The sequence below is a fragment of the Flavobacteriales bacterium genome (assembly GCA_016715895.1).
Taxonomy (GTDB): domain Bacteria; phylum Bacteroidota; class Bacteroidia; order Flavobacteriales_F; family PHOS-HE28; genus PHOS-HE28.
In genome coordinates, this window is sequence record JADJXH010000003.1 from 910,570 (window position 1) to 1,023,593 (window position 113,024).

Genomic DNA, 113,024 nt, shown 5'->3' on the forward strand with positions numbered 1-113,024 from the left:
CCGGAATTCCACTGTGGGGATGGTGCGCTCAGCTGGTCCATCCACGATCGCTGGGGGCAGCGCGTGTTCACCAGCGCCGAAGGAGCCACCTGCTGGGATGGCATGATCAATGGAACGCTCGCACCGGACGGCGTGTACGTGTGGCGCGGCCGGGTATCCATCGGGGCGCATGGCCGGGAGTACATGGGGCACTTCGTCCTGTTGCGGTGACCACACGCCGCGCCTCAATAGCGCATTGCATGCGATCTTCGTTGAGCATCCGTTCAACCTCCACGCATGCGTTACCTCCTTTCCTCATCGATCGTGCTCCTCGCCTTGTCGTGTGCAACACCTCGACCCGAACCCGGTGTCGCAGCGCCGGATCCCGCCTCGCTCCTATCCGAGGCCACCTGGATCGACCTCAGCCACGACTTCTCCGACAGCACCATCTATTGGCCCAACAACCCCACAGGCTTCGAACTGCATGTGGAATCCGAAGGCGTGACGCCCGGTGGCTGGTACTACAGCTCCAATTCCATTTGCGCGCCGGAGCATGGCGGAACGCACATGGACGCACCCGTCCACTTCGCCGAGGGCAAACACACCAGCGAAGAGGTGCCACTGGACCAACTCATTGGCAAGGCGTGCGTGTTGGACGTGACCAGCGCTGTGGGCGATGATGCCGATCACCTCGTGTCGGTCGCTGAGGTGGAGGAATGGGAGCGCGCCAACGGCCGCATCCCCGATGGAGCCATCGTGCTCGTTCGCACGGGCTGGGGCAAATACTACGACGACCGCGCGAAGTGCCTCGGCACAGCGGAGAAAGGTGCTGACGCCATCCCCCACCTGCACTTCCCCGGCATTGACCCTGCTCTGGCCACCTGGCTCATTGAGCATCGCAAACCAAAAGCCGTCGGGCTGGACACCCCAAGCCTCGACCGCGGACAGAGCACGGATTTCATGACGCACCGCCTCCTCTTCGAAGCGAACATCCCCGGCTTCGAGAACGTGGCCAGCCTGGAACAGGTGCCTGCGCACGGGGCCTTCGTTGTCGCACTGCCCATGAAGATCAAGGGCGGCACGGGCGGGCCGCTGCGGATCGTGGCATGCGTGCCCGCCGATAAGTGATCCCGCCTCGATCGGACGCTGAATACAAGCGTCCACAGATGGCGCAGGACCTGTCCCGCCGCTGCGGGATGACACAGATAAATGCAAATGCCGCTCGGGCTGGGCATTCCATCTGTGACATCCGCGTCATCTGTGGATAACCCCGGTGAGCCCGCGAGCCGCTCCTTCATCCCTGATCTCTGTGGATAACCCCGGCGAGCCCGCGAGCCCCTGCGGACACCCCTGCGGACTACCTTCGCCAAGCCCTCCCCGGACCATCCCGGAACACGGCATTGTGACGCATGGCTGAGAAGCAGGACATCGAGTTCAACAAGAACGAGGACAGGAACAAACTCGCCGTCAGCGAGCTCCATAGCCGCCTGAAGAAGGTGTACCTCGGCGGCGGCGAAAAGCGCATCGCCAAGCTGAAGGCCGACGGCAAGATGACCGCCCGCGAGCGCATCGACGCGCTGCTGGACAAGGGCGCGCCGCGCATCGAGATCGGCGCCTTTGCGGCCGACGGCATGTACAAGGAACACGGCGGCGCCCCCAGCGCGGGTGTGGTGGTGGTGATCGGCTACGTGAGCAAGCGCCAGTGCATCGTGGTGGCCAACGACGCCACCGTGAAGGCCGGCGCCTGGTTCCCCATGACCGGCAAGAAGAACCTGCGCGCCCAGGAGATCGCCATCGAGAACCGCCTGCCCATCATCTACCTGGTGGACAGCGCCGGCGTGTACCTGCCCATGCAGGACGAGATCTTCCCCGACAAGGAGCACTTCGGCCGGATCTTCCGCAACAACGCGGTGATGAGCTCCATGGGCATCACGCAGATCGCCGCCGTGATGGGCAGCTGCGTAGCCGGCGGCGCCTACCTGCCCATCATGAGTGATGAGGCCCTCATCGTGGAGAAGACCGGCAGCATCTTCCTTGCGGGCAGCTACCTGGTGAAGGCCGCCATCGGCGAGGACATCGACAACGAGACCCTCGGCGGCGCCACCACCCACAGCGAGATCAGCGGGGTCACCGACTACAAGTGCAAGGACGACGCGGACTGCCTGAAGAAGATCCGCGCCATCATGGACAAGCTGGGCAAGCCCAAGGACGCCGGCTTCAGCCGCGAGAAGCCCGCCGCGCCCAAGGCCGACCCAAAGGAGATCTACGGCATCCTCCCCAGCGACCGCGCCAAGCCCTACGACATGCGCGAGGTGATCGCACGCCTGGTGGACGACAGCGAGTACACTGAGTACAAGGAAGGCTTCGGTCAGAGCATCATCACCGCCTACGCCCGCATCGACGGCTGGGCCGTGGGCATCGTGGCCAACCAACGCAAAGTGGTGAAGAGCAAGAAGGGCGAGATGCAGTTCGGCGGCGTCATCTACAGCGACAGCGCCGACAAGGCCACGCGCTTCATCGCCAACTGCAACCAGAAGAACATCCCGCTGGTCTTCCTGCAGGACGTCACCGGCTTCATGGTGGGCAGCCGCAGCGAGCACGGCGGCATCATCAAGGACGGCGCCAAGCTGGTGAACGCTGTGAGCAACAGCGTGGTGCCCAAGTTCACCGTGATCGTGGGCAACAGCTATGGCGCCGGCAACTACGCCATGTGCGGCAAAGCCTACGACCCCCGCCTCATCGTGGGCTGGCCCAGCGCGCAGGTGGCCGTGATGGGCGGCGACCAGGCCGCCAAGGTGCTGCTGCAGATCGAAGTGGCCGCGCTGAAAGGCCGCGGCGAGGAGATCACCAAGGAGCGCGAGGCCGAGATCCTCGGCAAGATCCGCGCGAAGTACGAGGAGAGCATGAGCCCTTATTACGCGGCCGCGCGACTGTGGCTGGATGCGATCATTGATCCGCTGGAGACGAGGACGTGGATCAGTTTGGGGATCGAGGCGGCCAGCCAAGCACCGGCGACGAGAGAGTTCAACATGGGAGTCTTGCAGACGTAGGTTGTTTGGGCATGCCGGCTCGAAGACTCGCCGTCGCGCTTTCCGCTGCAAGTCCTCGCTCGTTCCTCGCTGCGGGCTTTCCGCTGCAACTCTACACTTGGACGCTTGGAAGATGAAGCATCTTCGAAGTGAACAATTCCTCCGAAGGAGGCTGAGCAGGATCACAGGTGAACCAGTCCGCTGCGAAGGTGTGATGACCTATAGCGATTATCGGTACCTGCGGTCCCTCAGGTCTGAGGCTTGGATAGAATGTGAGGCTCACGGCCTACTAGAGTTGTCAAGTTCAGGACCCGATGCTCAGCGCTCCCCCAGGGGATCGTGTGTCACCCAAAAGTAAACGAACATGAAACACTGGATCGGGATCGACGTGAGCAAGGCGACACTGGATGTGGCCCTGCTGGATGAACGCGGGACGCTGACCGCTGAGACCAAGGTGGAGAACACCACCAGAAGCGTGAAGACACTACTGCGTCGATGGACCAAGGAGTTCGCACTGGTCAAAGGAGAATACCTGGTGTGCCTGGAGCCCACGGGCTACTACGGCCATGCGCTGCTGGAAGTGTTGGTGGAATTGGAGATCCCCACCTGGCTTGCTCATCCCAACGACATCAAGCAGAGCATCGGAATGACCCGGGGAAAGAGCGACCGAGTGGATGCGCTCAGGATCGCCGACTACGCCCGGCGCTTCCAAGACAAGTCGCGGTTGTTCACGGCCGACCAGCTGAAGATGAACAAGCTCAAGCAGCTCCTGAGCAAGCGCCAGAACTACGTGATGCGCAAGACCATGCACCAGCGGCAGATCAAGGACATGAACAAGCTCATGGACAAGGACCTGCGCGGGCCGTTCACCTGGTTCGATAAGGCACAGATCAAAGCGCTGGACAAGGCGATCAAGGAACTGGAAGGCATGATCGAGGACACCATCAACGCGGAGCCCGAGTTGAGCAAGCGCTTCGAACTGCTGAAGTCCGTGGAAGGCGTTGGGCTCATTCTGGGCTCACATCTGCTGGCCCTCACCGACGGCTTCACGCGATTCACCTCACCGCGACAGCTAGCTTGCCATGCCGGATGCGCACCCTTCGAGAACAGGTCAGGCACCAGCATCAGAGGGCGCACCCGCGTATCGCACAATGCCAACCATACGCTCAAGGCCCTGCTGCATGTCTCGGTGGTCGGGCTCATCCGGTTCCCTGGTGAGTTCCGCGCCTACTACGACCGCAAAGTGGCCGAGGGCAAACACAAGATGCTTGTCTTCAACGCCATGCGCAACAAACTCATCCACCGCGTCTGTGCCGTGATCCGAAAGGGAGTGCCTTACGAGATACGAACACCCCTTGCACACGTCATAGAATAATCGCTCACGCAAAATCCGGGTAGCTAAGTCCCTTTGATCTTGTGAACGCACAAATGCGATGAGTAAAACAGCAAAAGCTCTTATGGCTCGCGGTCTTGATCGCGATGCAGCAGATTCACTTGTCCGCGGAGGATATACACTGGCAAGTCTGAAACTTTTTTCGCAAGCAGAACTCATCGACCTGGGCCTACAACCTGAAATGGCGACCGAGCTACTGGCTGAAAGTCGCCCGCCGATTCCACCGGAGACAATGGCGCAGCTGCTATATGAATCGCGCTGGACTTGCTGCGTCTGCCGTGATAGAACCAAATCGGTGATTGTTCATCATCTTGAGGAATGGCACGATTCGAGAGATCACTCTGAAGGAAACCTCGTTGTACTATGTCTGCAACATCACGACGAAGCCCACACCAAAAGAACACTGAGTCTGAACCTCACGATTGACCGAATCCGCGAAATGAAAAAGCTCTGGCTGGAGCAGGTGCGTTTGGCGGATACACAAACCATCATCGGACTTGGTGCGTCCAATCCGAGTAGATGGTTCTACTTTAATCACGCGCGGATCTTCGATTTGTTCTTGGCACGCGGCATCGGCATTGAACACAATGGTGTTACGGCCACCGTGATGATGCGAGGGTTGATAAATGACCTTGGCACCTTTGGCATACCGTCAGACGACAAGCACCACATTTACAATTTTGGTGACGGGCATCTCCTCTATCAATACACGGCGAACATGTTCGATCGTCTCCTCAGCGACACGGTCCTACTCGACCTCACAGACAAATTCAACAAGACGGACATTAAGGCCTTGCTGAAGCCCGGAATGTTCATTGCCTTGCAGGCTGCATTCTACTTCAGTCGCGAGAAGGTGCCAACCAAAGGTCCAGGTCAGGTTCGCAAAGCACATTATCGGCGAGACGGAATTGAACTGGCATTCGAGTTTGACGCATACGAGGTAACCAGCATGTCAGCTTGGGCAGTGCATCTTAGCGGACACAAAGTGGCGTTACCGATTGGTCAAGTGACGAGCATTGTTGAAGAGGACGGGATGCTCACCATCACAATAAGTTGCTACGCAATTGGCTGCTTCTTTGACGAACACCCCTATCGCGCTGCACAAGGAACATTGGTTGGCATCGAATAGCCAGATCCCCCTGCTGCCGCGGATCTGCGATCCGTGCGCACCTAGAATGGTTCACCGATTGAACCTATCCCCTTTCCAATTCATCGGGTTGTCCCGGATGTATTTGGCGATGCGTTCGTGTTCGCCGTCGTCGCGGATGACCCTGTCCCAATAGTTGCGTTGCCAGATGGGTGTTCCGTGCGGCACCAACCCATCGCGGTACGCCAGGCGTGTAACGGCGGATTTGTACGATGCCACGATGCGTCCCAACGAACCATGGGGCACGATGGGCATAACGCGCGGTGTCGGTGCGGGCGGGTCCGTGGGTGGCCGTAGGGGCCGATCATGATCGGCCCGGCGTTGTGCGGTAGGCGCGTTGGCCGTGCGATCGTCCGGTCCATTGTTCATGGCATTCGGCGATCCCGAGATCGGCGTTGCATCGGGTTCCGGCATGGTGCCGGGCCATTGCATGGTATCGTGGTCCGGCATGGTGTCGGGCCGATCGTGATCGGTGGAAATATCGGGCCGATCCTGATCGGTGAAAATATCGGGCCGATCATGATCGGTGGAAATATCGGGCCGATCATGATCGGTGGAAATATCGGGCCGATCATGATCGGCCCCTACGGGAACCTCCACCGCACCGTCCCATCGCACGGTCGTCGCGCCATCCAACGCACGCCCCCGCACGTCCACCAACCGTTCCCGTATCAACACGATCCCATGGACGTGGTTCGGCATCACTACGAATTCCCCGATGTCCACATGCGGCGTGTGTTGCGGGATCGCATCCCAACATTGCCGGGCCAATACACCGATGGGTGATGGATGCATCACCCCATCCGCGATGTGCTCGAACCAATGGCGGCGGTCATCGGTGCAGATGGTCAGGTAATACGCACCCGCGCGGGTGTAATCGTACCCCTTCCACCGGATCGTTCGACGTTGCGGCAATTCGGCCATGTCTCCGACGCGCCATTCCGATCGGGTGACAGCGCGGCATCCCGAAGATCGCACAGCCACGCAACCCGCGCATTCATCGGGACCGCCTCCCTCCCACCCCCATGAACGACAAAGCCCCGGCTCATCGCCGGGGCTTCGTTGATGTTGCGAGAGGGTCGACCTCAGGCGCGGGTCACGTTGACCGCGTTGGGGCCCTTGGGGCTCTGCTCCACGTCGAAGGAGACCTTGTCACCTTCGCGAATGGGCTCGCGCGTCCCCGTCTTGTGCACGAAGAGGTCCTTGCCACCCTCATCCGGGGTGATGAAACCGAACCCTTTCTCCGTGTTGAAGAACTTCACTGTACCGCTTGACATGTACTGACTGGTAATGCGTCCACCTTCCGGTGGACAAGTGGATCCCCGGCAAAACCACCGGGGCATTGATGGCGCAAAGGTCGGCCATTGTGGCCCCCACCCGACGATCGCCGGAAAATAAAGTTCAGCGGCGGGCCGCAAGCGAGGCGGCCATGTCCCCGATGACCGGACCGGGTGTTCACATCCCGCCACCTTTCCCGATGATCCACTGAACAGCCCCGGAACCATGAACCACACCACCACCCTCCCGCTCCTCGCCCTGCTCCTTGCCGCCTGCGGATCCACCAACCCGAACAGTGTCACGGACGATGCCGAAAGCCTGTCCGGGCTGGAGGCCCGCGTGGCCGCACTCACCGGAATGGACGCTGCGTCCACGGGAACGGAGGAGGGTGCGGCGTTGGAGGAGGGCGATGGCGGTGTGCGTGTGCACACGGTCCACAGCCCCGACCTCAACGTCCCGATGCTGCACACGCAGCTTCCGGCGCGGTGGGATCCGAAGACCACGCCGGGCGGCGATTGGTACGTGAACTCACCCGGCCTGAAGGTGCAGCAGATGAAAGGCGCCAACTTCATGTTCGTCCAGGGCCCTTCGGCCCAGTTCTACCAGGCCCAGGGCGTGCAGCTGCGGTCACCGGTGGACGCCGCGCAGATCGTGCAGCAGGACCTGATGCCGAAGATGCGGGAGATGGGGTACGAACCCGTGGGGATGCAGGAGGCCCCGGGCATCGCCCAGGCCGACCAGCGCGGGCTGGACGGACTCTACTCCATCGGACAGACGCGCAAGGTGTGCCAGGCCAACGTGAGCGCCTGGCGCAAGGGTGACACGCGCTCGGCCGTGGTGCTGCACTGGTTCGCGATCATGGGGCCGGAGATGGCCAACTGGGGCTACCGCATCACGCGCCTGGAGACCACGTCCGACCGGTTCGAGAAGGAAGTGGGCACGCTGGTGGACGTGCTCGCCGGGCAGCGCTACGACCCCGCCTACTTCGCGGCCTACGCGCAGAGCGAGCAGATGAAGGAAGGCCGCAGCTGGGCGGCGCACAACGCACGCATGCGCAGCAACCAGGCCGCCTTCGACGCCCAGCAGCGGGCGCACCGGGAGCGGGTGGACGGCGTGAACGATGCCATCATGAGCACCTGGCGGAACACCAGCAGCACGATGGACCGCATGCAGGAGGCCACCATCGACGGCATCCGCGGCGAGCAGAACGCCCTGAACCCGCACACGGGCCAGGTGGGCAAAGTGGAGGCCGGCTACAACAACTACTGGGTGAACAGCGACGGGCAGTACTTCGGCACGAACGACGGCACCTACGACCCCAACGTGGGCGGCCAGTGGGAAGGACAGTGGCAGCAGATGTCCACCGAACCGTGAAGAGCAGCGGTCGTTGGGCATCTTTGCGCCATGGCCGCCACCCGAAGGACATCCCGCACCACCACCCCGGCCCCGAAGCCGGACACGCCGACCACGCCCGTCAAGCTCCTCTCCGGCGGCAACCCGCAGATCCCCAAGGGCGACGGTGATGCGCCGGTGCAGGCCTACATCGCGGCGATGCCCGGCTGGAAGCGCGCGATCGGGGAGCGACTGGATGTCCTGATCGAGCAGCACGTGCCCGGGCTGCGGAAGGCCGTGAAGTGGAACTCGCCCTTCTATGGGGTGGAAGGCCAGGGCTGGTTCCTGTCCACCCACGTCTTCACGCACTTCGTGCGGATCACCTGGTTCCAAGGGCAGGCGCTGAAGCCCATTCCCCCCGGCCCCAGCAAGGACCCGAACGCCCGCTACCTCGACATCCGCGAGGGCGGCATCGAGGACGAGCAGCAGCTGATCAGCTGGATCAAGCAGGCGGCCGCGCTGCCAGGGTGGCTGAATCACTGAGCGGCCTTCACCGGCATCCGGCCTGCGGCGAATAGCGGCATTATTCTCCGCATTTTTTGCGGAGCATATTCGTACCTTTCTCCGCAGACGGCACCCCGTCCATGCCCCGCTACATCCACGAACTTTCCGGCTGGCCCGCGTTCAGCTGGGATGACGCAGCCCTGGCGCCAGCCTTGGCCGCGGTGCGGGAGCAGCGGGCCCGTTTGCTCGGCAGTATGGCCGCCGTGGGCTTCGAGCTGCGTACGGAGGCCGACCTCGTCACCATGACCGCCGACGTGCTGCGTACCAGCGAGATCGAGGGCGAAGTGCTGGATCCGGCACAGGTCCGATCCTCCCTGGCCAGGCGGTTGGGGCTGGACGTTTCTGGGGCGCCCCCGGTGGACCGCCATGTGGATGGCGTGGTGCAGATGCTGCTCGACGCCACGCGCAACTGCCATGACACCCTCAGCGCCGAACGCTTGTTCGGCTGGCATGCCGCGCTGTTCCCTACGGGCCGAAGCGGCATGATGACGATCCTCGTGGGCCGCTTGCGCGACGATTCCACCGGTCCCATGCAGGTGGTCTCCGGACCGATGGGGCGCGAGAAGGTCCACTTCGAGGCACCAGCGGCCTCAAGGCTGAAAAAGGAGATGGCGACCTTCCTCAAGTGGGTGAACGCCGGAACGCGGACAGGGGCCGGGAAGACACTGGACCCCCTGCTCAAGGCTGGGATCGGTCATTTCTGGTTCGTGACGCTGCACCCCTTCGAGGATGGCAACGGCCGCATGGCCCGTGCGGTGGCCGACCTGCTGTTGGCCCGCGCCGATGGATCGCCCCAGCGGTTCTACAGCATGAGCGCCCAGATCCGCAACGAGCGGAAGAAGTACTACGACATCCTGGAACGCTCGCAGCGCGGCACCTTGGACATCACGGAATGGCTTGCATGGTTCCTGGCCTGTCTGGGCCGTGCGATCAGCGCATCGGAAAGCCAGCTCGCGGGCGTGCTCAGCAAGCACCGTTTCTGGCAGAAGCACGCGACCACTGTGCTGAACCCGCGCCAGGTGAAGGTGCTCACCAAGCTGTTCGCCGGGTTCGAGGGCCAGCTCACCTCAAGCAAGTACGCCAAGCTGGCAAAGACCTCACAGGACACCGCCGCGCGAGACATCGCCGACCTGATGACCAAGAAGATCCTGAAGAAGGGAAAGGCCGGCGGGCGGAGCACGCACTATGAACTGATCATGTGAGCTCAACACCATCGTCGCCACACTTCGTTCCACCTTCACATCCATGAACCCCAAGGTCAACTGGTTCTTCGAGAAGGAAGGTCCGTGGCAGGACTGCTATGCCCGGTTGCGTGAACTGGCCCTGGAGAGCGGGCTTACCGAGGAGCTGAAGTGGGGCCACCCCTGCTACACGCTGAAGGGGAAGAACGTCTTCCTCATCCACGGCTTCAAGGACCACTGCGCGCTGCTCTTTCACAAGGGCGCACTGCTGAAGGACGACCACAAGCTGCTGGTGCAGCAGACGGCCAATGTGCAGAGCGCGCGACAGATCCGCTTCAGCAGCGAGAAGCAGATCGTGAAGCTCGCGCCGGTCCTGCGTGCTTACATCCAGCAGGCCATCGCCGTGGAGAAGGCCGGAAAGCAGGTGGTGCTGAAGAGGACCGGGGAGTTCGACATGCCCGCAGAGTTCGCCAGGGCCATGAAGGAGATGCCCGAACTGAAGAAGGCCTTCAACGCGCTCACTCCGGGAAGGCAGCGGGGCTACCTCCTGTTCTTCGCAAGCGCGAAGCAAGCAGCGACGCGGGAGGCCCGGATCGAGAAGCACACGGACCGCATCCTGGCAGGGAAAGGACTGGACGACTGAACCAACGACACCGACCTCCACCATGGACCGCGAACTGCGCCGCAAGCTGCTCATCGGGCTGATCGCCCTCATCCTCCTGTGCTGCAGCGCGTCGGCCTACCTCTCCTGGAAGGCGGGTCATCGCCCCAAGGCCGTCAGCACCTTCGCAGCCGGCGTGACCTTTGCCCTGCTCATCGGCAGCCGCGCCCTGCGGAAGCGATGAGCCCGGGATCGCCAGCTGCGCGCGTTACGGCCGTTCGAGCGTGAAGCGCACCATGCTGCCGAGGCTGCGCCTTGCACCCGGCGCAGCCTCATCCGGTACCCAGGCCGGCTTCCACCCCGTGATGTGCATCAAGCTCATCTCCAGGTCGTAGACGCGCTCGGTCTGCTCGCGGTCCATCCGCGCATGGAACGAACCCGTGGGTCCGACATGGCCGAAGCCGCTCCAGCCCCGACCATCCGGCACACCTCGGCCTCGCCATTCGGCCTGCTTCTCCTCCAGGGCCGAAAGGAAGCGCAGCTGACCGTCGGGATAGCTGGCTTTGCCGTAGGCATCCCCCTCCACACTGCCGGCACCGCAGCCTCCGGGCCAGAGGTCCAACGGCTCCAGCATCACACCCACACTGTCGCGCTCCACACGCAACAGGCAACCACCGCAGGTAAGCTCCACCGTGGACGGCTTCTGCTTGCCGGTTCCCGCCCGGTCCCATGCGCGATCGAGGCCCGCGCACCCGATCATCCGCTCCAGGTCCACCTCGAACGCGCCGGGACGGAACGGGATCCGCAGACCCGGATGCCAGCCGTCGAAGCCGACGAAGAGCACCGAGAGCATCATCCGGTCGCCGGTGGTGCGGCGTGTGATCTCCAAGCCGATGTCCCGAAGGCCGCAGCCCGCATCGAGCATCAGGTCCAACTGCTTGTCCGTACTGTCCTTGTCGACCCGGTGGAACGTGTACTGTCCGCGGGTCTCCACCACCGCGAATTCCCGGTCGTTGTGCACCCTGGAGAGGTGGTCGAGCGGGATCCGCAGCACGAGGTTCGAGCAGCAGCACTGGGCGTTTCCGGCGAAGGGCAGGAAGAGCGACAACAACAGGAGCAGGCAGAAGGTCGGCATCACGCCACCGTACACGAGTGACCGGAAGTGGTTCAACGTCCGGGAAGGTGGTGCATCTTGCGGTACCATGCTCACCGCCCTCATCCCCAAGCTGCCCATGCGCGATGCGGCCGCCACGCGGGCCTACTACGTGGATCGGCTCGGCTTCACCGTGGCTGGGACTTATCCTGCCTACCTCATCGTGGAGCGCGACGGACATGAGCTTCACTTCTTCCTGCACGCCGACCTGGATCCGCTCACGAACGATGGCCAGCTGTACATCCGCACGACCGCGATCGACGACCTGTACCGCTCGCTGACGGAACGCGGCGTGGCCATCCACCCGAACGGCGCGCTCAGCACCAAGCCCTGGGGGCAGCGGGAGTTCGCCCTGCTTGACCCCGATCACAACCTGTTGACCTTCGGAGAAGGGATGTGAGCACGGTGCCGCACCTTCGCGCCATGCCCCCAGCCACTGTCCGCATCCGACCCACCGTACTGTCCTTCCTGACCGACCTGGAGGCGCACAATGAGAAGCCCTGGTTCGAAGCGAACAAGGTTCGTTACCAGGCCGCGCAGGCGAACCTGGTGGCCTTCGCCGATGCGCTGCTCGAGCGGATGCGGGAGCATGACAGGTTGAGCACGCCCAGTGGTGCGAAAAGCATGATGCGCATCCACACCGACCAGCGCTTCCACAAGGACCGGCCGCCTTACGCGCCACGCTTCGGCGGACGGCTGGCGCGGGTGAAGCCGGCCTTGCGCGGCGGCTACTTCTTCCGCATCCAGCCCGGCGGGCGATCGCACGTCACCTGCGGATTCATGGGACCCGAGCCCGATGACCTGCGCCTGATCCGGCAGGACATCGCCTACGACCACGACACCTGGCGCCGGGTCCTTCGTGGCAAGCCGCTCCGTTCGTTGCTGGGCGACCTCTTCGGCGAGGAGCTCGCCACCGTGCCGCGCGGCTTTCCGAAGGACCATCCCGCAGCGGACCTTCTCCGCAAGAAGCAGTTCCTGCTGCGCCGAAGCTTCACCGATGCCGAGGTGCTCGCGCCGGACTTCCTTGACGAAGTGGTGAGGACCTATCGCGCCGTGCGGCCCTGGTTCGATCACATGACCGCCGTGCTGACCAGCGATGCGAACGGCGCCTGATCCCCGATCACCGCACACATGCACCCACGCGCCGAAGCCCTGATCCGCGAACTCGGTCTGCTGCCGCATCCCGAGGGCGGCCACTACCGCGAACTGCACCGATCACCGCTGCAGGTCCATCCACCGGACGGCCGCGGAGACCGTGCAGCGCTCACCACCATCTACTTCCTGCTCCCTGCGGCCGAGATCAGCCGCTGGCATCGGGTGTCCAGCGATGAGGTGTGGCATCACCTGGAAGGCGCACCGCTGGAGCTGCTGGTGAGCGATCCGGACCTCCATCACGTACAGTGTCACCTGCTGGGTCCCTTGCGTGACGGACTGCGACCGGAGGTGGTGGTGCCCCCCGGACAGTGGCAGGCGGCACGGAGCACGGGCGACTTCACGCTCGTGGGCTGTGTGGTGGCCCCGGGCTTCGACTTCGCGGACTTTGCGATGCTGCGCGACCTGCCCGACGACGCCGAGCGGCTGCGGCAGCGGCAACCCGATGCGGTCGATCTGCTGTAGACGCGGCCGCTCAGGCCTTGCGCACGTAAATGCTCTTCAGGCCCATGGCCCCGAAGCCATCGATCTTGCAGTCGATGTCGTGCCCGGCATTGCCGCCCCCCTCCACCAACCGGATGCCTTTCACCTTGGTGCCGGCCTTCACCGGCTTGGGCATGCCCTTCACCGGCAGGTCCTTGATCACCACCACGTCATCACCGTCCTTCAGCACGTTGCCGTTGGCATCCTTGATCACCGGTCCCGCCTCGGCGGCGGCCACCTCGGCGGGGTTCCACTCATGGCCGCATTCGCCGCACATCCATGAGGTGCCCGTGGGATACGTGATGGCGGAGCGGCACTCGGGACAGGGATGGGTGTCGGGCATGGTGGCGCGAAAGTACCAGGTCCCGGCTCGACGGTGCGCATCTGAACACACACCGCTCCTGCTCCGCGCTATCCGCGTCGACGAAGATCGCGGACAAAGAAGACCATGGTCCCGATGAGGAACGTGATGTTCACGGCGCGTGCGAAGGGCGGTGCCCCCTCCGGCCACAGTTGACCGAGCAGCACCACAGCGTTCACCAGAAGAAGGACGATCAGGACCTTGCGACGCATGCGACGAAGATGGAACGATCCCACCGGACATACGCAGGGACCGTGAGGCCCCGTTCATCCGGTATGCGACGCCTACTGCTGCTCACCCTGCTCCTGCTGCTGCTCGGTTCCTGCCATGTGGGAAGGTCGGTGCGCAAATGCGACGGTCGCCAGGGGGTGCGGGTGCCGATGGGGACCTTGTAGCGTCGGGCGTTCGGTCCTTCCTCCGACCTTCACCCCATGGACCGTCCGCACCTCATCGCCCAGCTCGAACGCCACGCCGCGGTGTTCCGCGACCTGCTCAAGGACCTTTCGGCCGAGGAGGCCCGTTGGAGGCCGGCTCCGGAGAAATGGTGCCCGTTGGAGATCATCTGTCATCTCCACGATGAGGAGCGCGAGGACTTCCGTGCGCGCCTGCGCTCCACGCTGGAGAACCCGGAAGTGCCCTGGCCCACCATCGACCCGGCCGCGTGGGTGACCGGGCGCCGGTACATGGAGAAGGACCCCACCGCGACGCTGGATGGCTTCCTCGCGGAGCGCGGGGCGTCGCTGTCCTGGCTCCGTGGCCTGGATCAGGCGCCCTGGACCAATGTCTACATCCACCCCAAGGTGGGCCCGGTGAGCTGCGAGCTGCTGCTCACCAACTGGGTGGCGCACGACCTGCACCACATCCGCCAGCTCATCAACTGGCGGTATGCCCACCTGAAGGCGCACACGACCGTGCCGCTGGACTACGCCGGCACCTGGTAGCCGGGCATCAGCCGTACTTTGCGGGTCTTGTGATCCACACCGGCCGTGTACAGCCCTTGCAGGTCCGTCGCCGCACCAGCGAAGGCTGGGTCTTGACCGACGACGATGGGACGGAGGTGCTCTATCCGCACGAGGTCCTTCCGCCGGACCTGAACGACGACAAGCGCATGCCGGTGTTCGTGTACCGGGATGCCGGTGGACGGCAGCTGGCAAGCGCGCGCCCGCCGAAGGCCACCGTGGGGCAGTTCGCCATGTTCCGCGTGATCAAGGTCGGCCGCGATGGCGCGCATCTGGACTGGGGGCTGAAGCCCGACCTGGTGGTCCCCCTTGACGAGCAGCGCCACCCGATGGAGGAAGGCCGTTGGTATCTGGTGCACGTGGTGCTCGACACGCGCAGCGACCATCTCTTCGGCAGCACTCTCATCGAGGACTTCCTGAACAACGACGCGCTCACCGTGAAAGAGGGCGATGCCGTGGACCTGATCGTGTTCGGCCGCAGCGACCTGGGCCTGCACGTGATCGTGAACGGCAGCCACCAGGGGCTGGTGCATGCCAACGAGGTGTTCAAGCGCGTCTCCATCGGCGACAGGCTCACCGGCCACGTGAAGCAGATCCGCGAGGACCACAAGCTCGACATCACGCTGCAGCCCATCGGCTACCGGCAGTACAACGACGCCAACGTGGACCTGATCGTACGGCGGCTCCGCGCGGGGAAAGGCTTCTTGCCCTTCACCGACAAGAGCAGCACCGAGGCCATCTACGCGGAGTTCGGCATCAGCAAGAAGGCGTTCAAGAAGGCTGTCGGGGCCTTGTACCGGGAGCGGCTCGTGCGCCTGGAGGAGGACGGCATCGTGTGGGTGGGCTGATGCCCGACGACCGTCGGACCTCTGGTCCTGTCGCATTCCATACCTTCATCACCCACATCGGATGCCATGAACCCTGTGCTGCGCAACATCCTCGCCGTGCTGGCCGGCCTCGTGGTCGGCGGGATCGTCAACATGGGCCTGATCATGGTGGGTGGTGCCATCATGCCTCCCCCACCGGGCGTGGACGTGAACGACATCGCGAGCATCAACGCCCACATCGGCGAGTATTCCGTGGCCCAGATGCTCGTGCCGTTGCTGGCGCATGCGCTTGGTGCGCTGGTGGGCGCCTTCGTGGCCGCCCGGCTGGGTGCTTCGCGGCACTTGATGCTGGCCCTCATCGTGGGCGCGATCAACCTGGTCGGTGGCATCATGGCGGTGCGCATGATCCCGAACAGCCCGATGTGGTTCAACGTGCTCGATCTGGGGCTGGCCTACCTGCCCATGGCCTGGCTGGGCTGGAAGCTGGCCGGAGCACGGCGCTGAACCCCTGTTGCGAGGTCGGCGTGTCGTACCGACCCGCATCCGTTGCATCTTCGCAGCGGGCCGATCAACCGGCCGCATCCACAAGGGCGATGAAACGATCGATCCACCTCGACGAGAAGCTGGAAGGTTCCAGCCCCTTCACGGCCGCCGTGGAGGCCAACGGCTTTGTCTTCATCAGCGGCCAGATCGCCTCGGTGAAAGGCACCCGCACGGTCATCACGGACAACATCACCAAGGAGGCCGAACAGGTGATGGCGAACATCGGCTCGATCCTCGAGGCGGCCGGGCTCACCTACGACGACCTGGTGAAGTGCACCATCTACCTCACCAACCTGCAGTACTACACGGCGGTGAGCGCGGTGTACCAGGCGTGCTTCAAAGGCGATCCCCCGGCGCGCGAGACCGTGGGCGTGAAGGAGCTGCCCCGCGGTGCCAACGTGGAGATCAGCGGCATCGCGCTGAAGCGCTGAGCAGGCACCGCCGCCGGACAGGGCGCGATCGGTCCACAGGGCCGTTGCGCCACACGATGCCCAGCGCCATGGACCACGGTGAGCAGGCCGCACGCATCTTCGACCGCCATGCCGCGCGGTACGCCGCGACGTACGCCGACATCAGCCGGTATGCGCCTTCGCTCCAGGCCTTCCTGGACCTGCTGCCGCAAGGGGCCGGGGTGCTGGAGCTGGCCTGCGGGCCCGGCAACGTCACGCGCCACCTGTTGCAGCGCCGGCCCGACCTGAAGGTGCTGGGCACCGACCTGGCCCCGGCGATGCTGGACATCGCCCGCACGGTGAACCCCGATGCCACCTTCGAGCGGCTGGACCAACGCGCGGCAAGGACGCTGCGCCGGCGGTTCCACGGCATCGTGTGCGCCTTCGGCCTGCCCTACCTGAGCGCGGAGGAGGCCGCGACCTTGATCACGGATGCCTCCGCCATGCTGCATCCCGGCGGCGCCCTCTACCTCAGCACCATGGAGGAGGCCCCCGCCCGCAGCGTGTGGGAAGGTCCGTCGGAGGAAGAGCGCATCCTGATGCACTACCACGCCGGGGCGGCGCTGAGGACCGCGATCCACCAGGCCGGGCTGAAGCTCCGGCACGAGAGCCGCAGCCGCTACGTGGATGCCCACGGGAAGGCGGTCACCGACCTGATGCTGGTGGCGCAGGGCTGACGGTCGCGCCAGCGCATCTTTGCGGCGCATGGAGTTCGGCCTCTACACCTTCGTCGATCACACGCCCGATCCGGTGACGGGCGAGCGCATCAGCGCGCAGGAGCGGCACAGCCACCTGCTGGAGGAGGCCGAACTGGCGGACCGGCTGGGGCTGGACGTGTTCGCCATCGGGGAGCACCACCGCGAGGACTTCATCGCCAGCGCCCCCGCCGTGCTGCTCGCCGCCATCGCCGCGCGCACCACCCGCATCCGGCTGGGCAGCGCCGTCACCGTGCTCAGCAGCGAGGACCCCGTGCGGGTGTACCAGCAGTACGCCACGCTCGACCTGCTGAGCGGCGGACGGGCGGAGGTCATGGCCGGGCGCGGCTCCTTCACGGAGTCCTTCCCGCTCTTCGGGTACGACCTGGCCGACTACGACACGCTCTTCAGCGAAAAGCTGGCCATGCTGCTGGAGGTGCGCAAGAGCGAGCGGCTCTCGTGGAAGGGACGGCACACGCCGACCATCGCGGACCGGGGGGTGTACCCGCGCGCCGTGCAGGAGCCGCTGCCCGTGTGGGTGGCCGTGGGCGGCACGCCGGAGAGCGCGGTGCGGGCGGCCGCGCTGGGTCTGCCCATGACGCTGGCCATCATCGGCGGCGACCCCGCGCGCTTCAAGCCCTTCACCGACCTGTACCGCAAGGCCTGGCAACAGGCCGGGCACCCGATGGAGCGCTTCCAGCTGGGCATCGGCTCGCATGGCTTCATCGCGGACAGCTTCGAGGAGGCCGCCGAGCTCACCTGGCCGCGCTACGCCATGCAGATGGGCCGCATCGGTCGCGAGCGCGGCTGGGGCCCGGTGGGCCGTCCGCAGTTCGACTTCGAGGTGTCGCCGCAGGGGGCCATGCTGCTCGGCGACCCCGAGACCGTGGCCCGCAAGATCGTCCGTGAGCATGCGCTCTTCGGCTTCACCCGATTCAGCCTGCAGTTCAGCGTGGGCAGCATGCCGCACGACAAGCTGCTCCGATGCATCGAGCTCTACGCCACCGAGGTGGTGCCGCGCGTGAAGGCCGCGGTGGGGGCGTGACCCGTGGCGCTCCCTCCATCGACCCGCGCGGGATGCGCACCTTTAGGCACTGGCCCACAGCAATGCCCATGCGGCGGACCATATCCCGAAGGGCCCTTCCGGTGCTGGTGGTGCTCGCTGCCCTCGCCGGAGGCTACGCTCTGCGCCATACCCTGGCGCGCAAAGCGCTGGTGGCGGTGGCCGCCCAGGCCGGTGGTGAACGCTATGCCGTGGCGCTCGGAACGGTGGACCTCGACCCCTTCCGGGGGCGTATCCGCATCGCCGATCTCCGCATCACGCCGCGTGCGGCGGCCCATGCGGACGGGTCGCCGACGTTCACGGTGCAGGCACGAACGATCGATCTGTCCAAGGTGGACCTCTTCGCCCTGCTGTGGGACAGGCACCTCATGGTGGGCCACATGGTCATTGATGCACCCGAGGTGACCCATGTCTATGAAACGAGGCGCGGCGACCGCACTTCACGGGCCCGGGACACCGACACCGTGCAGTTGCCCATGGGCGTGGAGTTCCTCCATGTGGACACGCTGCGGATCACCCACGCACGAGGGAGCACACACGATCGGAGCGGGGTGAACCCGCATGCCTCGGTGGCTGACCTGGACATCCTGCTCACCGGCCTCCTCATGGCGCAGCGCACCGGGGACCGCCCGTGGGTGCGCCTGGTCTCGGGCGATCTCTCACTCCGCGGGGCGGATGCGCGGGTGGATCCGTTCTACACCGCGCACATCGACTCGCTCCATGTCCGTGTACCGGAGAACACCGCGCGGGTCCTGGGATTCCGCTTCACCCCTGACGTGCGCCCGGACCACTACCGCACCGCGAAGGAGGCACCGATGGAACTCTACACGGTGCATGCGGACAGCATCCTGCTGGACGGGTTCGACCTCACCGCGCGGTTGGAGAGCGGGGCCCTCCTGGCGGAGGTCTTCACCATCGCCGGGTTGCGGGTGGACATTCACCGGGACAAGTCGGTGCCCTACACGGAAGAGCGGTCAAGGGCTCCGCTGCCGGCCGAGCGGGTGCGCCGGTGGCGCGTACCCGTGGCCATGGAACAGGTGCACATCCGGGGCGGTCGCATCACCTACCACGAGCGGCTTGCACGCGGCGAACCGTTCGGCTCGGTGACCCTCGCCCAGGTGGACGCTGCGATGTCCGGGCTGACGAACATGCGACCGGACAGCAGCACCGAGCTGCACCTCACCGGCCACCTTCGGCTCTGGGACAAGGCACCGGCGCAGGTGGACATCCACCAGTCGCACTCGGCGCAGGGAGCGCGGATCGAGGGGCGGGTCCACCTGAAGAACCTCCAGGCGCGGGAGCTGAACCACATCACCGATGAACTGGTGCGGATACAGGCCACGGAAGGATCGATCCATTCGGTGGACCTGCACATGGAGGGCGACGACCGGTCCGCGCAGGGCACGGTGCACATGCACTACGAAGGCCTGAAGCTGAAGGTGGAACCGGCCCGGCCCCACGCCGGACTGCTCTCCCTGCTCGCCAACGCGGTCATCCACAGCTCCAATGTCCCGGGCGACAGGCGCTACCGCGTTGGGCGGTCGTTCGTGGACCGCAGGCAGGAGACCTCCGTGTTCAACTACCTCTGGCTCAGCCTACGTGAAGGCATGCTGGACGTCCTGCTGCCTGACCCGGTGCTCGAACGGCTCCACACGCACCAGGCCCGCTGAGGGACGCGGCGATGGACCCGCGCTCGGTGGTCACTCCTCCGGTCGGTGACAGCACCGAAGCCAGGCTCAGTACCGCAGGAAGGCCCTCCGCTGCACAGCCCCGGCCCGGCGCACCTCGGCCACGTACGCACCAACTCCCAACCCGTCCAGGGGAACGATCGCCCGATCGCGGGTCGTGACCCTGCGCACCACCCGGCCCTGGGCGTCCAGCACGCGCACCTCGGCCGGACCGCCCACCTCGATGGTCACCACATCGTGCGCCGGGTTCGGGAACAGGGTGAACCCCACCGCGTTCTCCTCCTCCACCGCTGTGATCACCCCATTGCTGCGCAGGGGACGGATCTGGCCCATGGCGTACCCGTGGGCGACGTCGAAGAACCGGACATCGTAGAGCCTGCGCGCCGAGTTGAGCCCGGCCGTGCTGTAGTTCAGGTCCCAGGTGGCGCCGCCGTCATCGCTGAACAGGACGTAGCCCTCCGTGCCATCGCTGCGGTAGCCGGTGATGAACCCCACCCCGTCGGACCTGAACGTGGCTCCGGTGAGGAGTTCGCCGGTCGTGTGGTTGTTCACGGCCGGCGACCAGGTGCTGCCTCCATCGGTGGTGCGCAGGATGAGCCCATCGTTGCGCGTGGTCACGCCGTTGAGCGTCGAACTGAACGCCACGGCGCTGAATCCGGCGGTGGCATCGGCATGCACCTGAGCCCAGCTGAGGCCTCCATCCGTGGTGCGGTAGATGGCCCCGCTGTCGGGCAGAAGCACGCCGTTGTTCACCAGCCTGCGATAGCCACCGGTGACCGCGAAGCCGAGCAGGTCGTTCACGAAGTGAAGGCGCGACACGGGCTGGCCCGGCAGCACCGCGATGTTGGACCAGGTCGATCCGCTGTCGGTGCTCATGTCGATGATGCCATTGCCCAAGGCATCGCCCCCTCCGGTGAAGGCCACCAGATCATCGCGCATGCGGATGGCCCGGTAGTAGCGGCCCACGCCGGTGCGCACACTGTCGAACCCGAGCGGAAAGGCCGGGAACGAAGAGGACCGCACCACGATGCTGCGGTTGTAGAGCTCATGCCCCGCGGCCATGTACAGCGGGCGTCCACCGGTGAGCTTCACGTCGATGTCCTCCAGGTTGGTGGACGGCTCGTACCAGAGGTAGAAGCCACCGGATTGCGCACCGTTGGTGGTGAGGATGAGGCCTCCTTCGGTCGCGGAAGGGCTCGGTCCGGGGTTGTTGGCCCCGTACACGAACAGGCCGCTGTCCACGGTGTGGAAGGCGCAGGCCTGGAAGTGGATGGATGACGAGAACATGCCGGACGGCACCCATTGGGCGCTGAGCACGACCGGGACGGTGAACTGGAGGAGGACGAAAAGGGTGTTCCGCATGGATGAGCGTGTGGTCGTGGTTGGACAGCAGGCAACGAAGGAACGCTGCCCGGGCCGGTGCTGAACAGTCGCCTGCCCGCGCTGGTTCGCCGGATCGGCGAACTTGCGACCATGGATGCCGCCACGGCCCGCGACCGGCTGCTCGCCCTGCCCGGGGTCACCGAGCACGACCACTTCGGGCGGCCCGCCTACCGCGCCACCACGGCGAAGGGGAAGCCCTCCCCCATCTTCCTCACCCTCTGGCTGAACGACCAGCGCGCCGTACTGATGCTCGATGCCGAGCAGCAGGCCGAGCTCCACGCGCAGCATCCCCGCGTCTTCTTCCCGGTGCCGAACAAATGGGGCGCCAAGGGCGCCACCTTCATGGAGCTGGGCGGGGCCGACGAACGCCTCTTCCTCCTGGGGGTGCAGCTGGCGCTGGCGAAGGCGGGGGGCGATCGCCGACCTTAGCGGAATGCTGCGGTTCCCAAGACGCACGGCGCTTGCGCTCACCACGCTGCTCACGGGCGCCCTCCTCCAGGCCCAGCCGTACACCCAGCCGCTGTGGGCGGTGGATACGGTGCGCGCCATTACCTACGGCTGGGACACGACCTACCTGGGCGGCATCGACACCCTGAAGCTCGACCTCTTCCGGCCGGTGGGCGATGGCAACGCGTCACGGCCGCTGTTGGTCGCCGTGCATGGCGGGGCCTGGGCCGCAGGCACCCGGCAGGACCTGTGGCCCATCTGCCAGGCCGCCGCGCAGCGCGGGTACGTGGCCGCCACCATCAGCTACCGCCTGCGCCACCACGTGCCGCAGAACGTGTCCATCTCGCTGGGCGTGGATCCGTGCGTGTACCTGCCGGACAGCGCGGAACTGCTGCGGGCGCTCTACCGCGCCCAACAGGACCTCAAGGGCGCCATCCGCTTCCTGAAGGGACGCAGCGCCCAGGACAGCACCAACGCCTGCAACGTCTTCCTGTACGGCGAGAGCGCGGGGGCGATCACCAGCCTCACGGCCGCCTTCCTCGACGAGGAGGATGAACGCCCCGCAGCCTGCGGCGCGCTCCCCGCGGTGCCCGATCCGAACCTGCTGCTTGGCGGCTGCCACATCACGGGCCTGCCCCTCACCGCGGCCCAGCGCAGCCGGCCCGACCTGGGGCCGGTGGAGGGCGACCTCGCGCTGAACGGCACCGATGCGCGTGTGGCCGGCATCGCGGCGATGTACGGCGCGCTGCCCACCATGGCCCTTGCGGAGGACTGGATGCAGGGACCCGATACGCCGGCCGTGTTCCTCTACCACCAGCCCTGCGACGCCATCGTGCCGAACGGCACCGCGCCCCTCCTGCGCGACCTCTCCGCCTATTGCGCGGGCGGCACCTGGTGGAGCACACACTACCCCTGGAGCGCGGGGAGCGCGGTGCTGGCGCCGATGCTGGGGTCGAGATCGCTGGCCAACATCCAGGATGCGGCCGTGTGCAACGCCGTGCTCGGGCAGTTCCCCTTCTCCTTCAACTGCATCAATGTGGCGCAGAACGGCTCGTTCCACTACGTGAACCAGGCCGCCGTGGTGGTCGACAGCGTCTTCAAGGCCTTCAGCCCGGTGATCGTGGCGAACGAAGCGCTGCCGTGCGGCACGGACGCCATCGCCGACGGTCCTCCCTCCGCGCGCGCGCTGCTGTTCCCGAACCCAGCGGTGGATGCGCTCACCGTGGTGCTGCCGGAAGAGCTCCGCACGGCGCAGGCCCGGCTGTGCGATGCGACAGGCCGGGTGCTTCGGTCCGCGCGCATGCGGGGCGGCCGGAACCTGATCGATGTGGCGGGTCTTGGCAATGGTGCGTACATCCTGATGTTCGAGGATGCCCCCCTGCCGGCGGAACGGGTCATCGTGGCGCGATAGGCCGCGCACCGTTCGTCCCGGTGACGGATCGTGTGTCACCTTCAGGCAGCATCGCGCGTCCCATGACCGTCCAACCGACACGCCATCGGACCATGCGCACGATCCCGACCCTTGCCCTCTCCATCAGCCTCGGCCTCCTGAAGGCCCAATGCCCCTTTGACCCCACCATCCAGCCGGATCCGGTGATCCTGTGCCCCGGCGCGGCGGAGGTGCTCACCACCCAGGTGTACGACAGCTACCAGTGGTACAAGGATGGCCAGCCGATACCCGGCGCGATCCAGCAGACCCATGCGGTGAACTCGGCCAACGACGCCGGCTCCAGCTTCACGGTGGAATGCACCCTGAACGGCTGCACCGAGATGTCGCCACCCGTGCTCGTGGACGGTTGGGTCTTCCTGCTGCCCTTCGTGATGCACGAGGGCGACATCGAATACGGCATGGGGCCGAACGGCGAGTTGCTGTTCTGCGAGGGCGATACATTGCTGCTGACGCTGATGCCGCCCTACGACACCAACATCCAATGGACCAATGGCGGTGTGCCGATCCCCGGCGCGAACAGCCCCACGCTCACCGTCACGGAGAACGGGGTGTACACGGTGAGCGGGGCCCCGTCCATCTGCCCGAACTTCATCCAGCAGCTGGGCGTGAGCATCGTGGCGGAGTTCACACCGGTCGTGCAGCCGGTGATCGGCCTGGACATGGGCTGGTTGTGCGCCACCCCGGCAGGCAACAGCTATCAATGGTATCTGAACGGCCAGCTGCTGGCCGGTGCGGACAGCAGCTGCATCATGGCGGGCATACCGGGGGCCTACACGGTCTTCGTGGACTACGGCCTGCCCTGCCAGGTGCTGTCCGAGCCCTTCGGAACGACCACGGGTGTCGGCGAGCGCAACGACCGGGCGGAGGTGATGGTGTGGCCGAACCCGGCCACGAACACAGTCCGTTTCCAATGGCCGGGAACCTCACCGGCCACCTGGACGGTGATCGACGCCGCTGGTCGCGCCATCCAATGGGGCGAGGTGAAGGCCCAACGCACGCAGGACATCGACGTGAGCCGTTGGCCTTCGGGCAGCTACACGCTGAGGACGGTGGATGCCCGGCATGTGGACGAACGCCGGTTCGTGGTACAGCGGTAGGGGGTTCGCTGGGAACGAGCAGGGCCGCCCGAGGGCGGCCCTGTCGCGTTCTGGTCGTTCGCGGTCACTCCCCGGTGATCGCGGCCGCCAGGTTCATCATCGCCATCTGGTTGTTGGGGCCACCGCCCATGGCGATGTCATTGGCCAGCAGGTCCAGGCCCATCAGCAGGGTGGTCACCTCGATGGTGGGGGCCAGGTTGGCCGTGCCACCAGCGGCCAGGTCGGCGTGGTAGTGGAAGTGGTCCTCGGTGAGCAGGGCGTCGGTGGCGCAGTGGTACACGAAGGCCTTGTCCTCCGGATCGCCGAAGTCGCCATCACCATTGCCGTCCACATGCCCTTCCATGTTCAGGAACTTGTAACCGGCAGTGGGATTCCAGAACCAGTGCATCTCCTGCAGATCGAGCGGGGACTCGGCCTGCGTGGGGTCGGCATGGTTGGTGAGGCTGTCAAGGCCCAGGGCGATGTGCACCTCGTGGATGTGGTTGGGTGCGATGCTGCCCAGCGTGAAGGTGTTGGTGGCCGCTGCGGCGTCCACCAGCAGCACCGTCTCGTGGAACTCGCCCACGGTGTTCATGGCGTCGTCTGTGAGGTGGATGTCGCTCACATAGAACTTCAGCTTGTCGAACTGGACGGCATGTCCGGCGCCGTCCTGCACGATGTCGCTGATGCTGAAGGGAGCGCCGTTCTTGGTGAAGGAGAAGGAGAGCTTCACGGTACCCGTGGTCGGGGTCGTGGGCGTGGGCTCGGGATCGTCCTTCTTGCAGGCGGTGAAACCCACCGCGAGGGCGGCCAGGAGGGCCAGGTTGTGCTTGTTCATGGAAGTGTGTTGTTCTGTTTCAGTTGAATGCGTACGTGATCCCGACGATCGCGCGCTGCCTGTTGGGGACCATCCATTCGCCGGTGGAACGGGCCACGGCGTACTGATGGTTCACCGTCAACATCCAGTTGCGCCACCACACGCGGGATCCCACGTGGGTGAAGAGGGTGTTGGCGCCCGTGCCGGGCACCTTGAGGTCGTTCTGCCGGTCCATGCCGGAATGTTCGGCGTACAGGCCCAGGGACGGCGCCAGGGTGAAGGCCCCGATCGGCAGCTGATGGAAGCCTTCGGCGGTGGCCGAGAGGCCGTGCCCCATGCGATGGGCGTCGGCGCCGGTCGTGTTGACGCGGCCCGTGACGGCCAGACTTCCGCCCCAGCGCTGCCGGCGCACCAGGTACTCGGCTGAAGCGAGCCCGTCCCAGCTGCCTGTTCCAGGTTGCAGGTCGTGGCCCACCTCCGACCCGGCATAGGTGCGGTCCGTGGCGCCCACGGGCACCTTTGCGCCAAGCCCCACGGTGAAGCGATGCACCGTGCGAGGGCTGTCAGTGAGCCCACGCGTGTTCGCCACCACGTAGCGGGCCAGCACGAAGGGGTCGCCCAGCCCGTACAGGTCGGCGCGTGCGTAGCCGTCCACGCCCTGGTAGTTGTTCACCAGCGGCACCGAGGCCATCACGGCGAAGCGTTCGCCGAACCACACATCGCCGCGGAGCTCAATCACCTGATAGAGCTCGGTGTAGTGCTCTTCAACACCGGTGGTTGCGCCGTGGCCGCCGTGCTTCTGCAACGCAGCGGTGCCCAGCACACCATCGAGCTGGCGGAAGCGATAGAAAAGGCCGACGGTGGTGCTGCGGTCCTTCGGCTGGATGCCCAGGAAGAGGCCGCACACATCGCAGGCCAGGAGCGGGGACGCGCTCAGGAGCGCCACCGCCAGGAACAGACGTTTCATGGAAAGGGGTTGAGGTTCAACGAAGACCGGCCGCGTGGGCCGGATCGGAACCTATCCCCAAGGCACCGGGTCGACGATGGCGTGGATGCCGTCGAGCAGCACCACACGCAACGGCGGTGAGGCCAGTTCGCGCATGGGCAGCACCGGTGGCCAGTTCAGCACATCGGCCACCAGCGACGGCTGCGTGCGCACCTCCAGGTTCTCGAAGGGGGCCTGGGCCTTGCGCTCGCTGGTGTTGAGCTGGCGCATCAGCACGCAATTGCCGTGGCAGGTGTTCTGTTCGGGGGCGGCATCGCGCATCACGCAGAGCTCCCGCTCGATGCGGTCGCGCTCCAACAGGAAATGGCCCACGATGAGGGAGGGCAGCAGCAGCGAGATCAGCAGCAGGGCCGCCATCATGCCCGTCAACAGGCGATGCAGGTGATGCACGAAGGCTGCCGGGCGCATGATGTCAAAGGTAGCTCGGCGACCGTAGCAGCGACTGACGGGCATCATTCGTTATGGACCGGTGCGCTCCAACAGGACCAGGCTGTGGTCCGTCCGCTGGAAATGATCCACCAGCAGGCCCCAGCGTGGCGCCGTGGGGCCTGCGCGCAGCACGGCCTCGGCGGGCAGGTGGCCTGTGCGCAGGCCCGACCACAACAGCCACAGCCCGAAGGCATTGGCGGTGAAGAACTCGCCGCAGAGGTGTTTGTAGGCCGCGTGGGTGGCCTGCGGCAGGTCGGCCTCCACCGGCGCATAGGCGCCGTCCTGTGGCCCATCGCCGTTGCGGCCGGTCATCAGCAGGTCGATGCGGTCGGCGGTGAGGCCGTTGCGCTGGAGGAAGGCCTGCACACGGTCGCGCAGGGGCTCCGGCCCGCCGCGGTAGCTGACGTCCACGTCCACCACGCGCACGGACGTGCCGGGACCGGGTGAATCGCCAAGTACGAAGAAGGCGGCCCCTTCGCCACAGAGGGCCCCGCCGTCGGTGGCGCGCAGCACCTCCAGGTTGGGCACATCGTGCTGCTTCCAGATGCCGCTGCGGCGCTGCACCAGGTAGTAATCGGGCGTGATGCTCTCGGCGCCGCCCACCAGCACGGTGCTGCGCCCCTCCAAGCCCACCTGCATCCATCCATCGAGCAGGGCGGTGGTGAAGGAGATGCCGCGGTGCAGGTAGGTGTAGTTGTAGCCGGTGCAGCGGGTGGCCAGGGCGATCTGCCCCGCCACGTTGTTGTGCGTGCTCTGGATGAAGGCCGTGGGGTTCGGCACGTCCTCATTGTTGTGCAGCAGGGGCACGAAGAAGCGCTCGGTGCTTTCCATGCATCCGAGGCCCGTACCCACGATGATGGCCTCGGGAGACGCGCCGCCGGCGCGATCCAGGGCGTTGAGCGCGGTGCCCAGCCCGATCTTCGCCACCTTTTCCATGCGCCGCCCGCGCACGGGGTCCACATAGCGGCGCAGCTCCGGCACCACGGCCTTCAGCGGATGGGTCGTGTACGCGGTCACCCGCTCCAGGCGGTCCGTATCGAACACCGGTTGGGGGCCGATGGCCGAGGCCTCGCGGATGTGGACCGGACGCTTCATGACCGTGCTTCCGGTGCGCTGAGCACCAGGCTGGTGTTGTTGCCGCCGAAGCCGAAGGAGCTGCTCAGCACATGCCGCACGTTCACGCCGCGTTGGGTGCTCGTCACGGGCACCAACGGCGCTTCGGCCAGGGGCGTGCGCCAGCGCAGGTTGGCGAAGTGCACGCCATGCCGGATGGCCAGCACGGAATACACCGCCTCCACCGCACCGGCCGCACCCAGGGTGTGACCTGTGAACGACTTGGTGCTGCTGAACGGCGGCACCTGCGCGCCGAAGAGGCGGGTGAGGGCGATGCCTTCCGAGCTGTCGTTGTTGGGCGTGCCGGTGCCGTGAACGTTCACATAGCTGATGGCCTCGGGGGTCAGCCGCGCCATGGCCAGGGCCTGCCGCATGGCCTCGTAGGCACCGGTGCCATCGGGCGAGGAGGCGGTGGCATGGAAGGCCTCGTTGGTATTGGCGTACCCGCTCACCACGGCCAGCACCCCGGCACCCCGGGCCCGCGCGCGGGACTCGGTCTCCAGCACCAGATAGGCCGCGGCCTCGCCCAGGTTGAGCCCGGCGCGGTCGCGGTCGAAGGGGCGGCAGGGCTCGCGGTCCAGGATCAGCAGCGAGTTGAAGCCGTTGACGGTGAACTTGCAGAGGGCGTCGCTGCCGCCCACCACGGCCACGTCCGTGAGGCCATGCCGCAGCAACCGGTCGCCGAGCATCAGGGCGTTGGCGCTGCTGGAGCACGCGGTGCTGATGGTGGTCACCAGGGCGCGGAAGCCCAGTTCGGCGGCGATGCGCTGGGTGTGGTCGCCGGGGTCGTGCGTGCCCAAGTATTGCGCGGCCTCGTCAGGGATCTCCGGCAGGAAATACCGGTCGTAGATGGGCTCGGTCTTGTCGATGCCTCCAGCGGTGGTGGCCGAGATGAAGGCGGTGCGCTGGCCGGAAGGGTCGATGCCGGCATGGGCCAGGGCCTCCTTCACGGCGCGCAGGCCGAGCAGGGCCGTGCGGGTCCAGCTGCGCAGGCTGCGGGGTGCGGCGAGGGCGGCGAGGGCTTCATCGGCCAAGCGGACCTCGGCCACGGGGATCTGGCCGCGGTGGCGGGTGGGCAGCACGGTGATGGGGCCGATGCCGGTCCGCTCGTGCAGCAACGCGTCGAGGTTCTCCTCCACGGTGGTGCCCAGGGCGCTGATCACGCCCAGGCCGGTGATCACCACGCGGTCGCTCATGGTCAACGCGAAGAAACGACCCGTTCGGCCACGATGGACACCAGCAGGCATACCGCGGCGAAGACGGCCAGGGGGATGAGGTACATGACCAGCTCGGCCAGGTCGCCCTGGCGCAGCATCACCACGTTGAAGGCCTCCATGCTCCAATTGAGGGGCGAGATGCGGCCGATCATCTGCATGGGCGCGGGCATGATGTAGAGCGGGACCCAGATGCCGCCGATGGCGCTCATGATCACCACGGCGGTGCTGCCCAGGATGGCCGATTGCTGCTGGGTGCGGCTGAAGGAGCCGACCAGCACCCCGAAGGAGGTGGCCGCCAAGCCGATGAAGAGGGCGGCGAGCACCAGCAGCAGCAGGTCCTCCGGGGGGCCGAAGCGCAGGGGCGGCAGGCCGAAGAGCGGAAGCACCCAATGGCCCACGCTCAGCAGCAGGGCCAGCTGGGTGAGGCAGACCACGAGGTACGCGGTGATGCGCCCGATGAGGCGCTCGGCCACGCTGCCCGGCATGGTGAGCAGGCGCACCATGCATCCGGCCGTGCGCTCCTTCACCATGTTGCCGGCCAGCAGCACCACGGTGAAGAACATCGCGAAGATGGTCCAGGCCGGCACGTTATGGGCGGTGGTGTCGCTGGCCACCCGGCTGCCGGTGAGCTCGCGGGCGGCAAGCTGCTGGTCGATGCCCACGAAAGGGCCGCCCAAGGCGATCGGGGGAAGGGTGTCCCCGTTGATGGCCTCCAGCCGCACGCGCATATCGGCGAGCAGGCGCTCGGAGCTGATGCCGGCCAGCACGCGCACCAGGCTGCTGCGCACCAGTTCGCGGAAGACGTGCTTCACCGCGGGGTCCACCACCATCAGGACGGAGGAGCTGTCGCTCGCCGGAGCGGCCGTGCTGTCGCCGGTGAGGGGGTCGAAGAGCAGGGCCATGGCGCCTTGAGAGCGGGCCTCGACGGCTTCGCTGGCGTTGACGGGCACCACCACGCCGATCTGGTGCTCACCCCGGCGGACGCGTTCACGGAACTCCACCTCGTCAAGCTGCTGACCGTTGGTGATCGTGAAGCTTCCGGTGGCCTCCAGCCCGCGCAGCACGGCCTCCCCTACCGGACCTTCGTCCAAGTCCTTGAAGAGCACGCGCACCTGCTTGTCGCTGAAATCGCGGAACGGGGCATCCTGCACCACGGCCATCACGCTCACCAGGAAGATGGGCATCACGTACACCAGCAGCAGGCCCGTGCGGTCGCGCAGCAGCAGCAGCAGCTCCTTGTGCACGTGGGCGATGATGCGGGTGAACATGGGGTCAATCGCGGAGTTCGCGTCCGGTGAGGCGGAGGAAGGCGTCCTCCAGGCGTTCGTGGCCGCCACCGCGCGGCGTGGACAGCTCGCCCACGCTGCGCCCATCGTCCATCACCACCACGCGGGTGCACAGGCGCTCGGCCTCCTCCAGATGGTGGCTGGTGTAGAGCACGGTGGTGCCGCCGGCGTTCACCTCCTGGAGCAGGTCCCAGATGGCCGCTCGGCTCTGGATGTCGATGCCCACGGTGGGCTCGTCCAGGAAGAGGATCGGCGGCGCATGGAGCAGCGCCACCACGATGTTGAGACGCCGTCGCATGCCGCCGCTCCAGTGCCGCACCTGCTCGTTGGCGCGGTCCTGCAGCCCGGTCCTGACGAGCAGGGCCTCGGCACGTTCGGTGAGCGCGGTGCTGGCCAGGCCGTGCAGGCGGCCGAAGTAGCGCAGGTTCTCGCGGGCGGTGAGGGTGTCGTACAAGGCGATCTCCTGCGGCACGAAGCCGATGAGGCGATGGACGCGGCCGGGCTCCTTCACCACGTCGAGGCCGCGTACGCGCACCCGACCTGCACTGGGCGCCAGCACCCCGGTGAGGATGCTGATCATCGTGGTCTTGCCGGCGCCGTTGGGGCCGAGCAGGCCGAAGAACTCACCGGGCATCACCTGCAGGTCCATGCCGTTCAGGGCGGGACGGCCTCCGCTGCGATAGCGCTTCACCAGGCCCTCCACCCGGATGTCCGGGGTGGTCATAGCTGCTTGGCGAACTGGTGGAGCTCCTTGAAGAAGGCGGTCTCCTGGCGCCCGATTTCGGTCAGCTTGTCAGCCAGGTGGTCGTACGTGATGTGGCCCTCCGCGCGGCCTTTGCACAGGCGGCCGGCCTCGTAGGCCAGATCGCGCCATTGATCGCCGATACGGTTCATCTCCAGGGCCTTCTCCTTCAGCGCCGGCGCGTTCAGCAGCTTGGACGTCTCCATCAGGAAGGCGGCGAAGATGAAGCGGAAGCCGGCGCCGCCGGTTCCGATCTCCTCCTGCATGCGGATCAGGTTGCCCAGGGCCAGGCGCGCGTCCTTCTCGCCCAGGCGCCGTTCGTACTGACGCAGCCTGCCGGCCAGGTAGCCGATGCCCTTGGTGCCGAACATGGGCAGCGGGGTGGTGCTCATGTCACGGGCCGTGCGGCGAAGCCCGCGGACGGCGGCCCTGCGGATGTCGGCATCGGTGGGGACGGTGGTCGGGTAATACATCCGGCCCTTGATGTTGGGCATGCCCTTGGCGAAACGGGCACGGATCAGCGCGGAACGGTGGATCCGCGTAGGGCCGTCCATCACCGGATCGCTCACCAGGTATTCATCCCCCTCCTTGCCGAACACGACGATGTTGTGGCCATTGAAATGGAAGCGGAACGCCTTGGGGAGGTACGGCAGGTAGAACACGCTGGTGAGCATGCCCACGGGCAGGCCCTGGGCCAGCACGCGGTCCAGCTCATCCATCGCCTCGCGCGGGTCGCGGAAGCTCACCCGCCGGATGCCGATCCCGAGCCGCTTGGTGAACCGGCTGAAGATCCAGCCGGGCAGGATGCGATAGCTGGTCACCGGGATGCCGTTCATCTTCAGGAAGGGCATGTGGCTGAAGAACAGACCGGAGCCGATGCCGAAGGCCATGGGCTCGCTCACGGGCAGGCCGTGGAAGCGCATCAGGTTGCTGATCACCCCCGTTTCGCAGTGGGCGCTCTGCTGGTGGTCGAAGGGGATCACGAGGTCGCGCTGGCTCATCGGGGCACCTGCTTCAGCTCCTCCACCGACACCAACAACACTTCGGCATATCGGTTCAGCAGGGCCTCGTCCAGCTCCGCGAAGCCGGCGGGCTCCAGATGGCGCTTCACCTTGCGGGCGGGCAGGTCCATGTGCTGGGCCAGCAGGGCGGCGTCCATCATGTTCTTCTCCATGTGGTAGGCCAGCGGGCTCTGTTCGCCCCGGAGCACCTGCTGCCGGGTGGCCTCCACCCGCTCATGGATCACATCCCACGCCTGGCTCAGGGCCACGTTCTCCGGCTCCCAACCCACGCTGGGCACCTTCTCGAACTCGCCGTTCTCGTTCAACGCGTATTTCACCACCTTGAACTTGCCTTCCAGCATGTTGGCGTCGTCCTGGGGCACGTCCTCCTTCTTCATGCACTTGGGTCCTCCGGAAGGGCGATGGATCCACCGACCGGGGAAAGGGACCGCGAAGATAGCCAGCCGGGCAGGAAGGTCGGGGAGGCCTACTCCGCCGTGAGCAGGGCGAAGGCGTAACTGAAGCGGGCGCTCTCGGGCACCATCAACAGCACCTTCTGACCCTTCTTCACGTGGCCCTCGGCGATGAGGTCGCGCAACTGGAGGAAGATGGAGGCCGACCCCACGTTGCCTACGCGCGGCAGGTTGATGAACCACTTGCTCATGGGCACCCCGATGCCCTGGGCCACCATCTCGTCATGCACCTTGTCGCGGAAGAACATGCTGCTGAGGTGCACGAGCATGTGGTCGATGGACGCGGGGTCCAGGCCGTGACGCTCGAAGGTCTCGCGCAGGAAGCGCACGCCCACGGGCACGATGTTGCGGCCCAGGAGCTTCACGTCCTGCTTCATGGTGAAGATGGAGCGCCCGGCGAGGTCCTGCGGGGGGAAGTGCTTCCAGCCGAGGTAGCGGCCCTCCTCGTCCTTGTCACCGCCGCTGTACATGCACACGTCCAGCTCGTTGGCGAAGGAGCGGCTCACCACCCACTCCATGCGCAGGCTCAGCGGTCCGCGGGGGGCGGGTTCCATCAGCACGGCGGCGGCGCCATCGCTCAGCATCCAGCGGAGGAACTCCTTCTCGAAGCCGATGATGGGGTCCTGCTCCAGCTGGCGGTACCGTTCGGTCTCCCGTTCGAAGTTGCGGGCCAGCATCATGGGGCTCACCAGCTCGCTGCCGGCGGCCACGGCGTTGCGCGACAAGCCGGCGGCCACGCTCATGTAGCCGTACTTCAAGGCGTGCATGCCGGTGCAGCAGGCGCCGGCGGTGCTCACGATCTCCAGCGGATGGTCCAGCTCGCCATGCACCTGGGAGGCGTGCGAGGGCAGGAACTGATCGGGGCTGCTGGTGCCGCAGGCCAGCACCTCCAGGTCGCGCACGGCAAGGCCATCACCGGCCAGACCTTTCACGGCCTTGGCCACCAATTGCGCGTTGCTGTGGGTGATGCGGCCCTGGCGGTCGAGCGCGTAGTGGCGCTGGAGGATGCCGTTGTTGCGCAGCACGATATGCTGGGCGCGCGACAGCTTCCCGTCGATCATGCCCAGGAAGTCCGTCATCTCCGCGTTGGAGACCGGTGCGTTCGGCAGGAACCCGGAGACCCGGGTGATGTAGACGTCGTGCAAGGCCTTGCGTTCTTCCCCCCCCTTTACTGCGGACCGGCAAAAGTAACCGATGGCCGCACCGGCCCCAAAACACCGGGCAAGGGCCTGTTGTTCAGGGGTCTCCGTACGTCGACAAGCGCTCCACCTCGGCGCGCAACTGCCTGCGCTTCACCAAGGAGAGCAGTCCCGTGGTGAGCGTGGTAAGGGGGCCCAGGATGAAGACCCCGATGGTGAGCACGGTGCTGAAGACCTTCACCCGGCGCAACCGGCTGGACGGGTCGCGGTCCACCTTGGCCAGGATGTAGCGGCGGTATTTGCCGAACAGGAAGGTGGCGCGTTTCTCCAGCATCAACAGGCTGGGCACGATCCGGATGGAGCCCTCCGCCCGCAGTGCGGTGTTCAACCCGGTCATCTCACCGCGATGCAGATGCTGCACCAGCACCCGCCCGAAGCGCGCGGACGCGTCCATGTCCTCCCCGCGGATGCCGGCCGCGGGGAAGACCAGGAAGGGGTCGCGACGGCCCCAGAACATCCAGCGGATGATGGTGATCACGCTGACGAGGTTGGGACTTCGGTCCACCACGGTAATGTGGCCCACCAGGCGACCGCGCAGGGCGGCCACGGCGGTGCGCATGTGCTCCTGGGCCAGCACCCACATGTTCCGGGCGCCCACCACCGTCAGCACCGGCCGGTCCGCCAGGTAGCGCGCGGCGTCGGGGTGCTTCAGGAAGCTCGTCATGGGGATGCTGGGGTTGAGGAACCAGATGGTGTAGCCCAGGATCACCAGGTCGTATGGACCGTCCGGCGGCATGGACAGCGGCTCCAGCGGCACGGGGTCGTGACCCACCGCCTCGGGGAAGCAGTTGAAGAAGGTGAGGCGTGTCCACGGGAAGGGATAGGGTGTGGCGGGCCTCAAGGGCAGGTGGTCCACCGCGAACCCGGCATCCTGCAAGGGTGCCACGATGCGGTCGAGCAGGGTGGAGAGCTGGCCGGTCTGCGAGTAGTGGATGACGAGGACGCGCTTCATGCTCAGGACGCACCGAAGTATTGGGCCAATTTGCGCAACGGTTTGCGGACGACCAGCAGGGCTGGCGGCGTGAAGCCGTGGTGGCGCCATGCTTCGACCACCTCGCGGTTCGCCCTCCAGATGTGCGCCAGGCTCTTGTTGCTTGCACCGCCCAGCCGGAAGCGCACGATGGTGAGCGGCACGTAGCGCGCATGCAGCCGGTGGGTGTAGAGGAAGCGGAACATCAGTTCATAGTCGGCGGCGATCCGAAAGCGCAGGTCGAAGCCGCCGAAGCGCTGGTAGGCCTCGCGCCGGATGTAGGTGCCCAGGTGGGGCGGCATCCAGCCCGTACGGAAGTTCTCGCGGTGGTAGTCGCCTCCTTTCCAAAAGCGCCGCACCTTCCGGATGTCGCGCGGGTCCACCATGTGGGCATCGCCGTAGATCACGTCGGCATCGCCTTTCGCGAACTCCGCGGCGAGCTTCGCGATCACCTCCGGCCCCTCGAGCAGGTCACCGGCGTTCACGAAGCCGATCACCTCGCCGGTGGCGCGGGCCAGGCCCTTGTTCATGGCGTCGTACACGCCGGTGTCGGGCTCGCTGATGATCAGGGACCGGCCATCGTCGAGGCGCTTGAGCACGGCCTGCGTGGCCGCATCGGGGGAAGCGCCGTCCACGATGATGTGCTCGATGTGCGGATGGGTCTGCGCGCGCACGCTGGCCACCGTCTCGGCCAGCTCCTCGCCGGCCTTGTAGCACACGGTGATGAGCGTGAACCTCATTCGATCACGCGTTCGCGCACCGGCTGTGCCGGATTCCCCTGGTAGATCGTGTAGGCCTCCAGGTCCTTCGTGGCCACGCTGCCGGCGGAAAGCACACTGTGGCTCCTCAGGGTGACCCCGAGCATCACCATGGCCCCGGCGCCCACCCAGCTGCCTTCCTCCAGCACCACCGGACCGCTGAGGGTGGGGTAATCGACCTTCTTGTAGTTGTGGCTGCCCTGGATGATCATGGCGCCTTGGCTGATCACCACGTGGTCGCGGATGATGAGCTGGTCGATGTTGTCGAGCCAGGCGCGCTGCCCGATCCACACGTGGTCGCCGATGGTGAGCTTCCACGGGTACTTGATGTTCACCCCGGGATGCACCACCACCCCCTTCCCCACCCGCGCGCCGAACAGCCGCAGCAGCGCGGGCTTGGGCGAGCGGAACGGGAACAGCGGGTTCAGGAAGAAGAGCACGTTGGTGAAGTACCACAGCGTCATCTTCACCGCACCGCCCCCCTTGGGGAAGTCGGCGTTGGTGAAACGGCTGAGGTCGACGCGCTTGCGGTCCATTCGATCAAGGTTCGAAAAGATCGACGACGAGCTCGTTCCGCAACCGAAGGAAGCCCTTATCCGCCGTGAGCAGCGGCACACCCAGCACAAGCGCAGTGGCTGCGATGACCGCATCGGGGAGTTTGATCCCGTGGTCCCTCCGAATGACGATGGCTTCTTCCTTGATCCGCTCCTCGATCCCCAGCACCGTACATCGCCTCATGAACTCGCGCACGACCATCTCGTCCTTCCGCACCCTGAACGGATAGCTCAGGCACTCCATTTCAGTGACCACGGAAACGAACAGCCGCTTCGATTCCATGTGCGCGGCCAGGACCTCATTGCCGCCGAGCGTCAGGATCACCACGTTGGTGTCCAGCAGCAGGCCATCACCACTCATCGCGCACGCGCCGCTGATAGGCCACGGGATCCTCGTTCAGGATAAGCTTGCCGACCAGGTCCTTCACGGTCGCACCCTGGGGTGGTCTGCGGGCTTTGTTCCGCGTGATGGTCCCCTTGCGCTTCGCGCGCTTTTTTGGTGCCTTGGTGGCCATGCATCAAAGATAGACCGGCAGTTCAACCCCTGACCAGCAGGTCCAGCGTGCTTTTTGCGGTCGCGGGATCGTCCAAATATCGCCTGCCGAGCGCGAACGCGCCCCGCGACAGCTTCTGCAGCGCCTCCTCGTCCATGTGCACGAGGTGCTGCACGGCCCGCGTGAAGGATCCAGGCTCGTCGAGACGGATGTCCCATCCCGCATCCATCCGCTCCAGGTCCTTCCACGGCGTCCGATCACTGATGACCAGCGGCACACCGGCGGCCAGCGCCTCCACCATCGTGTGCCCGAAGTTCTCGCCCTGGCTGGGCATGAAGAGGGCGTGGTAGTGCGCGAACAACTCAGGCACCTCCTCGGGCGGCACGGTGCCCTTGTGCGTCACCGTGATGGTGGGCGGCAGCTCCGCGATGGCCGCGCGGCATTTCGCCCAGTACGCTTCATCGTAGATGGGCCCGTACAGGTCGAAGGTGACGTGGCCCTGCACGGGCTTCAGGCATTCGATGGCGAAGAGGGTGTTCTTCTCCACGGCGATGCGGGCCACGCTCACCAGGCGCAGTTCGCCGGGTTGTTTCGCACGCGGGCGTGGTGCGGCCGCCGTGAGCTTCCGGCCCAGGTTGGGCACCAGCTTCACCGTGGCCTCCCTCCCGATCCAGCGCTTCACATCCTCCACCTCCTCCGCATTGGTGGCCTGGAAGATGACGCCACGGTAGCATCCGAGCAGCCGCATCACCGCCAGGAACGCACGCTTCTTCAAGGTCCCGTGCTCCATCATGCCGGCGGCGAGCATGCCACGCACGGCCACCACCCGATGCTGCGCCGAGCCCTTCAGCAGCCACAGCGGCATCACGCTGAACCATCGCGAGTACAGGCCGTTGATGTAGACCGTGCGCCAGGCCTCCTGGGCCAGCAGCTTCCGCCAGGTGGTCGCGTTAACACCACCGCGCGAGGCGTACCACACCTTCTCCCCTCCCGGCATCTCCGTCCACCGATCCGGTGTCACACCCGCATAGGGCGTGGTCTCCGTGTAATCGGTATCGGTGGTCACGATGTGCAGGTCGACCTTGTCGCGCAGGTGGTCCACGAGGTTGGCCATGCTGCGCACGGGTCCACCCGCCTTGTAGCCGGGCAGGTACCAGTCGACGAAGACCAGGAGCTTATGCTTCACGGCGTGCTTTCATCAGGTCCATCACCACCCGTGCCCAATCCGCAGGCGTCCACTTCGCCCCGAGGGCATGGCTTCGTTCGCCCATGGCGCGCAACTGGGCATCGCTGCACTGGACAAGCTGGCGCAGGGCGTTGCGCATGTCGGTGGCATCTCCTCCGGCAAAGCGGACACCGTTCTCCCCGGAGCCGAGGAAGCGTTCCCCCGCCCCCACCGCGCTGCTCAACAGCAAGGGAAAGCCTGCACACGCATGTTCATGCACCACCACGCCCCACGGTTCATAGGTGCTGGGCAGCACGAAGACGCCGCACTGCTCAAGCACCTGCGGCATCTCCTCCACCTGCACGAAGCCCAGGTGCCTGATGCGCGGATGACGACCGGACGGGGAGCGGGTCACGGCTTCGTGGAGCTCACCCGTTCCTGCGATCCACAGTTCCCAATCGCCGGCAAGCCCGTCGTCGGACAGCTTGGCGAACACGTCGCACAGCATCTGGTGCCCTTTCGAGGGGATGTAGCGGGCCACGCAGAGCAGGCGATGGGGCCAATGGAGTGCACGCCGGTCCAGGAGCTCCTGACCAAGCGGCAGGAACCGGTCCGTATCCGCGCTGTAGAACCCAGTGCGGATGTTGAGCGAGGGAAAGCCGAGGCGTCGGGCATAGCGGGCCTGGGCCTCCCCCGTGACCCAGGCATGGCTGAAGGTGCGTCGGAGCCAGAGACGCGTGGCGGCCACAGCGGCCCATTGCCGGGCATCGCCGCGCCAGGCGGTGTCGCTGCACATCACCGTGGGGAGCCCCTGCTTGTACAGCATGCGACAGACGCGGAGGTAGCCCTTGTCCACCCAGCCGCTGGCGAAGGTGATGTCGGGCCCCACACCATGGGCCAGCCGCAGCAGGGCCTGGTCGTCGTAGGCATCGCGCTCGTACACCTTCACGCGGTCGGCGAAGCGCAGGTCGAAGGGGGCCTCGCGGTTCACCGGCCAGCGCACGATGTGCGCCTCCACGTTGTGATCGCGAACCAGTCGATCGACGCAAGCGAGGAAATAGGGGGCCAGCTCCGTGTAGAGGAAGAGCGCCTTGCGGTGCGTGCTCATGCGACCTGACGCGGGAGGTGGGCCACGCCCGCGTCCAGCAGCGCGCCGAAGGTGGTCATGGGCAGGTCATCGAACAGGCGGCGCATCTTGGGCTCGGTGGTCGACAGGTTCACGTAGCTCATGAAGCGGCGTTTGGCGCTCATGGGCAGCCGCGGGTGATCGGGATCCACCTCGCGCGGGTGCAGGTAGAACACCACGGGGCGTTCCTGCTTGAGCACTGCACGGGCACGGTCGCGGATCACCGGATACGGGAAGAAGCGCAGGTAGCCACCGCCGAAGAAGTAGAGGTCGCGGCCGAACACGCGGTCCATGCTGATGGGGAACTCCACGATGTCGCCGGCGGGTGTGGGCACCACATGGGGCACGGGCAGCGCGCCCGGCCAGCCACCGTGGTTGCGGCTCCCGGGCCAGATCGAGCTGTCGTAGGCATGGCCGGTCTCCGCAAGGGCCTCGAAGAACCACGGTGTCTCGCGCGTGGCGCTGAATCCCGGCGCACGGTAGCCACGCACCTTCACCCCCGCCGCATCCTCGATGATGCCCTTGGCGCGCCGCACATCCTCGGTGAAGTGGCGGCGGTCGTGCTTGTAGACCAGCTCGTGCGCGTAGCCGTGGGAGGCGACCTCATGTCCCTGCGCCACAGCATCACGCAGGAGCTGCGGGTGGCGCTCGGCCACCCAGCCCAGGAAGAACAGCGTGGTGCGCACCCGCTTTTCGGCGAACACGTCGAGCATGCGGCCGAAGGAGGCCTCCACGCGTGACTCCAGCCGCCCCCACTGTTCCAAGGGTGGCGTGGAAGGCACGTCGAGGATGTGGAACCACTCCTCCACATCCACGGAGAACACGCACCGGGCGGCCATGCGGCAAAGGTACCCGGCCGGTTCAGCCGATCCGCAGTCGACCGAGAAACCGGGGACGCTCGCCCCGGTCGAACCGTGTGCGGTGGTATCGGATCAGGAGCAGGATGAACGGCACACCGATCAGGCTCGGCCACAGCCACTGGAGCCATACGGGCTTGATGGCACCCAGGTTCACCGCGCTGAACGCGGATACGGTGGCGATGTAGCTCCCCAGGAAACCGCTGAAATGCGCATAGAGCCATTCCTGCTTGTCGTGGTGGGTGCGGTAGAACCGCAGCAGCTGGAGGAGCACGAACGCACAGCCGATGGCACCGAAGACCGTGAAGATGATCGCGGTGCTGCTCCGATCACCGTGGATCAGATGGACGGCGCCCCACAGGAGCAGGCCGGTGTTCACCAGGCCGGCGGCGCCGTGCATCAGCAGGTCCCAACGACCCGGTCGCTGACCCTTGTGCAGGCCTTTCAGGTAGAGCCCGCGGTAGCCGGATAGGGCCATATGAAAGCTGAAAAAGGCCACCAGGGCCATGAGCGGATTGGGGCGCCAAATGCTGGCCAGCAGTGCGGTGGTGCAGACCAACGCCATGGCGTAGAAGAAGGTACGGCCCCACCAGCGGTGCCAGCGACCGCCCTTGCGCATGAGCATGGCCAACGGCGCAGCGCCCAGGGCGATGGCTCCGGCGAAGGCATGGAGCTTGAGGACAACGGCTTGTGGGTCCATGCGATCGCCGTGGCGGATCAGGGGGTGATGAGGAGCGGTGCGGCGGAACGGCTGCCGTCGGCTGACAGCGCGTGCAGCATGTAGATGCCCGGGGCAACGGAGGGGACGCGCAGTGGTTCGGAGGGATGCGACCCAGGCCAGCCCGCCACCTGCCGACCCTGCTGATCCAGCAGCACGACCGAGCGGCGCTGGGCGTTCCCTCCGGCCAGGGTCACGATGATCGCATCGCCGGGGCGGGCGGGGTTGGGGTGGAGCAAGAGGCCCGGGGTGGCTGGTCGAAGATCGGGGATGGGGAGGGGGTCGAGGGTTTCCGTGAAACCGCCGCTCAAGGGAGCCCCGAAGTGTTTTACGCCCAGCACGGCCTGTGGTCCAGGTCCCGCACCATTCGTTCGCCCGACCAACACATAGCCCCCATCGATGGTGGCGGTGACATCGAACGCCTCATCCTGTTCCAGCCCCCCGAATGTCGGACCTTCAATGTAGGTCCCCGTGGCGGAAGTATGCCACATGTACATGTCCGCTCCACCAGCGCCGAAAGCGTCGGTCGACCCGGCAACGCACAGGTCGCCGTTCTGTAGTTCAATGATGCCGTGGGCCTCCCATGTACCTTGACCGTAGGTCACCTCATTCCATAGGAAAGCACCCGCGCCATCGAACTTGACGAGGAGCATGGTCCGATAGGGCACGATCCCTTCAGTGATCCCGCCCACGGCGAACCCGCCGTCGACCGTGGAGGTCACGGACCGGCCTTCATCCCAAGCAACACCGCCCCAGTTGGTCTGCCAAAGAAGTTCTCCATCCGGGTCATAGCGCAGCAGGATGATGTCCTGTCCACCATCCAGTGCCGTGTTGACGACCACGGCGCAGCCACCATCGGGGAGTCCGACCACGGCCGTTGCCTCCTCACTTCCCACCGACCCATACGTTCGTGTCCATAGGGTATCGCCCGCCTGATCGATGCGAATGATCCACGCTTCACCGGATCCGTCCCCTGTGCTGAACGTCTGCCCGACCACGACCCATCCACCTGGAACCGTGGCCGCGGCATTGAACAGGTCCCACCCTGCCTGCCCATAGGTCCTTTCCCACAACGCTGCTCCCATAGGGTCGGCGCGTACGAGAAGCCCATCATAGCCGAGCGCGGGGTCGATATAGCTGTTCCCGACGACCAGAAGGTGCTCATCATCGGTCCGTACCAGGTCCACTCCCTGCTCAACACCTGGACCACCGAACGTCGTGGACCAGACCAACGCCCCCGCACTGTCCACGCGGACCAGGTAGACGTCACCACCTCCGCTACCAAAGCTGCCGGTACTGCCGACCAGAACGTATGCCGTGTCCGCGGTGGCCTCCACAGCCAATGCTTGATCCGATCCGAACCCACCATACGTGCGCTGCCAGGTGAGCTGAGCATCCACCGCGCGCGGAATGACCAGTACGAGCGCGAGCAGAAGGGTGCGGCTGCGGTTCGGAGCGCTCATCTTCATTGCCCGAATATCGGAACGCCGGGGCCAATGGACCTACTTTTGACGCCAGGTGATGGGCGAACGCTGCCCACAACTCCAGCACCCAACTTGCGATCATGCGCGGCTTACTGGGTTTCGTTGTGTTCCTCGTCGTTCTGGTCCTGATCGACCTCTATGCCTATAAGGGCGTCCATACTGCGGTGAGCGGATGGACCCAGGGAGGACGACGAGCAGTGCGGCTGATCTACTGGGCGCTGTCCATCGGCATGCTGGCCTTGCTGGTGTGGGTGGCGGTGAGCATCCAGGATCTGCGCAGCACGCGCAACCACTCCTTCATGTTCTCGCTGGCGGCACTGTTCATGCTGTTCTTCCTGCCCAAAGTGGTGATCATCCTCTTTCACGGCCTGGAGGACCTCATTGAGGCCGGCCGCTGGCTCTTCGACAAGCTCACGCCCGGAGATCCGGTATCATCCGGTGAACCGATCACGCGGTTGAGGTTCATCTCGCAGGTGGGCCTAGCGCTGTCGGCCATCCCGTTCGCCGGCGTGCTGTATGGCATCACCCATGGACGGCGCAACTTCCGCATTGAACGCCTCCACATTTCCGCACCCCACCTGCCCGCCGCCTTCGACGGGTTGCGCATCGTGCAGATCAGCGACCTGCATCTGGGCAGCTTTCCCAGCGGCACGGACATCGTGAGGAAGGGTGTGGACCTGATCAACGAGGAGCGCCCGGACCTGATCCTCTTCACCGGCGACATGGTGAACGACTACGCGGACGAGGCCGAAGGCTGGGTGGATACGCTCAAGGACCTACAGGCGCGGATCGGCAAGTTCTCCATCCTCGGCAACCACGATTACTCGGACTACGCGCGCTGGGACTCGCCAGAGGCGAAGAAGGCCAACCTGGAGCGGCTCAAGCGGCACCATCAGACCATGGGGTTCCGGTTGATGCTGGACGAGAACACCCGCATCGAACGCGAGGGCGAAGCGATCACCCTGCTCGGTGTGCAGAACTGGGGGCGCCGCTTCCAGCAGTACGGCGACCTGGCCAAGACCCTGCAGGGGCACGACCCGTCGACGTTCCGCATCCTGATGAGCCACGACCCTACGCACTGGGAGGAGCAGGTGCTGGGCACAGGCATCGACCTCACGTTGAGCGGGCACACGCACGGCGCCCAGTTCGGCATCACCATCGCCGGACAGACCTACAGCCCCGCCCAATGGGTGTACAAGCGCTGGGCAGGCCTCTATACCGAGGGCGCACAGCGCCTTTATGTGAACCGGGGCTTCGGCTTCATCGGCTTCCCAGGTCGTGTGGGCATGCCGCCGGAGATCACCGTGATCGAACTGCGGCGGGGCTTGGAAGCGCCGCGTTCCTGATGCAACGATCAGCCGAAGCACCCCCTGACGTTGGTGCATCCCGGACCCGATGGTCGGGTCTGCATGTGGGGCGCTCAGGTGGACTGTTCCTATTGATCGTGATCCTGGCACTGCAAGGCTGGACCTATTACTATCCGGGGATCCTCAACTCCCGACCGCAGGGATACCACGCATGGAGGCAGAGCGACTGCTTGTCAATGGCCTGGCACTACGCGCATGAGGACATCCCTTGGTGGGAAGGAAAAATGCACTACCTCGGTGCGGACGGCACCGGCCGAGCCTTAAGCGAACTGCCGCTGCTGCCCTACTTCATGGGAAGGCTGTGGCGGTCCACAGGGCAGAAGGAGTGGCTGTACCGGGCGACCGTCCTGATCCTTTCCATCTCGGGCTTGGTGGCCCTCTTTCTCACGGCCATCCGGCTTCTCAAGGATGGCGTGCTGGCGGCCTGGGTATCCGCCTTTCTGTTCACCTCTCCCATGGTGGCGTACTACGCGAACAACTTCCTGTCGAACGCCGTGGCCCTCGGCTTCGTGCTCTTGGGCTGGTATGCCACCGCATCCGGCATTCTACGTTCGGATCGAGCACGGCTCGTGGGAGCCATGGCGTTCTTCACCTTGGCCGGGCTGCTAAAAGCCACTGCGGCGCTGAGTCTTCTGATCATGCTCGGGATGGTGCTCATCTCCTACATGCCGTTGCGCCAGGCACTCCTCGGCACATGGCGTCCGCCGCATCGGGCCGTCCTGATGATCGCCGGACTGACCGGGCTGTCCGTCATCGCCGCGTGGTACACCTACGCCCGGTGGTACAATGCAGGGCAGGCGCAAGGCGTCTTCCTTATCGGAACACTTCCCTACTGGAGCATACCGGCAGCGGAGCTTGACGCGGTGTGGAAGGGCTTCAGCGAACACCTTCGTCGCGACTACCTGCGCCCGGACCTCTATCTCGTGCTCGGCGCCATGACCGTGCTGGCCTTGTTCGCACATCAACGGGTCCCACGTGCTCTATGGACGGCATCCGCGCTGCTATCGCTTGGTGTTCTTTCCATCAGCATCCTGTTCTTCGGTGCGCTGAGGGACCATGACTATTACAGCCTCGACCAAGTGATCATTTTTCCCGCGGTCCTCCTCCTTGGTCTTCTGGCCCTGGTCCGTGGTGGATCGGGCATCACTCGCACGTGGCCTTTCCAGCTGGCTCTGTTGGTGGTGTTGGTGCATGGAACCGACTTCGCGAGGCGAAGGATGGCGGACCGGTACGCCACCTGGATGAACCACGAGTACTTGACGCAGCATGAACCGCTGGGCCGGATCCGTGAAGCGCTCCAGGCCATGGGTGTGGACCGTTCAGCCCGCGTGGTGAGCCTTCCTGACATCAGCTTCAATCGAAGCCTGTATCTCATGGAGAGGTCGGGCTGGACCGATTTCGAAGGACTGAGCGACGACCCCGAACGGCTCCGCGCGAAAGCGGAACAAGGTGCACGATACCTGATCACGACCAGCGATAGTGTGCTCCATAGACCGTCATTGCAGCCGTTCCTCGCTCACCCTGTCGGGCGATTCGAGAACGTGAGGGTCTTCGCACTGGAAAGTGCGGTAGGCACCCGGTGAACACCAACACGTTGTATACCCTTCCCACGTATGGTCTTGGCCGCGCCGGCATGCCACCGGAGATCACGGTGATCGAGCTGCGGAGGGCCTGATCAGGCAGGGAACACCGACGCCGCGTTCTGCACCACCAGGTCAAGCAGCGACAAGTCCAGTCCTGTGCGAACGCCCCGCTCCTCGAGGCTGCGCACGAACAGCTCCATCTGCAGGTTGCCCACCAGCTCGTCCTCGGCCATGGGGCAGCCCCCGTAGCCCTTGATCGCGCCATCGAAGCGGCGGCATCCGGCGTCCCACGCGGCCTGGGTCTTGGTCCTCCAGTTCTCGGGACCGCAGTGCAGGTGCGCACCGAACTCCACCTGTGGCAGGGCCGGGATCAACGCGGCGAACATCGATGTAATGTCCTTGGGGCGCGCCACACCCACGGTATCGCTGAGGGCGATGATGCGCACACCGAGCTCGTTCACCAGCCTGTTGGTCCAGTGCAGGGCCACCTCCGCGTTCCAGGGATCACCGTAGGGATTGCCGAAGGCCATGCTGATGTACACCACCAGTTCCTTGTTGGCATTGCGCGTGAGCTCGGCGATGCGGGCGATGCGGCCCCAGGAGCCCTCGATGCTCGTGTTGGTGTTGCGCTGCTGGAAGGTCTCGCTGATGCTGAAGGGATAGCCCAGATAGGTGACGCTCTCCTGCTTCACGGCCTCCTCGGCGCCGCGTTCGTTGGCCACGATCACCAGCAGCTTGCTGCGCGATCCCGTGCGGTCGATCCGCGCCAGCACCTCCGAGGTGTCCGCCAGCTGTGGGATGGCCTTGGGGCTCACGAAACTGCCGATGTCGATGGTGTCGAAGCCCACCTGCATCAGCGTGTTCAGGTAGGCCACCTTCACTTTGGTGGGGATGAAGGGACCGATGCCCTGCATCGCATCCCGCGGACATTCGATCAGCTTCACGCTTTCCATCGTGCGTAGGCCTGGTTGATGCGCTTCACGAGCGCTGGTCCTTCGTAGATGAGGCCCGTGTACACCTGCACCAGGTCGGCGCCGGCCTCGAGCTTCTCCATCGCGGCCTCCGTGGAATCGATGCCGCCGACACCGATGATCACGACGGGGCGCGGCAACCGGTCGCGCAGGTAGCGCACCACCTCGGTGCTGCGCCGGCGCACCGGCGCACCGCTCACGCCGCCAGCCCCCATCGCCTCCACCTCGGCATTCGGAGTGCGCAGGCCTTCGCGGCTGATGGTGGTGTTGGTGGCGATCACCCCGGCGATGCCGCTCTCCTTCACCACGGCCACCACGTCATCCAGCTGGGCATCGGTGAGGTCCGGCGCGATCTTCAACAGGATGGGCTTGGTGCGTGGCGAGTGCTGAGTGCCGGGTGGCGAGTGCGGTGCCTGTGCCGCACTCGCCACTCGCAACTCGCCACTCCTTGCACGAGCCATGGCCTGCAGGGCGGAAAGTATCTCGAGCAAGGGTCCTTTATCCTGCAAGGCGCGCAGCCCAGGCGTGTTCGGACTGCTCACGTTCACCACAAAATAGTCGACCACGGAGTAGAGCGCCTCGAAGCACTTCACGTAATCGTCCAGCGCCTGCTCGTTGGGCGTCACCTTGTTCTTGCCGATGTTGCCGCCCACGATCACGCCGGGCTTGCGCTTGCGCAGGCGCTCCACCGCGGCCTGCACGCCACCGTTGTTGAAGCCCATGCGGTTGATGAGCGCGCGGTCGGCGGGCAGGCGGAAGAGCCGGGGTTGCTCGTTTCCGGGCTGGGCCACGGGGGTGAGCGTGCCGATCTCGATGAAACCGAAACCCAGGGCACTGAGCGCGTCCACGTGCTTGGCGTCCTTGTCCATGCCCGCGGCAAGCCCCACCGGCGAAGGGAAGCGCAGTCCCAACACCTCCACTGCGGCGCCTGCCGGGGGATTCGCGCCGCCCACAAGGGCCATGGCGCCGGGCATGTTCCGCGCGAACTCGAGGAGGCTGAAGGTGAGGTGGTGGGCCCGCTCCGGGGATAGGCTGAACAGGAGCGGACGCAGGAGTCGATACATGGGTCGCGAAAGTAACGGGCCGGTGATCGGGCGGGGTCCCTTGATGTATGTATGGCCATACATACGTTACGATCAAGCGGACCCACCCTCCATCCCGCGCCCAATGCGGCGAAAGGCCCGATCAACCTGCCCGCGGCACCGACCGCAAGGCTTCCTGCCTGATGCTCGGAAACCCAAGCTGGTCCGAGGCTTGAGGACATCCCAGGCCGGTCCGGACATATGCATGGCCATACATATGTCCAGGTCCGATCGCTTCCCCTCATTCCAACACCATCCGCACGCCCAGAAAACCGCGAATTCCCTGAAGCGGCGCGTACATGTAGGACGTATCAAAGCTGTACCCGTTGGGGTTGCTGACCGGGTCGTCCGCCGTGCGGTCGAAGGGATCAAAGGGACGCATGAGCGGGTCCGCAGGCACGAAGTCGAGCAGGTTCTTCACCCCGCCGTACACCTCGAAACGCCCATTGAACCGATGCCTCACCTGCACGTTCAGCAGCGCGTACCAAGGAGAGTAAGCCGGGCGGAAGTCGTTGGGCTGCACCGGAAGGCGCATGGGACCGTACCACTGTCCGGTGAGGTCCACGGTGAAGCGATGCGGCAGGTCCTGGCTCAGGGCGAAGGTGCCCTGCCAGTCGGGGGCGAAGTACTGGTCCTCGCGCACCGCCCCCTCCCGGGTGAACACGTCCATCCACGTGGCCCCGGCGTTGGCCCGGAACCCGCGGCCGAGCCGGGCCTCCACGTTGAGGCTGGCACCTTGGGCGATGCCATACCCGTCAAGGTTGCGGTATACGATGAGGTCCGGGTCGGTGTCGTAGTCCGGCAGGATGCGGTTGCTGAACCGCGTGACGAAGAGCGAGGCGTCCAGCCCGATGAAGCGTTTCTCGCCCGGCCACTTGCGCACGGCATTAAGCGTGGCGTTCCACGAGCGCTCGGGCAACAGGTCCTCGGCGATCACCACGGTGCGCGCGCCGGTGAGGGCGGCATGGTCCTCGGTGAAGAGGTTCACCACCCGGTAACCGGTGCCCGCATGGGCGCGCAGGGTGAAGCGGCCGCTGGGGGCGTATTTCCAGGCCAGGCGCGGTGACTGCACCAGCCCGTGATCGCGGTCATGATCGAGGCGGTAGCCCATGAGCAGCACGCTGCGATCGCTCATCGACCATTCATCCTGCAGGAAGAGGCCCGGCAGGGGCCGGCGTTCGGCGTTGTTCACCACGGCGGGCGCCTCCCCGGTGGACGTGGCGGGTGTGTTGTCGTCGTAGAAGGTGCTTCGGTAGGCCAGCCCGGCAAGCACATTGTGGCGGTGGACGAACCGGTGGCGCCAGACCAACTGCGCGAAGAGCACGCGCTGCACGGCATCGTAGGGCGTGGTGCCGTACCAACTGTCCTGGTGATGGCCGTTGGCCGAGACCTGCAGCATCACCTGCTCCGCAAAGGGCAGCTCGTACTGGCCGATCAGCTCCCAGCGTCGCGTGGCGATCGTTTCGCCATAGATGCTGTCCCCGCCCGCGAAGGCCGGCGTCCAGTTCATCTCGCCGCCCCAGCGATCCTCGCCCACCACCCGCAGGGCGAGGCTGGCCACCCGCTTCGCCGGCCGCAACAGGGTCAGCTTCTCGAAGACCGAGACGCGCTTCTGCAGGGTCATGTCGGTGAACCCATCACCATTGTCGTCGCGCGGGGCATCGTACAGGAACCCGTTCATGCCCGTGAGGCTGCGCAGCCTCCCCTTGCCCAGCGCAAAGCCCACATCCGCATTGTGCTCCTGCCAGCTGGTGCTCATCAGGTCGAGGCTGAGGCGTGGGGCCAGCACCGGGTCCTTGGTGATCACGTTGATGATGCCGCCCATGGCCTCGCTGCCGTAGAGCGCGCTGCCCGGGCCTTTCACCACCTCCACGCGCTCGATGAGGGTGGTGGGGATGCCGCTGAGCCCGTACACCGTGCTGAGCCCGCTCACGATGGGCATGCCGTCGATGAGCACCAGGGTGTACGGCCCTTCCATGCCGTTGATGTGGATGTCGCCGGTGTTGCACACGCTGCAGTTGAGCTGCGGACGCACCCCGTTCACCATGCCCACGGCATCGAGCAGCGCGGGACCCGGGTTCTTGCGGAAGAGCGCGGGCGTGATCACCTCCACCGGAACAGGGCTCGCATCCCGGGATACAGGCGCCAGGGTTCCGGTGACCACCACTTCGTCCAACGCGGTGGCCGATGCCTCCAGCCGAAGGGTGCCCAGATCGAGCGTGTCCGACACAGGAACGTGAAGCACGCGTTCCAACTCCTGATGGCCCAGGGCCTCGATGCGAAGGATGACGCCCCCTGTCGGAAGTGGACCCACGTGGAACCGGCCTTCGGCATCGGCGGCCGTGCCCAGGGCACCCACGCGTACCGCGGCGAAGGGCACCGGGCCCTCCGGTCCGGCCACCTTCCCATGGATCACCGCTTGCGCCTGGGCGCCGCAGGAGCACAGCAGCCCCCCCATCACGAACGCGGTCCAACGCATGGGGCAAAGATGGACATTTTTAGACTTGTCTAAATATTATTCATACATTTGTCGCACTTCATGTTCAGCCGAAGCGAAGAGGACCACATCAAGGCCATCCATGGTCTGCTGGAGGATGCCGGTCAGGCTTCCACCAAGGACATCGCCGATCGGCTCAGCACACGCGCCAGCAGCGTCACGGACATGCTTAAGAAGCTGGCCGCGAAGGGACTGGTGAAGCATGCGCCGTACCACGGGGCGACCCTCACGTCCAAGGGTCGCCGGCATGCGCTGACGCTCGTACGCAAGCACCGGTTATGGGAGACCTTTCTGGTGCAGCGGCTGGGCTTCACCTGGGATGAGGTGCATGAGGTGGCCGAGCAACTGGAGCATGTGAGCAGCGAGCCGCTGATCGAGCGGCTGGACGCCTACCTGGGCCATCCGCGCTTCGACCCGCACGGCGACCCCATCCCCGACCGCGACGGCCGGATGCCTGAGCGCGTCACGGTGCACCTCACCGAGGCACAAGTGGGCCTCCGCCACCAGCTGGTGGCCGTGAAGGATGGCAGCGATGCGCTGCTCCGGCTGCTGGACAGCAAAGGCATGACCATCGGACGCGTGTTCACCCTCTCCGCGCGCCAGGACTTCGACGGCAGCCTCCAGCTCACCTGGCGCGGGGGCGGATGCGACCTCAGTGCGCAGGTGGCCGCGCACCTCCTCACCGTACCGGACCTCCCATGAACCACCTCCTCTCGTTCTTCGAAGGCATCGACCCTGTGTGGGGAGCCCTGCTGGCCACCACCTTCACCTGGCTGGTCACCGCGGCCGGTGCCGCAGTGGTCTTCCTGTTCAAGGAACTTTCCCGCAAATGGCTGGACGGTATGCTGGGTTTCACCGGCGGGGTGATGGTGGCCGCCAGCTTCTGGAGCCTGCTGGCACCCAGCATCGAGATGAGCGCAAGGATGGGCTTCCCCGAATGGTTGCCACCGGCGGTGGGCTTCGCGGTGGGCGCCCTGTTCCTCTTCGCCCTGGACAGGTACGTCCCGCACCTGCACATCAACTTCGACCCCAGCTTGAAGGAAGGGCCGGACATGGGCCTGCGGCGGAGCACCCTGCTCATCCTGGCCATCACCCTGCACAACATCCCGGAGGGGCTCGCGGTGGGCGTTCTCTTCGGCGGCGTGGCTGCCGGGATCCCCGAGGCCACCATCGCCGGCGCGGTCACCCTGGCCATCGGCATCGGGCTCCAGAACTTCCCGGAGGGCATCGCAGTGAGCATGCCGCTGCGCCGGTTGGGCGTGAGCCGCACACGCAGCTTCTTCTACGGTCAGCTCAGCGCCATCGTGGAGCCCGTGGCCGGTGTGGTGGGCGCCATGGCTGTGCTCTGGATGCAGCCCATCCTGCCCTTTGCCCTGGCCTTCGCCGCCGGCGCCATGATCTACGTGGTGGTGGAGGAGGTGATCCCCGAAACACAACAGGACAAGCACACCGACATCGCCACGCTGGGCTTCATCGGCGGCTTCATCGTGATGATGGTCCTGGACGTGGCCCTGGGCTGAAGCGGGATCAGCCGCGTGCGAGGCGCCCGATCGCATCCACCGCCGCGGCCACACCGCGCTCATCGTCCATGCGTGAACGGAGCTGTCCGGCCGTGCGTGTGTACGACGCCGTGTTGAGCACCTCGCGGATCCGCCCGGCAAGGAGGTCCGCCGTGGCCGACCGACGGGGCAGCGGACGGGGCGCCACGCCCAATGCATGCAGGCGCCGCGCCCACCAGGGCTGATCGAAGCCGTGCGGCACCACCACGGAGGGCGCTCCGGCCCGGGCCACGGCATGTGTCGTACCGGCACCGCCGTGATGGACCACGGCCGCGCAGCGCGGGAACAACGCGGCGTGCGGGGCGCGATGAAGCACGAGCAGGTCCGTGTGGCCGTTCACCCGGCCGAGCGCGGGATCGACCTGGACGATGGCCCGTACACCGGCACGCTCCACGGCCCCCTTCATCAATGACCACGCGTCCCGCGCCGCATAGGTCGTGCACGATCCGAAGGTGAGGTGCACTGGGGGGCTGCCGGCCCGGAGAAAGGCGGCGACCTCCTCTTCCAGGGCTGGTTCCTGCAGCGACGCAGAGGGCGTCCATGCACCGGTCACCACGGTGGCGGGCGCCTCAAGGACCGGGATCAAGGCCGGGCTGGCCGCCACCAGGTTCAGCACCGGCGAGCGGAACCCTTCGGTGAGCAGGCTGCCGAACGCTGGCAGACCGCGCTGCCGCTGCAGCCGCTCGCTCACGGGATAGAGCGTGCGGGTCATCACCGCATCGCCCAGCCTCCACAAGGCGGCATCGGCCCAGGCCCCCAGCGATCGACCGAGCGGGGGCAGCACCCCCGGAATGGCCTGCGGGGAGAACGCCACCGATACGCGCGGGGTATCGTTCACCAGCGCCGCGGTGTGCAGGGTGCGGCTCAGCATGTGGCCCACCACGATATCGTTGTCGCGGCAGAGCGCCTCGCCAGCCTCCAGCAATTCAGCGGCGATGGGCTCGTGGAACCGGGCCAGCAGGGCGCGAAGCTGCCAGGTGGGCGATGCGGAGGTCGTCAGGGCGTAAGGGTCCACGGATCGACCGAAGGGTCCGCCCACCCGATGCACGACCACCCCCGTCCCCGCAAGGCGACGCGGATGCTCACCGTCGTCCAGGGACGTATGCACCAACGTCACCTGATGGCCTGCACGCTGGAGACCTTCGGCAAGGACCACGAACGGTGCAATGTCGCCTTCAGTGCCCCAGGTCTGCAGGCCGATGCGCATCGCGTCAGAGCTTGCCGTTCGCCCGGTTCGCGGCGATGAAGCGGGTGATGCGGTCCTTGAGCGCGGGGTCCTTCACCTCCTTCAGCTTGCGCTCCACCAGCGCCAGGTCCTCCGTTTTGTTGGCGTCATAGCCCACGATGGAGGGCACATTGACCTGGATGCTGAGGCGGAGAAAGCGGAGCTCGGCATTGGCCAGGTCCTGTGCGATGGCCTTCTCCAGCATCGCCTTGCCGCCATTGAAGTGCACCAGGCGGCTCAAGGGATCGAACGCGTGGCGACCCCGGGCCATGCGTACCGCTCCATGATAGCCCAGGAGCAGGGCGCTTCCTTCGCTGCCCACACGGTCGAACCGCTCCACATACCGGTCACAGACCTCCTCGTCGGAAAAGACCGCACCTATCTCCCGACGGATGTCCTGCAGCAATCCCCCTTCCTGCTGTGCGCACGCTCGAACGGCCCATGCCGGGGTGGCCACGATGAGCGCGATCAGGAAGCAACGCCGGCACCAACCCTGCATGGGTACAAAGCTACCGCCGCCTTAACGCGCCAAGGAGCAGCGCGCGCATCATGTGGTCGTCCAGGGGGTCCAGGTAGCGGGCGCCGGTGCTGGCGCCTTGCGCATCGTGGCGCACCCAGGCCATGCGCGCATCGCTGTAGGTGAGCTCCAGGTGGAACGGTCGTTGGGTGTATTGCTCGATGAACAGGAACCTCGATCGGGGGTGACGCGCCACCAGACGGTCCATCACGCCCTGGAAATGCGCCAGGGTCTGTTGCTCCGGCAGGCGGAAGGCCGGTCGGAACCCACCCGCGAGCCGGCGCCGCTTCGCCTGCTCGTTCACCACCGTGGTGACGAACAGGATGGGCTCGTCAGTGGCCAGCAAGGCGTTGAAGCGTTCCACGCAGCGCACATAGTAGGCATGGTGGCGGTCGAAGCTGCGTGGATCCCGATGCCCGAAGAGACTGCGGTGGTAGTCGCGATGGCCTCCGTCCGTCAACAGCGGGATCATCCGCCGCCGGTCAAGGAATGTGCGGAACCCGTCATCGAGCACATGCTCCAACAGCGCTGGGCTCACGGCCAGCCAATCGAAGGGATAGGAGGCCTGCTTGGCCCCCACGGCCTTGATGGTCCAGGCGGTGGAACAGTTCTGCCCCAGGGACACCACCGCTGCTGGGGCCTCCTGCGCCCAATCGAACAACCGCTGCTGGAGGCGGGCCACGGCCGTGTTCACGGCATCCACCTCCGCGGTACTGCGCCGCACCGTTCCCTGCCAGCGCCGAAGCAGGTCATGCACCGCATCATCCATCCACGCCTTCACGCCGCGATGATAATCGGCTAGAACTTGAAATGGAATGACGGTTTCACCACAAAGGGCAGTGCATCCGGCCGGTCGAGCTCGGTGAGCCGCCACACCAGATCCACCCGCGCGACCTTCAGGATGTTCTCGAGGCCGAAGCCCACCTCCACGTACGGTCCATCGGGAGCGGCAAGTCCGCCGGGCAGGGGTACGGGGCCGTTGCGGTTCTCCGGACGCAGGTCGCCCACGAAGGCGCGGGCAAAGATGAACTCGCGCAGCTTGACGCGGCCCAGCAGCGGCACACGGTTCAGCAGGAAGCCCTCCAGGTGGTGCTCCACATGGAGCGCCGCGTATCGGTCGGCCGCGAACTCCATGAAGTTCATCAGGTTGAACGAGCGTGCATCGTTGAACAGCAGCGGATCACTGTTCGGAAAGAACAGCAGCATGTACGGCACGGCACCGGACAGGGCGCCTCCTTCGGCCAGAAGGTCCAGATAGCCCCAGCGCCCCACCCGTTGGCGGTGCTCCACCTTCACCCGCAGGCGGGCCAGGTCCACCGCTCCGCCCATGAAGCCATCGGCCGCAAGGGTGGCCTCCACGGCGACAGTGGGCAGGCGGGGCGCGAAGAGCCCCTTGCGCAGCTCGTCGAAGGCCGCGGAAAGACCGGGGGTGCCCGGGCTCCAGCGCACGGCGAGCCGGGCGCCGGACAGGTCCACCGCGTTCCACGCCAGGGTGTCGCCCGCCCGCAGCAGGGGCAGCGGTCCGGCAGCGTCGGCGAGGCGCTCTCCGAAGAAGCCGAAGCGTGCCGAGAGCCCGTCGGCAGCGCGGCGCTCCACATGAGCCTCGACCAGCCTTCGGTACCAGCGGGGATCGGGGCCCGACAGGCGCACCAGGCTCGTGAGGGCATGATCGAGCGGCAGCAGGCTGGCGCTTCGCCCCGGTTGCACCAGGTCGTCCCACAGGTCCAGCCCACCGCCCCAGGTCCGGTGCCCGCGGGCATCGCGGGGCCGCCACCAGAGCGAGGCCGCACCCTTCCACCGGTCGTCATCAGCGCCGTAGGCCAGGTGGCCCAATGCGCCCCATCCGGTGCTGAGCCGGTCGGTGGTGCGCAGGCCGACCTTGCCCCGCCAGCCTTCCACGCGGTTGTGGCTCACGAAGGTGTACACGTTGCCCACGTCGAGGGCGCCCACGGGCAGCCATCCTTCGGCCAGCAGGTGCAGCACCGCCTCCCTCCTCCTCCACCGCGGATCGGTGTTCATGCGGTCCACCATGCGCACCACGCGGGCCTCCTCCGCGCCAAAAGCCTCCGGCCGGATGGCTTCCCAGTAGGCATCATCGCGGAAATAGGCGCTGTCGAGCTCGGGGTCGGGCGGGGCGGCCGTGTAGAACGCAGCGTCACGGGGCTGATCGAGCACCACCTTACTGGTCACGCTGAGCTTCCGGCCGAAGAAGCCGGTCATGTCGGCATCGTTCTCAATCACCGTGAAGTCGGCGAGCACTTCGCTGCGGCGCAGGAACCAGGGACCACCGGGCTCCGGGACGTGGTGCTGCCGGATGCGGTAGTGCCGCACGAAGTTCACGTTGGCCGCGATGCTGAAGGCCAGGTCCACCCGCACCACCGCATGGCTCACCGTGTCGATGAGCAGTTCACCCGTGAAGGCGGCATCGGCCGCTACCCGGGGGCGGTAGGTGATGCGGTGGCAGGTGAAGCCGTCGCACAGCACCAGGCTGTCGTGCAGAAGGTAGCGGTAGGCGCGCTGGAAGTGGTCGTTGATCGGGCTCGGAAAGCTCCGGTCCAGGATGAGCACCTGCTCCTGGTAGATGTCGGGGTCGACGTACATGTCCTGCACGAACTCCATGATCCGGCGGGCACGGAAGAACTTGGAGGTGCGGCTCCCCAGGAGCACGGTGCGCTCCGCAGGTGGATCGGCGCGATGGTGGCGGCGCTCATGCTGTTCGGTGAGCAGGATGGGCAGGTAGCGCACGCCCTCGGCGGTGGTGTCGATGCCCTCCCACAGGAAGTCGAAGGGCCGAAGCAGGATGTTGCGCTTGATGCGGTCGCTGAAGTGGTTCAGGTCGAAGCGGACGCGGTGGTACAGCTCCTGCTCGTAAGCGGCGGCGGCGGGCGCGTTCACCGGTTTTTGGGCCACCACCCGCCGCAGGATGGCGAAGGCGGGGTTCTCCCCGGGCCGCACGCGCACCTCGCCCAACAGTTCGCTCGAGGGCTCCAGGGCCACGAAGAGGTCGCGCGCGCCCCCGCGCGGCAGGGCCTGCCGGAGGGTGCGGTAGCCCGTCATGGTCACCTGCAGGCTGTCCCGGCGTCCATCGGCCTCCAGGACGAACGATCCCGTGCTGTCGGTGGTGGTGCCTTCCGCAGCGCCGACGAAGCCCACGTTGGCAAAGGACAGCGGGTCGCCGGACCGGGCGTCGGCCACCACGCCAGAGACGCGGGTGCGCTGGGCGAGGGCGGGTACGGCGGCGATCAGCAGCAGGCCGATCAGCGGGAGGCGGGGCATCGAACGGAGCGAACCGACCTGGCGTGGCGGATGTTCGCCCTGGGGACACATCCGTCGTGTTGCGGGGATCGTGCCAATTTTACGGCGTTCGCGCCCAGCCCTCATCCGCGTGAAGATCCACATCGGTCGCGACCGCTACCTCAGCTTTTCCGCCACCACCCTCATCGGTGCCGACCTGGCCACCTGGATGGGCATCCTGTGGCGCTACGGCCGAGGCATCTCCTGGCCCTTCGTCCCAAAGGCCATCATCCTCACGTGGGTGGTGCTGCTCAACACGCCGCTCGTGTGGTGGGAACGGCTGCGCCACGACCGGCGCATCCGGCGCACGAAGGTCACCGCCCCGCTTTTCATCATCGGCCATCAGCGCAGCGGCACCACCTACCTGCACTACCTCATCGGCAGGGACCCGCAGTTCGGCTACCTGTCGGTGAAGGAGAGCTTCATGCCCTGGCTCTACCTCACCCTGGCCCCGCTGCTGCGCCGCATGTATGCCAAGGCCCTGCCGGATAAACGTCCGATGGACGACCTGCGCATGGGCGTGGACCTGCCCACCGAGCCGGAATATTCGCTGGGGAACATGACGCCGAGCACGATGATCCCGGGCTACTACTTCCCGCGGCGCATGCTGGAGGTCTTCCGCCGCAACGTGCTGTTCGAGGATGCGCGCGCCCGGCGCGCCTGGCAGCGCACGCTCCGGTACTTCATGCAGAAGCTCACCCTGCGGCACGGCGGCAAGCCCATCGTGCTGAAGAGCCCCGAGAACCTCGCACGGGTGAAGGAGATCCTGGAGGTCTTTCCCGATGCCCGGTTCCTGCACATCATGCGGGACCCCTACCGGGTGTTCTTCAGCACCGAGCGGCTCTACGGCATCACCCTGCCGTTGGTGACCATGCAGCACGTCCAGGGCGAAGTGGTGGAGGAGGCCTTGCTGGAGAGCTACCGGCTGATGTTCGGCAAGTTCTTCCGCGACAAGGCCTCGATCCCCGCCGGACAGCTGGCCGAGGTGCGCTACGAGGACCTCATCGGCAACGAGGAAGCCGTGCTGGAAAAGGCGTACGCCCAACTGGGCCTGGGCGGTTTCGAGGCGGCCCGTCCGCACATCCTCGCCGAGGTGAAGAGCTATGCGGACTACCGCACCAACAGCTACACCTACCCTCCGGAGCGGATGCGGCTGGTGCGCGAGCGCTGGGGCCCGGTGTTCGAGGCGCTGGGCTACCCGAAGGACGTGCCGCTAAGCACCCAGCAGCAGGGCGCGAAGGCTTGACGCGAAGCGGTCCGCCTCGTCCTCGTTCAACGCGCGGCCATCATACCCCAATACCAGGAGAAGGGCACCGCGTTCCCGGCCCACCACCACGCTCAGCCCGGGGGGCGCCGGCACAGGCGGCAGGTGCAGCACCTCCAGCACGGGCCTTCCGGTGAAGGTGGTGGTCATGCGGTCCAGGTCGCCCAGGTCGCTGAAGCCGAAGCTGCTCCATCGCCCCAGCGAAGGCAGGTCCACCATGGCGGCGCTGAGCCAGGCCGGCAGATGGCGGAACGCCCGCAGCAGGGCGCGGTACCGATGCGGGAAGCGGGCACGCACCTGCTGGACCAGCTGGCTGTTCAAGCCGCGCACCGCCGTCGTCGTATCGCGGAGCTGCGCCTGCTCCAGCCGGAAGAACAGGAAGGACGTCACGTTGGTGAGCAGATGCCCCTGTCCACCGCGCGGCCGCTGGTCCACCGGCGCGGAGAACCAGAGGTAGCGCGGCAGGCTCCCGCGGCGGTCCAGCACCCCGTTCACCGCACGGGCGGCGGCCGCCATGAAGTGGGCGCTGCGCGCCAGGGCGGCACCGGTGCTGCGGGCCTGGTCATCGATCCGGGCCGTCTCCTCCGCCGTGAAGCGAAGGACACGGAAGCGGGGCACCGGGGGTACCGCGCGATCGCCCACCCACAACGAGCCGAGCCGCGGGCCCGAGGTGCGGAACGCCTGTGCGGCACCCACCACCACATCCCGCCAGGCACCCGGCGCGGCGGCGCGGTCCTCCGGCGGCAGCATGGGGCCGGTCCATCCGCCGGACTCCAACGCATGCAGCAGGTTCAGCATGCCTTGATGGTCGAAGAGGGCGTGGTGGAAGGACACCAGCACCTGCGTGCGTTCCGCGGCGGCGAGCACATCGAAGCGGAGCAGGCCCTCGGCACCCAGGCGGTCACCGAGGCGCTCGGTCAACCAGGCCTCCGGATCATCCTTCCGGTGCAGATGCACGATGTCCGGCGCATGCTCCAGCGTGCACCACCGCGGCAGCCAGGGCCATCCCACCCGCCATCGGATGCGCGCCACCAGCTGCACCACCGGATCGGTGCGCAGGCCCGTCGCGACCGTCTCCGCATCCACACCGGGACCGAGCTCGAACCGCATGCGCGACACATTGCCCGCCAGGCCCCGCTTGCGCATGGCGCGGTGGACGAGCCAGTGGAAATGGTCGGGGCCCGAGAGCGGCCGGTCCATCTCCGGCGCGGACGGGGACCTCGACGGCATCCGGCTCAGTTGATGTGGCGCAGCGCGTAGGCGGCGAGCGAGCGCAGGTCGCGCAGGTCGTCGGCACCGATGCCTTCCACGGGAATGCGTGCCCCGAAGCGGTCCTCCACGGCCATCATCAGTTCGATCACCGAGAGCGAGTCCAGGCCGAGGGCGGCCAGGTCGGCATCCTCCGCCACGGGCGCTGCCACACGCTCCTTCACCAGGTCGCGCAGCACCTCCACCACTTCCGTCTGTTGCACCGCCATGGCCGCCGCGCGAAGATAGGACCCGGTCGACACCCGGCCCGGGCCGTAGCTTCGCCGGCCATGGCCGCCCCCGCGATCGACGTGCGCAACCGGCGTGCGTCCTTTGAGTACCACCTGCTGGACAGCTACACCTGCGGGTTGGTGCTCATGGGGTCGGAGATCAAGAGCATCCGGGCGGGCGGCGCCTCCATCAGCGAGGCGTTCTGCACCTTCCTGGGCCCCGACCTCGTGGTGCGCAACATGCAGATCAACCCGTACGGCACCAACGTCCACTTCGTGCACGAGCCCAAGCGCGACCGCAAGCTGCTGCTGAAGGCCACCGAACTGAACAAGCTGCGGCGCAAGGTGAAGGACGCCGGCGTCACCATCGTTCCGGTGCGGCTGTTCATCTCGGACCGCGGCTATGCCAAGCTGGAGATCGCGCTGGCCAAGGGCAAGAAGATGCACGACAAGCGGGAGAGCATCAAGGAGCGCGACGTGCAACGCGACCTGGACCGTGGCCAATGACCGTCCCTCCTGGCGGGCGCAGCTGGCCGATGCCGACCCGCACGCGCTCCCCGGTCCCCGCTGGGCGCGGCTGGCCCTGCTGTTGCTGCTGACCGCGGCCGGTGCGCTGCGCCTGCTCGGCTGGCCCTCGATCCCCTTCACCCATGACGAGATCAGCGCCTTGGTCCGCCTCTATCCCACCCTGGGCGAGACCATCCAGCGGGGCGTCATCGAACTGGACACCCATCCGCCCGGCGTGCAGGTGCTCGAATGGCTGTGGACCCGGCTCGTGGGCCGTACCGAAGGCTGGGTGCAGCTACCCTTCATCGCGGCCTCGCTGGCCGGTATCCTGTTCATGTACCGCTTCGCCCTGGCGTGGACCACCGCCACGGTGGCCCTTGCGGTGACGGCCCTGCTGGCCACCCTGCAGTATACAGTCCTCTATGGCCAGCTCGCCAGGCCCTATGCCATCGGGCTCTTCACCGTGGCCTTGCTGGCCGACCAGTGGACGCGCTGGCTGGCCTGGCAGCGCACCGGCCATCTGGTCGGAGCCGCCGTTGCGGCGGCGCTGTGCGCCTATACCCACCACTTCGCCGCGCTCGTGGCCGCACTGATCATGGCCAGCGGACTTGCGCTGGCACCGGCGACGGGTCGCCTGCGCTGGCTGCTGGCCTGCGGGGCGGGCCTGCTGCTCTACCTGCCCAACGTGCCCATCCTGTTTCGGCAGCTGGGGCTGGGCGGCCTGCAGGAATGGCTTGCGCCACCGGATGCCCACTGGTTCCCCGACCACCTGTGGTGGGTGGCGCACACCTCCTGGCCCCTGGCCGCCCTGATGGTGCTTGCCGGGGTCGCGTCCTTCGCAGGCTGGTGGCGGGGTACATCGCGGGCCTGGCCGATCGTGCCCGTGCTGCTGGTGTGGGTGCTCGTACCCGCCGCGCTGGGCTATGGCTACAGCGTCTGGCGCGCGCCGGTGCTCCAGCACTCGGTGCTCGTGTTCTCCTTCCCCTTCGCGCTGGTGCTGCTTCTCGGCGGACTGCATCTGCGCCGGCCGGTCGCGGTCCTGGGCCTGGTCGGGGTCCTGGCCGGTACCGCCACGTTCACGCTCTTCACCGTGCGCCAGCATCACCGCACAGCGCTCACCTCCAAGTACGAGGCCTTCCTGCAAGCCGCCACCGACGCCGCCGCGCACCCCGGCACAGTTGTCGTGATCGACGCGCCGAACGAGGTGCTCGATCGGCTGGAGCAGGAGCCACGATACACGGCTGCGCGTGGGCATTACCTGCGCCTGCGCGAACTGGGGAGCAACACGGCCGTGCTCGACCGCATCCGCACCGACCGGCCGGCGGAGGTCGTGCTGGGTCTCTTCCACAGCACCGATCGTGCGCTGCCCGCGCTCATCCAGCACAGCCACCCGGTCCTTCTCGAACGCCTGGACCTGGTGGAGGGACAGGTGCTGCGCTTCGGCACCACCGGCGACGGCCTCGCGGACACCACGGCCTGGAGCACCGCCGCGCCGGGTATGCTGCCCGCAGGCTGGCAGGTGGAGCCTGCGGCCATCGGCACGGACAGCCTGGCGGCGCAAGGCTGGGACCTCGGTGGGCGCGAATACGGCGTCCTCTTCCAAGCGTCCGTGCCGGGTACGCATCAGCCCAACGACGTGCTGGAGCTGCTGCTCGATGCCACGGCCCTGGACACGGCGGGCCTGGCGTTGGAAGCCGTGATCGAACTCCGGTCGGTCGTGGGCGATCACGACAGCCTGCTCGTGTACCGTAGCGCCTCAGCCGCAGCTTGTGCACTCCGTATCGGCGAGCGTGGCACCGTGGTGGTGGCCCTGCCGCTCAGCCGTGCCCTCTCGCGCCACCCCGGGCTGATGCTGCGGGCCTACGTGTGGAACCGGGACCGTGGCCACGCGCGCGTGCATGGCCTGCGGCTCCGCTGGCGCGAGGGCGACCCGGCGCTCTATGGGTTGGTGGAGCCCATCCACGGCCCCTGGCGCTTCGCCCCGAAGTGACGGGAAGCAGAAAGGCCGCCCGCAGGCGGCCCTTCCGGCGCAACAAGGGGAAGCGCTAGAACTTGAAGTTGAGGCCGACGCCCAGCGTCTCGCGGAACTGCGTGGTGGGACCGAACTTGGCCACACCGTCCTCCGTGCGGGCGATGTTGATGTCGTGGTCGTAGATGAGCATGGTGTTCAGCGTGGCGGCGAACCAGCTGTTCACCTTGAAGGTCCACAGCATCTCCCAGTTCACGTCGATGTTGGAGGGCTCCTTCAGGTAATTGCTGAACAGGTCCAGGCGGGTCATGAAGCCGATGTTCTTCGCCACATCCGTCTGGTAGGTGAGGTTGAAGAAGCCACCGAACTGGAACAGGACGTTCTCCCCGGCGGTCACGCGGCGAATGAGCCCGCCCGTGGTGTCATACACTGCCGGGTCCACGCCGAAGTTGCCCGCATCGGCCAGGTCCTGGTCCATCACGAAGGTGATCTTGGCCGTGGCCGGCGAGAGGTACACGCTGAGCTTGTTGTTCGGCTTGTAGTCCACACCGAGGCCGAAGAGCAGGTAGCCCGGGGCCAGCAGGTTGGAGATCTTCACCGTGTCATTCGTGGCGTCGAAGCCCTCCGTGAACTGCGAGCGGAACTGCAACATGGCGCTGGCGTACCACGGCCCCTTCATCTGGTAGCCATAGCGCGAGTTGAGCTCGAAGCGGTCGTCGCTCTTGAAGGTGCGCTTGCCCTCCTGCGCCAACAGGCCGTAAGCCAGCATGATGGAGTTGTCCCAGGCGATACGGCCCTTGCGCTTGTTGGCGAACGCGTTCATCTGGGCGATGCCGCTCATGCTGCTGAGGCCGCCGGCGGCCCAGTTCACCAGTTGCACCTGGGTGAAGTTGATCTGGAAGACGCCGCCCGTGGTCCACACCTTGGTGGAATCGACGGTGGCGGCAGGCTTGTCGCGCAGGGCCTTGCGGTCGGCGTCCTGCAGGTCCTCCTGGGCGGTGGCGGGGATCAGCATCAGGCACGCCAGGGGAACATGGATGAAGCGGAAAGATCGGTTCATGCGGGGGTTGGGTTCGTTCGAGGGTCGTGCGTCAAAGGAAACCGATGGCGGCTTCGGAGAACTATCCGTTGTCAGTTCTCGGGGGCGAACACCTGGTCGGTAAAACGCAGCGTATCGGGCACGCGCATCACCAGATAGGGATGGCCGGTGGCTTTGTGGCAGTTGTTGCAGGTGGCGATGAGGGTGGTGAAGCGCGGAGCGAAGTCCTTCAACCCGTCGGTGCGCAGCTGATCGCGCAGGGCGTCGATGGCGGGAAGCCCCAGGTTGGTCATGTAGGTGCTCACGGGCACGCCGTCATCCACCAGACCGGCCTTGGCCACGGCGGCCATCTCCTCCTTCAGCTCGTGGCGGTAGAACTCGGCCAGCGGAAGGTTGCCGGCGGTGCCCGCGGCCCAGAGCTTGTGCGCGTGGCTCTGGATGCGGCCCATGTACACGGCCACCTCCACCTCGGGCTGCGGGGCGGGCGCGGTGGAAAGGGCCTCCACCTGATGCTGGAGGCGGTTGATGCGGTGCATCAGCAGCGCCACCACCACCAGGAAGGCGAGGGCCAGGAGAAGGTTTCCGTTCTTCATCCGAAGGTGAAAAGGCCCTCGGCATGAACGCCGAAGGCCTTGGTGGGCACTGCAGGATTCGAACCAGCGACCCCTACCCTGTCAAGGTAGTGCTCTGAACCAGCTGAGCTAAGTGCCCGAAGGGGCGGCAAAGGTAACCGCCGGTTCCGAACCGGCACGACCGCTTGACCTCCCATGCACGGACCCGCCCTCGAAAAGGTCCATCCGTGTTCATCCACGTCCATTCGTGGTGGACCACCAAGGGTACCCCAGGTATCACGAACGGATCGGGCTTCGCCGCCGTTATCCCCGTGATGCGCTCCCTCCTGTTCCTTTGCGGGCTCACCGCGCTGTCCGCCTGCGGACAGGCGCCGTCGAGCCGTCCCCACACCGCCACCGCCATGAAGACCGATGCCGAATGGAAGGCGTCCCTGACGCCGGAAGAGTACCGCGTGCTGCGCCAGAAGGGCACCGAACGCGCCTTCACCGGCGCGTATTGGGATCATCACGACGACGGCGTGTACCGCTGCGCGGGTTGCGGCCTGGCCCTCTTCGGCAGCGACACCAAGTTCGACAGCGGCACGGGCTGGCCCAGCTTCTTCCGTCCGGTGGAGGCCGGCTCCGTGGAAGAGCATACCGACCGCACGCTGGGCATGGTGCGCACCGAGGTGGTGTGCGGCCGATGCGGTGGCCACCTGGGCCACGTGTTCCCCGATGGGCCCCGTCCCACGGGCATGCGCTACTGCATCAATTCGGTGTCGCTCCGCTTCGAGCCCACCGCGCCCAAGCGGCCCTGAGCACTGTCAGCCGCGGCGTGCGGCGGCCGCTTACATTTGCGGCGCACCATGGCACAACCCAACGTTTCGGACAGCGGCCGGATCTTCCAGAACCCGGTGCTGGAGGCCCTGACCAAGACGCACATCGCGATCCCCCTCACCCTGTTCTACGGCAGCGGCGTGGGGGCCATGCTCTACGGCATCTTCGGGCTGAAGCTCGATCTGGCGGGCAGCATCGGGATCTTCCTGGTGGGGGCCTTCTTCTTCACCCTGGTGGAGTACCTGGTGCACCGCTACTTCTACCACATGGAGGCCGACAACCCCAAGCGGGCCCGCATCCAGTACATCTTCCACGGCATCCACCACGACCACCCGCGCGACAAGAAGCGGCTGGCCCTGCCCCCGCTGATGACCGTGCTGGTGGCGGCGATGTTCCTGGGGCTGTTCCGCCTGCTGCTGGGGAGCTATGGCTGGGCCTTCGGCGGCGGTTTCATGGTGGGCTACGCCACCTACCTGCTGGCGCACTACGCCATCCACATCCACCGCCCGCCGAAGAACTTCCTGTCGCTCATCTGGAAGCACCACAACCTGCATCACTTCGCCGACACCGACGGCGCCTTCGGCGTCAGCTCGCCCTTCTGGGATCATGTGTTCGGCACCATGCCCCGCGACCCGCGCGCCAAGCGCGAAGCGGCGGGCGCCTGAACCGGGATCCCGCGTACGCCACCACACGACCCTGACGACCGGGAGTTGCGCTCACCCAAGCGGCGAACAGATCAGACACTGGCCACCTTGGCGGCCACCGGCACGCCCAATACCTTCTTCAGCACGTCCACGGTGCGGTCGATCTCGGCGCGTGTCGTGTAGCGGCTGAACGAAAAGCGGATGTTGGCGCCGGTGACGTCGGGATAGAGGGCACCGAGTACATGGCTGCCGGCATTGCTGCCGCTGCTGCACGCGCTGCCGCCGCTGGCGGCGATGCCCTCGATGTCCAGGTGGTAGATCAGCATCTCGGCCTTGCCGTCGTCCGGGAAGCGGACGTTGAGCACGGTGTACAGGCTGTCCGGACCGATGTCGCCGTTGAAGGCCACGCCCGGCACCTCGGCCCGGAGGCGGGCGATCATGTGGTCCTTGAGGCCCCGCACATGCCGCTGGTGCTCCTCCAGGTGGGCGTAGGCCAGGTCGAGGGCGGTGGCCAGGCCCACGATGCCGGCCACGTTCTCGGTGCCGCCGCGCATGTTGCGCTCCTGGGCGCCGCCCTGGATCATGGGCTTGAGGCCGGTGCCTTCGCGCAGGTAGAGGAAGCCCACGCCCTTGGGCCCGTGGAACTTGTGGGCGCTGGCGCTCAACATGTCCACCGGCAGGGTGCGCAGGTCGAAGGCGTAGTGGCCCATGGTCTGCACCGTATCGCTGTGGAACAGGGCGCCGTAGCGCCGGCAGAGGGTGCCGATGGCGTGCAGGTCGTTGCGGGTGCCCACCTCGTTGTTGGCGTGCATCAGGCTCACCAGCGCCTGGGGGTTGGCGGCCAGCAGCTCCTCCAGGTGGGCGAGGTCCGCACGGCCGTCGGCGTCCAACCGCACCCAGTGCACCTGCACGGGGCCGCTGCGGCCCAGCTCGTGGGCGGTGTGCTCGATGGCGTGGTGCTCGATGGGCGAGGTGATCAGGTGGCGCACCCCGCGGTCGCGCACGCTGCAGGCCAGGGCCATGTTGTCCGCCTCGGTGCCGCCGCTGGTGAAGATGATGTCGCCGGGCATGCCATGCAGCCGGTCGGCCACGGTGCGGCGGGCACGCTCCACGGCGGCGCGGCTGCGGCGGCCGAAGGCGTGGATGCTGCTGGGGTTGCCGAACTCCTCGCGCAGGCAGGCGGTCATCGCCTCCAGCACTTCGGGTGCGAGCGGCGTGGTGGCCGCGTTGTCCAGGTAGATCCTGTTCATGCCCATGTGCCCAGTTGCCCATGTGGACATGTGCGCAGGTGCGCAGGTGCCCATGGACCGCGGGAGCCGCGAATTTACCGCCTTCCGGGCACGCAGGCGCCGCGGCCACGCACCGGCATCCCAGCCGCGCTCACACCTCCGACCCTTCCGCTTGTGGACGGCGGGGCGTATCTTGGCGTCATGGGGTGGGCCCGCAGCTTCGGACGTCCCGAGGTGCGTATAGCGACCCGGTTCATGGAGGATATACGAACTGGTTCGTATATCCAACGTTGCCGCACATTTAAAATGACAGAAACAGAAGCCATAGTAACAGCAGCAAAACATTACTGCATTGACAATTTTAGATATTGGTCGAACAGGTATCAAAATGAAAGGACTGGTAATGACTTTCCTTACACCTATACTGACAACGACTATAACCTCTTTCCCAGATACAATGCCTTGAGTGCAATTCGACAGGGAATAGAATACTTCACAGGAAAAGAATTTCAAGATATTAAATCTTGTAAGCTAATTCTAATAAAAACAGGAAAGGAAAGTCAAAGTCCTTTTACTGAAAAGACACAAAATAAAATAGAGCAAAAAGCAATTCAGGAAGAACGAGATAAATTCGTGCAATTCATTGATAATATTGAAAGTTCCGTTTTAAAAACCGTTGAACCATTACCTTACAGAAGGAGATTAAAAGATGACGAACGAGAGACAATACGTCAAGTATTAACTGATAAATGGAGAGTTGACGGGTATTGGGTGCCATTGATAGAATCAAGTCCTGAAGTGACAACTATATTTTTGGATAAAGAGAATTTGACGGAAAGGGACGAAACCCAGATTGCGGACTTCATTAAGCAGAAAGCCGAAGGTCGATTATATGAAATCACTGAAGAGCAACTTGACTATGAGATTGACCAAAGTGAATTCGATATTGACTGTTATGAGACATTCTATTGCGATAAAACTTTCAATTGGCTCGTTTATGGTTCACACGAAGGAACTTTAGCGTTTGGCGGTAAAGAATTGCTCGACTTTGTCCAACAGGTTTTTGCGGACAGAAAAGAAATGATTAATAATTGGTAAAAAAGAAAAAAACGATGCGGCAACAACGGGTATAGTGCATGCCCTGCGGGACACGCACCATACCCAAACCGTTACCTGCAAGCTAAAAAAGTCAATGAGACAATTAATAATCTTACTAATTCTAACAACCACCCTGACTGCTTACTGTCAAGATGGGAATCTTCATTTAATTGATGCAGTCAAAACAAAAGAGACGAAAGAAAATATTGAAAAATGGTTAGTTGGTTATTGGAGTTTTATTGAAATGAAATCACCGGAAGGTGAAAAAATTGACACTCTTTTTCATAAGGCAGGTGACCAAATCATAGGGACAGAAGTAATCGAACGGACAGACTATGCATTCAATGAAAACATGACTTACGCAAACAACTCCGTTCTTTCTTCCACAGACCCTGTTAACCCTGACTCAACTCTAGGTACATGGTACTATGACAGACAGAAAAAAGAGTTGATTTTAGAGTTTCATAGTCCGATTGAGCCTGACTTAAATGGAATTCCTGAATCCTACATTAAGCAGATGAAAGAACTTGGCATGTTTAAACCTCAAACTTATACGTTTTTAGAAATCCATTCTGTAAGCGAAAACGAATTAGTAATTATTGAACATAGGGCACATGAAGAGAACGAATTGATTTATAATTTACTCTATTACAGAAAAAATAAAAAAGCCAGCAGGTAACAATGGCTATCAAACATAGGGCGGACAGTGGTTTCCGTAAGTTTTCGGGCTTTAACAAAGTTCGCTTCGGGCGGACAGTTAAGTGCTCCGAAACGCCCTACGTTTCATACCCGAGACCGTCAACCCCCTCACCCCTCTCCCAGCTCCCGCACAACGCGTTGGGCCAGGGCATCCGCCTCGGGCATGCTGGGGGCTTCGGCATAGACGCGGATGATGGGTTCGGTGTTGCTGCGGCGCAGGTGCACCCAGGTGTTGCCGAACTCGATGCGCAGGCCGTCCACCGTGCTGTGGGGTTGGGCGGCGTAGCGCCGCTGCATGCGGTCCACCAGGGCCTGCACGTCCACGCCGGGCCGCAGTTCGATCTTGTTCTTGCTGATGAAGTAGTCCGGGTAGCTGCGCCGCAGCTCCAGGCAGCTGCAGCCGCGCCGGGCCAGCAGGGTGAGGAAGAGGGCGATGCCCACGAGCGCATCGCGGCCGTAGTGCAGTTCGCTGAGGATGACGCCGCCGTTGCCTTCGCCGCCGATGGGCGCGTTCACCTGCCGCATCAGCTCCACCACGTTCACCTCGCCCACCGCGCTGGCATGGCGGGTGCGGCCGTGGCGCGCGGCCACGTCGTTCAGGGCGCGCGTGCTGCTGAGGTTGCTCACCGTGTCGCCGGGGCGGTGGGCCAGCACATGGTCCGCGCAGGCCACCAGGGTGTACTCCTCGCCGAACAGGCTGCCGTCCTCGCACACCAGCGCCAGGCGGTCCACGTCCGGGTCCACACTGATGCCCAGATGGGCGGTGCGCTTCACCACCTCGGCGCAGAGGTCGGTGAGGTGCTCGGGCAGGGGCTCGGGGTTGTGGGGGAAGTGGCCGGTGGGTTCGCAGTACAGCTTCACCACCTCCACGCCCAGGGCCTCCAGCAGCAGGGGGACGGCCACCCCGCCCACGCTGTTCACCGCGTCCACCACCACCGTGTACTTCCGGGCGGCGATGGCCTGGGCATCCACGAGGTCCAGCTTCAGGATGGCGTCGATGTGCTTCCGGGTCCAGCTGTCGTCGGTGCGCACGCGGCCCAGGTGGTCCACCTCGGCGAAGGTGTAGGCGTCGTTCTCCGCCAGGCGCAGCACCTCGGCCCCGTCGGCGGCGCTGATGAACTCGCCTTGGGCGTTGAGCAGCTTGAGGGCGTTCCACTGCTTGGGGTTGTGGCTGGCCGTGAGGATGATGCCGGCATCGGCGCCTTCGCCAGGCACGGCCATCTCCACGGTGGGCGTGGTGGCCAGGCCCAGGTCGATGACCTCGAAGCCCAGGCCCACGAGGGTGCCACGCACCAGGTCGGCCACCATCGGACCACTGAGGCGGGCGTCGCGGCCCAGCACCAACTTCGGCGCTGGTTTACCGCTGCGCTGGAGGACGAGCGTGCCGAAGGCGGCGGTATAGCGGACCACGTCGAGGGGCGAGAGGCCTTCGCCGGGGCGGCCACCGATGGTGCCGCGGATGCCGGAGATGGAGCGGATGAGGGTCATGGGAATGGGGTGTTCCTGAGCGGGTGCAAAGGTGGAACCCACGCGGTCGCCTCTGTCGGTCGGCGGCGGAGGTCTTCAACGGGGGGGTGTGAGCGGGGCAGAGACTGTTCAGTAAAGTGTGTCAGGCCGGATTGCGAACTTCAACACCTGACCCATGGAGGACAAGACGGACAAGTTCGATTACGAAGCCTTCGAGAAGGAGGCCATGAAGCAATTGCTACTGGGCAAGCCCTTGAGCGGCAGCGATGGGGTGCTGACCCCGCTGGTGAAGCGACTGATGGAGGCCTCGCTACGGGGCGAGCTGAGCGCTCACCTGGCCGAGGAGCCGCCTGGAGGTAACCGGCGCAACGGACATGGGCGCAAGCGGGTGAAGACCGCCCACGGAGAGGTGGAGATCGCCACGCCGCGCGACCGTGAGGGAACCTTCGACCCGGTGCTGCTGCCCAAGCGCGAGCGCGTGCTGAACGCCGAGCTGGACATGAAGATCATCAAGCTCTACGGGCTTGGGATGAGCCAGCGCGACATAAGCGACCATGTGCGGGACCTGTACGGCATCGAGGTGAGCGAGGCCACGATCAGCGCGGTGACCGACCAGGTGATCGCCGATGTACAGACCTGGCGGCAGCGGCCCTTGGAGGCGCGCTACGCGATCGTGTGGCTCGATGCCATCCACTTCAAGGTGAAGCAGGAAGGGCGCGTGGTGAACAAGGCCGTATACACCGCCTTGGGCGTTGGCCCCGATGGCCACAAGGACCTGCTGGGCCTGTACGTGGGGCAGAGCGAAGGGGCCAAGTTCTGGCTGGGCGTGCTGGGCGACCTGCGCCAACGCGGCGTGGAGGACATGCTGATCGCATGCATCGACAACCTGAGCGGCTTCTCCGACGCGATCTCCTTGGTGTACCCACAGAGCGATATCCAGCTCTGCATCGTGCACCAGGTGCGCAATACCCTGAAGTACATCAGCTACAAGCACTACAAGGAGGTGGTCAAGGACATGCGGGCCATCTACCGGGCCCCTGGTGAGCAGCAAGCGCTGCATGCCCTGGAGGTCTTCAGCGACAAATGGGGGAACGCTACCCGCAGGCGGTGAGCTCCTGGCACACCAACTGGCCGCTGCTGGCCAGCCAGTACCGCTACAGCGAGCGCATCCGGCGGCTCATCTACACCACCAATCCCATCGAGGGCTTCCACGCTCAGCTGCGCAAGTACACCAAGACCAAGCGCGTCTTCGACAACGACATGGCCCTGCTCAAGCTGCTCTATCTGGCCCAGCAGCGCATCGTGGAGAAAATGGCCGCCAAGCCCATCTTCGCTTGGAGGGAGATAGCCGCCGAGCTACGCCTGCTCTTCGGCCCACGCTTCGATCCACAGGCGATCAACACCGATCAACAGGTTCTGAGTCTCCCCCGGACCCCCTCGTTCAAAACCCAACAACATCAACATCATCAGCAATAACGATGATGACACACTTTATCTAACAGACCCCCTGCCTCCAGCCTCCAGCTTCCAGCCACAAGCCGCAGGCCGCCAGCCACCAGCCACAGGCTTCCAGCCGCAGGCCTCCTGCCTCCAGCCGCAGGCCACAAGCTTCCAGCTGGCCGCCGCGAGCGTCCATCTTCCCTCTTGGTCCTTCCCTCTTGATCCTTCCTCCTTGGTCCTTTCTGCTTGGTCCTTCCTCTTGATCCTTCATCCTTGGTCCTTCTCCAGGCCCGGGTCGATCCCCCGGTGGGTTGTGCATAACACATTTCCGGCGACCCCGGCCCGCCATGGGGTTCCCTATTTTTGAGGGAACTTTGCCGCGCATGAACGAAGGCCCTTCCCCCCTGCCCGACCGCGAGGACGACCGCACGGACCACGTGCAACGCTTCGAGGCGATGCTGAGCCGGAACGACCATTACTTCTTCGACGTCGAGGAGTTCGAGCTGATCATCGAGCACTACCTGGACAACAACGAGCCCAAGAAGGCGCGGCAGGTGCTGGACTACGCGCACAAGCAGCATCCGGGCTCGGTGGACCTGTTGTTCTGCGAGGCGCAGGTGCTGATGGGCATGGGCCGGTTGAACCGCGCCCTGGAGGTGCTGGACAGCATCGCCAAGCTGGAGCCCTACAACGAGGATGTGCACCTGCACAAGGCCGGCATCCACAGCCAGTTGCGCAACTACCGCAAGGCCATCGAGCACTACCGGAAGGCGCTGGAGCTGGCCGAGGAGGGCCTGGACGACATCTACCTGGACCTGGCCTTCGAGCATGAGAACTGCGAGCAGTTCGACGAGGCCATCGGCTGCCTCAAGAAGGCCCTGGAGGTGAATCCCGAGAACGAGGCCGTGCTGTACGAGCTGGCCTACTGCTACGACCTGGCCGAGGCGCACGAGGCCAGCGTGGTCTTCTTCCGCCACTTCACCAACGAACACCCGTACAGCTTCGTGGCCTGGTACAACCTGGGCAACGCGCTGGCCAAGCTGGGCCGGTTGGAGGAGAGCAACAACGCCCTGGACCTCTGCCTGGCGATCGAGGAGGAGTTCAGTTCGGCCTATTTCAGCAAGGCGCGCAACCTGTTGCAGCAGGGTTCCTACGAGGAGGCCATCGCCTGCTACCAGGAGACCCTGAACATCGACGGTCCGCAGGCCGTCACCTTCAGCTACATCGGCGAGTGCTTCGAGAAGATGGAGCGCTACGAGCAGGCGCTGATCCATTATGACCAGGCGCTGGCGCTGGACCCCAACTGGGTGGACGCGTGGATCGGGCGCGGCGTGGTGAAGGACTACCAGGGTCGGCTGGTGGAGGCCATCAAGGACCTGGAGCAGGCGGTGCGGATCTCCCCGGACACCGGCGACGGCTGGTTCTACCTGGCCAACGCGCTGGCCCGCGCCGAACGCTGGGAGGCGAGCATCCAGGCCTACGAGCGCCTGAACACCATGGAACCCGAGAACCTGGAGGGTTGGCTGGACCATGCCGACCTGATGATGCACCTGAAGGGGCCGGAGGCCGCGCTGGCCAAGCTGCGGGAGGGCGAACTGGTGCACAAGCTGACCCCACGCTACAAGTACCGGATGGCGAGCTACCTGCTGCGCTGCGGACGCCAGCAGCAGGCCCTGCTCGAGCTGGAGGAGGCGCTGATGGCCGACCATGCCGGTCACGCCCAGTTGCTGGAGCACCACCCCGAAGCGGCCGCCATGCCGCAGGTGATGCACCTCATCGAGCTCTACAAGCGATGAACTTCAGCCTGTCGCACATCCCCGCGCGCACGGCCAGACCGCGCGAGGAGGGCCTCACCATGGTGATGGACAAGGGCCTGAGCCTGCGGCAGGTGGACGACCTGATCGAGACCTCGGGCGACCTGGTGGACCTGGTGAAGCTGGGCTTCGGCACCAGCTATGTGATGCCGCGCCTGAAGGACAAGGTGAAGCGCTACGCGGACGCCGGCATCCGGGTGTACCTCGGCGGCACGCTGTTCGAGGCCTTCATCGCCCGCGGGCAGTTCGACGCCTACCGGAAGCTGCTCAAGGAGTTGAAGCTGGACTGCGCCGAGGTGAGCGACGGCAGCATCACGCTGCCGCACGACGAGAAGTGCCGCTACATCAACCTGCTGGCGCAGGACCACACGGTGTTGAGCGAGGTGGGCAGCAAGGAGACCGGGATCCTGATCAGCCCGGCCAAGTGGGTGCGGATGATGAACACCGAGCTGGAGGCCGGCAGCTGGAAGGTGATCGCGGAGGCGCGCGAGAGCGGCAACGTGGGCATCTACCGGCCGAGCGGGCATGCGCACACCGCCCTGGTGAACCGGATCCTGGCCAAGGTGCCCGGGAAGGACATCCTCTGGGAGGCCCCGCAGAAGAGCCAGCAGGTCTGGTTCATCAAGCAGATCGGCGCCAACGTGAACCTGGGCAACGTGCCGGCCGATGAGGTGATCCCCTTGGAGACCCTGCGGCTGGGCCTGCGGGGCGACACCTTCTTCCAGTACCTGCCCGAGGAGGTGGCCGAGAAGCTGCGGCAGGTGAAGCCGCCGGAACAGGAAGGCAAGAGCAAGGCGTGACGGTGTGGCGCCGTGCGCATCGTCCGGTGCATCTTCGCGCCGCATGCATCCCGACCCGACCGCTCCATCCATGACCACCATCGGCCCGGAGGACCTTCAGCGGATGCGCCGCGATGGCGTTGTGTTCCAGCTGATCGATGTGCGCGAGCCGTACGAGGCCGAGCGTTGCTCCCTGGGCGGCACGCTGATCCCGATGGGTGAACTGCTGGACAGGTTGGAGGAGATCCGCCGCGATGTACCGGTGGTGGTGCACTGCCGCAGCGGCAACCGGGCCCTGGCGGTGATCACCGCACTGGAGCGGCGCCACGGCTTCAGCAACCTCATCCAACTGGAGGGCGGCATCCAGGCCTACGCGGCCCGGATGGATCCCGGTATGCGCTGCGACTAGAGGCCACCCTTGCGCATGGCGAACGTCAGATGACGGCCGCAGCCCGCTTCCGTACCTTTACCCCTGTCCTCAACGAAGGCCCGATGCCCAGTTCCCTTGCCCACACGCACGTCACGTTGAGCCCGGCCCAGAAGGCCCGGAAGATCAACATGGACGCCGACCTCTACGGCACCTTCGCCGAGATCGGTGCGGGCCAGGAGACGGTGCGCCACTTCTTCCGGGCGGGCGGCGCCAGCCAGACCATCGCCAAGGCGATGAGCGCCTACGACAAGGACTTCAGCAACGCCATCTACGGCAAGGAGCCGGGCAACCGCTTCGTGTGTGAGAGCCGGCTGAGGAACATGCTGCGGCATGAGTACGGCCTGATGGTGGAGCGCCTGTCGCGCAAGGACCACCCCACCAAGAAGTTCTTCACGTTCGCCAACACGGTGGCCACGAGCACGCTGGAGCGGCCGCACAGCGGGCACGGCTGGATCGGGGTCCGGTTCCAGACCGGTCCGGACAGGCCCACCAGTGATGTCATCATCCACGTGCGCCTGCACGACCCCGACATCAGCCTGCAGCAGGAAACGCTGGGCGTGATGGGCACCAACCTGCTGTACGGCTGTCTCTTCCAGCACCTTGATCCGCAGGAGATCATGACCAGCCTCTACGACAACGTGAGCCGGCACGTGATCGAGGTGGACATGATCCAGATGAACGGGCCGGACTTCGCGCAGGTGGACAACCGGCTGTTGAGCCTGCAATTGGTGAAGCGGGGCTACACGGACGCGGTGATCTTCGGTCCGGACGGGCAGAACCTACAGGCCAGCGAGGCCCTGTACAAGAAGAACATCCTCACCATCCGCGGAAGCTTCCGCCCGGTGACGAAGGTGAACATCGATATGATCATGAACGGTTATAACATGTTCATCAAGGAGAACCGGGTGGACCGGAGCAATCTGCAGGTGCTCTTCGAGATCACGCTCAACAACCTGCAGGCGGACACCGGCAGCGTGGACGAGAAGGACTTCATCGACCGTGCGGACATCCTGTGCAGCCTGGGGCAGACGGTGCTGATCAGCAATTACCAGCAGTACTACAAGCTGGTGGAGTACTTCAGCCGGTACACCAAGGCGCGCATGGGCCTGATCATGGGGGTGAACAACCTCATCGAGGTGTTCGACGAGAAGTACTACCGCGACCTGAACGGCGGCATGCTGGAGGCCTTCGGCATCCTGTTCACCCGCGACCTGAAGATCTACGTGTACCCCAGCAAACCGACGGCGGACGTGCCGCTGATGACCACCGAGAACATGCCGGTGCACCCGCGGTTGAAGCCCCTGTACGACTACCTGCTGTACAACAAGCGGATCGTGGACATCGAGAGCTTCGACCCCACCGTGCTGCACATCTTCAGCCAGAAGGTGCTGGCCATGATCCGCGAGGGGCGCGACAACTGGGAGGAGCTCGTGCCCCCTTACGTGGACAACATGATCAAGGACAACCGGCTGTTCGGGTACCGTCCGAAAGGCGAGGTCTCCGGCGTGCCGAAGGTGGAGGCGAAGGCGTGAGGTCCCCGATCCGACGGGCTTGCGCTGGGGCTCGACGAGCCGGCGGGGCAGGCGCGGTGCGCGGGCTATCTTGGCCGCGTTGCAATGCATGAAGGCCAACCCCATCTGAACCGCACTGGAACCGGCCACGCGGCCCGGGCGCGGCACCCCGCTGTCCGCCGCCTGCCCCACCCCTGGAAGGCCTGGCTCAGCATCAGCAACGACCCGGACAACACCACGCCCGACGGCTGGGCCCAGTTGCACCGCCTCATCTGGGAGGAGCTCCACCTGCCGTTCGCCGATGCGCTATTCCTGCGCTCGTTCAACACGCAGCTGCCCGATCAGGTGGACCTCCACGGGCATCCGCACATCCTGACGGCCCATCCGCACGACAGCCTGCACACCTGGGGCGACTACATGTTCGCCCGCACGCGCGGCTTCGACCGCAGCGATGCCGAAGAGGCGCTGACCTGGCTGCGACGCATCGGGTTCAGGCCACGCGTGTGGGTGGACCACAGCCAGTTCACGGGCAACATGCTGCACCTGCACCGCACCGGGGCCATCCCCGAGTTCCGGGACGCTTCGGGGCATGTGTACCCCAATCCGTTGTATACCCTGGACCTGGTGCATGAGGCAGGCGTGCGCTACTTGTGGGACGGTACGGTGACCCCGGTGCTGGGGCAGGACATCCCGATGGGCGACCTGTCGTGGACCCTCGAAAGCACGGGCGACCGGCGGGCGGGCCTTGCGCTCTACGCGCGCCGGCGGATCCGCGCGGGACTGCGACCGGGCACGGTGCCTTCCGCCCGCGATGCGAACCGGGCCTACAGACGGCATCGCTTCCCCGACGGGCGCAGCTTCTACATCTTTCAGCGGCATGGGGAATGGCCGCTGGCCGACATCGACGGGCTCGGCGAGCTGCTGGCCCCCGCGCGGATGGACGAGCTGGTGCGCCGGGGCGGTGTGTGCATCGCGTACACCCACCTGGGCAAGCGGCCCGCCGGGCGCATGGACGATCCCGTGCATGTACCCCCCCCGACGCGGCGCGCGCTGGAGCACGTGGCCACGCTTCACCGCGAGGGCCGATTGATGCTCAGCGGGACCGCCCGCCTGCTGGACCATCTGGTGATCCGCGACCATATCGACGTGGACCCCGCACGCCGAAGCATCCGCTTTGTGGCCGACGGCATCGCGTTCGACCGGCTCGGCGGCCAGGACCTGGCCGGTCACGCGTTCACGTTCGATCTTCCCTTCGCCTCCGGGTGGGAGGTCCTGGGCAGCGATGGCCCGTTGGATCCGCGCGTGGAGGTGCACGGCCGCGCGGCCTTCACCCTTCATTTCGACGGCGCATGAGCCACCGGGTGGTCCTGCTCACCAACCGATCGCGCGGGTCGATGGCCCTCGCCCGGGCGCTGGTCGCCGGCGGGCTCGACTTGGGGATGGTGGTGGTGGGGCGTGAACCCGCTCCCGAGAAGTCCAAACGGCTGATCACCCGGTTGCTGCGTGCCGCGCTCGGCGATGCGCTGGTGAACCGCATCGGCACGCTGCTGCAGGACCGGGCCGTCAAGCACGTGCTGCGGGTGGAGCGCCGGTTGTTCGCGGATGCCGACATCGTGCTGGAAGGTGGCATCAACGCCTGCGACCTGCTGCCGGGATGGCCTCCGGGCGTGCCCGTGGTCGAGGTGGACCGCATGAACGACGCCGGAACCGTCGCGCGCATCCGCTCCGGGTCGCCCGATGCGCTGGTGGTCTTCGGCACGGGGATCCTGAAACGCCCGGTGCTGGCCATCGCCCCCGCCATCAACGCCCACACCAGCCTGCTGCCACATTACCGCGGCACACGCAGCGAGTTCTGGCAGTGCCGCCACAACGACCCCGCCCATGTGGGCATCACCATCCATCTGGTGGATGAAGGGGTGGACACGGGTCAGGTGCTGTTCCAGCGCCCCACGGCGACCCCATGGCCCACCACACCCTTCCACTTGCGGAGCCTCAACACCCTGGAGGTGATCCGCCACCTGCCGGGCGTGGTGAAGGCCTTTCTGGACGGTCGGCTCACACCGTTCGCGCAGCCCGAGGGCTCCGGCACCACCTACCGGAACCGCGACATCACCTTCGCCGACCGGGAAGCGCTGTTCGGCCATATGGAGGCCTGATCGCGATGCGCCCCTTCGTGGTACACCGCCATTCCGGACACCGAGGTGCGGTGTATGCCCTGGCCGTCCGGCAAGGTCGCGTGCTGAGCGGCAGCGGTGACGGCATGGTGGCCGCGTGGGGCAAGGACGCCGCATCCGGCGAGGCGGTGGCACAGGTCGGCCAGGCCGTGTTCGCACTGGCGGTGCTCGACCACCTGGACATCCTGCTGATCGGCACCGAGGTCGGCGACCTGCACGTGGTGGACCTGAGCGATCGGCGTGAGGCGCAGCGTATGGTGCTGCATCGGCGGGGCATCTACCGCATCGTGGCGCTCGACGACCAGCGCGTGGCCTGCGCGGGTGGCGATGGTTCCCTGAGCGTTTGGGGGGTGCGGCGCGATGCCCGCGGGCCTCAGCTCACGCTTCAACGGCACATCCCCATGGCGGAGGAGAAGGTGCGCGACATCGCGATGGACCCTGCGCGGGGTCTGGTGGCCGTAGCCTGCGGGGATGGCACGGTGCGGGTGCTCGATGCCGTGGACCTCAACGAGCGGCTTACGCTGGAAGGCCACATCGGAGGCGCCACGAGCGTGGCCTGGCACCCTGGCAAGCCGGTGCTGCTCTCCGGAGGCAAGGATGGCCACCTGCGGGCCTGGCACGCGGAGCTAGGCACGCCCCTGCTCGCCCAACCAGCGCACCGGGCGGGCATCTACGCGCTGGCGTTCGATCCGCGGAGGGAGCTGCTGGCCACCGCGAGCCGCGACAAGACCGCCAAGGTGTGGCGGGCGGACGACCTGGAGCCCCTGATGCGCCTGGACCGCCCCGCCGGTGGCCATACGCACAGCGTGAACCACATCTGCTGGCTGGGCGACCACCTGTTCACCGCCGGCGACGACCGGATGGTGATCGAGTGGTCCATCACGGACGGCGGCACCGGCGGCCGTTAACTTGCCCGCATGGCCGCTTCGCCGCGTACACGCACCACGCACCGGGTGCTGTGGGCGCTCTGCGCGGTGTTGCTGGCGGTGACCAACAACATCAACTGGGGGCGCGACCATTGGCGCACAGTGCTGCAGGCCGATGCCAAGGGCTACCACGCCTACCTGCCCGCCCTGGTGGTGCACCACGACCTGCATTTCGGTTTCCTGGACCTTGCCGACAGCCTGGGCAGCACGCCGGCGCTGCGCTACGACCACCGCACCGCACCGACGGGCGACACCATCAACAAATACTGGTGCGGCACGGCGCTGATGCAGGCGCCGTTCTATCTGGCCGTCCATGGCCTGCTGAAGGCCGCGGGCCGTCCCGCTCCGGGTCATGGCAAACCCTATGTGATGGCCGTGTGCCTCGCCGCCATCGCGTACGCCCTGCTCGGGCTGTGGGCGGTGGGCCGCCTCATGGCCAGCTGGGGCGTGGACGACCGATGGTGCGCGTTCACGCTCGCCGCGATCTTGTTCGGCACCCACCTGTTCTACTACACCATCGTGGCCCCGGGCATGAGCCACGTCTACAGTTCCGCCCTGGTGGCGCTGTTGCTTCTGAGCGGACGCCGCTATGCCGAGGATGGCCGGGCGCGATGGCTTCCGGTGATGGGCGCGCTCATCGGCCTGCTGGTGCTGGTGCGGCCGGTGAACGGGATCGCCGTGCTGGCGCTGCCGGTGGTGGCCGGCGGCCGGGCCGTGCTCGTCCAACGGCTCCGCGGCCTCCCTCACCAGTTGCGCGCGGTGTTGGGCGCCGTCGGCATCGGTGCGCTCATCGCCGGCCTTCAACCCTTGGTGTACCGGGTCAGCACTGGGCATTGGTGGGTGGACAGCTATCCGGGCGAGCACTTCCGCTGGAGCGACCCGCACATGCTGGACATCCTGATCAGCTATCGCAAGGGCCTGCTGGTGTACACCCCCCTGTGCGCTCTCGCCTTGGTCGGCCTTGTCCCGCTGTGGCGTCGGTCACGCTTCACCGCTTCGGCATGGGTGGCGTTCATGTCGCTGCTCACCTATGTGTTGTCAAGTTGGTGGAACTGGTGGTACGGTGGCAGCTTCAGTGCACGTCCCTTCGTGGAGTACCTGCCCCTGTTCGCCCTGCCGCTGGGGCTGGCGTTGCAGGCGGCCCATGGCGCCCGTCGCACGGTGCTGGTGACGACCGTGGTGCTTCTTGTGGCGCTGTGCCAGGTGCAGACCTACCAGGCACGGTACTACCAGATCCACTACGAGGACATGGACCGGTCGCGGTACTGGGAGGTGTTCCTGCGGCTCGATCGGTTGCCGTGAACCCTTGCGCTAGAGCGGGTAGAACACCGGGATCAGGAAGGTGGCCAGCAACCAGAAGAGCAGGTGCAGCGGGGCGCCCACTTTCAGAAAATCCGTGTACCGGTAGCGGCCTGCGCTGTACACCATCGCGTTGGTCTGGTAGCCGATGGGCGTCATGAAGCTGGCGCTTGCGGCAAAGGCGACGGCCATGAGGAAGGGGGTCGGGCTGGAATCCATACGCCCGGCCACCTGGATGGCGATCGGCGTGATGAGCGCCGCGGTGGCGGTGTTGCTCATCAGTTCGGTGAGCAGGCTGGTGAAGAGGTACAACCCGCTGAGCACAGCCGCAGGCCCCAGGTCGCGCAACAGGTCCACCACCCCGCCGGCGAGCCGGGCATCGAGGCCGCTGGCGTGCATGCCGATGCCCAGGCTGAAGGAGCCGGCCATGAGGAACACGATCTTCCACTCGATCGCCTCGTAGACGTCCTTCATGGACAGGCATCCGGTGAGCACGACGAACACCACTGCGGCCAGGGCGGCCACCATCACCGGCAGCACGTTCAGGCTGGAGAGTACCACCACGGCGGCCACGGCCGCTGTGACCAGCGCAAAGCGCCCGCGGTCGAAGGCCGCGATGCCGTCCTGCCGGGCCAGGATGGCGAAGGGGGCATCCGGACCCCGCTGAAGGCGCTGCAGGGTGCCGACATAGTGGCTGCGGACCTCGGCCAGCACCACGTCGCCGCTGCGCAGCACCACGTCATGCAAGCGGTCGTGCACGACCTCTTCCCGATGGCGCACGGCGAGGGGCACGGCGCGATAAGCACGGATGAGGTCGGCCTCACGCAGGGTCTTGCCCTCCAGGGGGCTGCTGGCAGTGATGACGAGCTCCACCAACGTGGTCCCCCGGGCCCGCAGGTCATCATCGGCCAGGCGCACGCTGGGGCGCACGCTCACCTGGGCGCGGTCCTTCATGGCCCGGATCCTGGCCACATCGCACCGCACCTTGAGCAGGTCGCCGGCTTCAAGCACCATGTCACCACTGGGCAGGTTGAACCGTTGGTCGCCACGCTGGATGGCGATGATGTCCATTTCCATGTCGCGCACCAAGGGGCTGTCCATGATCCGCTTGCCCACGCTGCTCCCGCCGGACAGCAGTTCGATCTCCGTGAGGTAGCCCCCCATGCCGAACTGATCGCCCAGGTCATCCCCCACCGGCCGATCCCCGGGCAGAAGATGACGGCCCACGAGCACCATGTAGGCCACACCAGCGAGCAGGAAGACGATGCCCATGGGCGCCATCTGGAACATGCTGATGGCCGGTACCCCGAGCTTCTGCGCCAGGCCGCTCACCACGATGTTGGTGCTGGTGCCGATCAGGGTGCATGTACCGCCCATGATGGTGCCGAAACTGAGGGGGATCAGCAGCTTGCCGGGATGGATCCGGGCCGAACGCGCCATCTGCACGGCGATGGGGATGAAGACCGCGACGATGGGCGTGTTGTTGATGAAGGCGGAGATGGCCCCGATGGCCAGCATGAACACAGCCAGACCACGGGCCTCTCCTTCCCTGAACAGCGGGCCCAGCCGCGGTCCGATGGTGCTGAGGGCCCCGGTGCGCAGCAGGGCGGCGCTGAGCACGAACATGAAGGCCACGGTCAGGGTGGCCGCATCGCTGAAGCCGGCTACAGCCTCCTGCGGGGTGATGATCCCCGTGAGCGTCAGGACCAGCGCGACGAGCAGGGCCACCAGATCGATGCTGAGCTTTTCGGAGATGAACAGCACGAGCGCACCGATCACGGTGGCGAGGACGATCCATTCGGAGGGCGACATCGGCGGTGGAGCGTGCGAAGTAAGTCAACCCGAGGCTGGGTGGCCGTGGAGCCCACAGCATGGATACCGGGTTCCGCACCCTCATCGGGCCGGCCCGCATGAAGCCTGACCAATGTCAGTTCCGTTCCCTGGAACTTGGTCCACCCAAGGAACCTGACATGTACAGGAACGCGATCATTCCCGCTGTCTGCGCTCTGCTGATCGGCCATGGCGTGGCCCATGCACAGGGCTGCGTGGCCATCCGCAGCTTCACGAGCTGCAACCCGAACGCATTCACCAACGGGGAACTGATCGGCAAGGGCTGGCAGGTGAGCCTGAACTACCGCTACTTCGAGTCGTTCCGCCATTTCAAAGGTGACCATGAGGAGAGCCAGCGTCTCGAGATCGGCAACGAGGTGTGGAACTACAGCACCCAGCTGAACCTCGGGCTCGTGTACAACCTGGACCGGCGCAACGGGCTGGTGTTCTCCCTGCCGTACGGCTACAACGTGCGCAGTTCCGAATACGAGCACAGGACCACGGGGAACCCCTCGTTGCGCACACGCAAGAGCATGCGCAGCATGGGCATCGGCGATATCCGCGTGAGCTACACGCGGTGGCTCTGGAACCCGGACAGCGTGTCGAACGGGAACCTGCAGGTCGGCGTGGGGGTGAAACTGCCCACCGGCAACTTCGCCTACCGGGACTTCTGGTACAACGTGGGTCCCGATACGCTTGGGGAATACCGGCCGGTCGATCAGAGCATCCAGCTCGGCGACGGCGGCCTGGGGTTCACGCTCGAACTGCAGGGCTACCGCAAGCTCTTCGGTCCGGTCTACGGGTACCTGAACGCGTTCTACCTGTTCAACCCGATGGAAACGAACGGCACCCGGACCTACCGGGAGACGATCAGCCCGGTGCTGGCCAACGAGGACATCATGAGCATCCCCGACCAGTACATGGCACGGGCCGGCCTGAACTGGAACATCAGCCACAAGCTTGGCCTGAACCTCTTCGCCGGCGGCCGACTGGAAGGCATCCCCGTGGAGGATATCATCGGGGGGAGCGGTGGGTTCCGGCGTCCGGGATACGTCCTGAGCGCGGAGCCCGGGATCGATTGGATGCGTGGTCGGCATGACATCAACCTCAGCATCCCCTGGGCCATTTACCGCAACAGGACGCAAAGCGTCACGGACAAGGAGATGGAAGCCCAACTGGGGACCCCGCGCCACGGTGATGCGGCCTTCGCGGACTACACGATCAACCTGTCGTGGAGCGTACGTCTTGGAGGTGGGGACGGGCACTGAGGCCTCACCCCAGGTGCTCCAGATACCACGGTATCGCCCGCTTCAGGCCATCCTCGATCGCATAGCCTGGTTCATAGCCCAGCACGTTCCGGGCCCGCCCGACATCGGCCAGTGAGCGGCGCACATCACCGGGGCGTTCGGGACCGTGCTCCACGGGCACCTGGGCCACCAGCGGATCGTGCTCCTGCAGGGCCTCGCGCAACATGTTCACCAGCGTCAGGAGGTCGGTGCTGCGTCCGTAGGCGATGTTGAAGACGCCACCGAAAGCCTCGGCTCGCGGGGTGGCAAGCGCACATTCGACGGCCTGCACCGCGTTGCCCACGTAAGTGAAGTCGCGTGTCTGTCGGCCGTCCCCGTTCAATACGGGCGGTCGGTGGCGAAGGAAGCGATCGATGAACCGAGGAATGGCCGCGGCATAGGGACCGTTCGGGTCCTGATGCTCACCGAACACGTTGAAGAACCGCAGGCCCACGGTCTCCAGGCCGAACAGGCGATGGTAGAGCCCGGCATAAGCCTCGTCCATGGCCTTTGTGACCGCATACGGGGACAGGGGCACACCCTCCTGCCCTTCCACCTTCGGCGAGGCGGAACTGTCGCCGTAGACGCTCGAACTGCTGGCATAGACGATCCGACGCACTCGGTGTGTGCGGCACGCCTCCAGAACGTGGAGGAATCCCGTGAGGTTGGCGGCTTCGCTGGCGATCGGATCGTCGATGCTGCGCGGTACGGAGCCCAAGGCGGCCAGGTGTACCACGCTTTCGACACCGGCGACCGCATGCCGGCAGGCGTCGAGGTCGCGGATGTCGGCCTCCAGAAGGTGGAATCCAGGGTTCGGTACCAGCGCGGAGATGTTGGCCCGTTGACCGGTGACGAAGCTGTCGAGGCATCGCACGGTACGACCACGTTCAAGCAGTGCGCGGCAGACATGGCTGCCGATGAAGCCGGCACCACCTGTGACCAGAATGGGCCGGTGCTGCACGCTCATGTGGACAAAGCTACCGGTGAGCGCAGGCCCGGCAGCGGGCAGCTCGGGGGATTATGAACAGGTGCGGACATGATCGGTGTAAGGAGCATGCAGGGGATGGTGGGCCACAACGACATATGTATGGCCATACATACGTTTGAACTCCTGACGGTCAGGGAACTGCCCCGGTAGGATGCGTCCGGTGGCGAGTGGTTGACCGCTCCAGGATCGATCCCTTGCGGCAATCAAGGGTAGAAAGAGCTGATTTTCACTTGACTACCAATCACTTACATCCACAACAGGGAAGACCTGGGAAGTGAGCCTTCATCTACCGGAACTCTAGCCGAGACAGTACATATGTATGGCCATACATACTTCTATTTCGTTGTCTATCAAGAGGTTCATCAACACCACCCCGACCATCCCCCCATCGCCACGGCATCACCGACCTTATCCCACTTGCATCGGTTCAACCGTTCCACATCCATCCATGAGCACGCGACCGGACAGCTCCTCGAAGTTTGCGCGTGGTGGTCCGATCGGTCCGTGTGCCGGATGCATGGTTGGCCCTCCTGATGTGGGCGCTCAGCGCCCCGACCTCATTCCTTCTTCACCGCCACACCAAAGCCCACTGTATGCCAACCCGCCGGGGTCAACGGGCACAGCACCGCGTCCAGCCGCCCAAGCACATCCCGCTGGCGCTCCGTGCGCCCCAGGTTCGCCAGCAGACCGGTGGTACGGACCTCCATCCGATCGAAGGGAGCGAACAGGGATCGGTCCTGCGGCAGGCGCAGGTAGCGCCAGTAGTGCTCCCATGCCACGAACCGATGCCGCAGCCACTGGTGCATGCGGGTCCCTGCTAAGTTCTCGGCCCAGAGCAGTGTGCCACCGGGCTTCAACACGCGATGCATCTCCAGCAGGGCCTTTGCTTGCCGCTCCGGGGTGCTCAGGGCGCCCAGCATGCTCTTGAACGCCACCACATCAAGAACCGCGTCGGGTCTGGGAATGGCCAGCGCATCAATGGTCTCATAGCTGATGAGCGCCTCACGATCCAGGGCACGATGCAGGGCGCGGGCCTTTTCCGTGGGCCCGCGCAGATCGCTGCATACGGTGGTCAACCCGTGGTCCGCGAGCATCAGGCTGAGCCCGCCGTCCCGCTCCCCCAGTGCGAGCGCGTGTCCGCCAGGATCCGTATGGCGCTCCAACGCGCGGCGCCAAAGCGGGTAGGCCCGCGACCAGGTGCGGACCTCCCATTGGAAGTAATGGTCCAGGCGATCGGGCGGTGCGGACATGGGACAAAGAAAAGAGGCGGCCCGAGGGCCGCCTCTTGGTCATAGCAGGATCGTCTCACTTGGCCACGGCCACACTTCGCTTCTCGCGGATGACCGTGATCTTCACCTGACCGGGATAGGTGAGCTCATTCTGGATCCGGTCGGCGATGAGCAGGCTCAGCTCGTCGGACTGGGCATCCGTGATGCGCTCGCTCTCCACCATCACCCGGAGCTCCCGGCCGGCCTGGATGGCGAAGGCCTTGGTGACCCCCTGGTAGCTCATGGCCAGGCTCTCCAGGTCCTTCAGGCGTTGGATGTAGGCTTCGACCGCCTCGCGTCGGGCGCCGGGACGGGCGCCGCTGATGGCATCGCAGGCCTGAACGATGGGCGAGAGCAGCGTGGTCATCTCGATCTCGTCGTGGTGGGCGCCGATGGCATTGCACACGTCCGGCTTCTCGCCGTACTTCTCGGCCAGTTTCATGCCCAGCAGGGCGTGTGGCAGTTCCGGTTCCTCGTCGGGAACCTTGCCGATATCGTGCAGCAGGCCGGCGCGCTTGGCGGTCTTGGGATTGAGGCCCAGCTCCGCGGCCATGATCGCGCTCAGGTTGGCCACCTCACGGCTGTGCTGCAGGAGGTTCTGTCCGTAGCTGCTGCGGAAACGCATGCGGCCGACCATGCGGATCAGTTCGTTGTGCAGTCCGTGGATGCCCAGGTCGATGCAGGTGCGCTTCCCGGTCTCGATGATCTCCTCCTCCAGGTGCTTCTTGGTCTTGGCCACGATCTCCTCGATCCGCGCCGGGTGGATGCGCCCGTCCTTCACCAGTTGGTGCAGGGCCAGCCGGGCGGTCTCGCGCCGAACGGGGTCGAAGCAGCTCAGGATGATGGCGCCGGGGGTGTCGTCCACGATCACCTCCACACCGGTGGCCTCCTCCAAGGTGCGGATGTTGCGGCCTTCCCGTCCGATGATCCGCCCTTTCACATCGTCGTTCTCGATGTTGAACACGCTGACGCTGTTCTCGATGGCGTGTTCGGTGGCCACCCGCTGGATGGTCTGGATGACGATCCGCTTGGCTTCCTTGTTGGCGTTGATCCTGGCCTCCTCCTGCGCCTCCTTGATGTGCGCCATGGCAGCGGTGCGGGCCTCATCCTTCAAGCTGTCCATCAACTGGTTGCGGGCCTCTTCCGCGTTCATGCTGGCCACCTTTTCCAACAGGGCGACCTGTTTCTGGTGCATTTTGTCCACCTCCTCCTTGCGACGGGTCAGCCCGTCCATCTTCTGGCTCAGTTCCTGCTTCAGCTGGTCGAGCTGCTTCTCCTTTTGCGAGAGGTCCTGCTGCTGACGGCTCAGTTGCTGCTCCCGCTGCTTGATCCGCTCCTGTCCCTGCTGGGCTTTCTTGTCGCGTTCGCGGAGCTCTCGCTCGTGCTCCTCCTTCAATTGCAGGAATTTCTCCTTGGCCTGCACCAGCTTCTCCTTCTTGATGGCCTCGCCTTCGGCCTCCGCTTCGCGCAGCAGGGCGTCACGACGCTTCCGAAGTAGGCCGTTCAGAAAGACGGCCACGACCGCGCCTCCGGCCACCAGGCCGGCCAGCAGGCCGATGATCAATGACAGTATGTCCATGTCCATGTCCATGTTCGGTGTTGGTTCACATGGACCACGTCCTCCGCAGTTGGAGAACGAAGCGTGGATCAGCCGGCGGCTGTGCGCAGCAGCTCGTCGAGACGGTCGAGTTCGCCCAAGGCCTGGGCATGTTCCTTGACCACTGAACCGTTGAGCGCGCGCACGCTCACCTCAAGAGCTGCCATCGCCAGCAGGTCCTGTTTGTCGGTAAGCGGGTAATGCGCGCGCAGCCGGTCCATGCTCTCGTTGATCTCCTGTGCGGCCTGTCGGACGTGCTGCTCCTCATCCGGATGGATGTTGAGCGGGTAGGCCCGTCCGGCGATCTCGATCCTGATCGATAGGTCTTCCATGGTCTTCCGCTCTGCCCGGTTCAATCGTTCAACAAGGCCAGACAGCGGTCGATCTCGTTCACCAGTTCATCGATCCGTTGCTTCGTTCCCTGACCCTCCTCCACCCCATGACGGGTTTTGGAGGCCCGGAGGACCTCGTTCTCCTTCTCCAGCTCTTCGATCCGGGCCTCCAGCACGGCGATGCGCTGACCCGACTCCCGCTCGGAACTCCCGACACGGTCCAGTTGGGCACGCAGTTCGCTGTGCTGGTGCAGGAGCTGGGCCAGCCGGTCGTGCACCGATCGAAGCCGCTCCACCAGTTCGCTCATCTGCCAGGAAGGACCATCCGTGGTCCGTGGTCAAAGATAACCGCCCGCTCCCTTCACCCTTCCGGGATCTTTGAACCCCCACCTGTTGATGTACGGGACCACCCACCGCCAAGGCCATTCCTGGCCACCGGGTAGGTTTGACGCTCGATCGACCGAACACCCTCTATTAACAACTTTGATCAATGAGGCTTAAGTTATTGTTCGTCAATATTTTAAACACACTTATTTGCAGTAGCCAGGAACCGTCGTGGCCCGCCCCGCCAAGGCCCCCGTTGGACATCCCGCTCACCGTGGCCGGCAACTTCATGGAGCTGCGGTCCGACCATTTCCACTCCGGGGTCGACCTGAAGACGAACGGGATGGAAGGCTTGCCCGTGCGTGCGGTGGCCGCCGGACGGGTGAGCCGGGTGAAGATGAGCCCCTGGGGCTATGGCATCGCCGTGTACATCGACCACCCGGGTGGGCTCACCACCGTGTATGGTCATCTGCAGGCCCTGGTCCCGGCCCTTTCGACCCAAGTCCTTGAAGCCCAATACAAAGCGAAGGACTATAGCGTCGACCTCACCCCGCCGTCAGTGGATCTTCAGGTCGCCGCTGGCGAGATGATCGGTTGGAGCGGCAACACCGGCGGCAGTTCCGGTCCTCACCTGCACTATGAGGTTCGCCGCACGGCCGACCAGCACGCCGTGGACCCTGAGGCCTTCGGCCTGGAATTGTCCGACAGCAGAGGACCGATCATCCGAGGGCTCCGGCTCTATGCCTTGGACAGCAGCGCACGCCACAGCCCATATCCAGGTGAGGCCAAGGGGTTTGCCACTGAACCAGGACCCGATGGCTACCGGCTGCGCTCGGGTGCTGAAGTGGCCGCGGTGGGACCGGTGGGCTTAGCGGTGCATGCCGTGGACCACTATGATGGCTCGTCCAATGTGTGCGGGGTGCGGCGGATCGACCTCGATGTGGACGGCCGAAGGCTCTTCTCGGTGCACCTGGATGAGGTGGACTTCGCCCTGCAGCGCTATGTCAACGCCCACATGGATCACGCCCTGTTCCGGGAGAACGACATGCACTACCATCGGTGCTACCGCCAGCCCAACGACCGGTCCGTTCTCTACGACGGAGATGGGACCTTCATCCCCACACCGGGGCAGCGGCATGCCTGCACCCTCACGGTGCTGGACGCCAATGGGAACCAGGCGGTGCTCCGGTTCACCCTGCGGGGGGCCACCACCGAGGAGGCCCGGACCTGGCCCGGTCGCGCGTCCGGGACCAACGTCTTCCATTGGGACCGCGAGAACGTCCTTGTCCAGCCGGGTATCCGCTTCACCCTGCCGGTGAACGCCCTGTACGATGATGAGCCCATCACCTACTCCCGCGAGGAGGCACCGCCCAGGAGCCTCTCGCCCATGCATCAGGTCCTGAGCGAGCTGGTGCCCCTGCATGTGCAGGCCGAGGTGACCCTGGAGGCCTTGGACCTGCCGGTCGAACTGCGCTCCAAGGCCGTGGTGATGAAACGCGACCGCAAGGGCCGCACCTCCTGCCTTGGCGGACGCTGGAGCGGTGGGTGGGTCACCGCTCGCAGCAAGTCCTTCGGCGCGTTCTTCCTGCGCGTGGACACGGTGCCGCCCACCCTGACGGCCGTGGACCTGCGCTCGGACATGCGCGGCCGCGAGGCGTTCCGGTTCAAGGTCCAGGACGACCTCAGCGGCGTGGAGAACTGGACGGCCACGCTGGATGGCCGCTGGATCATGCTCGTGTACGACCCGAAGGCGAAGACCCTTACCCACCGCTTCGACCGGTACTCGGACGGCCCCGGACAACGCGAGCTGGTGGTTGAGGTGGCCGATGAACGAGGCAACCGCACCCGACGCACGCACACGTTCCTGCGATGAGGCACCGATCGACCTGCGCGCTCGCGGTCCTGCTCATGGCGGGCTGCACGGCGCCCACCACCCCACCGCCGCGGTGGGTGGCCCATGCAGGCTGCGGAACGGAATGCGAAGCACCGGCCAATACGGCCCTGGCCGTGCTGCAGGCGATGGTGCACCGCGTCGACGGCATAGAACTGGACGTCCAGCTCAGCGCCGATGATGCCTTGATCGCCTTCCACCCGGACCGGTTGGAAACCGCCACCAACGGGCGTGGTCTGGTGAACGAACGCGCGTGGGCCGACCTCCGTCGGTTGAGCGTGGCGGACCGGCCTGAAGCACGGCTGGCGCGTGTGGAGGACCTCCTCCGCCTGGATACCACCGGAACCCTGCACTGGGTGTTGGACATCAAGCTGTTCGCCGCTGGCGACTGGGTGCCCTACCTGGACCGGTTCGCAGAGGCGCTTCGCGCGCTCGAGGCCGGTGGCCCTGCGCCGGGCCGGGTCCGCGTGGAATGCCGGGACCTGGAGTTCCTGACCCGGCTCCGCCGTCGCGCACCCCATGTGGAGCTGGGGCTGGTGGCCCCGGACCCGCTCACCGCGCTGGGCGAGGCGAAGGGTCGCGGCTTTCAGTGGGTGGTGCTCCCGCTGGACCGAACGAACGTGGCCGTGGTGCAGGCCGCGCACAGGCTGGGGCTCCGGGTGGCCACCTATGGCGCCTCCGCCCGGAGCGAACTGCGCGCGGCCTGGGCCGCTGGAGTGGATGAGGCGCAGCTGGACGATCCCTCGGCGCTGCCGGTGCACTGATCAGCGGTCGACGACCAGCCGACCGGACCATCCGCGGTCATCACCGATGACCCGAAGCGTATACACGCCGGTGGCCAGACCGGCCAGGTCCACGGCCATCACGGCCGACGCGCCCACGCGTCCCACCTCCCGCACCACCGATCCTCCGGCGTTCTGCAGCACCAGAAGCCCGCTCACCCCGGCTGGAAGCCGGACGTGCATCACATCCTCGCCCTTGCCGACACGGGCCTGGACCAACGGAGCCGCACACAGCGCAACGATCAGGAGCAGGGTTCGCATGGCCTCAAGGTAGGGCGAAGGCCGCACCCTTGGCAAGGTCCTTGGAACTGCGGCGGGGATGGGACCTACCTTTGGCGCGATGCGAAGGATCATGCTGCTGCTGGCCCTGCTGGGGCTGTTCGAGGCCCGTGCCCAGGAGGCCGGCCCCACCCGCGACCTCGTGCAGTTCAGCGGGGTCGTGGTGAGCGGGGACAGCCTTTTGCCCGTGCCCTTCACCAACATCCTGATCAAGCACAGCTATCGGGGCACCATCAGCGATGTCTACGGTTATTTCTCCTTCGTGGCGCAGGAGGGCGACACGCTCATCTTCTCCGCGGTGGGCTTCAAGCGTTCGCAGTTCGTGGTGCCCACGGACCTTGAGGAGAACAAGTACAGCATGATCCACCAGCTCAGTGCGGACACCATCCTGCTGGGGCAGGCCAACGTGTACCCCTGGCCAAGCCGTGAGCAGTTCCGCGACGCGTTCCTGAACCTGGAACTGGCCGACGACGACTACCAGCTGGCCATGCGCAACCTGTCCCCGGCCGAGATGCTGCAGCGGATGGAGAACCTGCCCCCCGACGCGTACGAGAGCTTCCGCTACCAGATGGCCATGGACCAGACCCGCCTCTACCAACAAGGGGGCATGCCCACCATCAACCTCTTCAACCCCATCGCGTGGGCGCAGTTCCTACAGGCGTGGAAGAGCGGGGCGTTCAAGAAGAAGCAGTGACCGTGTCGTCCCCGGCCCCCGACCACCTCTGGACGTATTTCGAACGCGCATGGCGGGCGGCTCCGGACCGGACGGCCTTGCATGTGGAAGGCCGCGGGTGGTCGTATGACGAGCTCGCCGCCCGGGCACTGGCGGTCAGCGATGCTGTTCGACGGCACGGCGGTGGTGGACCTTTCGTGGGGCTGCACGCGCACCGCAGCATCGGCGCATACGCCGGAGTGCTGGGCATCCTTCATGCGGGCAAGGCCTATGTGCCGCTGAACCCCCAGCTGCCCGTGGACCGGCTCGACACCATCGCCGGCCTGGCCGACCTGGACCTCATCGTCGCCGATGTGCTTCACGAGGCTTCGGCCCACGGGCTTGCCGCGCGCCGGAACCACGGCTGCGAGGTCATCGTGGCGGGTGAAGCGCTCGGCGCGGATGCACCGGCCCTCGGCGGCCGGGAGGCGTACATGCTCTTCACCTCCGGAAGTACCGGCATGCCCAAGGGGGTGCCCATCAGCCACGCGAACGTGGTGGCGTATGTCGAGCATCTGCTGGAGCGCTTCACCCCGGGCCCGGAGGACCGGTTCTCGCAGACCTTCGAGCTCACCTTCGACCTCAGCGTGCACGACCTCTTCGTATGCTGGGCCGCTGGAGCCTGCCTCTATGTGCTGCCGAAGGACCGGATGATGGCGCCGGCCCGCTTCATCCGGGAGCACGGCATCACCCAGTGGTTCAGCGTCCCCAGCGCCGCCGTGCTGATGGACCGCATGCGGCTGCTGAAACCCGGCGCCTTCCCAAGCCTGCGCGTCAGCGCCTTCTGTGGTGAGCCCCTCCCCGCCGACCTGGCCATGAAGTGGGCCCTCGCCGCGCCCAACGGTCGCGTGGAGAACCTGTACGGGCCCACGGAGGCCACGATCGCCATCACCGGCCATGTGCTGGATGCGGCCGCACCGAAGGCCCGGCATGGCATCCTCAGCATCGGCCGCCCGTTCCCCATGGCGCGGGTGCGCGTGGTGGATGCCGACGGGAACGACGCGGAGGAAGGCGAGCTCTGGCTGGGTGGTCCTCAGCTGAGCACCGGATATTGGAAGGATCCCGAACGCACCCGTGCGGCGTTCGTCACGCATGGCCCCGAACAGGAGCGCTACTACCGCACCGGCGACCACGTTCAGCGCGATGCCGACGGCGACCTGTTCTTCATCAGCCGGCTGGACGACCAGGTGAAGGTCCGGGGCCACCGCATCGAGCTGCAGGAGGTGAACCAGGTGCTGAAAGCGGTGAGCGGCGGCGCGTTCGCCTATGCGCTGGCGCACCCGGTGCGCGACGGCATCGCACAGGGCATCGAAGCCTTTCTGCCCCTGGCGGTCCAGGCCCATGGCGCCGCGATCCTTGAGGCTTGTGCGCGACGGCTTCCGGACTACATGGTGCCCGCACGCCTGCACTTCACGGACGAGATCCCCTACACCACGAGCGGAAAGGCCGACCTGCGGGCCCTCCGTGCCCGGCTCGAGGAACCCGCACGATCCGGGGATCGATAACTTCGGCGCCATGTCCTTCAACGAGGTCACTGTGCGTGAGCGCATCCGCGCCGCGCTGACGCCCCGGCTCACGGAAATGGGCCTCACCCAGGCCGATGTGGGCGACGGCATGAGCCTGACCCAGAGCGGTGTGCTCGACTCCTTTGCCTTGATGGAATTGATCGGACGCCTGGAGCAGGACCTCCATGTGGAACTGGATTTCGAAGCGGTGGAGCCCGAGCAGTTCACCACGGTGAAGGGACTTGCCGCCGCGTTCGTCAAAGCCCTCACGGCGTGATCGAGGTGCGTGCCCTGGACCGGGATGCCGCCCCGGAGGAACTGCTCGCCGTGGAAGCCCTCTTCACGGCGATGTACGGCCACATGGACGGCCTGGGCCTGATGGTGCCTCTCGCACCAGGCGGGGCGGGCCTCTGGTTGAGGGCCCTGATGCCCATGCTGGGGAAGCTGCACACGATCCAGGTGGCCTGGGCCCAGGACCCGGCCGCGCCAGGGCGGCTGGATGCGCCACGCGCCGTCGGCTTCGCCGCCGGCAGCATCCGCGTTGGCCCGGCGCACCTCGGCGGACTTCGTTCCGGCGCGGTCACCCACCTGTACGTGGACCCTGGGCAGCGCGGCGGTGGCGTGGGTCGCCGGCTCTACGCCGCGCTTTCCGCATGGTTCACCGAACGAGGGCTCCACCACCAGGAGCTGGAGGTGTTGGTGAACAACGAGCCCGCGCGTCGTTTCTGGGCCGCCCAGGGATTCGTGCCGGACCATCTGGTGATGCGCCGCCTGCCGGTCTGACCATGGCGATCGCACCGGACCAGGTCCTTTTCGCCAACGGCGCACAGCGTGTCACGGCCGGCGACCTGCTGCACACCCTGCGCGAACTGGGCGTTCGACCGGGTGATCTTCTGTTCCTGCACACCGACCTGCTGCGTTTTGGCCGGCCGGCGCCGGATCTCATGCGTGTACGCGGGGCGCTGTTCGACGCATTGATCGCCGTGCTCCGCGAGGCCGTGGGTCCGCAGGGCACCCTGATGATGCTGACCCTTTCGACACGGACCCTGGAGACCGGACGGTTCGATGTGGACCGCACACCCGGTGAGGCGGGCGCCCTCACCGAGCACTTCCGGCAACTGCCGGGGGTGCGCCGCATCCCCCACCCCACCCACAGCGCGGCGGTGGAAGGCCCCAAGGCGGATCTGTTCATGGATCCGCCGGTCCATCCCTTCGGGGCGGGTTCATTGTTCGACCGCTTGAAGCGCGAAGGCGGCAAACTCCTCTTCCTGGGCGCGGACTTCCATTGGTGCACCTTCAACCACCACATCGAGACCATGCTGCCCGTGCGTTATCGGCGCGAGGAGCGCGTGCCGATGACCATCGTGCGGGACGGTGCCGAAACACGGGGCGAGGCCATCCGTTTCCGCAAGCCGGCCCGCTACTGGACCAGCTTCGCCCGCTTCCGCGCAGCGCTGCTTGACCAAGGCATCCTGCGGGAACGACCGCTCGGCCGCGGCGTTGTATCCCTGTCCGATGCGCAAGCCCAATTCGAGCTGGGCACCGAACTGTTGCGCCGCGATCAGCGCTTCTTCATGAACGTTCAGCCCTGGAGCCGCTTCCTGCTCTTCAAGGCCAGGGAACGGGCCGGCCGCGTGCTCCGTGCGTTCGGGCTGCGCCGCTGAACCACGTGCCGGCTGATGTGTACCGTGGTGAAAACCACGGCCCATGATCCCTGCACGACCTCTGAAGCTCGCTCTCTTCGGCCTTCTGGCCCTTCCCGTCCATCCCCAGGCCATGGGCAACCTGATGTATGAGAGCAACAGCCGCATCTTCTTCCAGCAGGCCGAGCAGCCGGTGAAGGCCACCATCCAGGGCAACATGCTGGTGCTGGAGGTGAACGCCATGATGAACGCCACGGCCGACAGCTACCTGGCCATCTTCCACGTGACGCAACTGGGCCAGACCGCCGAGGAGGCCGACAGCCTGATGAACGCCCGCGTGAACGGGGTGATGCGCCGTGTGAAGCAGGTGGGCGTGAAGGAGAGCGACGTGTTCACCGACATGCTCTCGTTCGTGCCCGTGTATGAGCTGGAGACCACGCGCAAGCTCTTCAGCAGGACCTACCAGGAGGTGCCCGTCGGTTTCGAGATCCAGAAGAACATCCACATCCGCTTCACCGATGCGCGGGTGCTCGACAAGCTGGTGACCGCCGCGGCCAAGGAGGAGATCTACGACCTGGTGAAGGTGGACTTCTTCGTGGAGAAGCAGAGCGCCTGCTATGACACGCTGCGCATGTTCGCCACCAAGCTCCTGCAACAGAAGCTCGACAACTTCGACAAGCTGGGGCTGAAGATCAAGGAGAGCCACCGCACCGGTGCGGAGAAGAACGGGGCCTACTTCCCCCTCGACCGCTACACCACCTACCAGACACGCACCCAGAGCTCGCTGAACAGCCGTCGCAAGGGCCAGGTGGTGAACGACATCCGCCGTCCGCAGACCCTCTTCTACAACAAGGTGCCCTACGGCCACTTCGACATCGTGCTGCACGCCGAGATCACCGAGCCACCGGTGCAGTACACCTACAACCTCACCCTCACGTGCCAGCTGCCCGAGGCCTTCGCCGACAACAAGAAGGAGGTGAAGGAGATCATCAAGCACGTGTGGATCAACGATAAGGGTGACGCCAAGGTGATCGCGCTGCCCTGAGGGCCACCTGACGGACGACAGGGGGCAGGCGGCTGCGGTAGCTTTGCCCCGTGTTCCGACCTACGCCCCTGCCCTATTCGGGCCGCCTGTTCCCTGTGCTGCTGCTCGTTGTGCTCGGTTGCGGCCGCAAGCAGGAGACCATCAAGCCGTCCGTCGGCCCCATCACCGAAAGCGTCTACGCCAGTGGCATCGTGAAGGCCGCCGGCCAGTACCAGGTGTATCCCACGGTGACGGGCACGGTGATGGCCCTGTTGGTGAAGGAAGGCGACACCGTATCGGCCGGAACGCCCCTGGTGCGGATCGATGACCGCACGGCCTGGGCCAGCACGCGCATCAGTTCCGCCCAGGTGCGCCTGTTGGAGCAGAACGCATCGGATGATGGTCCCGTGCTCTCCCAACTGCGCGAGGCCGTGGAGCAGGCACGCGATCGCTACAAGGTGGACAGCACGAACTACGAGCGGCAGAAGGCCCTTTGGGCACAACAGATCGGCAGCCGCAACGACTTCGATCAGCGCGAACTGGCCTACACCACCAGCAAGGCGGGGCTGACCCGCGCCGTGAAGGCCCTTCAGGAAACGCGGGACCGCCTGCGCACCGAGCTGGAGGTGGCCCGCAACAACGCCGCCATCAGCACCGCCGGCAGCGACGACCGCACGCCACGCAGCCTGATCGACGGCGTGGTGTACGACCTGCTGGTGGAGCCGGGGGAACTGGCCACGCCGCAGAAGGCGATCGCCGTGGTGGGCAGCGCCACCGACCTCTACCTGGAGCTCGAAGTGGATGAGTACGACATCCGCCTGGTGAAGCCCGGACAGCGCGCGCTGATCACGCTGGACAGTTACGACGGCACGGCCTTCGAGGCCGAGGTCACGCGGATCGTCCCCCTGATGGACCAGCGCTCGCGCACCTTCAAGGTGGAAGCGCGTTTCAAGGAGCGTCCGCCGCAGCTCTACCCCAACCTCACGGCCGAGGCCAACATCGTGCTGCGCACCAAGGAGAACGCGCTCACCATCCCCGCCGCCTATCTCCTCCCCGGCGACTACGTCCGCACGGGCCCGGATGAGCGCGTGCAGGTGCGCACCGGCGCCCGTGACCTGGAGAAGGTGGAGATCCTGGAGGGCATCACCGCCGACACGGAGCTGTACAAGCCGTAGCGCGGCATGAAGCTCCTGCTCACCATCGCCCTCACCCTGCTGCGCGCCAAGCTGCGGCAGAGCATCGTGGCGGCCGTGGGCGTGATGTTCAGCATCACCATGTTCGTGGCGCTGCTCGGCTTCATGAACGGGTTGAACGACCTGCTCGACGGCCTGATCCTGAACCGCACACCGCATGTGCGCCTCTACAACGAACTGCAGGCGACACCGGAGCAGCCCGTTCAGGTGGCCGACGGAGACACTGCCACACACCATTTCATCCGCTCGGTGAAGCCCAAGGACGACCTGCCGCGGCTGCGCAACGCCGAGGCCATCATGCAGGCCATGGAGCGCGACCCGCGGGTGATGGCCGTATCGCCCCGGCTGGTGGCACAGGTCTTCTTCAACGTGGGCACCGTGGACCTGAACGGGCAGGTGAACGGCATCGATGTGATGCAGGAGATCCGCTACTACCGCTTCGCCGACTACCTCACCCAGGGCGATCCGCACGACCTGGCCACGGGCAACAACACCATCGTGCTGGGCAAGGGGCTGGCCGACATGATGGCGGCCGACATCGGCGAGACGGTGCAGGTGACCACGGCCACCGGCGACCGCGCCATGCTCCGCGTGGTGGGCATCTTCCAGAGCGGCATCGCCGACTACGACAAGGTGCAGTGCTACGCCAACATCAAGACCGTGCAGAAACTGCTCGCGCGACCCGGCAGCTACTACACCGACATCAACCTGAAGCTCCACGACCTGAACGCCGCACCCGTCATGGCCCGGGAGCTCGCCGCGCGCTTCATGGTGGACGCCGTGGACGTGCAGACGGCCAACGCGCAGTTCGAGACCGGCAGCGATGTGCGCAACATCATCAGCTACGCGGTGGGCGTTGTACTGCTCATCGTGGCGGGGTTCGGGATCTACAACATCCTGAACATGATGATCTACGAGAAGCTCGATGCCATCGCCATCCTGAAGGCCACGGGCTTCAGTGGAAGTGATGTGCGTCGGATCTTCCTGCTCCTGAGCATGATCATCGGGCTGGTGGGCGGCGCATCAGGCCTCATCGGTGGCTTCCTGATGCAGCAGCTCATCGACAACCTGCCCTTCGATACGGCCGCCCTGCCGACCATTACAACCTTCCCCATCGACTACGACCCGAAGTACTACATCATCGCCGTGAGCTTCGCGCTGCTCACCACCTGGATCGCGGGCTGGTTCCCGGCGCGCAAGGCGGCCCAGGTGGACCCCGTGGAGATCATCCGAGGAAAATGAGCGTCACCACCAACATCCTCGATGTGGAGAAGGTGAACAAGTCCTTCCACGACCCCGTGACCGTGCCCGTGCTGAAGGACGTGTCGTTCAGCGTCCGGCACGGCGAGTTCGTGAGCATCACGGGCAAGAGCGGGTGCGGCAAGAGCACCTTGCTGTACATCCTCAGTACCATGGACACCGACTACGAGGGCGATGTGGCCATCGATGGGGAGCGCACGCAAGGTTTGAGCGGTGAACGCCTCGCGGCCATCCGCAACGAGAAGATCGGCTTCGTCTTCCAGTTCCACTACCTGCTGCCGGAGTTCAGCGTGCTGCACAACGTGATGCTGCCAGGGCTGAAGCTGGGCCGTAAGAGCGCGGCGGAGGTGGAGGCCGACGCCATGGCCCGGTTGAAGGAACTGGAGATGGACGGCCAGGCCATGAAGATGGCCAATCAGCTCAGCGGCGGGCAGAAGCAGCGCGTGGCCATCGCGCGCGCGCTGATCAACGACCCGCTGATCATCATGGGCGACGAGCCCACGGGCAACCTCGACAAACGCAACGCCGAGATCGTCTTCAGCATCTTCCAGCACATCGCCTCCGAGCACAAGCGCAGCCTGCTGATCGTGACGCACGACCCCGACTTCGCCGCCCGCACGGACCGCAACATCGTGATGGACGACGGGCGGATCGTGGGCTGAGGATCAGTGCGTGCGCGCCGCGACGGCGGCATGGACCACCTCCTGGATGCGGGTCCGGATGTTCATCTCCGACAGCGCCTTGTTGGCGGCCGTGGGGTACACCCGGTTGCTGAGGAAGATGTAGACGATCCGTTGCTCGGGATCGGCCCAGGCCATGGTGCCGGTGAAGCCGGTGTGCCCGAAGCTCGCATAACTAACACAGGAGCAGGTGGGGCCACCCTTGCCGCGCACGGGCTTGTCGAAGCCCAACCCGCGCCGGTTCTCCCCGGTTTTGGGCTCCGGTGCGCAGAACTGGCAGCGGGTGAACTCATCCACCACGGCCTCGCTCAGGTACCGTCGTCCATTGTACACGCCCTTGTTCAGCAGCAGCTGGAACACCACGAAGAGGTCCTCGGCGTTGCCGAAGAGCCCCGCATGACCGGCCACTCCGCCGAGAAGCGCCGCGGTGGGATCGTGAACATCGCCCCACACCTGCTGCCGCCGGAACTCGGGGTCGTACTCCGTGGGGGCGATCCTCCTGCGCGGCACGCGCTGCAACGGCGTGTATCCGAGGCGATCGAGCGCCAGTGGACGGTAGAACACCGAATCCACGTACCGGTCGAGGGTGGTGCCGGCCACCCGCTCCACCACGCGCTGCATGAGCAGCAGGCCGAGGTCGCTGTACTTGTACTCCTTCACCGGGTTCAGCGGGGGGCCGAGGATCCAGCCCGCAAGGCTGTCCCGATAACTGGCGCTGATGTATGTGCGCTCGGCCACACGAAGGGCATGCGCACTGTCCGCCTTCTCAGCGACCACTCCCGGCCGGGGCTCCTTGTTAATCAGCAGGCGCTGGTGGAAGGGCACCCAGTCACGCAACCCGGCCTGATGGGTGAGCACTTCGCGCAGGCCCAGGCGCGCATGGGCCTCATGCGGCCCGTTGAGCTCGGTGAGGTAGCTGCCCAGATCGCGGTCCAGGTCGATGCGGCCCTCGTCCACGAGCTTCATGACAGCGAGGGTGGTGGCGGCCACCTTGGTGATGCTGGCGAGGTCGTACAGGTCGTCCGTGCGAACGCTCCGCTTGCCATCGTAGGTGGGTTTGCCATAGGCCTTATCCCACACCACATGCCCGTCCACGGCCACGAGCACCTGGGCACCGGGGAAGGCCTTGGCCGCGATGCCCTCCTGCACGATGGCGTCGATGCCGATGAGGTCCGGGGTCCGAAGGCCGGCTTCCTCGGGAAGCCCGTAGGTGGTGCGACCGGGCAGGGCCTCCCAGCTCAACCCGTTGCCTGCTTCGAACTGGGCCGAGGCGGTCACCGGCAGGGTGCCACCCACGGAACGTGCGCCGAAGAGGGCCTGTGCACAGAGGTCATGCACGTCGGGGTCGTCCTCGTACCCCACCAGCAGCCCGTCCAGCTCACTGCTGCCATAGGCGCGGGTGAGCCGGTAGGGATTGCCGAACCAGGCGAGCACCGTGCGGTGGTGGCGTTGAACCTGCTGAAGCACTTCGAACACCCGATCGGGTGCACCGAAATCCCTGTCCACGCGATAGCTGGTGCGGTGCACCGATGCGATCACCAGGTCGTGGCCCTCCAGCCTTCGCAGGAGCCCGGCAAGGCTGTCGCGATACAGGTCCTTGGGCACGCCGATGCTGGTGATGCGCGCGTGGCGGGCCAGGTGGCGGTGGAACGCGTTGCCCGCACTGTCGCCAAAGGCGAGGGCCGCGATGCGAAGACTTCCGGGATCGGCAATGGGCAGCAGGCCGTCGCGTGAGCGCAGCGCGGTAAGGGCCTGGCCGAAGAGCGTACGGCGCAACACCCTTGCCGCGGGGACATTGAGATCGTCCGCAAGCCCTTCGGTGCGCACGACAGGGCGTTGATGCAGGCCGGCCCAGCGCTTCGCGCGAAGCACCTTGCGGCACTTGTGGTCAATGAGCTCGCGCGGCACCAGCCCGCTGTCCACCGCCTGCTGGATGCGGTCGATCGCCTTCACCGGGTCCTGCGGGAACAGCAGGACATCGTTGCCGGCAAGCAGCGCACGCAGCTCGATCTCACCCGGCTTGTCGGCGTTGGCCACCCCCTTCATGTTCAACGCGTCGGTGAACACAAGACCCTGGAAGCCGAGTTCGCGTTCGAGCAGTTCGTTCACCACGGGGCGGCTGAGGGTACTGGGCAGGCCGGGGGTGCTGTCGAGGGCGGGCACCTCCAGGTGGGCCACCATGATGGCGCTGAGCCCCTCCTCCATCAGCCGCTGGAAGGGGTACAGCTCCAGGGAGTCGAGGCGGCCTCTGGGATGCGCGATCAGGGGAAGGGCATGGTGGCTGTCCGCATCGGTGTCCCCGTGGCCGGGGAAGTGCTTGGCGGTGGCGATGACACCACCGGCCTGGAGCCCACGCATATAGGCCACGGCCTTGCGGGCCACGAGCTCGCGCTCCTCACCGAAGCTGCGGTCGTTGATCACCGGGTTCGCCGGGTTGTTGTTCACGTCGGCCACCGGGCTGAAGCTCACATGCACGCCGAGCCGTTGCATCTGCCGGGCGATCTCGCGCCCCATCTCCTCGATGGCCGCATCGTTGCTCAAGGCGCCCAGCGTCATCTGCTTGGGGAACCGCACGGTGCTGTCCAGCCGCATCGCCAGCCCCCATTCCAGGTCCATGCCCACGAGCAGCGGCACGCGGGCCGCGGCCTGCCAGCGGTTGGTGAGCTGGGCCTGCCGCACGGGGCCGCCCTGGAAGAAGATGAGGCCGCCCACGCCGTGGTCGCGGACCAACGCATCCACCTCGGCCACGTGCTTCGCATCCTTGTTGCTGTAGGCCGCCACCATCATCAGCTGGGCGATGCGGTCGCGGGGGCCGAGCGTCGCCATCACGCTGTCGGCCCATTCCATGTCCTCCATGAGAAAGGCCGGAGCGTGGCGCGTCGGCGGAGGACCGCCCCCCAGGGTGAGCACGGCCGAAGCGGCCAGGAGCGCGCGCTGGAGGAGGTTCGTCATGAGCGGTCAAAGCTACCCGGGGTGCCTGCGGGGCGCGGGCCGGGGCCCGGCGCGTTTATCAACACGTACGCGGGGATGGCCGCGATCATTGCGGATGGCGTGGGCCGCCCGGGCCGCGGGCTACCTTTGGCGGCTTCCGCGATCGATCCGATGGAGCCCTTGATCCGCCTGCTGCCCGACCACGTGGCCAACCAGATCGCAGCAGGCGAGGTGGTGCAGCGCCCGGCGAGCGTCGTCAAGGAACTGCTGGAGAACAGCGTGGACGCCGGAGCGGGGCAGATCACCCTGGTGCTGAAGGACGCGGGCCGCACCCTGGTGCAGGTGACGGATGACGGCCGGGGCATGGGCCCGGATGATGCCCGGCTGTGCTTTGAGCGGCACGCCACCAGCAAGATCCGCGCAGCGGACGACCTGCAGACGCTGCGCACCAAGGGCTTTCGTGGGGAGGCCCTCGCGAGCATCGCGGCGGTGGCCCAGGTGGAGCTGCGCACGCGCCCCCAGGCCTCGGAGCTCGGCACCCGGGTGGCCATGGAGGGCAGCCGGGTGCGGGCCCAGGAACCGGTGGCCATGGCCGCCGGAACGACGATCGCGGTGCGCAACCTGTTCTACAACATCCCGGCCCGGCGGCAGTTCCTCAAGAGCGACGCCGTGGAGCTGAAGCATGTGCTGGAGGAGTTCCAGCGGATCGCACTGGCCCATCCGGGCATCGGGTTCCAGGTGGTGCACAACGACCAGGAGCTGTTCCGGATGCCCGCCAGCGCGCCCGATGCCACCGAGGGCGCGGCGTTGCGGCAACGTGTGGTGCATCTGCTGGGCCGCCGGTACGACGAGCGGCTGGTGCCCGTGGAGGAATCCACCGGACACCTGCGCATCACGGGCTTCATCGGCAAGCCTGAGTTCGCGCGCCGCACGCGGGGCGAGCAATACTTCTTCGTCAATCAGCGCTTCATCCGCAGCAGCTACCTGGAACATGCGGTGCGCACGGCGTTCGACGAGCTGGTGGCGCGGGACCACCACCCGGCCTGGTTCCTCTTCCTGGAGCTGGACCCCGCGCAGATCGACATCAACATCCACCCCACCAAGACGGAGATCAAGTTCCGCGACGACCGCAGCGTGTACGCGGTGCTTCACGCGGCCTTGCGGCGGGCCTTGGGGCGCTTCAACATCGCGCCGAGCCTCGACTTCGAGCCGGAGCCGGCCATCATGTCGGCCTTCGCCGGGATGCCGAGCGTGCCGGCCGTGGCCCCGGTGGTGAAGGCGCCCGACTGGCGTCCCCAGGACCTGGGCCCACCGCGCGACCCCACGGGCTGGCAACAGCTGTTCGACCTACGCGCCGCACCGGCCGGGGGTGACCCGCCCGCCGACGCTGACCCGGCGCACGCCAAGGCCCATGTGCTGCCGATGGGCGAGACCGAGGCCGATCACGGACCTCGACCGGTGTTCCGGATGCAGGGCGGCTACATCGTGTCGCCCCTGCGCAACGGATTGATGGTGGTGGACCGGCGGCGTGCGCTGGAGCGCATCGCCTACGAGCGCGCCCTGAAGCGGCTGGAGCAGGGCAACGGCCCCAGCCAGGCCGAGCTCTTTCCGCGCAACATCGAGCTGGCCCCGCAGGATTTCGCCCTGGTGGGCGAATTGCTACCCGAATTGCGCGCGCTGGGCCTCGACCTGGAGGTCTTCGGTGGGCGCACCATCACCGTGCGCGGCCTGCCGGCCGAATCGATGAACGATGACCCTGCCGCGCTGCTGGACACCCTGATCGCCCAGTTGCACAGCGAGCGGGGGACGCTGAAGCTCGAGCGGCACGCGGCGATCGCCCGCAGCATGGCCCGGAGCGTTGCGGCGCGCAGCGATGAGGCCCCGGCGCAGGAACAGCTGCGCGACCTCGTCGACCGCCTCTTCGGCTGCGAAGTGCCCTACTGGACCCCCGGCGGCAAACCCACGCTGATCACCTTCGGGCTCGATGAGCTCGCCCAACGCTTCGAACGCGGATGAACCCGAACGTGCTGCTGCCTCCGGTGGTGAAGAACCTGCTGATCATCAACGGCCTGTTCTTCCTGGCCAAGTTCAGCTTTCCGGCGGATGAGCTGGGCCGAAACACGCTGGATGCGACCCTGGGCATGTACTATGTGGGCTCCCCCCTTTTCCGGCCCTGGCAGGTGTTCACGCACCTCTTCCTGCACGGCGACCTGGGGCACCTGTTCACCAACATGTTCGGCCTGTTCATGTTCGGCGGCCCTGTGGAGCGCCACCTGGGGTCGAAGCGTTTCCTGATCTACTACCTGGCCTGCGGGCTGGGCGCCGCGGCCCTCCACACCGGCGTGAACGCCTACGAGGTGCTCCGCGATGAGGCGGTGGTGGCGGCGTACGGTGCGGACGTGCAGGAGGTGCGCGAAGCGGTGGCGGCCGGATCGCTCATGGAGGCCGACCACATCCTGAACGGTGTGATGGCCGCCCATGGCGTGCCTGACCAGGCCCTCACCCAGCTCTTCTTCGACCACATCGGCACGATCATCGGGGCCTCGGGCGCAGTGTTCGGCATCCTGCTGGCCTTCGGCATGCTCTTCCCCGAGCAGGAGATCTTCCTGTTGCTGCTGCCGATCCCCATCAAGGCGAAGTACTTCGTGGTGATCTACGGCCTGGTGGAGCTCTTCATGGGCCTCAAGCAGAGCCCGGGCGACAACGTGGCGCACTTCGCGCACCTGGGCGGCATGATCTTCGGCTTTCTGTTGCTGCGGGCATGGCGCCGCCGCATGCTGCTCTGACCGACCGATGAGCCGCCCGGCCCGGACCGTTCGTGGAATACCTTTCCGGCCGGGGCGGAAGGGTCCGAACTTTGCGGTGATCCTGCAACGCATCCACAGGCCACGATGGGCATCCGCGACGATGTGAGCATGCACTGGCGCACCGGCGGCGCCGCGGTCAGGCTCATCCTCATCAATCTCGGCGTCTTCCTGCTCTACCACGCGGTGGGGCTGGTGCTCTTCCTCACCGGCACCCCCGAGCCCGACCTGCTGAAGTGGCTGATGGCCACCAGCCATCTGCCGGCGCTGGCCCTCAGGCCGTGGACCGTGGTGACCTACATGTTCACCCATGCCGATGTGTTCCACATCTTCTTCAACCTGCTCATGCTGTGGTTCAGCGGGCGGTTGTTCGAGGACCTGCTGGGGCCCAAACGCCTGCTGGGGAACTACCTGCTGGGCGGGCTCTTCGGGCTGGCGTTGTACATCCTGGCCTACAACCTGTTCCCCCCCTTCCAGCGCTTCGCCACAGGCAGCACCATTCTGGGGGCCTCGGCGGCGGTGATGGGTGTGTTCATCGGCATCGCGGCGTACCGGCCTGACATGGTGGTGCACCTGATCCTGTTCGGAGCGGTTCGGCTCAAGTGGATCGCCCTGATCTATGTGGTGATCGACCTGGTGAGCATCCGACAGGGCAGCAACAGCGGCGGCCACATCGCCCACCTTGGCGGCGCGCTGCTGGGCTACCTCACCGCCGTTCAGCTGCGGCGCGGGCGCGATGTCTCCACCGCGTTCATCGGCTGGTTCGAGGGCGCGTGGGACCTGCTGAGCGGGCGCAAGGCCCGGCGGTTGAAGGTGGCGCACCGGGGCCGGGTGGCCGTGATGGCCGACCAGGTGCCGGCCCACAAGCGCGACAAGCAGGCCCGCGTGGACGCCATCCTGGACAAGATCAGCCGCAGCGGCTACGACAGCCTCAGCAAGGAGGAAAAGGATTTCCTGTTCAAGGCCAGCCATGAGTGAGGCCTCCCGCCGCGCGCGACCCAGCCGCTGGCACCTCCCCTTGTGGTGGGCCAACCTGCTCGCCGCACTGCTGTTGCTGCTGGCCTATCTGTCCGCCCGGGTGCCGCCCGACACCTTCTGGCCCCTCGCCTTCTTCGGCATGGCCTACCCCTTCGTGCTGCTCACGCACCTCTTCTTCCTGGTGTGGTGGGCGCTGTTCCGGCCCAAACGGATGCTGGTGAGCGCGATCGTGGTGGGCATCGGTATCGGCCACATCGGCGACTATGTGCAGCTGCTCGGCAGGCGCCACCCTCCCGGGAACGCCACGGAGCAGGACCTGAAGGTGATGTCGTACAACGTGCGCTTGTTCGACCTGTACAACTGGAGCAACAACACCCGGACGCGCAACGAGATCCTCGACCTCATCGCCTTCGAGGGGGCGGATGTGCTCTGCCTGCAGGAGTTCTTCCTGGCCGAGGACAGGCGCTACTTCAACACGAAGGACACCCTGCTGCGGCACCTGGGTTACCGGGCCTGCCACGACAGCTACACGGCGCACACCCGCAAGGGCCACCACTTCGGCATCGCCACCTTCAGCACCCATCCGATCGTGGGCAAGGGCACCTTGGAGTTCGCCGACGACCTGAACAACCTGTGCATCTGGACGGACATCGCGGTGGGCGACGACACGCTGCGGGTGTACAACGCCCATCTGGCCAGTGTGCGCTTCGGGGGCAACGAATACAGGTTCATGGAGGACCTGGACACGGGCACGGACGCCGACAGTCTGCGCAGCGGGGGCCTGCGCATCGCCGGGCTGTTGCGCAATGCCTTCCTCCGCCGTGCCGAGGAGGCGCGCCTGATCACCGCGCACATGGCCAGCAGTCCCCATCCGATCGTGTACTGCGGCGACCTCAACGACACCCCGATGAGCTACAGCTACACCCTGCTCACCGAGCGGCTTACGGACGCCTTCGTGGAGAGCGGCCGGGGTGTGGGGCACACCTACATCGGCGTGTTCCCCAGCTTCCGGATCGACCACATCCTTCACGGTCCCGAACTGACGGCCTGGAACTTCCGCACGCTGCCCGATGAGCTGAGCGACCACCGCGCCATCGTGTGCGAGTTGGCCTTGGTGGGTACCGGAGCGCCACGCTAGGGCCGCTCTACCGCGACCGGACCGAGCGTGTAGCCCAGGTCCTTGAGGCGGTGGAGCACCCCACCCTCACCCGGCAGGTGCGCGGCGCCCACGGCGAAGAAGCAACTGCATCCCTCGCTCAATCGCGCCGCCATCCGTTCGGCCATCCGGGTGTTGCGCACCGCGAGCAGGGCCTCATCCATCGATCCGGACATGCCCCCCTGCCGCACGAGGGCGTGCATGGTCTCCAGGTCCTGCCGGGCGTAGGCGTCCATCATCCGTTCCATGATCCCGCGGTACAGGTCGTGGCGCACCATCTCCAACAGCATGGCCGCCTGATCCTCCAAGGGAATGGCGTCGATGGCAGCCAGCTGTTCCTGCATGGTCTCCAGTCCGCTCACCGCCCGTCCGATGGAACGGGCCCGGGCCTGCACCGCCTCGTCCAGCACGAGCGCGCTGTCGTTGCGCATTAGGGTCTCGGTGAGCAGGGCCATCGACCAGAAGGGTCTCATGCGGTCGCTGGCCAGGGCCATGAGGCCCAGATGCTCCTTCAGCGCCTTGCGCACACGTTCGAGGTCCTTCTTCTTGTAGAGGTCGGCCAAGACGCGGCCGTCGGGCATCTGCATGGCGCCCAGCATGGCAAGCCCGCCCTGGGCCGAGGCATCGTGATCCAACTCGCCCACCACTTCGGCACATTCCGCCATGGCGGCCCACAGGCTGTCATTGCCCTGATAGGCGCGGGCGTCACGGCTGTGCACGGTGCCCAGCACGTAGGCCGGTCCGGTGACGCCCGGGCCGGTGATGCGCCAGAGCATGCTATGCGGGAGCGGTTGGGCCGTGGCCAGTCCGGCACACCACACGCTTGCGGACAGGACGATCGAACGCATGTGCGCCAAGGTACTCTAGGCTTGCACGCTGAACTTAGCGGATGAACCAACTGAAGGAAGCCGAGCGGTACGGGAGGTGAACCGGGCCAAGGTTCAGGATCTGGTCCTGTGCGCCTATTGGGACCTCTCGTACCCCGGTGTCCACGGCTCGGATAGAAATTGAGGCTCGCGGCCTGTTAGAGTTCTGAAGCAACGGACACCTGCTCAGCCCCTTCAGAGGTGGAACGAACCAAAAGTACCATGAGAACGATCGGTATCGATGTAAGCAAGGCGACCTTGGATGTGGTCTTGCAGGACGAACAAGGCAAGCTGGTGCAGGAGGAGCGGGTGAAGAACAGCTGTGTTGGACTGCGGTCGCTACTGCGCAAGTGGGCCAGGCAGGGGCACTGCGACACCACCGCCCTGGTGTGTCTGGAGCCTACCGGGCACTACAGCCATGGGGTGGTGAAGACCCTGCTGGACCTGGGCCACCCCACTTGGCTGGCCCACGCCACGGATATCCGCTTGAGCATCGGCATGCAGCGGGGCAAGAGCGACAAAGTGGATGCACGGCGCATCGCACAATACGCGCACCGGTTCAGGGACAAGGCCCGTTTGGTCGGCCAGAGCCACGTGGAGTTCGCCGAGCTCAAGGCGCTGTTGGCACTTCGCGAGCGCTTGGTGAAGGAGCGGGGCAAGAACACCGCGCAGTTGAAGGACAACGTGCTCTACCTCACCGGGAACACCAAGGACCTGGTGAAAGCCGAGCTCCAGCGACAGCTCAAGGCCCTGGAGCTGTCGATCACCAAGCTGGACCGGGCCATCGCGGTGTTCCTCCGCAAGGACAGCGCCTTGCAGGGCAGGAACAAGCTGGCACAGACCGTATCGGGCATCGGTCCGGTGCTGGCCAGCGAGCTGATCGCCCACACCGAAGGCTTCACCCGCTTCGACTCACCCAGGCAACTGGTCTGTTATGCCGGTGTTGCACCCTTCGAACGCACCTCTGGGTCCAGTGTGCGTGGAAAGACCGCCACGTCCTCCTTCGCCAACCACAGGCTCAAAAGCCTCTTGAAACTGGCCGCCTTGGCCGCCGTCCGTGTGCCCGGGGACCTACAGGACTACTATCACCGCAAGATCGCTCAAGGCAAACGACCCATCGTCGTGCTCAACAACGTGGCCGGCAAGATCATCCACCACCTCTGGGCCGTGATCCACTCAGGCAGACCTTATCAACCTCGCTTGCACATGTCATAGAAATAGGCGCGGTCGTCAGAGTACGATGTAGGCCAGCAGAAAGGACAGGACGGACAAGATGGCGGACAGCACGCCGCCTGTGAGGATCAGCTGGCTGCGGTTGCCGGGTCGTGCGCGAAGGGTGCCCATGGCGATCGGATGCGAGGGATAGACGAGGACTTCGCGGAAGGGTTGCCACAGGGCCTTGACACCGGAGCGGAAATGTGCGATGGGATCCCGTGCCGGCGGTGGGCCACAGGCCCCTGAAGGCGTGCGCGTACCTTCGCCGCCCGCATCATGCGCACCGCGTATCCGGTGCCCAAGCCATGAGCTCCCCCCGCACCGTCGCCTTCCACACCCTGGGCTGCAAGCTCAACTTCGCCGAGACGAGCACCCTGGCGCGCGGGCTGGAGGAGGCCGGGTACGCCCGGGTGCGGCCCGAGGAGCGGCCGGACGTGTTCGTGCTGAACACGTGCAGCGTGACGGAGAACGCCGATCGTGAATGCCGCCAGTGGGTCCGATGGTTCCAGCGGATCAATCCGGAGGCCTTCGTGGCCGTGGTGGGGTGCTATGCCCAACTGAAGCCGGAGCACATCGCGGCCATTCCCGGGGTGGACCTGGTGCTGGGCGCCAACGAGAAGTTCGACCTGGCGGCCCACATCGAGGCCGCGGCGGGCAAGCGTTCCGTTGGTCTGGCCGTGCACGGTCCCATCAAGGAAGCGCGGTCCTTCCATCCGTCCTGGAACAGCGGGGACCGCACACGCACCTTCCTGAAGGTGCAGGACGGCTGCGACTACTTCTGCAGCTTCTGCACCATTCCCCTGGCGCGGGGCCGCAGCCGTAGTGGCACCATCGCGCAGACCGTGGCCCTGGCGGAACGGATCGCCGCAACGGGGGTGAAGGAGATCGTGCTCACGGGGGTGAACACCGGCGATTTCGGCCGCCAGCATGGAGAGGACCTGCTGGGGTTGATCGAGGCGCTGGACCGGGTGGAAGGCATCGAACGCTTCCGGATCAGCAGCATCGAGCCCAACCTCTGCCACGATGGGGTCATCGCGTTCGTGGCGGCCAGCAGGCGCTTCATGCCGCACTTCCACATGCCCCTGCAGAGCGGCAGCGACGCCATCCTCGAGCGCATGCGCCGCCGGTACGACACGGCGCTGTACGCCGACCGGGTGCGCACCATCAAGAGGTCGATCCCCCATGCCTGCGTGGGGGCGGACGTGATCACCGGCACACCGGGCGAGACCGAGGAGGAGTTCCAGCGCACGCATGCCTTCCTCCGCAGCATCCCGGTGGACCACCTGCACGTGTTCACTTACAGTGAGCGGGCCAACACCACCGCCGTGCGGATGGACGATACCGTGCCCATGGCCGAGCGCCGCGATCGCACCAGGCAATTGCGCATCCTCTCCTCCAAGTTGCAACGTGCGCACTACGAAAGGCACCTTGGAACGGTGCGTCCGGTGCTCTTCGAGCAGGGTGATGCCGGCGCGGACATGATCGAGGGCTACACGGACAACTACATCCGCGTGGCATTGCCTTACGATGGCGCCGTTGTCAACACCATCGCAGCGGTCCATTTGCAGCACATCAGTGGTGATGGGCACACCACCGGTGTATTGAACACGCACACCGGACCAGAGCGTAGCAACTGGCCAACTGCCGGCTACCAACTGGCCATCTGATCATGTATCCCACCCTGTATCACGCACTGCTGGACCTGACGGGGATCGACCTGCCGTTCCTGAAGTTCCTGAACAGCTTCGGGTTCTTCGTGGCGGTGGCCTTCGTGGTGGCCAACCGGCTGCTCACTGCGGAATTGCGACGCAAGGCGACCGCGGGCCTCTTGAAACCCTCCACCCGCACGGTCACCATCGGCCTTCCGGCAAGCCCGGGCGAACTGGCCGTGCAGGCCTTGCTGGGCTTCGTTCTTGGCTGGAAGGGGCTGTACCTGGTGATGCACGGTGCGGAGGCCACGGCGGACACCAAGGCCTTTCTCTTCAGCGGAACGGGCAGCGTGGTGGGCGGCGTTCTGGGGGCCCTCGTCCTGGCGGGCCTGGTCTGGTGGGAGAAACGCAAGCAGCGGCTTGAAAAGCCCCGCACGGAGACGGTCGTCATCGCACCGGCGGAGCACGCGGGCGCCATCACCATGACGGCGGCGTTGTGGGGCGTGATCGGGGCCAAGCTCTTCCACTGGCTGGAGAACCCTGACGAGCTGGCGGCCTTCCTCCGCGACCCCGGCGGTACGGACCTGTTCACGGGCCTCACCATGTACGGTGGGCTCATCATGGCCGGCGCGATGGTGATGCGCTACTTCAGGCGCCACGGCATGCCGGCCTTGGCCGGCGCGGACGCGGCCGCACCCGGCGTCATGCTGGCCTACGCCATCGGCCGCATCGGCTGCCAGGTGAGCGGCGACGGCGACTGGGGCATCGTGAACACCACCTTTCTGGGCCCGGGCCCGCGGTGGTTGTGGCAGTACGATTATCCGAACAACGTCAACGGCATCGGCATCCCGCTCACGGACGGTCGCCCGTGCTTCGAGGGCTATTGCACGGCACTGCCGGAGACCGTGTTCCCTACTCCGCTTTACGAGACCCTGGCCTGCGCGCTGCTGTTCGCGGTGTTGTGGGCGTTGCGCACGCGGCTGCGTCCGTTGGGCGCCATCTTCTTTCTCTTCCTCCTGCTGAACGGCCTGGAACGCTTCTGGATCGAGAAGATCCGCGTGAACGTGGTGCTCTTCGGCGACACCACGCAGGCCGAGCTCATCGCCGCGCTGCTGATGCTCGCCGGGGCCGCGGGCCTGTGGATGGTGTACCGGAGGCCGAACCCTGCGAACGATGGATCTTCAACAGCTCACTGAACAGGTGGCGGCGCTCAGCGCCGAAGTGGCCGCCTTCATCCGTGATGAGGCGGGCAAGCTCACCGAGGCCGGTGTGTCCACCAAGAGCGCGAACAACCTGGTGACCCATGTGGACCACACCGCCGAGGACCGGCTCGTGGAGGCGTTGGAACGGCTGCTTCCCGACGCGGGCTTCATCGCCGAGGAGGGCAGCGGCGAGCAGCGCGAACGCTTCAACTGGGTGATCGATCCGCTGGACGGCACCACGAACTTCGTGCACGGGGTGCCCTGCTACTGCATCAGCATCGCCCTCGTCGACGGCACGGAGCCCCTGCTGGGCGTGGTGCATGAGGTGACGCGCGACGAACGCTTCACCGCCTGGAAGAACGGAGGTGCGTGGTTGAACGGGCAGCGCATCCGCGTAAGCGACCGGAAGCAGCTGCAGGAGAGCCTGCTGGCCACGGGATTCCCGTATGACGACTTCGTCTACGAGGCGGAGTACATGGACCTGCTGCGCGAGCTGATGCACCGCACGCGCGGCATCCGCCGCTTGGGCAGCGCTGCGGCCGACCTGGCGTACGTGGCCTGTGGGCGCTTCGAGGCCTTCTACGAGTACGGGCTCAACAGCTGGGATGTGGCGGCCGGCGTGCTGCTGGTGCGCGAGGCGGGCGGCCGGGTGAGCGGCTTCCTTCCCAGCAAGGACCCGGTGTTCGACGAGGAGATCGTGGCCAGCAACAGCGCCATCCACGACGAACTGCTGGAGGTGATCGAGCGGAACTGGCAGCGCCAGGATTAGGCCGGGGCCTTCCGGCTCATCAGGCCGAGCCCCACCATGGTCAGTGCCGCCACGACCAGCAGCACCTCGAAGCCCATCTTGTAGCCGAAGAGCAGGGTCTCCGAGTGGGCGCGGATGAAGTAGGTAATCACGGGCGCGGCGAGGCACACCCAGGGCACCCAGCGCTCCTGCGGGCGCCCTTTGAAGAAGAGGCCGTACGCGAAAAGCCCCAGCAGCGGGCCGTAGGTGAAGCCGGCGATGTCGAACAGGGTCTTGATCACCGTGGGCGTGGCCAGCCAGTGGAAGTACAGGATGCAGGCCATGAAGAGCGCCGCCATGCCGAGGTGCACCCGCTGGCGGACCTGCTTCTGTCGGGCCTCATCCCACCCCCGGTCGCGGATGCCGATGAGGTCGATGCAGGTGCTGGCCGTGAGCGCGGTGAGGGCCCCATCGGCGCTGGGGAAGAGCGCACTGATGAGCCCGATGATGAAGAACAGGCCTAGCCATGCCGGGAAGTGTTGCAGGGCCAGGGTGGGGAACACATCGTCGGACCGCTCGGGCAGCGCGATGCCGGCCTGGTCCGCGTGGAGGTAGAGCAGGGCGCCCAGGAGCAGGAACAGCAGGTTCACCCCGAGCAGGATCACACTGAACACCCGCATGTTCTTCCTGCTGCCTTCCACCGTGGCCACGCTCAGGTTCTTCTGCATCATCTCCTGGTCCAGACCGGTCATGGCGATGGTGATGAACATGCCCGCGAGGACCTGCTTGAGCAGGAAGCTGTCGCTGCGCCAGTCCAGGTCCAGGATGCGCGACATGCCGCTGTCGGCCAGCATCGGCCTCCAGGTGACCATGCCCGGCATGGTGATGATGTAAAGGATGGTACCCACCAGCGCACCGAGCATGAAGAGGGTCTGCAGGGTGTCCGTCCACACAATGGTCTTCACGCCGCCTTTGAGCGTGTAGAGCACGATCATGGCCATCACCACGGCGGCGGTGAGCTCGAAGGGCACGCCCATGGCATCGAGCACGAAGAGCTGCAGCACGTTGAGCACCACGAAGATCCGGATGGTGGCCCCGGCCAGGCGGCTGAGGATGAAGAACGAGGCGCCGGTGCGGTAGCTCGTCATGCCGAAGCGCTCGCGCAGGTAGCCATAGATGCTGGTGAGGCCCATCCGGTAGTACAGCGGCAGCAGCACCCCCGCCACGATCCAGTAGCCGATGGCGAAACCCACCACCAGCTGGAAATAGGTCCAGCTCTTGGCCTCCACGTACCCGGGCACACTGATGAAGGTGACCCCGCTGAGGCTGGTGCCGATCATGCCGAAGGCCACCACGTACCAGAGGCTCTTGCGCTCACCGCTGTAGAACGCGTGCTCGCCCCCGCCCCGGCTGGTCCACCAGGCTATGCCGAGCAGGAGCAGGAAGTACGCCAGCACCAGGGACAGCAACCAGGCCGCGCTCATGCCGCGAAGCAAGGTCCCCCGGGCAGCGGGCCGCATGGCGGCCGTGCTCAGTTGTCCCCGTCCCTTTGTTGGCATCCGGTCACCCCGCCCGATCGGCAGACCCGGTCGATCGGCATACCTTACCCTGACCAACCCACACACGCATGCACCGGAACGCCACCCTTCTTCTCGTGCTTGGCCTGAGCGTGAACGCCGTGGCGCAATGCCCGGACAGCACGGCCATCGTCTTCAGCAGCGACTTCGAGTCGGGCGACGGGGGGCTCGTCGCGAGCGGATACCCCGACTGGGAGCACGGCCTCATCGGCACCCAACTGCTGGACAGCAGCTGCACCACCACGTTCAACAACACCATCGGTGCGCACAGCGGGCAGCTCGGCTGGGGTACGGTGCTGCGCGACTGTTACGCCAACAGCGGTGACACGAGCGTCCTCGCCCTCACGGTCGACCTCAGCGACCCGGCCTACACGGGGGCCGAACTGCGGTTCTGGCACTGGTGGGAGGTGTTCACCAACTTCGACTTCACCTT

General features: G+C 65.8%; 112 protein-coding genes, 1 tRNA gene and 1 pseudogene (2 of these 114 only partly in view). 64 read left to right on the forward strand and 50 right to left on the reverse strand.

Annotated elements, in window-relative coordinates:
- From IPM49_04185 to IPM49_04205, 5 genes are all read left to right on the forward strand, one after another.
- Nucleotides 1–210: the end of a gliding motility-associated C-terminal domain-containing protein gene (locus IPM49_04185; GenBank protein MBK9273724.1), read on the forward strand. The gene continues 1,167 nt to the left of window position 1, outside the view; 210 of the gene's 1,377 nt are visible here — the last part of the coding sequence; its start codon lies off the left edge, out of view; its stop codon occupies nt 208–210.
- 66 nt (nt 211–276) lie between these two features.
- Nucleotides 277–1,107, forward strand: a complete 831-nt coding sequence (locus IPM49_04190; GenBank protein ID MBK9273725.1) for a cyclase family protein — start codon at nt 277–279, stop codon at nt 1,105–1,107.
- Between the two features lie 281 nt (nt 1,108–1,388).
- Nucleotides 1,389–3,029 (forward strand): acyl-CoA carboxylase subunit beta, encoded by a 1,641-nt coding sequence (locus IPM49_04195; protein MBK9273726.1) that lies wholly within the window; start codon nt 1,389–1,391, stop codon nt 3,027–3,029.
- A 343-nt stretch (nt 3,030–3,372) separates the two neighbouring features.
- Entirely contained in the window at nt 3,373–4,383 is a 1,011-nt protein-coding gene (locus IPM49_04200) for a transposase (protein ID MBK9273727.1), read from the forward strand.
- A 58-nt stretch (nt 4,384–4,441) separates the two neighbouring features.
- A complete protein-coding gene (locus IPM49_04205; GenBank protein ID MBK9273728.1) occupies nt 4,442–5,530 on the forward strand; it encodes an HNH endonuclease in 1,089 nt (362 codons plus the stop codon).
- Nucleotides 5,531–5,581: 51 nt separating this feature from the next.
- On the opposite strand, the gene IPM49_04210 is transcribed toward IPM49_04205, so the two are convergent.
- Nucleotides 5,582–6,472, reverse strand: a complete 891-nt coding sequence (locus IPM49_04210; protein MBK9273729.1) for a hypothetical protein — start codon at nt 6,470–6,472, stop codon at nt 5,582–5,584.
- A 161-nt stretch (nt 6,473–6,633) separates the two neighbouring features.
- Nucleotides 6,634–6,825, reverse strand: a complete 192-nt coding sequence (locus IPM49_04215; GenBank protein ID MBK9273730.1) for a cold-shock protein — start codon at nt 6,823–6,825, stop codon at nt 6,634–6,636.
- Nucleotides 6,826–7,051: 226 nt separating this feature from the next.
- Here IPM49_04215 and IPM49_04220 point away from each other — a divergent pair, with 226 nt between their 5' ends.
- The 5 genes from IPM49_04220 (at nt 7,052) to IPM49_04240 (ending at nt 10,748) form a co-directional block, all read left to right on the forward strand.
- Nucleotides 7,052–8,200, forward strand: coding sequence for a hypothetical protein (locus tag IPM49_04220; protein MBK9273731.1), 1,149 nt, complete (start codon nt 7,052–7,054; stop codon nt 8,198–8,200).
- A gap of 30 nt (nt 8,201–8,230) precedes the next feature.
- Nucleotides 8,231–8,701, forward strand: a complete 471-nt coding sequence (locus IPM49_04225) for a DUF1801 domain-containing protein (protein ID MBK9273732.1) — start codon at nt 8,231–8,233, stop codon at nt 8,699–8,701.
- A gap of 101 nt (nt 8,702–8,802) precedes the next feature.
- On the forward strand, nt 8,803–9,924 hold the full coding sequence (locus IPM49_04230; protein MBK9273733.1) for a Fic family protein: 1,122 nt from the start codon (nt 8,803–8,805) through the stop codon (nt 9,922–9,924).
- 43 nt (nt 9,925–9,967) lie between these two features.
- Complete coding sequence (locus IPM49_04235; GenBank protein ID MBK9273734.1) at nt 9,968–10,546, forward strand: YdeI/OmpD-associated family protein; 579 nt, start codon at nt 9,968–9,970, stop codon at nt 10,544–10,546.
- Nucleotides 10,547–10,568: 22 nt separating this feature from the next.
- Entirely contained in the window at nt 10,569–10,748 is a 180-nt protein-coding gene (locus tag IPM49_04240; protein MBK9273735.1) for a hypothetical protein, read from the forward strand.
- A 24-nt stretch (nt 10,749–10,772) separates the two neighbouring features.
- Here the strand turns inward: IPM49_04240 and IPM49_04245 are convergent, their stop codons facing one another.
- On the reverse strand, nt 10,773–11,639 hold the full coding sequence (locus IPM49_04245) for a hypothetical protein (GenBank protein MBK9273736.1): 867 nt from the start codon (nt 11,637–11,639) through the stop codon (nt 10,773–10,775).
- Between the two features lie 67 nt (nt 11,640–11,706).
- Here IPM49_04245 and IPM49_04250 point away from each other — a divergent pair, with 67 nt between their 5' ends.
- The 3 genes from IPM49_04250 to IPM49_04260 are packed head-to-tail and all read left to right on the forward strand — an operon-like array spanning nt 11,707 to nt 13,274.
- Complete coding sequence (locus IPM49_04250) at nt 11,707–12,057, forward strand: VOC family protein (GenBank protein MBK9273737.1); 351 nt, start codon at nt 11,707–11,709, stop codon at nt 12,055–12,057.
- A gap of 23 nt (nt 12,058–12,080) precedes the next feature.
- The gene (locus tag IPM49_04255) at nt 12,081–12,770 is read left to right on the forward strand and encodes a DUF2461 domain-containing protein (protein MBK9273738.1); all 690 of its coding nucleotides are present in this window, start codon (nt 12,081–12,083) and stop codon (nt 12,768–12,770) included.
- 18 nt (nt 12,771–12,788) lie between these two features.
- Nucleotides 12,789–13,274 carry a cupin domain-containing protein gene (locus IPM49_04260; GenBank protein MBK9273739.1) on the forward strand — a complete coding sequence of 162 codons (486 nt, stop codon included), beginning with the start codon at nt 12,789–12,791 and terminating at the stop codon, nt 13,272–13,274.
- Nucleotides 13,275–13,284: 10 nt separating this feature from the next.
- On the opposite strand, the gene IPM49_04265 is transcribed toward IPM49_04260, so the two are convergent.
- Nucleotides 13,285–13,635 (reverse strand): alkylphosphonate utilization protein, encoded by a 351-nt coding sequence (locus IPM49_04265; GenBank protein ID MBK9273740.1) that lies wholly within the window; start codon nt 13,633–13,635, stop codon nt 13,285–13,287.
- 68 nt (nt 13,636–13,703) lie between these two features.
- Nucleotides 13,704–13,865 (reverse strand): hypothetical protein, encoded by a 162-nt coding sequence (locus tag IPM49_04270; protein ID MBK9273741.1) that lies wholly within the window; start codon nt 13,863–13,865, stop codon nt 13,704–13,706.
- Between the two features lie 219 nt (nt 13,866–14,084).
- Here IPM49_04270 and IPM49_04275 point away from each other — a divergent pair, with 219 nt between their 5' ends.
- The 7 genes from IPM49_04275 to IPM49_04305 all read left to right on the forward strand — a co-directional run bounded on the left by IPM49_04275 (nt 14,085) and on the right by IPM49_04305 (nt 19,859).
- On the forward strand, nt 14,085–14,594 hold the full coding sequence (locus tag IPM49_04275) for a DinB family protein (protein MBK9273742.1): 510 nt from the start codon (nt 14,085–14,087) through the stop codon (nt 14,592–14,594).
- Nucleotides 14,595–14,623: 29 nt separating this feature from the next.
- The gene (locus IPM49_04280; protein ID MBK9273743.1) at nt 14,624–15,460 is read left to right on the forward strand and encodes a GntR family transcriptional regulator; all 837 of its coding nucleotides are present in this window, start codon (nt 14,624–14,626) and stop codon (nt 15,458–15,460) included.
- A gap of 66 nt (nt 15,461–15,526) precedes the next feature.
- Nucleotides 15,527–15,943 carry a hypothetical protein gene (locus tag IPM49_04285; GenBank protein MBK9273744.1) on the forward strand — a complete coding sequence of 139 codons (417 nt, stop codon included), beginning with the start codon at nt 15,527–15,529 and terminating at the stop codon, nt 15,941–15,943.
- 89 nt (nt 15,944–16,032) lie between these two features.
- On the forward strand, nt 16,033–16,413 hold the full coding sequence (locus IPM49_04290) for a RidA family protein (GenBank protein ID MBK9273745.1): 381 nt from the start codon (nt 16,033–16,035) through the stop codon (nt 16,411–16,413).
- 68 nt (nt 16,414–16,481) lie between these two features.
- Nucleotides 16,482–17,108: a class I SAM-dependent methyltransferase gene (locus tag IPM49_04295; protein ID MBK9273746.1), complete on the forward strand. Its 627-nt coding sequence runs from the start codon at nt 16,482–16,484 to the stop codon at nt 17,106–17,108.
- A gap of 28 nt (nt 17,109–17,136) precedes the next feature.
- Nucleotides 17,137–18,171 carry an LLM class flavin-dependent oxidoreductase gene (locus IPM49_04300; GenBank protein MBK9273747.1) on the forward strand — a complete coding sequence of 345 codons (1,035 nt, stop codon included), beginning with the start codon at nt 17,137–17,139 and terminating at the stop codon, nt 18,169–18,171.
- Nucleotides 18,172–18,239: 68 nt separating this feature from the next.
- On the forward strand, nt 18,240–19,859 hold the full coding sequence (locus IPM49_04305; GenBank protein ID MBK9273748.1) for a hypothetical protein: 1,620 nt from the start codon (nt 18,240–18,242) through the stop codon (nt 19,857–19,859).
- A 66-nt stretch (nt 19,860–19,925) separates the two neighbouring features.
- On the opposite strand, the gene IPM49_04310 is transcribed toward IPM49_04305, so the two are convergent.
- A complete protein-coding gene (locus tag IPM49_04310; GenBank protein ID MBK9273749.1) occupies nt 19,926–21,239 on the reverse strand; it encodes a T9SS type A sorting domain-containing protein in 1,314 nt (437 codons plus the stop codon).
- Between the two features lie 111 nt (nt 21,240–21,350).
- Between IPM49_04310 and IPM49_04315 the strand changes: the two genes are divergently transcribed.
- From IPM49_04315 to IPM49_04325, 3 genes are all read left to right on the forward strand, one after another.
- A complete protein-coding gene (locus IPM49_04315) occupies nt 21,351–21,689 on the forward strand; it encodes an MmcQ/YjbR family DNA-binding protein (protein MBK9273750.1) in 339 nt (112 codons plus the stop codon).
- A gap of 4 nt (nt 21,690–21,693) precedes the next feature.
- The gene (locus IPM49_04320; protein ID MBK9273751.1) at nt 21,694–23,118 is read left to right on the forward strand and encodes an alpha/beta hydrolase fold domain-containing protein; all 1,425 of its coding nucleotides are present in this window, start codon (nt 21,694–21,696) and stop codon (nt 23,116–23,118) included.
- Nucleotides 23,119–23,210: 92 nt separating this feature from the next.
- The gene (locus IPM49_04325; protein MBK9273752.1) at nt 23,211–24,254 is read left to right on the forward strand and encodes a T9SS type A sorting domain-containing protein; all 1,044 of its coding nucleotides are present in this window, start codon (nt 23,211–23,213) and stop codon (nt 24,252–24,254) included.
- Between the two features lie 64 nt (nt 24,255–24,318).
- Here IPM49_04325 and IPM49_04330 read toward each other — a convergent pair whose 3' ends face one another.
- The 20 genes from IPM49_04330 to IPM49_04425 form a co-directional block, all read right to left on the reverse strand.
- On the reverse strand, nt 24,319–25,071 hold the full coding sequence (locus tag IPM49_04330) for a hypothetical protein (protein MBK9273753.1): 753 nt from the start codon (nt 25,069–25,071) through the stop codon (nt 24,319–24,321).
- A 19-nt stretch (nt 25,072–25,090) separates the two neighbouring features.
- Nucleotides 25,091–26,017: a transporter gene (locus IPM49_04335; GenBank protein ID MBK9273754.1), complete on the reverse strand. Its 927-nt coding sequence runs from the start codon at nt 26,015–26,017 to the stop codon at nt 25,091–25,093.
- 51 nt (nt 26,018–26,068) lie between these two features.
- On the reverse strand, nt 26,069–26,464 hold the full coding sequence (locus tag IPM49_04340; protein ID MBK9273755.1) for a hypothetical protein: 396 nt from the start codon (nt 26,462–26,464) through the stop codon (nt 26,069–26,071).
- A 51-nt stretch (nt 26,465–26,515) separates the two neighbouring features.
- Nucleotides 26,516–27,580 (reverse strand): beta-ketoacyl synthase chain length factor, encoded by a 1,065-nt coding sequence (locus tag IPM49_04345; GenBank protein ID MBK9273756.1) that lies wholly within the window; start codon nt 27,578–27,580, stop codon nt 26,516–26,518.
- Nucleotides 27,577–28,794 carry a beta-ketoacyl-[acyl-carrier-protein] synthase family protein gene (locus tag IPM49_04350; GenBank protein MBK9273757.1) on the reverse strand — a complete coding sequence of 406 codons (1,218 nt, stop codon included), beginning with the start codon at nt 28,792–28,794 and terminating at the stop codon, nt 27,577–27,579. The genes IPM49_04345 and IPM49_04350 overlap by 4 nt, the downstream gene beginning before the upstream one ends.
- Before the next feature lie 2 nt (nt 28,795–28,796).
- Nucleotides 28,797–30,083, reverse strand: a complete 1,287-nt coding sequence (locus IPM49_04355; GenBank protein MBK9273758.1) for an ABC transporter permease — start codon at nt 30,081–30,083, stop codon at nt 28,797–28,799.
- Between the two features lie 4 nt (nt 30,084–30,087).
- A complete protein-coding gene (locus IPM49_04360) occupies nt 30,088–30,825 on the reverse strand; it encodes an ABC transporter ATP-binding protein (GenBank protein ID MBK9273759.1) in 738 nt (245 codons plus the stop codon).
- A complete protein-coding gene (locus IPM49_04365) occupies nt 30,822–31,844 on the reverse strand; it encodes a BtrH N-terminal domain-containing protein (GenBank protein MBK9273760.1) in 1,023 nt (340 codons plus the stop codon). The genes IPM49_04360 and IPM49_04365 overlap by 4 nt, the downstream gene beginning before the upstream one ends.
- Nucleotides 31,841–32,242: a hypothetical protein gene (locus tag IPM49_04370; GenBank protein MBK9273761.1), complete on the reverse strand. Its 402-nt coding sequence runs from the start codon at nt 32,240–32,242 to the stop codon at nt 31,841–31,843. Before IPM49_04370 ends, IPM49_04365 begins: the two co-directional genes overlap by 4 nt.
- Nucleotides 32,243–32,331: 89 nt before the next feature.
- Nucleotides 32,332–33,462, reverse strand: coding sequence for a beta-ketoacyl-ACP synthase III (locus tag IPM49_04375; GenBank protein ID MBK9273762.1), 1,131 nt, complete (start codon nt 33,460–33,462; stop codon nt 32,332–32,334).
- Between the two features lie 91 nt (nt 33,463–33,553).
- Nucleotides 33,554–34,468 (reverse strand): dialkylresorcinol condensing enzyme DarA, encoded by a 915-nt coding sequence (locus tag IPM49_04380; protein ID MBK9273763.1) that lies wholly within the window; start codon nt 34,466–34,468, stop codon nt 33,554–33,556.
- Nucleotides 34,469–34,470: 2 nt separating this feature from the next.
- On the reverse strand, nt 34,471–35,226 hold the full coding sequence (locus tag IPM49_04385) for a glycosyltransferase (GenBank protein ID MBK9273764.1): 756 nt from the start codon (nt 35,224–35,226) through the stop codon (nt 34,471–34,473).
- Nucleotides 35,223–35,780, reverse strand: a complete 558-nt coding sequence (gene wcaF, locus IPM49_04390) for a colanic acid biosynthesis acetyltransferase WcaF (protein ID MBK9273765.1) — start codon at nt 35,778–35,780, stop codon at nt 35,223–35,225. The genes IPM49_04385 and wcaF overlap by 4 nt, the downstream gene beginning before the upstream one ends.
- Nucleotides 35,781–35,784: 4 nt before the next feature.
- Nucleotides 35,785–36,123: a type II toxin-antitoxin system VapC family toxin gene (locus tag IPM49_04395; GenBank protein MBK9273766.1), complete on the reverse strand. Its 339-nt coding sequence runs from the start codon at nt 36,121–36,123 to the stop codon at nt 35,785–35,787.
- Nucleotides 36,124–36,148: 25 nt separating this feature from the next.
- Nucleotides 36,149–36,313, reverse strand: a complete 165-nt coding sequence (locus IPM49_04400) for a hypothetical protein (protein MBK9273767.1) — start codon at nt 36,311–36,313, stop codon at nt 36,149–36,151.
- A gap of 22 nt (nt 36,314–36,335) precedes the next feature.
- A complete protein-coding gene (locus tag IPM49_04405; GenBank protein MBK9273768.1) occupies nt 36,336–37,478 on the reverse strand; it encodes a glycosyltransferase family 4 protein in 1,143 nt (380 codons plus the stop codon).
- The gene (locus IPM49_04410; protein MBK9273769.1) at nt 37,468–38,565 is read right to left on the reverse strand and encodes a glycosyltransferase family 4 protein; all 1,098 of its coding nucleotides are present in this window, start codon (nt 38,563–38,565) and stop codon (nt 37,468–37,470) included. The genes IPM49_04405 and IPM49_04410 overlap by 11 nt, the downstream gene beginning before the upstream one ends.
- Nucleotides 38,562–39,422, reverse strand: coding sequence for a polysaccharide deacetylase family protein (locus tag IPM49_04415; protein ID MBK9273770.1), 861 nt, complete (start codon nt 39,420–39,422; stop codon nt 38,562–38,564). The genes IPM49_04410 and IPM49_04415 overlap by 4 nt, the downstream gene beginning before the upstream one ends.
- A 22-nt stretch (nt 39,423–39,444) precedes the next feature.
- On the reverse strand, nt 39,445–40,140 hold the full coding sequence (locus tag IPM49_04420) for a hypothetical protein (protein MBK9273771.1): 696 nt from the start codon (nt 40,138–40,140) through the stop codon (nt 39,445–39,447).
- A 17-nt stretch (nt 40,141–40,157) separates the two neighbouring features.
- Entirely contained in the window at nt 40,158–41,621 is a 1,464-nt protein-coding gene (locus IPM49_04425; GenBank protein MBK9273772.1) for a hypothetical protein, read from the reverse strand.
- A 101-nt stretch (nt 41,622–41,722) separates the two neighbouring features.
- Here IPM49_04425 and IPM49_04430 point away from each other — a divergent pair, with 101 nt between their 5' ends.
- Both IPM49_04430 and IPM49_04435 read left to right on the forward strand, forming a co-directional pair.
- Complete coding sequence (locus tag IPM49_04430; protein ID MBK9273773.1) at nt 41,723–42,988, forward strand: metallophosphoesterase; 1,266 nt, start codon at nt 41,723–41,725, stop codon at nt 42,986–42,988.
- 92 nt (nt 42,989–43,080) lie between these two features.
- Nucleotides 43,081–44,592 carry a hypothetical protein gene (locus IPM49_04435; protein MBK9273774.1) on the forward strand — a complete coding sequence of 504 codons (1,512 nt, stop codon included), beginning with the start codon at nt 43,081–43,083 and terminating at the stop codon, nt 44,590–44,592.
- Between the two features lie 92 nt (nt 44,593–44,684).
- Here IPM49_04435 and IPM49_04440 read toward each other — a convergent pair whose 3' ends face one another.
- The 3 genes from IPM49_04440 to IPM49_04450 all read right to left on the reverse strand — a co-directional run bounded on the left by IPM49_04440 (nt 44,685) and on the right by IPM49_04450 (nt 49,124).
- Nucleotides 44,685–45,545, reverse strand: a complete 861-nt coding sequence (locus IPM49_04440) for a hydroxymethylglutaryl-CoA lyase (GenBank protein MBK9273775.1) — start codon at nt 45,543–45,545, stop codon at nt 44,685–44,687.
- The gene (locus IPM49_04445; protein ID MBK9273776.1) at nt 45,533–46,627 is read right to left on the reverse strand and encodes a quinone-dependent dihydroorotate dehydrogenase; all 1,095 of its coding nucleotides are present in this window, start codon (nt 46,625–46,627) and stop codon (nt 45,533–45,535) included. Before IPM49_04445 ends, IPM49_04440 begins: the two co-directional genes overlap by 13 nt.
- A 259-nt stretch (nt 46,628–46,886) precedes the next feature.
- On the reverse strand, nt 46,887–49,124 hold the full coding sequence (locus IPM49_04450) for a TonB-dependent receptor (protein MBK9273777.1): 2,238 nt from the start codon (nt 49,122–49,124) through the stop codon (nt 46,887–46,889).
- 60 nt (nt 49,125–49,184) lie between these two features.
- On the opposite strand from IPM49_04450, the gene IPM49_04455 reads away from it, so the two are divergent.
- Nucleotides 49,185–49,844, forward strand: a complete 660-nt coding sequence (locus IPM49_04455; GenBank protein ID MBK9273778.1) for a metal-dependent transcriptional regulator — start codon at nt 49,185–49,187, stop codon at nt 49,842–49,844.
- Nucleotides 49,841–50,662 carry a ZIP family metal transporter gene (locus IPM49_04460; protein ID MBK9273779.1) on the forward strand — a complete coding sequence of 274 codons (822 nt, stop codon included), beginning with the start codon at nt 49,841–49,843 and terminating at the stop codon, nt 50,660–50,662. The genes IPM49_04455 and IPM49_04460 overlap by 4 nt, the downstream gene beginning before the upstream one ends.
- Before the next feature lie 7 nt (nt 50,663–50,669).
- Here the strand turns inward: IPM49_04460 and IPM49_04465 are convergent, their stop codons facing one another.
- The 4 genes from IPM49_04465 to IPM49_04480 are packed head-to-tail and all read right to left on the reverse strand — an operon-like array spanning nt 50,670 to nt 55,719.
- Nucleotides 50,670–51,908, reverse strand: coding sequence for a glycosyltransferase family 1 protein (locus tag IPM49_04465; GenBank protein ID MBK9273780.1), 1,239 nt, complete (start codon nt 51,906–51,908; stop codon nt 50,670–50,672).
- Between the two features lie 4 nt (nt 51,909–51,912).
- The gene (locus IPM49_04470) at nt 51,913–52,425 is read right to left on the reverse strand and encodes a hypothetical protein (protein ID MBK9273781.1); all 513 of its coding nucleotides are present in this window, start codon (nt 52,423–52,425) and stop codon (nt 51,913–51,915) included.
- Between the two features lie 10 nt (nt 52,426–52,435).
- On the reverse strand, nt 52,436–53,224 hold the full coding sequence (locus tag IPM49_04475) for a hypothetical protein (protein MBK9273782.1): 789 nt from the start codon (nt 53,222–53,224) through the stop codon (nt 52,436–52,438).
- Nucleotides 53,225–53,241: 17 nt separating this feature from the next.
- The gene (locus IPM49_04480) at nt 53,242–55,719 is read right to left on the reverse strand and encodes a carboxypeptidase-like regulatory domain-containing protein (GenBank protein MBK9273783.1); all 2,478 of its coding nucleotides are present in this window, start codon (nt 55,717–55,719) and stop codon (nt 53,242–53,244) included.
- Between the two features lie 109 nt (nt 55,720–55,828).
- On the opposite strand from IPM49_04480, the gene IPM49_04485 reads away from it, so the two are divergent.
- Complete coding sequence (locus IPM49_04485) at nt 55,829–56,983, forward strand: sulfotransferase (GenBank protein MBK9273784.1); 1,155 nt, start codon at nt 55,829–55,831, stop codon at nt 56,981–56,983.
- Here the strand turns inward: IPM49_04485 and IPM49_04490 are convergent.
- Nucleotides 56,951–58,231 carry a hypothetical protein gene (locus IPM49_04490; protein ID MBK9273785.1) on the reverse strand — a complete coding sequence of 427 codons (1,281 nt, stop codon included), beginning with the start codon at nt 58,229–58,231 and terminating at the stop codon, nt 56,951–56,953. The two genes, IPM49_04485 and IPM49_04490, sit on opposite strands and share 33 nt — an antisense overlap.
- Nucleotides 58,232–58,236: 5 nt before the next feature.
- Entirely contained in the window at nt 58,237–58,479 is a 243-nt protein-coding gene (locus tag IPM49_04495) for an acyl carrier protein (GenBank protein MBK9273786.1), read from the reverse strand.
- 60 nt (nt 58,480–58,539) lie between these two features.
- Between IPM49_04495 and smpB the strand changes: the two genes are divergently transcribed.
- Both smpB and IPM49_04505 read left to right on the forward strand, forming a co-directional pair.
- On the forward strand, nt 58,540–58,986 hold the full coding sequence (smpB, locus tag IPM49_04500) for an SsrA-binding protein SmpB (protein MBK9273787.1): 447 nt from the start codon (nt 58,540–58,542) through the stop codon (nt 58,984–58,986).
- On the forward strand, nt 58,976–60,976 hold the full coding sequence (locus tag IPM49_04505; GenBank protein ID MBK9273788.1) for a glycosyltransferase family 39 protein: 2,001 nt from the start codon (nt 58,976–58,978) through the stop codon (nt 60,974–60,976). Before smpB ends, IPM49_04505 begins: the two co-directional genes overlap by 11 nt.
- A 55-nt stretch (nt 60,977–61,031) precedes the next feature.
- Here the strand turns inward: IPM49_04505 and IPM49_04510 are convergent, their stop codons facing one another.
- The 3 genes from IPM49_04510 to IPM49_04520 form a co-directional block, all read right to left on the reverse strand.
- On the reverse strand, nt 61,032–62,015 hold the full coding sequence (locus IPM49_04510) for a DUF3078 domain-containing protein (GenBank protein MBK9273789.1): 984 nt from the start codon (nt 62,013–62,015) through the stop codon (nt 61,032–61,034).
- Between the two features lie 71 nt (nt 62,016–62,086).
- On the reverse strand, nt 62,087–62,587 hold the full coding sequence (locus IPM49_04515; GenBank protein MBK9273790.1) for a hypothetical protein: 501 nt from the start codon (nt 62,585–62,587) through the stop codon (nt 62,087–62,089).
- A gap of 40 nt (nt 62,588–62,627) precedes the next feature.
- Nucleotides 62,628–62,705, reverse strand: a tRNA-Val gene (locus IPM49_04520).
- A gap of 175 nt (nt 62,706–62,880) precedes the next feature.
- Here IPM49_04520 and msrB point away from each other — a divergent pair.
- Nucleotides 62,881–63,363 (forward strand): peptide-methionine (R)-S-oxide reductase MsrB, encoded by a 483-nt coding sequence (msrB, locus tag IPM49_04525; GenBank protein MBK9273791.1) that lies wholly within the window; start codon nt 62,881–62,883, stop codon nt 63,361–63,363.
- Nucleotides 63,364–63,411: 48 nt separating this feature from the next.
- Nucleotides 63,412–64,047 carry a sterol desaturase family protein gene (locus IPM49_04530; protein ID MBK9273792.1) on the forward strand — a complete coding sequence of 212 codons (636 nt, stop codon included), beginning with the start codon at nt 63,412–63,414 and terminating at the stop codon, nt 64,045–64,047.
- Between the two features lie 71 nt (nt 64,048–64,118).
- Here the strand turns inward: IPM49_04530 and IPM49_04535 are convergent, their stop codons facing one another.
- Complete coding sequence (locus IPM49_04535; protein MBK9273793.1) at nt 64,119–65,276, reverse strand: cysteine desulfurase; 1,158 nt, start codon at nt 65,274–65,276, stop codon at nt 64,119–64,121.
- A gap of 180 nt (nt 65,277–65,456) precedes the next feature.
- Between IPM49_04535 and IPM49_04540 the strand changes: the two genes are divergently transcribed.
- Both IPM49_04540 and IPM49_04545 read left to right on the forward strand, forming a co-directional pair.
- A complete protein-coding gene (locus tag IPM49_04540; GenBank protein MBK9273794.1) occupies nt 65,457–66,353 on the forward strand; it encodes a hypothetical protein in 897 nt (298 codons plus the stop codon).
- 34 nt (nt 66,354–66,387) lie between these two features.
- Nucleotides 66,388–67,032 carry a hypothetical protein gene (locus tag IPM49_04545; GenBank protein ID MBK9273795.1) on the forward strand — a complete coding sequence of 215 codons (645 nt, stop codon included), beginning with the start codon at nt 66,388–66,390 and terminating at the stop codon, nt 67,030–67,032.
- Between the two features lie 128 nt (nt 67,033–67,160).
- Here IPM49_04545 and glmM read toward each other — a convergent pair whose 3' ends face one another.
- A complete protein-coding gene (gene glmM / locus IPM49_04550) occupies nt 67,161–68,540 on the reverse strand; it encodes a phosphoglucosamine mutase (protein MBK9273796.1) in 1,380 nt (459 codons plus the stop codon).
- Nucleotides 68,541–68,694: 154 nt separating this feature from the next.
- Between glmM and IPM49_04555 the strand changes: the two are divergent.
- The 9 genes and pseudogenes from IPM49_04555 to IPM49_04595 all read left to right on the forward strand — a co-directional run bounded on the left by IPM49_04555 (nt 68,695) and on the right by IPM49_04595 (nt 78,895).
- Nucleotides 68,695–69,917: pseudogene (locus IPM49_04555) on the forward strand (IS256 family transposase).
- A gap of 425 nt (nt 69,918–70,342) precedes the next feature.
- Nucleotides 70,343–71,755 (forward strand): tetratricopeptide repeat protein, encoded by a 1,413-nt coding sequence (locus IPM49_04560; GenBank protein MBK9273797.1) that lies wholly within the window; start codon nt 70,343–70,345, stop codon nt 71,753–71,755.
- On the forward strand, nt 71,752–72,573 hold the full coding sequence (locus IPM49_04565; GenBank protein ID MBK9273798.1) for a phosphosulfolactate synthase: 822 nt from the start codon (nt 71,752–71,754) through the stop codon (nt 72,571–72,573). The genes IPM49_04560 and IPM49_04565 overlap by 4 nt, the downstream gene beginning before the upstream one ends.
- 70 nt (nt 72,574–72,643) lie before the next feature.
- Nucleotides 72,644–72,961, forward strand: coding sequence for a rhodanese-like domain-containing protein (locus IPM49_04570; protein ID MBK9273799.1), 318 nt, complete (start codon nt 72,644–72,646; stop codon nt 72,959–72,961).
- Nucleotides 72,962–73,044: 83 nt separating this feature from the next.
- On the forward strand, nt 73,045–74,514 hold the full coding sequence (locus IPM49_04575; GenBank protein ID MBK9273800.1) for a TonB-dependent receptor: 1,470 nt from the start codon (nt 73,045–73,047) through the stop codon (nt 74,512–74,514).
- Between the two features lie 84 nt (nt 74,515–74,598).
- A complete protein-coding gene (locus IPM49_04580) occupies nt 74,599–75,846 on the forward strand; it encodes a hypothetical protein (protein MBK9273801.1) in 1,248 nt (415 codons plus the stop codon).
- On the forward strand, nt 75,843–76,649 hold the full coding sequence (locus IPM49_04585) for a hypothetical protein (GenBank protein MBK9273802.1): 807 nt from the start codon (nt 75,843–75,845) through the stop codon (nt 76,647–76,649). Before IPM49_04580 ends, IPM49_04585 begins: the two co-directional genes overlap by 4 nt.
- A gap of 5 nt (nt 76,650–76,654) precedes the next feature.
- Nucleotides 76,655–77,575: a WD40 repeat domain-containing protein gene (locus tag IPM49_04590; GenBank protein MBK9273803.1), complete on the forward strand. Its 921-nt coding sequence runs from the start codon at nt 76,655–76,657 to the stop codon at nt 77,573–77,575.
- 9 nt (nt 77,576–77,584) lie between these two features.
- Entirely contained in the window at nt 77,585–78,895 is a 1,311-nt protein-coding gene (locus tag IPM49_04595; protein ID MBK9273804.1) for a hypothetical protein, read from the forward strand.
- Nucleotides 78,896–78,904: 9 nt separating this feature from the next.
- Here IPM49_04595 and IPM49_04600 read toward each other — a convergent pair whose 3' ends face one another.
- Nucleotides 78,905–80,704: an SLC13 family permease gene (locus tag IPM49_04600; GenBank protein ID MBK9273805.1), complete on the reverse strand. Its 1,800-nt coding sequence runs from the start codon at nt 80,702–80,704 to the stop codon at nt 78,905–78,907.
- Between the two features lie 158 nt (nt 80,705–80,862).
- Here IPM49_04600 and IPM49_04605 point away from each other — a divergent pair, with 158 nt between their 5' ends.
- On the forward strand, nt 80,863–81,990 hold the full coding sequence (locus tag IPM49_04605; protein ID MBK9273806.1) for a hypothetical protein: 1,128 nt from the start codon (nt 80,863–80,865) through the stop codon (nt 81,988–81,990).
- Between the two features lie 4 nt (nt 81,991–81,994).
- On the opposite strand, the gene IPM49_04610 is transcribed toward IPM49_04605, so the two are convergent.
- The 5 genes from IPM49_04610 to IPM49_04630 form a co-directional block, all read right to left on the reverse strand.
- Entirely contained in the window at nt 81,995–82,975 is a 981-nt protein-coding gene (locus IPM49_04610; protein ID MBK9273807.1) for an NAD-dependent epimerase/dehydratase family protein, read from the reverse strand.
- 578 nt (nt 82,976–83,553) lie between these two features.
- Nucleotides 83,554–84,246, reverse strand: a complete 693-nt coding sequence (locus tag IPM49_04615) for a methyltransferase domain-containing protein (GenBank protein ID MBK9273808.1) — start codon at nt 84,244–84,246, stop codon at nt 83,554–83,556.
- A 55-nt stretch (nt 84,247–84,301) separates the two neighbouring features.
- Nucleotides 84,302–85,843, reverse strand: a complete 1,542-nt coding sequence (gene rny, locus IPM49_04620) for a ribonuclease Y (GenBank protein MBK9273809.1) — start codon at nt 85,841–85,843, stop codon at nt 84,302–84,304.
- A gap of 68 nt (nt 85,844–85,911) precedes the next feature.
- The gene (locus IPM49_04625) at nt 85,912–86,193 is read right to left on the reverse strand and encodes a cell division protein ZapA (GenBank protein ID MBK9273810.1); all 282 of its coding nucleotides are present in this window, start codon (nt 86,191–86,193) and stop codon (nt 85,912–85,914) included.
- Between the two features lie 20 nt (nt 86,194–86,213).
- The gene (locus IPM49_04630) at nt 86,214–86,501 is read right to left on the reverse strand and encodes a hypothetical protein (GenBank protein ID MBK9273811.1); all 288 of its coding nucleotides are present in this window, start codon (nt 86,499–86,501) and stop codon (nt 86,214–86,216) included.
- A 272-nt stretch (nt 86,502–86,773) separates the two neighbouring features.
- On the opposite strand from IPM49_04630, the gene IPM49_04635 reads away from it, so the two are divergent.
- Together IPM49_04635 and IPM49_04640 are read left to right on the forward strand one after the other, a co-directional pair.
- A complete protein-coding gene (locus tag IPM49_04635) occupies nt 86,774–88,390 on the forward strand; it encodes a M23 family metallopeptidase (protein ID MBK9273812.1) in 1,617 nt (538 codons plus the stop codon).
- A complete protein-coding gene (locus IPM49_04640) occupies nt 88,387–89,172 on the forward strand; it encodes a hypothetical protein (protein MBK9273813.1) in 786 nt (261 codons plus the stop codon). Before IPM49_04635 ends, IPM49_04640 begins: the two co-directional genes overlap by 4 nt.
- Here the strand turns inward: IPM49_04640 and IPM49_04645 are convergent, their stop codons facing one another.
- A complete protein-coding gene (locus IPM49_04645; protein MBK9273814.1) occupies nt 89,173–89,451 on the reverse strand; it encodes a hypothetical protein in 279 nt (92 codons plus the stop codon).
- Nucleotides 89,452–89,530: 79 nt separating this feature from the next.
- Here IPM49_04645 and IPM49_04650 point away from each other — a divergent pair, with 79 nt between their 5' ends.
- From IPM49_04650 to IPM49_04690, 9 genes are read left to right on the forward strand one after another with little or no spacing between them, the layout of a single operon-like run.
- Nucleotides 89,531–90,163: a carboxypeptidase-like regulatory domain-containing protein gene (locus IPM49_04650; GenBank protein ID MBK9273815.1), complete on the forward strand. Its 633-nt coding sequence runs from the start codon at nt 89,531–89,533 to the stop codon at nt 90,161–90,163.
- A gap of 2 nt (nt 90,164–90,165) precedes the next feature.
- On the forward strand, nt 90,166–91,686 hold the full coding sequence (locus IPM49_04655) for an amino acid adenylation domain-containing protein (GenBank protein ID MBK9273816.1): 1,521 nt from the start codon (nt 90,166–90,168) through the stop codon (nt 91,684–91,686).
- Nucleotides 91,687–91,696: 10 nt separating this feature from the next.
- Complete coding sequence (locus IPM49_04660) at nt 91,697–91,963, forward strand: acyl carrier protein (GenBank protein MBK9273817.1); 267 nt, start codon at nt 91,697–91,699, stop codon at nt 91,961–91,963.
- Nucleotides 91,960–92,469 (forward strand): GNAT family N-acetyltransferase, encoded by a 510-nt coding sequence (locus IPM49_04665; protein MBK9273818.1) that lies wholly within the window; start codon nt 91,960–91,962, stop codon nt 92,467–92,469. Before IPM49_04660 ends, IPM49_04665 begins: the two co-directional genes overlap by 4 nt.
- Before the next feature lie 2 nt (nt 92,470–92,471).
- Complete coding sequence (locus tag IPM49_04670; protein ID MBK9273819.1) at nt 92,472–93,350, forward strand: AAC(3) family N-acetyltransferase; 879 nt, start codon at nt 92,472–92,474, stop codon at nt 93,348–93,350.
- 43 nt (nt 93,351–93,393) lie between these two features.
- The gene (locus IPM49_04675) at nt 93,394–94,374 is read left to right on the forward strand and encodes an SIMPL domain-containing protein (GenBank protein ID MBK9273820.1); all 981 of its coding nucleotides are present in this window, start codon (nt 93,394–93,396) and stop codon (nt 94,372–94,374) included.
- 50 nt (nt 94,375–94,424) lie between these two features.
- Nucleotides 94,425–95,528, forward strand: coding sequence for an efflux RND transporter periplasmic adaptor subunit (locus IPM49_04680; protein MBK9273821.1), 1,104 nt, complete (start codon nt 94,425–94,427; stop codon nt 95,526–95,528).
- A 6-nt stretch (nt 95,529–95,534) separates the two neighbouring features.
- The gene (locus tag IPM49_04685; GenBank protein ID MBK9273822.1) at nt 95,535–96,788 is read left to right on the forward strand and encodes an ABC transporter permease; all 1,254 of its coding nucleotides are present in this window, start codon (nt 95,535–95,537) and stop codon (nt 96,786–96,788) included.
- A complete protein-coding gene (locus IPM49_04690; GenBank protein MBK9273823.1) occupies nt 96,785–97,468 on the forward strand; it encodes an ABC transporter ATP-binding protein in 684 nt (227 codons plus the stop codon). Before IPM49_04685 ends, IPM49_04690 begins: the two co-directional genes overlap by 4 nt.
- Nucleotides 97,469–97,471: 3 nt before the next feature.
- On the opposite strand, the gene IPM49_04695 is transcribed toward IPM49_04690, so the two are convergent.
- Nucleotides 97,472–100,438, reverse strand: a complete 2,967-nt coding sequence (locus tag IPM49_04695; protein MBK9273824.1) for a serine hydrolase — start codon at nt 100,436–100,438, stop codon at nt 97,472–97,474.
- A 75-nt stretch (nt 100,439–100,513) separates the two neighbouring features.
- On the opposite strand from IPM49_04695, the gene mutL reads away from it, so the two are divergent.
- The 4 genes from mutL to IPM49_04715 all read left to right on the forward strand — a co-directional run bounded on the left by mutL (nt 100,514) and on the right by IPM49_04715 (nt 105,337).
- Complete coding sequence (gene mutL, locus IPM49_04700) at nt 100,514–102,433, forward strand: DNA mismatch repair endonuclease MutL (protein MBK9273825.1); 1,920 nt, start codon at nt 100,514–100,516, stop codon at nt 102,431–102,433.
- A complete protein-coding gene (locus IPM49_04705; protein MBK9273826.1) occupies nt 102,430–103,203 on the forward strand; it encodes a rhomboid family intramembrane serine protease in 774 nt (257 codons plus the stop codon). Before mutL ends, IPM49_04705 begins: the two co-directional genes overlap by 4 nt.
- A 105-nt stretch (nt 103,204–103,308) precedes the next feature.
- On the forward strand, nt 103,309–104,199 hold the full coding sequence (locus IPM49_04710) for a rhomboid family intramembrane serine protease (protein ID MBK9273827.1): 891 nt from the start codon (nt 103,309–103,311) through the stop codon (nt 104,197–104,199).
- The gene (locus IPM49_04715; protein MBK9273828.1) at nt 104,192–105,337 is read left to right on the forward strand and encodes an endonuclease/exonuclease/phosphatase family protein; all 1,146 of its coding nucleotides are present in this window, start codon (nt 104,192–104,194) and stop codon (nt 105,335–105,337) included. Before IPM49_04710 ends, IPM49_04715 begins: the two co-directional genes overlap by 8 nt.
- On the opposite strand, the gene IPM49_04720 is transcribed toward IPM49_04715, so the two are convergent.
- Complete coding sequence (locus IPM49_04720) at nt 105,334–106,203, reverse strand: TraB/GumN family protein (protein ID MBK9273829.1); 870 nt, start codon at nt 106,201–106,203, stop codon at nt 105,334–105,336. The genes IPM49_04715 and IPM49_04720 overlap by 4 nt on opposite strands.
- 240 nt (nt 106,204–106,443) lie before the next feature.
- Here IPM49_04720 and IPM49_04725 point away from each other — a divergent pair, with 240 nt between their 5' ends.
- The 4 genes from IPM49_04725 (at nt 106,444) to IPM49_04740 (ending at nt 111,056) form a co-directional block, all read left to right on the forward strand.
- On the forward strand, nt 106,444–107,436 hold the full coding sequence (locus tag IPM49_04725) for an IS110 family transposase (GenBank protein MBK9273830.1): 993 nt from the start codon (nt 106,444–106,446) through the stop codon (nt 107,434–107,436).
- A gap of 305 nt (nt 107,437–107,741) precedes the next feature.
- Nucleotides 107,742–109,103 (forward strand): tRNA (N(6)-L-threonylcarbamoyladenosine(37)-C(2))-methylthiotransferase MtaB, encoded by a 1,362-nt coding sequence (gene mtaB / locus IPM49_04730; GenBank protein ID MBK9273831.1) that lies wholly within the window; start codon nt 107,742–107,744, stop codon nt 109,101–109,103.
- 2 nt (nt 109,104–109,105) lie between these two features.
- Nucleotides 109,106–110,281 carry a prolipoprotein diacylglyceryl transferase gene (locus IPM49_04735; protein ID MBK9273832.1) on the forward strand — a complete coding sequence of 392 codons (1,176 nt, stop codon included), beginning with the start codon at nt 109,106–109,108 and terminating at the stop codon, nt 110,279–110,281.
- Entirely contained in the window at nt 110,259–111,056 is a 798-nt protein-coding gene (locus IPM49_04740) for an inositol monophosphatase (protein ID MBK9273833.1), read from the forward strand. Before IPM49_04735 ends, IPM49_04740 begins: the two co-directional genes overlap by 23 nt.
- Here the strand turns inward: IPM49_04740 and IPM49_04745 are convergent.
- Nucleotides 111,053–112,498: a sodium:solute symporter gene (locus IPM49_04745; protein ID MBK9273834.1), complete on the reverse strand. Its 1,446-nt coding sequence runs from the start codon at nt 112,496–112,498 to the stop codon at nt 111,053–111,055. The two genes, IPM49_04740 and IPM49_04745, sit on opposite strands and share 4 nt — an antisense overlap.
- Nucleotides 112,499–112,641: 143 nt before the next feature.
- Here IPM49_04745 and IPM49_04750 point away from each other — a divergent pair, with 143 nt between their 5' ends.
- Nucleotides 112,642–113,024: the 5' end (the start) of a hypothetical protein gene (locus IPM49_04750; protein ID MBK9273835.1), read on the forward strand. Its footprint extends 463 nt past the window's final position; 383 of the gene's 846 nt are visible here — the first part of the coding sequence; its start codon is at nt 112,642–112,644; its stop codon lies beyond the right edge, outside the window.

Bases quoted from the DNA above. Each gene is read 5' to 3' on its own strand.
- IPM49_04190 (MBK9273725.1), top strand. From the start codon at position 277: ATGCGTTACCTCCTTTCCTCATCGATCGTGCTCCTCGCCTTGTCGTGT.
- IPM49_04195 (MBK9273726.1), top strand. From the start codon at position 1,389: ATGGCTGAGAAGCAGGACATCGAGTTCAACAAGAACGAGGACAGGAAC.
- IPM49_04200 (MBK9273727.1), top strand. From the start codon at position 3,373: ATGAAACACTGGATCGGGATCGACGTGAGCAAGGCGACACTGGATGTG.
- IPM49_04205 (MBK9273728.1), top strand. From the start codon at position 4,442: ATGAGTAAAACAGCAAAAGCTCTTATGGCTCGCGGTCTTGATCGCGAT.
- IPM49_04210 (MBK9273729.1), bottom strand. From the start codon at position 6,472: ATGGCCGAATTGCCGCAACGTCGAACGATCCGGTGGAAGGGGTACGAT.
- IPM49_04215 (MBK9273730.1), bottom strand. From the start codon at position 6,825: ATGTCAAGCGGTACAGTGAAGTTCTTCAACACGGAGAAAGGGTTCGGT.
- IPM49_04220 (MBK9273731.1), top strand. From the start codon at position 7,052: ATGAACCACACCACCACCCTCCCGCTCCTCGCCCTGCTCCTTGCCGCC.
- IPM49_04225 (MBK9273732.1), top strand. From the start codon at position 8,231: ATGGCCGCCACCCGAAGGACATCCCGCACCACCACCCCGGCCCCGAAG.
- IPM49_04230 (MBK9273733.1), top strand. From the start codon at position 8,803: ATGCCCCGCTACATCCACGAACTTTCCGGCTGGCCCGCGTTCAGCTGG.
- IPM49_04235 (MBK9273734.1), top strand. From the start codon at position 9,968: ATGAACCCCAAGGTCAACTGGTTCTTCGAGAAGGAAGGTCCGTGGCAG.
- IPM49_04240 (MBK9273735.1), top strand. From the start codon at position 10,569: ATGGACCGCGAACTGCGCCGCAAGCTGCTCATCGGGCTGATCGCCCTC.
- IPM49_04245 (MBK9273736.1), bottom strand. From the start codon at position 11,639: ATGCCGACCTTCTGCCTGCTCCTGTTGTTGTCGCTCTTCCTGCCCTTC.
- IPM49_04250 (MBK9273737.1), top strand. From the start codon at position 11,707: ATGCTCACCGCCCTCATCCCCAAGCTGCCCATGCGCGATGCGGCCGCC.
- IPM49_04255 (MBK9273738.1), top strand. From the start codon at position 12,081: ATGCCCCCAGCCACTGTCCGCATCCGACCCACCGTACTGTCCTTCCTG.
- IPM49_04260 (MBK9273739.1), top strand. From the start codon at position 12,789: ATGCACCCACGCGCCGAAGCCCTGATCCGCGAACTCGGTCTGCTGCCG.
- IPM49_04265 (MBK9273740.1), bottom strand. From the start codon at position 13,635: ATGCCCGACACCCATCCCTGTCCCGAGTGCCGCTCCGCCATCACGTAT.
- IPM49_04270 (MBK9273741.1), bottom strand. From the start codon at position 13,865: ATGCGTCGCAAGGTCCTGATCGTCCTTCTTCTGGTGAACGCTGTGGTG.
- IPM49_04275 (MBK9273742.1), top strand. From the start codon at position 14,085: ATGGACCGTCCGCACCTCATCGCCCAGCTCGAACGCCACGCCGCGGTG.
- IPM49_04285 (MBK9273744.1), top strand. From the start codon at position 15,527: ATGAACCCTGTGCTGCGCAACATCCTCGCCGTGCTGGCCGGCCTCGTG.
- IPM49_04290 (MBK9273745.1), top strand. From the start codon at position 16,033: ATGAAACGATCGATCCACCTCGACGAGAAGCTGGAAGGTTCCAGCCCC.
- IPM49_04295 (MBK9273746.1), top strand. From the start codon at position 16,482: ATGGACCACGGTGAGCAGGCCGCACGCATCTTCGACCGCCATGCCGCG.
- IPM49_04300 (MBK9273747.1), top strand. From the start codon at position 17,137: ATGGAGTTCGGCCTCTACACCTTCGTCGATCACACGCCCGATCCGGTG.
- IPM49_04305 (MBK9273748.1), top strand. From the start codon at position 18,240: ATGCGGCGGACCATATCCCGAAGGGCCCTTCCGGTGCTGGTGGTGCTC.
- IPM49_04310 (MBK9273749.1), bottom strand. From the start codon at position 21,239: ATGCGGAACACCCTTTTCGTCCTCCTCCAGTTCACCGTCCCGGTCGTG.
- IPM49_04315 (MBK9273750.1), top strand. From the start codon at position 21,351: ATGGATGCCGCCACGGCCCGCGACCGGCTGCTCGCCCTGCCCGGGGTC.
- IPM49_04320 (MBK9273751.1), top strand. From the start codon at position 21,694: ATGCTGCGGTTCCCAAGACGCACGGCGCTTGCGCTCACCACGCTGCTC.
- IPM49_04325 (MBK9273752.1), top strand. From the start codon at position 23,211: ATGCGCACGATCCCGACCCTTGCCCTCTCCATCAGCCTCGGCCTCCTG.
- IPM49_04330 (MBK9273753.1), bottom strand. From the start codon at position 25,071: ATGAACAAGCACAACCTGGCCCTCCTGGCCGCCCTCGCGGTGGGTTTC.
- IPM49_04335 (MBK9273754.1), bottom strand. From the start codon at position 26,017: ATGAAACGTCTGTTCCTGGCGGTGGCGCTCCTGAGCGCGTCCCCGCTC.
- IPM49_04340 (MBK9273755.1), bottom strand. From the start codon at position 26,464: ATGCGCCCGGCAGCCTTCGTGCATCACCTGCATCGCCTGTTGACGGGC.
- IPM49_04345 (MBK9273756.1), bottom strand. From the start codon at position 27,580: ATGAAGCGTCCGGTCCACATCCGCGAGGCCTCGGCCATCGGCCCCCAA.
- IPM49_04350 (MBK9273757.1), bottom strand. From the start codon at position 28,794: ATGAGCGACCGCGTGGTGATCACCGGCCTGGGCGTGATCAGCGCCCTG.
- IPM49_04355 (MBK9273758.1), bottom strand. From the start codon at position 30,083: ATGTTCACCCGCATCATCGCCCACGTGCACAAGGAGCTGCTGCTGCTG.
- IPM49_04360 (MBK9273759.1), bottom strand. From the start codon at position 30,825: ATGACCACCCCGGACATCCGGGTGGAGGGCCTGGTGAAGCGCTATCGC.
- IPM49_04365 (MBK9273760.1), bottom strand. From the start codon at position 31,844: ATGAGCCAGCGCGACCTCGTGATCCCCTTCGACCACCAGCAGAGCGCC.
- IPM49_04370 (MBK9273761.1), bottom strand. From the start codon at position 32,242: ATGAAGAAGGAGGACGTGCCCCAGGACGACGCCAACATGCTGGAAGGC.
- IPM49_04380 (MBK9273763.1), bottom strand. From the start codon at position 34,468: ATGAAGCGCGTCCTCGTCATCCACTACTCGCAGACCGGCCAGCTCTCC.
- IPM49_04385 (MBK9273764.1), bottom strand. From the start codon at position 35,226: ATGAGGTTCACGCTCATCACCGTGTGCTACAAGGCCGGCGAGGAGCTG.
- wcaF (MBK9273765.1), bottom strand. From the start codon at position 35,780: ATGGACCGCAAGCGCGTCGACCTCAGCCGTTTCACCAACGCCGACTTC.
- IPM49_04400 (MBK9273767.1), bottom strand. From the start codon at position 36,313: ATGGCCACCAAGGCACCAAAAAAGCGCGCGAAGCGCAAGGGGACCATC.
- IPM49_04410 (MBK9273769.1), bottom strand. From the start codon at position 38,565: ATGAGCACGCACCGCAAGGCGCTCTTCCTCTACACGGAGCTGGCCCCC.
- IPM49_04415 (MBK9273770.1), bottom strand. From the start codon at position 39,422: ATGGCCGCCCGGTGCGTGTTCTCCGTGGATGTGGAGGAGTGGTTCCAC.
- IPM49_04420 (MBK9273771.1), bottom strand. From the start codon at position 40,140: ATGGACCCACAAGCCGTTGTCCTCAAGCTCCATGCCTTCGCCGGAGCC.
- IPM49_04425 (MBK9273772.1), bottom strand. From the start codon at position 41,621: ATGAGCGCTCCGAACCGCAGCCGCACCCTTCTGCTCGCGCTCGTACTG.
- IPM49_04430 (MBK9273773.1), top strand. From the start codon at position 41,723: ATGCGCGGCTTACTGGGTTTCGTTGTGTTCCTCGTCGTTCTGGTCCTG.
- IPM49_04440 (MBK9273775.1), bottom strand. From the start codon at position 45,545: ATGGAAAGCGTGAAGCTGATCGAATGTCCGCGGGATGCGATGCAGGGC.
- IPM49_04445 (MBK9273776.1), bottom strand. From the start codon at position 46,627: ATGTATCGACTCCTGCGTCCGCTCCTGTTCAGCCTATCCCCGGAGCGG.
- IPM49_04450 (MBK9273777.1), bottom strand. From the start codon at position 49,124: ATGCGTTGGACCGCGTTCGTGATGGGGGGGCTGCTGTGCTCCTGCGGC.
- IPM49_04455 (MBK9273778.1), top strand. From the start codon at position 49,185: ATGTTCAGCCGAAGCGAAGAGGACCACATCAAGGCCATCCATGGTCTG.
- IPM49_04460 (MBK9273779.1), top strand. From the start codon at position 49,841: ATGAACCACCTCCTCTCGTTCTTCGAAGGCATCGACCCTGTGTGGGGA.
- IPM49_04465 (MBK9273780.1), bottom strand. From the start codon at position 51,908: ATGCGCATCGGCCTGCAGACCTGGGGCACTGAAGGCGACATTGCACCG.
- IPM49_04470 (MBK9273781.1), bottom strand. From the start codon at position 52,425: ATGCAGGGTTGGTGCCGGCGTTGCTTCCTGATCGCGCTCATCGTGGCC.
- IPM49_04480 (MBK9273783.1), bottom strand. From the start codon at position 55,719: ATGCCCCGCCTCCCGCTGATCGGCCTGCTGCTGATCGCCGCCGTACCC.
- IPM49_04490 (MBK9273785.1), bottom strand. From the start codon at position 58,231: ATGCCGTCGAGGTCCCCGTCCGCGCCGGAGATGGACCGGCCGCTCTCG.
- IPM49_04495 (MBK9273786.1), bottom strand. From the start codon at position 58,479: ATGGCGGTGCAACAGACGGAAGTGGTGGAGGTGCTGCGCGACCTGGTG.
- smpB (MBK9273787.1), top strand. From the start codon at position 58,540: ATGGCCGCCCCCGCGATCGACGTGCGCAACCGGCGTGCGTCCTTTGAG.
- IPM49_04510 (MBK9273789.1), bottom strand. From the start codon at position 62,015: ATGAACCGATCTTTCCGCTTCATCCATGTTCCCCTGGCGTGCCTGATG.
- IPM49_04515 (MBK9273790.1), bottom strand. From the start codon at position 62,587: ATGAAGAACGGAAACCTTCTCCTGGCCCTCGCCTTCCTGGTGGTGGTG.
- msrB (MBK9273791.1), top strand. From the start codon at position 62,881: ATGCGCTCCCTCCTGTTCCTTTGCGGGCTCACCGCGCTGTCCGCCTGC.
- IPM49_04530 (MBK9273792.1), top strand. From the start codon at position 63,412: ATGGCACAACCCAACGTTTCGGACAGCGGCCGGATCTTCCAGAACCCG.
- IPM49_04535 (MBK9273793.1), bottom strand. From the start codon at position 65,276: ATGAACAGGATCTACCTGGACAACGCGGCCACCACGCCGCTCGCACCC.
- IPM49_04540 (MBK9273794.1), top strand. From the start codon at position 65,457: ATGGGGTGGGCCCGCAGCTTCGGACGTCCCGAGGTGCGTATAGCGACC.
- glmM (MBK9273796.1), bottom strand. From the start codon at position 68,540: ATGACCCTCATCCGCTCCATCTCCGGCATCCGCGGCACCATCGGTGGC.
- IPM49_04560 (MBK9273797.1), top strand. From the start codon at position 70,343: ATGAACGAAGGCCCTTCCCCCCTGCCCGACCGCGAGGACGACCGCACG.
- IPM49_04565 (MBK9273798.1), top strand. From the start codon at position 71,752: ATGAACTTCAGCCTGTCGCACATCCCCGCGCGCACGGCCAGACCGCGC.
- IPM49_04570 (MBK9273799.1), top strand. From the start codon at position 72,644: ATGACCACCATCGGCCCGGAGGACCTTCAGCGGATGCGCCGCGATGGC.
- IPM49_04575 (MBK9273800.1), top strand. From the start codon at position 73,045: ATGCCCAGTTCCCTTGCCCACACGCACGTCACGTTGAGCCCGGCCCAG.
- IPM49_04580 (MBK9273801.1), top strand. From the start codon at position 74,599: ATGCATGAAGGCCAACCCCATCTGAACCGCACTGGAACCGGCCACGCG.
- IPM49_04585 (MBK9273802.1), top strand. From the start codon at position 75,843: ATGAGCCACCGGGTGGTCCTGCTCACCAACCGATCGCGCGGGTCGATG.
- IPM49_04590 (MBK9273803.1), top strand. From the start codon at position 76,655: ATGCGCCCCTTCGTGGTACACCGCCATTCCGGACACCGAGGTGCGGTG.
- IPM49_04595 (MBK9273804.1), top strand. From the start codon at position 77,585: ATGGCCGCTTCGCCGCGTACACGCACCACGCACCGGGTGCTGTGGGCG.
- IPM49_04600 (MBK9273805.1), bottom strand. From the start codon at position 80,704: ATGTCGCCCTCCGAATGGATCGTCCTCGCCACCGTGATCGGTGCGCTC.
- IPM49_04605 (MBK9273806.1), top strand. From the start codon at position 80,863: ATGTACAGGAACGCGATCATTCCCGCTGTCTGCGCTCTGCTGATCGGC.
- IPM49_04610 (MBK9273807.1), bottom strand. From the start codon at position 82,975: ATGAGCGTGCAGCACCGGCCCATTCTGGTCACAGGTGGTGCCGGCTTC.
- IPM49_04615 (MBK9273808.1), bottom strand. From the start codon at position 84,246: ATGTCCGCACCGCCCGATCGCCTGGACCATTACTTCCAATGGGAGGTC.
- rny (MBK9273809.1), bottom strand. From the start codon at position 85,843: ATGGACATACTGTCATTGATCATCGGCCTGCTGGCCGGCCTGGTGGCC.
- IPM49_04625 (MBK9273810.1), bottom strand. From the start codon at position 86,193: ATGGAAGACCTATCGATCAGGATCGAGATCGCCGGACGGGCCTACCCG.
- IPM49_04630 (MBK9273811.1), bottom strand. From the start codon at position 86,501: ATGAGCGAACTGGTGGAGCGGCTTCGATCGGTGCACGACCGGCTGGCC.
- IPM49_04640 (MBK9273813.1), top strand. From the start codon at position 88,387: ATGAGGCACCGATCGACCTGCGCGCTCGCGGTCCTGCTCATGGCGGGC.
- IPM49_04645 (MBK9273814.1), bottom strand. From the start codon at position 89,451: ATGCGAACCCTGCTCCTGATCGTTGCGCTGTGTGCGGCTCCGTTGGTC.
- IPM49_04650 (MBK9273815.1), top strand. From the start codon at position 89,531: ATGCGAAGGATCATGCTGCTGCTGGCCCTGCTGGGGCTGTTCGAGGCC.
- IPM49_04660 (MBK9273817.1), top strand. From the start codon at position 91,697: ATGTCCTTCAACGAGGTCACTGTGCGTGAGCGCATCCGCGCCGCGCTG.
- IPM49_04670 (MBK9273819.1), top strand. From the start codon at position 92,472: ATGGCGATCGCACCGGACCAGGTCCTTTTCGCCAACGGCGCACAGCGT.
- IPM49_04675 (MBK9273820.1), top strand. From the start codon at position 93,394: ATGATCCCTGCACGACCTCTGAAGCTCGCTCTCTTCGGCCTTCTGGCC.
- IPM49_04685 (MBK9273822.1), top strand. From the start codon at position 95,535: ATGAAGCTCCTGCTCACCATCGCCCTCACCCTGCTGCGCGCCAAGCTG.
- IPM49_04690 (MBK9273823.1), top strand. From the start codon at position 96,785: ATGAGCGTCACCACCAACATCCTCGATGTGGAGAAGGTGAACAAGTCC.
- IPM49_04695 (MBK9273824.1), bottom strand. From the start codon at position 100,438: ATGACGAACCTCCTCCAGCGCGCGCTCCTGGCCGCTTCGGCCGTGCTC.
- mutL (MBK9273825.1), top strand. From the start codon at position 100,514: ATGGCCGCGATCATTGCGGATGGCGTGGGCCGCCCGGGCCGCGGGCTA.
- IPM49_04705 (MBK9273826.1), top strand. From the start codon at position 102,430: ATGAACCCGAACGTGCTGCTGCCTCCGGTGGTGAAGAACCTGCTGATC.
- IPM49_04710 (MBK9273827.1), top strand. From the start codon at position 103,309: ATGGGCATCCGCGACGATGTGAGCATGCACTGGCGCACCGGCGGCGCC.
- IPM49_04715 (MBK9273828.1), top strand. From the start codon at position 104,192: ATGAGTGAGGCCTCCCGCCGCGCGCGACCCAGCCGCTGGCACCTCCCC.
- IPM49_04720 (MBK9273829.1), bottom strand. From the start codon at position 106,203: ATGCGTTCGATCGTCCTGTCCGCAAGCGTGTGGTGTGCCGGACTGGCC.
- IPM49_04725 (MBK9273830.1), top strand. From the start codon at position 106,444: ATGAGAACGATCGGTATCGATGTAAGCAAGGCGACCTTGGATGTGGTC.
- mtaB (MBK9273831.1), top strand. From the start codon at position 107,742: ATGAGCTCCCCCCGCACCGTCGCCTTCCACACCCTGGGCTGCAAGCTC.
- IPM49_04735 (MBK9273832.1), top strand. From the start codon at position 109,106: ATGTATCCCACCCTGTATCACGCACTGCTGGACCTGACGGGGATCGAC.
- IPM49_04740 (MBK9273833.1), top strand. From the start codon at position 110,259: ATGGATCTTCAACAGCTCACTGAACAGGTGGCGGCGCTCAGCGCCGAA.
- IPM49_04745 (MBK9273834.1), bottom strand. From the start codon at position 112,498: ATGAGCGCGGCCTGGTTGCTGTCCCTGGTGCTGGCGTACTTCCTGCTC.